Origin of the sequence: Cupriavidus pinatubonensis, from assembly GCF_019602855.1 — a bacterium.
Taxonomy (GTDB): Bacteria; Pseudomonadota; Gammaproteobacteria; order Burkholderiales; family Burkholderiaceae; genus Cupriavidus; species Cupriavidus pinatubonensis.
In genome coordinates, this window is sequence record NZ_CP080767.1 from 1,857,601 (window position 1) to 1,972,943 (window position 115,343).

Below are 115,343 nucleotides of genomic sequence, written 5' to 3' on the forward strand. Positions count from 1 at the left end.
CACGCAGGGCGTGCATCCGAACCTCGATTTCTCCGACATCAACGCCGTGGCCCGGATTGCCGAAGAAGCGACGTCGATCCCCGTGCATCCGCGCCACCCCTATGCGGGCGACCTCGTGTTCACGGCGTTCTCGGGCTCGCACCAGGATGCGATCAAGAAGGGCTTTGCCGCACAGGATCCGAACGGCGTGTGGGAAGTGCCTTACCTGCCCATCGACCCGGCCGACCTCGGCCGCACCTATGACAGCGTGATCCGCGTGAACAGCCAGTCGGGCAAGGGTGGTATTGCGTTCATGCTCGAACGCGAGCACGGCGTGGTGATGCCGCGCCGCATGCAGGTGGAATTCAGCGCGGTCGTGCAGCGGGCTACCGACGCGAGCGAGACCGAGATCAGCGGCCCGGAACTCTGGAAGCTGTTCGGGGAGACGTATCTCCCATCCGATGCATCGGGCCAGGGCATCGTCTACCACGCCTACAAGCTCGACGAGAGCGGGGAGGGCATTGCGCTCGACGTGACGGTCGACGGCGTGCGCAAGACGCTGCACGGCAAGGGTAATGGCCCCATCGCAGCCGCAGTCCACGCGCTCGACCTGCGCATGCGCATTGATGCCTACGAAGAGCGCGCCACCGGCGCCGGTGCCGATGCACAGGCGATGGCCATCGTCGAAGCCGCGCTGGAAGGCGTGCCCGGCGCCAGCTTCGGTGTCGGCATGAGCCACAACATCGTGGAAGCGTCAGTGCAGGCTGTGATCAGCGTAGCGAACCGCCTGGTGCGCCAGCGCCGCTCACAGGCCTGATTCCCCCGATTCTGGACCAGTCAATCCCTACTGCCCTTGACGCATGACCCAGGCTACCGCCTGGGCCAGGAACTGAGAGCTGTCACCAACCCGATAGCTCATGATGACAGGGGACACGAACCCCGGCGCATCGATCGGGCAGTAGCGGACATCATCGCGATGCAGGCGTTGTATCGACGCCGGCACCAGCGTAATGCCGACGCCGGCTGCCACCAGCCCCAGCGCGGTCTGCAGTTCGTTGGCTTCCTGCGCCACACGCAGTTGCAGACCCTGCGCGCGGAACAGCGACAGCAGGTGGTCGGCATAGCTCGGCCGTGGCCGCGCCGGGTAGAGAATGAACGGGCGCGTGGCCAGCCCCTGCGGCGTCAGCGCGTCCAGCGCCGGTACCGGCTGGCTTGCCGGCAGCGCTGCCACCAGCGGTTCTGCCATTACCACCTCCTGGCGGATGGCAGGGTCATTGATCGCAATGCGGCCGAAGCCCAGGTCGATGCGGCCGGATTTCAGTGCCTCGACCTGCTCGACGGTAATCATCTCGGCCAGCCCGACTTCTACCTGCTGTTCCGAGCCGCGCAGTTCGCGAATCAGTTCCGGCAACACCCCATACAGCACCGACGGCACGAAGCCGATGCCGAACCAGCGCTTGTCCTGCCGGCCGATGCGGCGGGTGCTTTCGATGGTTTCCTCAAGCCGCTGCGTCAGTTGCGTGGTTTGTTCCAGCAGGAAACGGCCCGCCTCCGTCAGCCGCAGTCCGCGTCCCACGCGATCGAACAAGGTCACGCCGACTTCATCCTCCAACTGCCGGATCTGGCGTGAAAGCGGCGGTTGCGCCATATGCAGCCGCTCTGCGGCACGCGTGACATTGAGTTCCTGGGCCACAACCTGGAAATATCGCAGGTGTCGGAGTTCCATTGGCATACCTGTAGGGTATTGATTGAGACATCATCGGTCTTGGACGTGACTCGCGTCAAGATTCATACTTCGTCGACAATCCTTCTCCGCAGCGCAAAGGTATGACAGCCACGATTACCTCGGTCGAAGCCATCCTGGTCGACCTGCCCACCATCCGGGCCCATCAACTGGCCATGGCCACCATGCAGCAGCAGACGCTGGTGATCGTGCGGCTGCGCTGCAGCGACGGCATCGAAGGCATCGGCGAGGCCACCACCATCGGCGGCCTTTCCTATGGCGATGAAAGCCCCGAAGGCATCAAGCTGGCGATCGACACTTACCTGGCGCCTGCGCTGGCCGGCGAAGATGCGACCAATGTCCATGCCGCCATGGCACGCCTGAACAAGATCGCGCGCGGCAATCGCTTTGCCAAGTCGGCGCTGGAGACAGCGCTGCTTGATGCGCAGGGCAAGCGCCTCGGTGTGCCGCTCGCCACGCTGCTCGGCGGCGCCGTGCGTACCACGCTGCCGGTGCTGTGGACGTTGGCCAGCGGCGATACCGCGAGGGACATCGACGAAGCCGAGCGCCTGCTGGCCGAGCGCCGGCACAACACGTTCAAGCTCAAGATCGGCCGGCGCAGCGTGCGTGATGACGTGGCGCACGTGTCCGCGATCAAGCGCGCGCTGGGTGACCGTGCACGCGTGACAGTGGATATCAACCAGGCGTGGAACGAGGCCGATGCCGCGGGTGGTATTGCCATGCTCGAAGCCGCTGGCATCGACCTGATCGAGCAACCCACGCCGCGTGAGCAACGTACGGCGCTGGCCCGTCTGGCGGCGCGCTTCGTCGTGCCGATCATGGCGGATGAAGCGGTATGTGGCCCAGAAGATGCCATGGAACTCGCGCGCATCGGCGGTGCCGATGTGTTCGCGCTGAAGATCGCGAAATCGGGCGGCATCTTCGGCATGCTGCGCACGGCAGCGGTTGGCGATGCCGCGGGTATCGCGCTATACGGCGGTACGATGCTGGAAGGCAGCGTGGGCACCATCGCTGCCGCGCACGGCTTCTGCACGCTGCCGCAACTTGCGTGGGGCACAGAGTTGTTCGGCCCGCTGCTGCTCAAGGACGATGTAGTCGTGCAGCGGCCCGAATATCGCGATTTCAGCCTGCACCTGCCCGCAGGCCCGGGGCTGGGCCTCGCGCTCGACGAAGACAAGCTCGCGCACTACCGGCGCGACCGCGCTTAAAGAACTGATCTGATTAGCCAAGAGGAACGCCATGCTTTACCTGGTCCGGATGGATGTGAACCTGCCGCACGACATGCCTGCTGCGCAGGCCGATGACATCAAGGCGCGCGAGAAGGCGTATGCCCAGCAGCTTCAGCACGAAGGCAAGTGGCAGCAGCTTTACCGCGTGGTCGGCGAGTACGCCAACTACAGCATTTTCGACGTCGGTTCGCACGACGAGCTGCACACGCTGCTGTCCGGCCTGCCGCTGTTCCCGTACATGAAGATCCACGTGACCCCGCTGGCGAAGCACCCGTCGTCGATCCGCTGAACGGCGGTACGCGAACAGAACAACCCGCATCACGCGAGCAAGCAGAGAGGAGACTATGAAGACGTTGTTTCAGCGGCTGGCAGGTGTCAGCCGCACAGGCGCGCTTGCGCTGGCCGCGAGCCTTTCGTTCGCCGCACCGGCCGCGCACGCGGCCTATCCCGACCACCCGATCCGCTGGATCGTGCCGTTCCCGTCGGGCGGCGCGATGGACAACATCGCGCGCACGCTGGGCGAGGACATGTCGCGCACGCTGGGCCAGTCGATCGTGGTCGAGAACCGCCCCGGCGCGGGCGGCAACATCGGCGCCGAACTGGTGGCGCGTTCGCCGGCCGACGGCTATACGCTGATCATCGTCGCCAATGGCATGGCCGTGAACCCGGCGCTGTACGGCAAGCTGTCGTATGACCCGATCAAGGATTTCGCGCCGGTATCGCTGCTGGCCGTCGTGCCCAACGTGCTCGTCGCCAACAAGGCGCGCCGCCAGGAGACCACCGTCAAGGACGTGATCGCCCACGCGAAGGCATCGCCGGGCAAGTACACCTATGCGTCGGCCGGTAACGGCACATCGATCCACCTGGCGGGGGAACTGTTCGCGTCGATGGCCGGCGTGGACATGCTGCATATCCCGTACAAGGGCAGCGGCCCGGCCATGACCGACCTGCTGGGCGGACAGGTCGACTACATGTTCGACAGCATCACCTCGGCCAAGCCGCAGATCGATTCGGGCAAGCTGACGCCGATTGCTGTGACGACCGCTAAGCGCTCCAGCGCGCTGCCGAACGTGCCGACCGTGGCCGAGGCCGGGCTGCCCGGCTATGAACTGTCGCCGTGGTTTGCGACGTTCGTGCCGGCGAAGACGCCGCAGCCCGTGATCGACACCCTGAACCGCGCCATGCTCGAAGCGCTGCGCAAGCCGGCTGTGCAGAAGCGCCTTGCGATGATCGGTGCCGAGCCGATCGGCAGCTCTCCGGCGGTACTGCGCGACCACCTGGCAAAGGAAACCGAGAAGTGGGGCGCGCTCATTCGCCAGCGCGGCATCCACGCCGACTGATCCAACCAAGCCCGCTGCGGCGGGCAGCCTGACATGACCAATCCTGCTTATCCCGCCCGCACCGGCACGGCCATCAGCGCCGGCGTTTCCATCCACTACACGATCGAAGGCGCCGCCGGCGCGCCGGTGCTGGTCATGTCCAATTCGCTGGGCACCACGCTACAGATGTGGGACCCGCAGATGCCGGCTTTGCTCAGGCATTTCCGCGTGCTGCGCTATGACACGCGCGGTCATGGCCGCTCGTCGGTACCTGCGCAGCCGTTCAGCATGGCGGAACTCGGTGCGGACGTGATCGCGGTGATGGACGATGCCGGCGTCGAACGTGCCCAGTTCTGTGGGCTATCGATGGGCGGCATGACCGGCATGTGGCTGGCGCGGCATCACGCTAACCGCTTCGATCGCTTCGTGCTGGCCAATACCGCCGCGCTGATTGGCCCGGCCTCGGTGTGGGACAACCGCATTGCTACCGTGCTGCGTGATGGCATGGCGGCTATCGTTCCGGGCGTGCTGGAGCGCTGGTTCACGTCGTCTTACCGCGCGTCGCACGCACAAGCCATGGAGCCCGTGCGCGACATGCTGCTCGGCTGCGATCCCGCAGGCTATACCGCCAACTGCGCCGCCGTGCGAGATGCCGACCTGCGCGCCATCGTGCCGCAGATCGATGCCAGCGTGCTGGTCATCGCCGGCGAGCAGGATGCCGCTACCACGCCCGCGCAAGGCCGTGAAGTCGCGCAGGCCGTGCCGGGCGCGGAATACCTGTCGCTCGACGCAGCGCACCTGTCGAACTGGGAGCTGCCGCAAGCGTTCGCGGATGCCGTGGTGAGGTTTCTCAAGGCAGCGTAAGACGCTCGCCACCCGCTGACGCGCCCCACCCGCCGCACACCTCGCCCGCCGGCCACGCCGGCTACACAGCGGCCATGCGCTCGCCTGATCCCAGCTGTTCCCTGAAGAATAAAAAAATGCCCGCTCCTGGGAAGGAGCGGGCGCCGACTCAAGCAAGGGAAATACTCAGGCTGTCCGGAGGGAAGCCGAGTGCATAAAAATGTACTGGGAATGGTATCTCGTTAGTTCGTCCGGAATGGATCCATTTCGGACGACGTCGGGTCACCACCATGTCACTCCGACAGGGTGACAACGAACCGCGCGCCGTTTTAGGTCTTGTGCGTAAAAAAGCGCTTTTTGCCAAAGCGGCGTCATCGGCCACCGGCCTCGCATCGAACAAACCCACCCCTCGGGTCTGAAATTTCCGATAGGGCAATCAGCCCGTGCCCAATGTTAGGCAAAGGGTAGGAAACCTACTATCCCGGCAGTACGCGAGCCGCTGAGGGTTCGCATCCCATCTGCCAAGGAGACGTAGCGATGATCAGGGTACTCATTGCCGATGACCATCCGATTGTCCTCAGCGGCCTCCGCCAGGAACTGAGCCGCCACGCAGGAATAGAGATGATCGGCATGGCCCGCAACTCCACCGAACTGGTCCGTTTGCTCGACGCTGTCCCCTGCGATGTGGTCGTGACCGACTACTCGATGCCCGACGGCGAGCATGGCGATGGAATCGCAATGCTGGAGATGCTGCGACGACGTTATCCGGACACGCGCCTCGTGGTGTTCACGATGATCGAAAACGCCTTGTCGATCCGGAATATCCGCAGCGCCGGGGTTGCGGTCGTGCTCACCAAGACCGATCCGCTGCACCACCTGGCGCCGGCGATCCGTGCTGCGTTCAGCGAACTGACCTACGTACCGCCGTCGTTGCACGAGCTGCCCGATACGGCCGTGACAGGCGAGGGCGGTCCCGAAACCAGGCTGTCGCATCGAGAACTTGAGGTGCTGCGCAAATGCGCAGCGGGCATTTCGCTGGTTGAAATTGCGCGGCAGGCAAACCGCAGCCGCAAGACCATCAGCGTGCAGAAAAACATGGCGATGAAGAAGCTCGGCCTGAGCACCGGCTACGAGCTGTGTCAGTACGCCATCGCGCATGGCCTGCTGCCGGGCAGGCAATAAGGCGTGAATGGCATGAATGGCATGAATGCGCCTTCCCGATTTCCACGGCCGCGCGCCGTTTTTTTAACCCAGCACAGAGACAGAATGAATACCAGGCTTTTTACCGCACTGATGATGGCCGGTGCAGCAACCAGCGCGTCATACGCGCATGCGTCGGACGGCACGATCACCTTCAAGGGCCAGGTCACCGACACCACCTGCACCATTACAACGGGCAACGCGGGCAGCTTCACCGTGACGCTGCCCAATGTGTCCAAGACCAATCTGGCCGCCGCCGGTAGTACGGCCGGCACGACGGGCTTCTCGATAGCGCTGAGCAACTGCAATCCTGCCAGTGGGAACGTCCATGCCTTCTTCGAAGCGGGCGCCAATGTCGATCCCGCGACCGGACGGCTCGTCAACACCGATGATATTGGCAGCGGCGGCGCAGCCAACGTGCAGATCGGGCTGCTCAATCCGTCGAGCGGCAGCCTGATTTCCATTGGCGCCTCCGACGGCGCTGCGCAGAATTCGATGGCGCAGCCGATCAAGCCGGATGGCACGGCACTGCTGCCATACGCAGCCCAGTACGTGGCGACAGGCGGCGCGGCCGCTGCCGGGTCGGTCTCGTCGAGCGTCACCTACATCCTGTCGTATCAGTAAGGCCACGGGGCCGGAACAGGGGCAGCTATTGGCGGCCCTGTATTCCGGCTCTGCCGAAGTACCCATGCCAAGCCACCTTTTCAACTCACGGCGGCCTTTCATGGCCGTGCTGCTGGCCGCGCTGGTCGCCGTCGGCGTGAGCCCAGTCACCCCTGCGTTCGGCTCGGTGGTCATCGCCGGCACGCGCGCCGTCTACAACGCCCGTGATCGCGAAGTCACGATCAAGCTGACCAACGAAGGCAACGCGCCGGCGCTGGTGCAGTCATGGTTCGACAAGGGCGATCCCGCAGCGCCGCCGGCAAGCATCGGCGTGCCGTTCGTGCTGACGCCACCGGTCGCGCGTATCGATCCAGGAAAGGGTCAGAGCCTGCGCATCGTCTACACCGGCGAACCGCTACCCGAGGATCGCGAATCGGTCTTCTGGCTCAATGTGCTGGAGATACCGCCCAAGCCCAACGCGGAACAGACTGGTTCTAACAAGCTGCAACTCGCATTCCGCTCGCGCATCAAGTTTTTTTACCGTCCCGAAGGGCTCAAGGGTACGCCGGGCGAGGCGCCGGCGAAACTTGTCTGGCGACTCGCACGAACCGATGGCCGGCTGCTGATCGAATGCCACAACCCTACGGCGTTCCACGTTTCGGTCGTCAGCGTCGAGCTGTCGTCCGGCGGCAAGCGTGCCGTCAACGAGCGCGGCGCCATGGTGGCGCCCGGCGAAACGCGCCAGTTCCCGCTCAACGGCGACGTCCCGTCCGTCCCCGGCACCAAGGTCCGCTACCACACGCTCAATGACTGGGGCAGTTCGAACGATGGCGAAGCGCCACTGGACGACGCCAGGTAGCCGTGCTGGTCCGCAGGTGCCGCGACGGCCGCGCGCCGAACCGACCGGCTCCAGGAAATCTCAATGCAAGTCAGAAGAAGGCAGCGCCTGTTTCCTTCCCGTCTGCGCCCGTGCTGCGTGGTGGTGCTCTCGCTAATCAGCATTTCGACCGCCCGTGCAACCACGACTGGCTCCGGGGACGTGGAATTCAATGACGTATTCCTGCGGCAGCCCGGTGGCGGCAAGCTTGATGTGTCGCGCTTCAACCGAGGGAACGTGCCGTTGCCGGGGACCTATCGTGCCGACTTGCAGGTCAACGGGGCGTGGGTTGGCATGGCCGAGATCACACTGCGGCAGGCGGGGAATGGTGCACGCGATGTCCAACCCTGTTTTGACCGCATGCTGATCGAACGCGCAGGGGTGGACGTTACGCGGTTGCCGGCCCCATCCGCCGAGCGTCTTGTTCATGCAGCCATGGCGGACTGCGTGACGTTGCCGGAGCTGGTTCCCGGCGCGAACGCCGCCTTTGACAATGGCGAACTGCGGCTCGATCTGAGCGTGCCGCAGTCGTTCCTGAGCCGTAGCGCGCGTGGCTATGTCGATCCGCGCTACTGGGACGAGGGTGTCACTGCTGCGCGCCTGGCGTACAACGCCAACGTGTATCACACGGAGAGCACCGGAGTTTCGTCAACGCAGGGCTATCTCGGCCTGAATGCGGGCATCAACATCGGTCCCTGGCGTTTCCGGCACTATGGCACCCTTTCGTACGATGCGGTCGCCGGCAATCGCTACCAGTCGGTGCAGACCAGCGTACAGCGCTCGATCACGCCGATGCGCAGCCAACTGGTGGTGGGGGATGCGTTTACGGACGGCGCCATGTTCGACAGCTTCGGCTTCCGCGGCGTGCAGTTCGCCACCGACGATCGCATGCTGCCCGAATCGCAGCGCGGCTACGCGCCGACAGTCCGGGGCATCGCCAACAGCAACGCGCGGGTGCAGGTACGGCAAAACGGCAACATCATCTACGAGACCACCGTCGCGCCAGGCACGTTCGAGATCGACGATCTCTACGCAACCGGCTACGGCGGCGACCTGGAAGTGCTGGTGACCGAGGCGGACGGCAGTGTCCGTGCCTCGTTCGTGCCTTACGCGCCCGTCGTGAACGCGTTGCGCCCCGGCATCTGGCGCTATAGCGTGACATCGGGCCAGTATCGCAACACCGGCGTGCAAAGTACGCCGCTTTTCCTGCAGGCAACCGTGCAGCACGGCATCTCCAACCTGTTGACTGGCTATGGCGGAATGCTCGCTGCTCAAGGCTATTTCTCGATCGTCCTCGGCATGGCGATGAACACGCGCTACGGCGCATTCGGCGCTGACGCTACCCATGCCACCACGCGCCTGGTCAGCCAGCCCGACCGTAGTGGCCAGAGCATGCGCTTGTCCTACAGCAAAATGGTCTCGCCCACGCGCACCAACGTGACGCTGGCCGCCTACCGGTACTCCACGAGCGGCTTTCTGAACTTTGCCGATGCAGTGGCAACGCGCAGCCTCGATGACGCGGGCGCCGTCCCCGTGCCTGGCGGCGTCCGGCGCGGGCGCCTGCAAGTCACCATCAGCCAGGGCATGCCGGCAGGATACGGCAACGTCTACCTGTCAGGATCCGCGCAGGACTACTGGAACCACCGCGGCCGGGACACCCAGTACCAGGCCGGGTACAACAACAGCTACAAGCGTGTCAGCTACGGCATCTCGGCAGCACGGCAGATCAACCTGGGCACCGCCAGGTGGGAGAACCGCGTCATGCTCACGGTCGGCATACCGTTGGGCAGGACACCGCACGCCCCGTATGCGATGACGAGTCTGCAGAAGGACTCGTCCGGTGTCATGGGCGTTCAGGAATCCCTGACCGGCACGCTCGGCGCGGACAGCAAATTCACGTATGGACTCAACGCGAGCCACGGCAGTGGCGGTGGCACCGTCACCAGCAGCGTCGCCGGCAATGCGGGCTATGTCTCGCCAATTGCGACGCTGACCGCCAACGCGAGCCACGGCAACCACTACAGCCAGTACGGCGCCGGCATCTCCGGCGGCATCGTCGCTTATGCCGGCGGGGTGACGTTCTCGTCGGCGCTGGGCGATACCGTCGCCATCGTGGAGGCTGCGGACGCTACCGGCGCGCGCGTGGCCAATGCCAATGGACTGCGGCTCGATCCGTGGGGCCATGCGATCGTGCCAAACCTGATGCCGTTCTCGCGCAATCCCGTCGAGATCGACCCCAAGGGCCTTCCGCTCGATGTGGAGCTGCGTTCGACGCTGCAGCAGGTGGCGCCAACGTCGGGGGCCGTGGTCCGTGTACGGTTCGATACCGGCAAAGGTGGCCGGGCGGCGATCCTGCGCGTGCGCATGAGTGACGGCACGCCGTTGCCGTTCGCCGCCGAGGTATTCGATGCCGACGGGAACCTTGCGGGAACCGTCGGCCAGGACGGGCAACTCCTGGCGCGCGGGCTGACACGGGACGCCGGTGTGCTGACAGCAAAATGGGGACCGCTGCAGGCGGACACTTGCGCCTTCCGCTATGCACTGCCGGCGTCTACGGGCAATCCGGGACGCGCATTACCCCGCGCCGACGGTGTATGCGGCGACCACGCTTCGGCTACGGTGTCCATGAAGCGCAATCATCCGGATGCACAAGGAGCGCAATGATGGCCGTGCTCGACGTCAGCGCGGGAGCACAGGCGGCGCTCCGCAGCCTGCTCGCCGCGATGCTGCTGCTGGTATCGCAGGCAGCCCATGCGGCCTGCACCGCAACGCCCGCCATGCCGTACCTGCAGGCCATGAACGATATGGCCGTGGTGACCACGCTGCCGGTGGGCAGCACCATACCGGGAACCGTGCGCAACTACACCTTCAGCGGAACGTGCGACAACGTGCCATCGCACGTGGTGCCTGGTGCGCAGATCGTGGCCTGCTACTACGGCTCGGGCACCGAAGGCTCGGACGGTGTTTACTCGACAGGCGTGCCGGGTATCGGCATTCGCATGCGCAATGCCGCGGGGCAGCCCATCGCTCATGCTGCGGGCGTCTGGTGCAACACGACAGGGGAAGGGCTCGGCACCCTGAACGCGGACATGACGTACGCGGTTTCAGTCTCGATCGAGTTCGTCAAGACCGGCCCCGTCACCGGTGGCACGTTGGACCCGTCACAAACCCGGTTTGGCTTCGGGGTCTACCAGGGCTCGACCGCGGGTGCGCTTGGCGGGAGCGGGAACAACTATATCGGCTTCAGCGGCAATGCCGTGCCACGGCCCATCACTTGCAACGTGAACTACCCGTCGACCGTGACGCTCCAGCCTGTTCGCGCGGCCGATCTGCGCTCGCCGGGGGCGACAGCGGGGTCGGTGCCATTCTCCATAGGGGTGACGTGCGACACACCAGCCATCATCGGCGTCACCTTCGATGCGGCGCCCGGCACACCGATACAGGCGGCGCAGGCGGGCGTGCTCGGGGCGTCGGAAGCCGGTGCGCAGGGCACCGCCGCTGGTGTTGGCTTCCAGATCGTGACCGGAGGCAGCGATCAGCCCGTGGCGCTGCAGGGTCGCACTGCGCTGGGCAATATCCAGGCCAACGTTCCGGCCTCGTACAGCTATGCGGTTCGCTACACCAGGCTGAACAACGGCTTGCCTGTGACGGCCGGTACGGTGACCAGCGCAGCGACGTTCACGTTCGATTACGAATAGGCAAACAGCTCCGCCACTACTTCTTCAGCCGATACGCGAGCTGCGGCCGCGTGATGCCCAGCATACGCGCCGCCGACGACAGGTTGCCGCGCGTCGTGTCGATCGCAAGCTGCATCAGCCGCGCCTCGATCTGCGGCAACGACACCTGCTGATCCAGCAATTTCTGGATCAGCGCATCGGCATCTTCGGGCGCCTCGACAGCGGCCTGCTGGCTCGCGAACAAGTGGGACGTATCGATCAGGCCGGCAGCGGGCGCCAGCAGCACGCCGCGCTCGATCATGTTTTCGAGTTCGCGGATATTGCCGGGCCACTGGTACTGCATCAGCGCATCACGCGCCCGCTGGCTCAGTCCGCGTACCTGCTTCTGGTAGCGCGCGTTGAAGCGCTGGATGAAGGCTTGCGCGAGCTCCGGAATATCGTCGCGGCGCTCGCGCAGGGCAGGGATGGCGACAGGATACGTGCTGATACGGTAGAACAGGTCCGCGCGGAACTGCCCCTGCCGGATCGCCTGCGCCAGGTTCACGTTGGTGGCTGCAATCAGCCGCACATCGATCTTGCGTGTCTCGACACCGCCCAGCCGCTCGACCTCTGCATTCTGCAGCACCCGCAGCAGCTTGACCTGCGCCGACAGCGGCAGGTCGCCGATCTCGTCGAGGAACAGCGTGCCGCCGTGCGCGCGCTCGAAGCGGCCGGGGCGCGACTGCTGCGCGCCGGTGTACGCGCCTTTCTCCACGCCGAACAGCTCGGACTCGATCAGCTCGTGCGGGATCGCCGCGCAGTTCACGGCGATGAACGGTTGCTCGCTGCGCGGGCCGTGGTCATGCAGCCAGCGCGCGAACATCTCCTTGCCGGCGCCGGTTTCGCCGGTCAGCAGCACGGTGATGTGGCTGTCGGCAGCGGCGGACAGCAGACCAAACGCTTCGCGGAAAGCAGGGGACTGGCCGATCAGGTTGCCCTGGTTGGCGCCGCACAGCGTTTCGCGCAGCGTGCTGACTTCCTGCTGCAGGGTGAGCAGATCGCTGATGACGGAATCGGGCTCGAAGTACTTCAGGTAGTCGGGATCGTTCCACTCCTCGGCCGGCTTGCCGACGATGCGGCACAGTGCGTCGAGCCGCCGCTGGCATTCGGTTTCCTTGTAGATGACGAGGCGGTCCATGAACGTGCTGCTGTAGCCGGACGCATAGCCGAGCTGCACCCAGCAGCCGCCTTCCTCCCGGCTCAGCGACTCGTTGAAGGGCGCTTCGCCTTCCCATGAATCCTGCCAGAGGAATTCGCCGTAGAAGTGGCCGGTGTCGCGGTTGATCTCCAGGCGCACGGGGTCGACCCGCGTCACACCTTCGAGCATGTGGAGCTGCGGGCCCAGCAGGAAGGCGTCGTTCGGCGAATGCTCGAGTTCTTCCTTGCGCTCGCGCTTGACCATCTCGGCATCGCGCATGCCTTGCGCGTAGCCCATGCGGATCAGCAGGCCCTTGCCGCGCTCCAGGCCAAGCGTGTCGAGGATTTCCTTGCGCAAGTAGCTCAGGGCCTCCGTGTGCATCAGCACCATGCGGGAATCGCCCAGCCGGATCTGTGCGGCCTTGGGGTCGATCGTCAGCAGCGAAGCCAGGTCGAACGGCGGCTGCTTGGGGGGCGCGGTCATCTCATCTCCAGAATGCCTGCGGGCGCGAATCGATCCGGAGGGGAGCGTCCTGGCCTCGGTTTTCCGTAGCCTAACACGCGCGTTCGGGGCCTACGCAAACGCTGCCGCGATGCCAGATTCGCGTGTTGCACCGCAATAGCGACGGATTTGATCATTTGGTGAAAACCGGCTTTTTCATCTCATCAAATCGTCAAGCGACCTCGGCGCGCCAACCGCGCGCGACCTCCCGCCAGCCCTTGTGGCATATGGGCTCGTGTCCCGTGGCACGGCCTTCGCTATATGTCTCCTCACCAAAAACAGCGCACGCCAGCCGGTGTGCAGCGCAAAAGGAGCGAGACATGACCACGCCCATCGTCCATTCCGCCTCGTCAGCTTCCCGCCGGTCGCAGCCCTACGTCCGGGTGACCTCGCACGGCCAGCAATGGGTCGAGTTCGAGTTCTCGCTCGGAGACCCCGCGCTGTATGTGGAGCTGGTCATGCGCCCTGACCAGTTCACCGCGTTCTGCGCGGCGCAGTGCGCCATCACGGTGTCGCATCAGCTCGGCCGTGCGCTGGAACGCGAACGCGACAAATGGTGCGAGACCGTGGCCTGAAGCCGCGGCGGCACGACATCCACCAGGGAGACAGGAGAGCCCACATCATGCAAATCGATATCCGCACGGACAGCGTCAGCCCGATCCGCCAGACCTTCGCCAACCTGGCGCGCCGCCTCGGCGCAGACAAGCCGGCCACGCGCTACCAGGAGGCAATGTACGACCTGCAGCCGGAAACCAGCTTCCACTACCGCCCGCTGTGGCAGCCACAGTACGAGCTGTACGACGCGCGCCGCACGCAGGTGGTCATGCAGGACTGGTACGCGCTGAAGGACCCGCGCCAGTTCTACTACGGCAGCTACGTCAACGCCCGCGCACGCCAGCAGGAAACGATGGAAAAGAACCTGGAGTTCGTGGAGAAGCGCGGCCTGCTGGCATCGCTGCCCGAGCCGCTGCGCGAGGTGCTGACGAGCGGCGTGGTGCCGCTGCGCCATGTCGAATGGGCGGCCAACATGAACAACGCCGCCATCACCGCGTATGGCTTTGGCTCCGCCATCACCGAAGCGGCGATGTTCCAGACGATGGATCGCCTCGGCATCGCGCAGTACCTGACCCGCATCGGCCTGCTGGTGGGCGACAAGGCCGCCGTCGACGCGGCCAAGGCGGCATGGCTGGAAGACCTGGCCTGGCAGCCTCTGCGCCATGCGATCGAGGACCTGCTGGTGCGCGATGACTGGTTCGAACTGCACGTTGCGCAGAACCTGGTGATGGACGGGCTGCTGTACCCACTGATCTACCAGCGCCTCGATGCACGCCTGTCCGCCGAAAGCCCGGCGTTCTCGCTGGTCACCGACTTCATGAACGCCTGGTACGCCGAGACGGCGCGCTGGGTTGATGCCACGGTCAAAACCGCTGCGCAGGAGTCGCCCGAGAACGCCAGCGTGATCGCCGGCTATGCCTTCACCTGGCTCGACCGCTTCCAGCATGCGCTGGCACCGCTCGCGCGCCGCCTGTTCGCTGGCGATGCTGGAGCTGCGCTGGACGAGTCTGTGGCCGCTCTGACCAAGCGGCTTGCGGGACTGGGTCTGACCCGTGCCACTGACGAAACACCGGCTAAGGCCGCTGCCTGACACCGAGGAGACCGCCATGACCGCACAGATCGTATTCATCGCGCTGCAGGCCAACGAGGAGATGCGTCCCGTCATCGACGCCATCGAGGCCGACAACCCGCACGCCACCGTCAACCGCTACCCGGCCATGGTCAAGATCGACGCGCCCGGACGGCTCGAGATCAACCGCGCCAGCGTGGAAGAGCGCATGGGACGCGCGTGGGACGTGCAGGAACTGCAGCTCGGCCTGATCTCGCTGGCCGGCAACATCGACGAGACCGAAGACCAGTTCGTGCTGGCCTGGCACTGAGCCGGACATCAAACCCGACATACCAGGAGACAAGGACATGACCACCGCCACCGCAATCGCCTCCGCCGCTCGGCAAGCCGCCAGGCCCAAGCTGTCGCTCAAGGAAAAGTACGCCATCCTTACGCGCGACCTCGGCTGGGAAACGACCTATCAGCCGATGGATGCCGTATTCCCGCAAGACAAGTTCGAAGGCATCGTGATCCATGACTGGGATGGGTGGGAAGACCCGTTCCGCCTGACCATGGACGCGTACTGGAAATTCCAGTCCGAGAAGGAACGCAAGCTGTACGCGATCATCGACGCGTTCCAGCAGAACAACGGCCAGCTCAACGTCACCGATGCGCGCTACGTGAACGCACTGAAGGTGTTCCTGACCGGCGTGTCGCCACTGGAATATGCCGCGCACCGCGGCTTCGCGATGGCCGGCCGCACGCTGCGCGGCGTCGGCGCGCGCGTGGCGTGCCAGATGCAGTCGGTCGACGAGCTGCGCCACTGCCAGACCCAGATCCACACCATCAGCCACTACAACAAGTACTTCAACGGCTTTGCCGACTGGCGCCACCTGCATGACCGGCTGTGGTACCTGTCGGTGCCGAAGTCGTACTTCGAGGACGCCATGACGGCGGGGCCGTTCGAGTTCATCACGGCGATCTCGTTCTCGTTCGAATATGTGCTGACCAACCTGCTGTTCATGCCGTTCATGTCGGGCGCGGCGTACAACGGCGACATGGCCACCGTGACGTTCGGTTTCTCGGCGCAGTCGGACGAATCGCGCCACATGACCCTCGGACTCGAAGTGGTGAAGTTCATGCTGGAACAGGACCCGGCGAATCGCCCGATCATCCAGAAGTGGATCGACAAGTGGTTCTGGCGCGGCTACAGGCTGCTCACGCTGGTGGCGATGATGATGGACTACATGCTGCCCAAACGCGTGATGAGCTGGAAGGAAGCGTGGGAGATTTACTTCGAGCAGAACGGCGGTGCGCTGTTCGCCGACCTGGCACGCTATGGCATCCGCATGCCGAAGTACCACGAGCAGGCCGCCAAGGAGAAGGACCACCTGTCGCACATCGCATGGTCGATCTTCTATAACTTCAACCACGCCGCGGCGATCCACACCTGGGTGCCTGAACCATCGGAAATGGACTGGCTCGCGGAGAAGTATCCCGACAGCTTCGACAAGCACTACCGCCCGCGCTTCGACTACTGGCAGCAGCAACAGGAGGCAGGGCAGCGCTGGTTCAACCCTGGCCTGCCGATGTTGTGCCAGGTGTGCCAGATCCCGATGGCCTTCACCGAGCCGGGTGACCCCACCCAGATCTGCTACCGCGAGGCCGAGCACGACGGCGACCACTATCACTTCTGCTCCGACGGCTGCCGCGACATCTTCCTCGGCGAACCCGAGAAATACGTCCAGGCCTGGCTGCCGGTGCACCAGATCTTCCAGGGCAATTGCGGCGGCGCCACGTTGCCTGAAGTGCTGGACTGGTACCACCTGCGTCCCGAAGACCGCGGCGACTATGCCGATTCACAGGACCGCGCGAACTGGCAGCGCTGGACCGGGGCCCAGAGCGCGCAGCCGGCGGAGCAGGGCAGTGGCGCCGCGTGCTGCGACCACAAACACGACTAAGAACGAACCGGAGACCACCATGCCAGTCATCGCACTGAACCCGGGCTACGCGGGCGAAACCCGCGACCGCGTCGAGAACTTCCACGGCAACCAGCTCGTGTATTTCGGCTGGGACCAGCACCTGCTGTTCTGCAGCCCGTTCACGCTGCCGCTGCCGCCCGACATGCCGTTCGGCACCATGGTCAGCGACGTCATCGCGCCACTGCTCGCCGCGCATCCCGAAGGCGCGGCTATCGACTGGACGCAGGTGCAGTGGCTGCTCGGCGGCGAGCCCTTTGCGCCGGATGCGGACGCCAGCCTGGCCGTCAACGGGCTCGGCCACAAGTCGCTACTGCGCCTGCGCACGCCGGAACTCCGCGGCATTGCCGGCTCGTGCAACTGACCTCACGGAGGCTGCCATGACCTACCAACTGACCATCGAGCCCCTCGGGCAGACCATAGGCATCGAGGAAGGCCAAACCGTGCTCGACGCGTGCCTGCGCGCCGGCGTGTGGTTGCCGCATGCGTGCGGCCACGGTCTATGCGGGACCTGCAAGGTGCAGACGCTCGAAGGCGAACTCGATCACGGCGAAGCATCGCCATTCGCGCTGATGGATTTCGAGCGCGAAGAAGCCAAGTGCCTGGCCTGCTGCGCGAAGCCGATGTCCGACATGGTGATCGAGGTCGATATCGAGCCCGATCCCGATGCGCAGTGCCTGCCGCTGATGGATTTCACCGCGGAAGTCGTGCGCATCGAGGCGCTGACGCCCACCATCAAGGGCGTGTTCCTGCGCATCGAAGGCGAGCCGCTGCAGTTCCAGCCGGGCCAGTACGTCAACGTGTGGATCGGCAAGGAAGCCGCGCCACGCGCCTTCTCCATCGCCAGTGCGCCGACCGCGGGCGAGATCGAACTGAACATCCGGCTCGTGCCCGGCGGCAGTGCGACGACCTATGTGCACGAACAACTTAGCGTGGGTGAGCGCCTGCAGCTGTCGGGCCCGCTGGGCCGGTTCTTCGTGCGCAAGAGCGATCCGCGGCCGCTGGTGTTCATGGCGGGCGGCTCGGGACTGTCAAGCCCGCGTTCGATGATCCTGGACCTGCTGGAATCGGGTGACCAACGCGAAATCGTGCTGGTGCAGGGCGCACGCAATGCCGGCGAACTGTACTACCGCGATGCCTTCGAAGCGCTCGCACGGCAGCATGACAACTTCACCTACCTGCCGGTGCTGTCGGGCGAGCCCGAGCAAAGCGACTGGGGCGGCGAGCGCGGCTATGTACACGATCTTGCAAGCCGTCATTTCAGCCAAGACTTCCGCGGCTGGCGTGCCTACCTGTGCGGGCCGCCGCCGATGATCGAGGCTTGCATCGCCACGTTGATGCAAGGCCGCCTGTTCGAGAAAGACATCTTCACCGAGAAGTTCCTGTCGGCAGCCGACGCGAGCCAGGCCACCCGCAGCCCGCTGTTCCGCTCGCTCTGATACCGCAGCATCAGCCGCATTCCCACAAGGCCATAGGAGACAACCATGGACAAGATCGCCATCGACACCGTGCTCAACCGCATCGAGGAAACCACGGGCCAGAACGCCAACCCACGTATCACTACCATCGTGCACCGGATGGTGCGCGACCTTTTTTACATGATCGAGGACCTCGACATCCAGCCCGAGGAGTTCTGGGCCGGCCTCAACTACCTGGCCGAGGCTGGCCGCAGCGGCGAACTGGGCCTGATCGCTCCAGGACTTGGCTTTGACCACTTCCTGGACCTGCGCATGGACGAGGCCGAGGCGCGCGCGGGCATCGCAGGCGGCACGCCGCGTACCATCGAAGGCCCGCTGTACGTGGCCGGCGCACCGGTTGCACAAGGTGAAGCCCGGCTTGACGACGGCACCGACGACGGCGAGGTGCTGGTGATGGAAGGGCAGGTATTCGACAACGCCGGCAAGCCGCTGCCCGGCGCGAACGTGGAAGTCTGGCACGCGAATTCGATGGGCAACTACTCGTACTTCGATCCGACCCAGAGTGCGTTCAACCTGCGCCGTACCATCGTGACCGACAGTGAAGGGCGCTACCGCCTGCGCAGCATTGTTCCGGTCGGCTACAGCGTGCCGCCGAATGGGGCCACCGACCGCCTGCTGAAGCAGCTCGACCGACACGGCACGCGGCCGGCCCACATCCACTTCTTCGTGTCGGCACCCGGTCACCGCAAGCTGACCACGCAGATCAACATCGATGGCGATCCGTACCTGTGGGATGACTTCGCGTTCGCCACGCGCGAAGGGCTGGTGCCACCGGTGACACGCGTCGAGGACGCTGCAGCACTGCAGGCGCTGGGCGTCGACAAGCCGTTCTCACTGATCCGGTTCAACTTCACGCTGCATGCCGACAGGGCCGATGCACCGCAGGCGGAGGTCGCGCGTCAGCGCGCGGCCGTGACAGCCTGAGAGAAGGGCGCCAGCGTGCGCGGCGACAGCACGCTGGCGCGCGCAAGTCTGCGGCGTCCCGGTGTTGTCAGTACCGAGCCAACAGAGCGGCAGCCCTTACGGTCAGAAGCCGCCCGTAATGCGTGGCGTTTTCCACACTTGCCTGCCTTCAAAGGCATCCCGCCATTTCCGAGGGGGCGTGCAAGGCACGAACGCTCCTTGCTGGCGGGAAAATTGCTTCTCCTCCTGTGTGAAGCCACTCGCACAGTCTGGAGGTTCCATGCACGCACGCATCACCGCTCACAAGGGGATCCTGGTTGTCGAACTGGTGCAGAACCCGGCGCCGGAAGCGGGCGCCACCGGTGTCCGCTCCAACCTTGAAAAGCTCCGCAACCTGGGCACGATTGTCCACGACACGCGGCGGTACCTGGGCGTTTCAGAAGAGGCGCTGGCGCTGCTGAAGGTCGTCAAGCGTGGCCTCGACCGCATCGGCGATTTCGCGTGGTTCCGCAGCGACGACGGCGTAGATCATTTTGCCTGGCTTGGCGGCCCGAAGCGGCTCGTCGATCCGAAAGAGGTCGCGACAGCCCGCAGCTATGAAATCCTGGGACATCAGGTCATCCCGAACGAAGTGCCTGCAGGGGCGAGGGCGGCCATCGAGGCCAACTTCTGAATCAGATAGAAAAAACGGCGGCACGATAGCGTGCCGCCGCCGTCCCAATCGGACGCGCCACGGTTGTGGCACGTCCGGGGGGTCTACTTCGCGCAGGCCAGATTGACCCTGAGCCCGCCCCAGTCGGTCGCCTGGTTAGTATCGAGCTGCACCTGCAGCTTATCGTTGTGGTTGACGGTCCCTGCCGGCATTTGCTGGCTGCAGCTCTGTTGCCCGTTGCTGATCTTGCAGCTCAGGTTGCCCACCGGCGCGATTGTTGCCGCCACACCGGACCCGGTGACCTTATATACGGCCATATTGAGCGTGCCAGTCGCCTTCCCAAGCGTGGACGCGGTAAGCGTGACGGTCGCGCAATCGTAGGGAATGATGACGCCGAAATCCGACGGCAAGGCAACCGCTCCACCTGCACCCGTCATGACATACTTACCGCGACTGAGCGTGTTCGGCACGTTGAAGTTACCGTTGTAGACGGTCGGCACGGTGGTGCCGGTGGTCGGCCAGTGGCCGCTGGCCTTCGGCCCATACAAGGTGCCAGTCGAAGTATCGTAGTAGAAGTCGCCGTCGACGCCCACGCTGTCGCTGGGCGCACCGGTGCCGTAGAGCACGTGGTTGCCATTGCCGACAGGAGTGCCACCGTCAGTGCCACCGGTACCGCCGGCGCCACCACTGCCACCGCTGGCACCACTGCCGCCGGGCTGGCCGGCAAGCGCCACGCCTGGAGGCCATTGGCCATTGGCCTTGGGCCCGTAGAGCGTCCAGGTCGTGGTGTCGAGATAGTAGTCGCCATTGGCGCCAATACTGCTGTCCGGCGCCCCAGCTCCAGTCAGGACCGTGCCGCCGCTGCCCCCGCCGCCCAGCGGGACGCCCGGAGGCCACGCGCCATCGGTCTTCGGTCCGAACAGCGTCGAGGTCGTGGTGTTGATGTAGTAGTCGCCGTTGTTGCCGACCGTGGCGGTCGGATCCCCCGAGCCGGACAGGATGGTGTTCCCGGCCGTACCGGTATTGGCCGGCACCCCTGGGTCGTTCTTCGTTCCCGTGCTGCCCGTTCCGGCGACGGAAACGCCTGCCGGCCACACCCCGTTCGCCTTCGGTCCGAACAGCATCCCGGTCGTGGTGTTCAGGTAGAAGTCCCCATCCTTGCCAATGTCCGGCGTCGGATCGCCGGTGCCCGACAGCAAGGCGCTCGTGGCAGCCGTTGGCGTTGTCGCAGGCGTCGTGGTTCCCGGGCCTGGTACGGCCGCGGTAGCAGCAGGCGCTGCGTCGCCGCCGCCTCCGCCACAACCTGCAATGACAATGGCCAGGCATGCGAGCGGCACTGCCGCTAACCTCATGTGGACGATTTTCATGACGCTCCCCGGATTTGTGCGAATGATCAGATTCGCTGGCATTTCTTCGATGCCCGCGATGCGTTCAATCTAGTCACCGGCGAGGAAGGCGAAAATACGCTCTTTGGACGAGCATTAAAGTGTGAATCAGAGATGAAACGCCTCATCGCATTCGGGAAATCAGATTCACATTGAGTTTGCGCTTCGGAATAGGGTAGTCCGCCAATGCTCTGGGCGGCATGCATACAAAACGACGAAGTCGCTTTGCCGACGTATTACTAAGGGGAAATCCCCGGAAAAGCGCGCCAAAAAGTCGGGTATTCTGATGCTGGGAAGTCACATCCGGCCTTACATTGAGAACACTTAACGCGCCTGGCTTCCGCGAGGGGACACCATGACATCCTTCTTTACGACGTTCACCGGAGGGGTTCCGATCGACAGACACCCCGACCACTATCCGGCCGCCGCGTTGGCGGATCCGGCCCGGCAAGCGCAGACCACAACGCCCGATGCGCGCGTGTCTTTCTGGTCGGCGGCGCGGCGCCGTCTGGATGCGCTGACCGCGGTCTGGCGAAATCCGCGCCGGTAGCGGATGGTGCGCACCTGCAGACCACTGTCATTCGTTCTTTTAAGTCGCACCGCGATGTGCTTGACTGTGACTGTCAACAGTACAAGCGCTGACCGGCATCAAATCCGATGCCTGGTATCGACTCCGGAGGACGATGATGGAGCAACTGCTAGTGGATTCGGTTGTATTCCTCGCAGCAGCGTTGATCGCTGTACCGTTGTCCGTACGCGCAGGCTTTGGTTCTGTACTGGGATACCTTATCGCAGGCGTCGTCATCGGGCCCTGGGTTCTCAGGCTCGTAACGGATGTCGATTCCATCCTCGACATCTCCGAACTCGGCATTGTGCTGATGATGTTCATCATCGGCATTGAAATGGACCTCAAGAAGCTCTGGGCCATGCGCCGTGCCATCTTTGGCTATGGCGGCATCCAGGTCGCGCTATGCGCAGCGCTGCTTGCGGCGATCTTCACGATATTCGGCGCGCCGTGGCGCGTCGGTGTCGCTGCCGGCTTCGCGCTATCCCTGTCATCGACCGCCATGGTGATTGCGATCCTGGAGCAGAACCGCGAGATGGATACGCCGGTGGGCCAGACCTGCTTCGGCATCCTGCTGTTCCAGGACATCGCCGCAATACCGATGATCGCGCTGCTGCCGCTGCTTGCCCCGGCGCCGATCGAAGACAACGATCCCAGCGGCTGGTTGATGACGGCCAGGGCACTGGCCATGCTCGCCGCCGTGGTCTTTGGTGGCCGCTTTATCCTGCAGCATGCGCTGCGCATCATCCAGCGAAGCGGTACCCGCGAGATTTTCACCATCTTCGCGCTGCTTTGGGTCATCGGGATTGCGTTGTTGATGCATGTGGTGCACCTGTCCATGTCTCTCGGCGCCTTCGTCGCCGGAATGCTGCTCGCCGGCTCCGAATCGCGTCACGAAATCGAAGCCGACATGGCACCGTTCAAGGGCATCCTGCTCGGGCTGTTCTTCATTGCGGTGGGGATGTCGATCGACTTCCGCGTGCTGGCCGAACGGCCATGGCTGGTCGCGATACTGGTCGTTGTGCTTGTCGGCGGCAAACTGCTGGCCTTGATGTTCCTGGCCAGCAAGATCAACCTGCCGCGCGAACAACGCATCTACTTCGCAATCCTGCTGTCGCAGGGCGGCGAGTTTGCCTTTGTCGTGACGGCTGCGGCGCAGGCCGCGCGACTGCTCGACAACGAGCAGTTGTCGATCGTCACGGTGGTGGTCGCGTTGTCGATGGCGACGACTCCGTTGCTGCTTCTGGCATTTCGGAAGCTGATGGCGGTGCAGCCAGCTTGATACGACTGGGGTACGACATTTCTTTTTGATTGGCCGATCTGAGACATCGATCCGGGTGGCAGGGCTTGGTGGCATGACGCTCCCGTCGAAGTCCGCTAACGGCGGCCAGAAGCAGCCATTCGCAACGGGTCCTCAATAGCGGTCGCCCGAAGCGATTTCTCTACGCAGCGGGATGGATGGAATGAGGGTGCTGGTGACGGCTGCAGTCGCCGTTGTCATCGCCGCCAACATCGCAAGCGCCGCCCAACCAGCATTGACCGCTACCGCACCCGCCACTGCCGCACCAATCGCCCCCGCCACGTAGTAGAAGGTTAGGTATATCGAGTTCAATGCACCTGCGCGCGCTGGATGGATAGCAACGACGCTGGCTTGATTGGCGACTTGCGCGGCGAAACAGCCGGCGTCGAATACGGCCAGCGCGACAGCAGTGGCAACTGGGTGCCCTAGTGCGATTGCGAGTGCACACGAGGATGAGCTTGCGAGTGCGAGGCCGCAGGCGATCACGGTGCGGCTGCCGAACCGGTCCGCCAAGCGCCCGGCGACACGGGTCACAACCAGGCCCAGTAATCCAGCAACGCTGTACAGTCCAATGGTTGCTGCGTCTGAGTTGTACGGCGGCGCGGTGAGACGTACTGCAAGGCCGACCCAGATTAAATTGAAAGAGAAGAACCACAACATCCCGGCGTAGGTTCGCAAACGTAGCTCTCGAGATGCCCGTATCAAGGGCGGCATAGTACGCAACGTCGAGAAGTATCCGGTTTTCTCCTGTGACCGCCCGGATGGCAGCAATGGAAAAACGCAAAGCGCCGAAACGGTGGCGAAGGCCGCGAATGCCAACAGTGCGCCTCGCCATCCGCACCACTGCGCCAGCACCCCGCCAACGAATCGACTCAGTAGTATCCCTGCGGATATGCCCGCAGAGATCGTCCCCACGCGCCGCGCCCGGCGTTCCGGTTCGGCGTACTTGCCGATGATGGCACTGCTTTGCGCAGCAACCGTCGTCGTGGCACCGATGAGCACGAAGCACCCAATGAGCAATTCCGGGCCTGGCGCCCATGCCGCAAGTACCAGGGCGCATGCGAGCGCGCATAGTTGTGCTGGAATCAAGGCGCGTGCGCTCAACTTGTCCACCAGCGGCACGAGGAACACCAGTCCGAGCAGATAGCCAATCATTGCACCGGAGACCACGGCCGTAACCGGTGCAACGGGCACCCCAAAATCGGCGGCGATGACCGATAAGGCCGGTTGCATGGCGTAGTTGTTCGCGATGGCACCACCAGCAGCAATCGAAAGCACAGCCACTGCGCGGCCCGACAGCCGCGCGTTCCGCTCGGCCGTGGCCTTCACTTGCCGACCCTTACGGCAATGGCCTCGACTTCTGCGAGGATCGCCTCATCGACGAACGGCAGGGCATGTACTAGCGAAAAGGCCGGCCGAATGTCGCCATAGACCTCGCCATGTGCTCGCGCAGCGTCTTCCCAGTGTTCAAAGTCCGAGACGACCAGACGGCTCTGGACCACATCCGACATCCGGAAGCCATTGTCGGTGAGTACCTTCTCGACAGTTGCAAGTGCATCCCGAGTCTGCGTGTAGACATCGGGCCCTTGGCCGGCCGTTCCTGAAATGTAGATCGTATCGTTCACGATCACGGCCCGCGAGTAACCGACCTTGGGCTCCCACGGGGAGCCTGTGCTGATCCTTTGACGCATGTGGTTTGTCCTTTGACGATATGGTGCGGAATAACTACTTGGGTAGTAGTTATGTGGGATCGTATACTACTTCAGTAGTAAGTCAACCCTCTGAACTAAACATGAGTCACGCATGACAGCAGACGCAGAATTGATTGCTTCGATGACGCGGCTGGGATTCACCCAGTACGAGGCGCAGGCATACACGGCCCTGGTGGGGCAGGCCCCGCTTACGGGAGCCGAAGTGGGCCGGCGGGCATCGATGCCTGCTTCGAAGGTGTATGAGACCCTGGCCCGCCTGGAAACGCGGGGTGCCGTACTCGTTCACCGCTCCGAGCCCGTGCGTTACGCGGCGGTTCCGCACACGGCGCTACTGGCCGAGCTGCGCTCACGTTTCAATGCTGACCTCGACGCCGCGGCCTCGGCGCTGGATCGCCTGCCGGTTCAGCAAGAGCCCGGGATGGTCTGGTCGCTCAGCGGCAGGGAGTCAATCCTCCTGGCTTTCGCACGGACGATTTCGAACGCGAAAGCCAGCCTGTTCGCCGGTATCTGGGACGAGGAGCTCGACGAATTGGGTCCGTTGCTTGACGCGGCCAGCGCGCGGGGAATTGACACCCATGTCGCCATCTATGGCCACAAGGCCTTGAAAGGTCCTCACACATATGACATGGCCGCATGTGGGGCAAGTGCGAGACTGCGCCTATCCGGCCGTCGCCTTGCTGTGGTGGTGGCAGACGAGGACGACGCAGTGGTGGCGGAGTTCGGCGACTACACCAGCGATCAGGCTACTGTTACCACCAATCCGGTCATCGCACTGCTCGCCGTCGAGTACATCAAAGCCGATGTCAGCGGGCGCCTTATGATCAGCGCGATGTCCTCAACGGCATACAAGAAGTTGCTGACGACCCCGCCCATGCAGGCAATGCTAAGCCCTGTTGCAACTAAGCCCGCAAAAACTATTCGGTGACAGCGAATGATTGCTGCGCGCCAGCACTGAGATGACCGTCAGCCAATCGGCAGCGGTTCTTGCGCCCGCACGCGGGCAAGCGGCCGAAGTGGGTCGGTAGTGTGCGCCAGGACGCAGGCTCAGTCGGTGCTGGATGGCGCGACGCTGACATCCGTCTTAAGGCGGATGGGAGGATCGGTCGTGGCGAGGCGAGGCGAGATCGCGTCCACTCCGGTCGGTCATGGCCTGACCTATGTTGGGCTGATGACGCCTCGGTCGCGGATCAGGCCGCGCACGCGGGCTTCGAGCCCAGGCGGGAGCTGGCGGTTGCTGTCACGACCACGCTTGCGCGAGCCCAGGCCGCCAGGACCGTCCTCACGGTAACGCAGTACCAGACGTTCCACCTGACGCCGCGACAAGCCGAGCTTCTCGGCGGCGCGCCAGACCGCCAGGCCATGGTCGACCACGGCCTGAATCACCTTGAGCCGATCGAGTTCGCGCATCGTCATCGTGATGGTCTCGGGCTTGGGCATCGCGGCCTCCGGTCTCGGACGGACGGAAAGCCGCCAGCATGCCAGCCTTGGCAAGGGGGTACGACATTTCTATTTGGCTCAAGTACGACATTACTATTTGGGCGTAACAACCATTGTCCGCATAATGTGTATTATGTTAAATGCAAAAAACAATGCCGAAAGTGACATGGCGCCGGCTTGCACAAGCCTGTTCCTCGATTTTGCAGAATCTCGTTCCCGGCCCCATGGGGCCAGGAGCGCGCGCCCCTGCGTGCCGCCCCCGTGATCGCGCACGGCGGCTTCCGAAGCTGCGGGGTCCGAGCGGCAGGGTCGTTGGCCTCAGGACGAACGCTGATCCTTAGGCTTGTAGTTGTCGACCTGGTTGGCCGACTCGAAGCTGGCGCGGTTCAGGCTGAGGAACGACTCCGCAGAAAACGGTGCCTGCAGTTCGCGCACCACGTCGGCACCGACTGAGCGGACGCGGTCCCAGGTGGTGTTGGTCTTGTTGTCGTGATGCACGCAGAAGTCGCCGCAGTCCTTGTGGTGGGACATGATGATGGCGGCCACCTGGGTCTTGGCGGCCGGCGTAGCCGCGGAGTTGGCCAGGTAGTCCTCGGCCCTGGCGGACTCCAGGAAGTGCTCGCGCACCTGGTTCTTGTAGTCGGTCACGCTGCTGCGGCATTGCTGCGACCACGTGGAGCAGGCGCTCAGCAGCGCCTGGAGCTCGGCAACCTTGGTGTCGAAGATGTCGAGGCGCCGCTCCGCTTGCGCGACCTTCAGGGCCAGGTCCAGCTTGCCGGCGCAGCGCGCGGTGCCGTTCTCCGTGCCCACGCGCCCGGTTGCATTCCACGCGTCGCCGGCGGCCTTCATCTCGTCCACCGAATGGGACACCTTGAAACGGTAGCGGTCCATGTCGGCAACGCTTGCTTCCTTGAGCGAGAACTTGACATGTTCCTCCACCGTGATCGGCCCTCCCCTGTTCAGCTTGCGGGTGTGCATGTAGCTGCGCAGCTTGCCCTCGATCGCCGTCTCGGCCTGTGAGATCAGGCCGCCGATCACGGGGATGGGGATCAGGCTCAGCGAGGCCCGGCCGATCGCAGTCAGCCCGCCCAGCGCCTTCGAAGCGAAGGAGCCCTTTGAGTTGATCGCGCTGCGCAGGCCATGGAAGCGAGCCGAATGCCCGATCCGGGCCATAACGCCTTTGTTGGAAACCTTCTCGGCTGCGTAGACCCAGATGTCGCGAGTTGTCGGCATGGTTGTTGTCCTTAGAAAAAGCGGTGTTTCTGCATGGATTCCACGGTTCAGGCTATTGCTGTTCCAGCAACGCCAGGTAGCGATGGACGTCGCCGTCCTCGCGCAGGATGTCGCGCATCAGTTCTGCAAGCGGCATCTGGCCCCAGCTCACCGCGCGCCTGAGCAGGTAAGGCGTAGGGCTATGCGGCTCGTTCTGCGCCAGGAAATCAGCGATTTCCTCGAGCAGCCGGTAGGCATGGGTCCGGTTCGCAATGCCGTTCGCCGGCTGGCCTGCGGCCAAGCCGGCGCCGGCCACTGAGGCCGTGGCCAAGGGTTGAGTCGCAGTGCGTATCGGCTCCTGCCATTCATTCATGCTGGCCTCCGTTGCGATGTCCGCTGCGGCATCCATGACCGCCGACGCACCGGCGTCCGGCGCCTGTCCCTGCAGCACTTCGTCATACCCCTGCAGCAGCGTGGCGACAGCGCGCTGCAGGCGCTGGAGCGCCTCCGGCACGCGCCGCAGGCTGGGGGCTTCGCCGCCAAGCCGGGCATCGATGGCGAGATCGAACTCGTGCCAACCCTGCATGGCAGCGTCGAGCTGGCGCCGCATTGCCACCAGCGCAGCCTGGTTGCGCCCCTCGCCGGCGCGCCGCACCAGGGAGTCGCGGCTCAGCCCCTCCTCACCGCCCGTGGCCGTCCGTTCCCAGCGCTCCAGAGAGACCGTGGGCACATCCAGATCGGGCAAGACCAGCAGCGGCACGTGCAGCGCCAGCACCAGCGGCAGCGTCTCGTTGAGCCAGGCGAAGGGCGCGCAGCGCGCGTCGCTGTCGCCGTGCTCGATGGCGGGATGGCCGTCGTCCCAGTAGTGCTGCGCCAGCGCGCTGAGGGCACGCGTGCCTGCCACAACGCCGGCCACACCGTGCATGTGGGTCCAGGCCTCGCACAGCCAGGCGGCTAGCTGGAAGTCTTTGCTGCGCCCGACCAGCGCCTCGCTGCACAGCGCGGCCACGCGGCCCCAGTCAGCCTTGGCCAGTGGGCGCTCCCACTCGCCCATTGGCAGCGTGGCGTCATCCTGATGTCGCGCGGCGCGGATTGCCGGATAGAGGGCGTCGTAGCGCAGCGAGATGCCGGCGCGCGCGTCGCCCGGAACCGGGCTGATCAGGGCTTCAAGGTCCAGCAGCGGCACGCCCGCGGCTTCGGCCAGATTCGGCGGTCTCATGGTCATAGCGATCTCACAGCGGGTTCCAGTCGGGAGCACGGGTCGGGAAGCTGCGCGGCCACGGCAGCGGCGTCTTCTTGCCGGCGGGGGTCAGCGCCAGGCGCAGGAACACGCGGCCCTGCCCCTGCTTCGGCACGGCAGTCAAATCTGCCGGGGTGGCCGGCGCCAGCGGGAAATCGAAGCGCAGCAGCGAGGCGGCACCCTCGGCGCGCACCGAAGGATCCGCCACCCGCTGGCGGCCGATAAAGGAAATGAGCGCCCAGGGATCGGCAAAGCGCCAGGTCATCGACCTGCCGTCGGTAGACAACGCGCGCTGGCGCGGGTCCGCCGTGGCCTGCAGCGGCGAATCCTTGGCGAAGCGCAGTGTCAGCATCACCGGCATGCCGTACTCCCAGCGCAGCGAGCGCGGAGCCTCCTGCTGAGACAGGTTCTGCGCGCCCACGCTCAAGCTCCAGTCGATGATCTGGTTGCCGGCCAGTTCGGCACTCCGATTGACACGGAAGTCGACGTTGATGTCGTAGCCGCCGGGTGTGCTGTCATCCGCCGGATACAGCGGGGAAAGCAGTGTCCGGACTTGCTCGAAGTTGTCCATAAACTGGTGCACCGGCATGCCAGCGGACAGGCCCTTGAGCGGGCCGTCGCCGCGTGGCTCGCGATAGACCGTCGAGACCTGCTCGTAGCGCTTGAGCACGCGACCGAGTTCGCCGTAGTCGGCCATGGTCTGATCGGCCGGGTTGGGCCCGCCCTGCACGGCCGCGCCAAAGGGCGCATGCCCTGCCACGCGTTCATTGAAGATCGCGGAGAAGCCGTCCCACTGGCGCTGCAGTTCGGCGAAGTACCCCTGCGCGCAACGCGCCAGCAAGCCCTCGTAGACACGTGCCTGGAGCGTGGCGAAGTAGTCGTCGGCACCGCGCGGCAGGCGGCTGGCGAAGCGGCCAAAGCAGCCCCCGCGGCCACCATCGGCGGCCATTCCCTGGATGAACTGCTCGAGCATCAGCAGGTGGCTGTTCGGGTTCTTCAGCCGGTAGCGTTCGAGGTCGCGCGTGATGGCCAGCCAGCGCTGCGCCAGCGGCGAGGCGGCATCGCCCGAATTGAGCACGCCCAGGTAAAGCGAGGCCTCGCGCCCCAACGCCAGCGCGCGTCCCGACTGCTGGTCCAGGTAGGGGCCGAGCCCGGCCGCATCGCTCAGGCCGAACGCCGCCAGCATCGGCGACCTGCTGCGGGCATCGCCGCCGGACTGGCGGATGGCATAGAGTTCGGACTGTTGCAGGGCCTCGTCAACCGCGCGCAGATGCGCCAGCGCATCGCGCGAGATGAGCGCATCGAGATCTTCCACGCGCGCCGTGGCGTGCATCTCGGCCAGGGCGGTCTTGATCTTCACCAACCGGCCCAGCGCGGCCTCGAACGCGGCGCTGTCGCTGCCCGTGCTGCCTGCGCTGCCCGCGGCGCCGGCCGGCGCGACCACCGCGGCTGCCGCCACCTGGTCCATCATCAGCCGCGTGAACTGCGCGTCGATGCTGCGCGCCACCGTATCGCGCGAGGCGCCCGGCAGGTCGGCCAGGCCCTCGCCCACGAAACGCTTGCGGGTCTCGGCCAGGGTCATGGCCTGGTCGAGCTGCTGGCGGTCCCAGTTCACCACCGTGCGCGCACCGAGCGCGGGCAGCGGCAGGTCACGCGGCGCAGTCATGAAGGGCTGGCTGACCAGCGCGGCCAGGCGGTCGCGCAGCGCCAGCCGTTCGGGCGCCACCGCGTAGCGGCCCTCCTTGTCCTGCCAGACGATGCCCGCTTCGGGACCGCTGAAGCGTTGCGCCAGTTCCTCGCGCAGCGCGGCGAAGCCGGCCCGCGAACGCTCGCGCTGGCGCGCCACCAGATCCTCGCCCAGCAGGCGACTGCGCGTGGCCTGCGCCAGCAGGCGCTCGTAGGCCGGGCCGGGCGCGAACTGCGGCTGCCGGAGCCAGCCGGCCTTGCCGCCCGCAAGCAACTCCTGTTGCGTACCAATGCCCGCCACGATCCCGCGATAGTCGCCCAGCACATGGCTGAAGTCCGTGCCGGCGCCGCTCAGCGCCTCCAGGCCGTCCCGAACCGATCGCTCCGCCACCAGCAGGGCGTTGTCGCTGAACAGGCGCGCCTCCAGTTGGCGCGCGCCCTTGTCGTAGCTGCAGCGCAGCGGCTGCACCACTTGCGCCGGGCCTACAGCCGGTGCGCTGCCGACCATGGCGTGTGCGCCGCGCCCGGCGCCGCCGTCGGTGCGGAAATACGACAAGGTGCCGGAGACATCCCCATGCAGTTCCGCGCCCAGCGCATAGCGCACCACCGTGCGCAGCGCCTCGCTGCGCCCTTCCCCGCCGTTTTCCAGGCGCTGCAGCGCTGACAGAGCGGCGTCGAACTGGTCGACCGCCCCCACGTACTGCTGCAGCGCGCGCATCTCGGGCAGGTCTTCGATCGCGAGGGTGCGCGGACCGCCCGCGTCACCACGCGCACCGGCGGGCACCGCGCAGTCGTCGCCGATCACCAGCTCGGCGGTGCTGGGGTCGCGCACGACACCGGTGAGCTGGCTGACGCGCGCCAGCATCTCGCGGTGGATCGTGGGGAGTGCCACCTTGCCGAATTCGCGCTGGAAATGCTCGCGCATGCGCTCGTCCAGATCGTCGAACGGGCTCCAGGAACCCGGCATGAACACGGACCAGGTCGACTGCGCCATCAGGCGCTGGTTCATATCGATCAGGCCGAGCGTCTGGCGCCGGTACCACTCGGGCGGCAGCTCCTGGCCGGCTTGCTCCGCCTGCGCACGCTGCTGGCTGGCATTGCGCAGCCCACCCAGCGCTGCCAGCAGCTCCGCCTTGCGTTGCCCGAGCTGCCAGGTGTTCACCGCCAGACCGACACCCCACAACCCCAACAGCGCCACGCCGCCCCAGCGCAGCGCGCGGTGCACCACCGGGCGGGCCAGATGCTGCGAGCGCGAAGGCCGGGTCAGGCCGTATTCCAGGAATATCTTCTTGTCGAACAGGTCGCGCAGGAAGGCCGGCTGCAGCATCAGCTCGGTCAAATGCGTGCCACCAGCGACACTGCTTTCGCCGGCGTCCAGCACCGGCTCAATGCGCTCCGGCAGGCTCTCGCTGTCTTCGCGTTCCGGCTCCGTCTCACCGCGCGGCACCGCGCTCAGGCCCTGCGCCGCCAGCTCGCCGCTGTCGCCGGTCAGGTAGACGCCTCGAAAGAAGAACGGCTCGTGATAGGCGCTCGGGCGCAGCAGCTCGTCGATATAGCGCTGCAGCTGCGCGCGCATCGCCTCGATGCGGGCTGGCAGCAGCAGCAACTGGCGCGCGTCGAGGTCGGGCGGCGCCGCCGCCAGCAACTCGGCGGCGCTGTCGGACACGCTGCGCACAATCGACGACAAGGCAGCCTCGACCCAGTCCGACTGGTAGGTGGCGGACAGGTCGTAGGGCGAGGACCAGCCCAGCATGCTGGCTCGCATCGGCTCGGGCAGGTCCCGCGCGAACTGGGCGAACCCCGGCAGCGCTTCGGCGCCGGTCACCACCACGTATACGGCAAAGCGCACCGCGAAGCGGTTCTGCGCGAGCCACAGACGCCGGTGCACGAGCTTGGCGCGCCGCACCAGTTCGAGCTGCGCGTCGGTGTCGTCCGCCAGCAGCTTCGCCGCCGGCACCGTTATCACCACGCTGTCGAAGGGGCGCTGCGGACGGTAGTTGCGGCACAGCCCCAGGAACTCGTCCCAGGGCTTTTCATCGCCATCATCGTCGGGCGAACCGAGGTAGCCGGCGTTGATGTCGATCACCACGCCACGGTCGAAGAAGTGCCACGAGATGCCCTGGGTGGCGGCCGCATTGGCGGCGTCGGTACCAAGCGCGCTGGACACGCCCGACTGGGCGATCGGCAACGGCCGGGCATCGTCGCCCTCGTTGAGCACCATGATCCAGGGAATGTTGTAGCGCTCTGCGCGCGAAACGAGATTCCCCTCGATCAGCTCGATCGCCTGGCGAAACGCCGCGCGCAGCGTATCGGTGCGCAGCCGCACGATCTTGCGCTCGCCGGCGGGCTTGGCGCGACCGCCCTGCGCCGCGTAGTACAGCACCAGGCCAAGCACGGCGAATGCGACCAGCGTCAGCACGCCGATCGAGATCAGGAAGAGATTACTGGTCAGCATGCCATGGCTCCCCTGCTGGCTTCAGCTTGGACGCGGCTCATGGATTGGCTCCCACCACCGTATCGGCGCGCAATGCCTGGCGCAGCGGCCACGACTGCCACAGCCACAGCACCTCGGACAGGGCCAGCAGGCTGACCAGGCTGAGCGCGAACACCACGGTCCAGCGCGTCATGGTAGGCAGCTTGCGCGGCGCGATATGGGATAGCGTGTGCGCGTACGCGGCCTCGCTGACCACGCGGTCGCGCCCGCTCAAGTCGGGACGGCGCTGGTAGACAAACTCATACAACTCCTCGCGCAGACTGCGCAGGCGTGCGTCGGCATCAGCGCCGCGAAAGCGCCCCTGAAAGCCCAGCGCCAGCGCAGACAAGTACAGCCGGGCCAGCTTTCGGCGCGATGGCTCGCGATCCAGCAGCAACTGCTCAATGCGGCGGAACACCTCATCGCCGGCGATATTGGTGCGGAACAGCGTCGATTCCAGCAGGTGGGCATGCCACTGCGCCTGGCCCGCCCAATCGGTGTTGAGCAGGATCTCGTCGGCGAGCACCGCCTTCAGGTAGCGGGCGTCGGCGACGTCCTCCATCTCGAAGCGCGTGCTGTCGCGGCGCGACTGCAAAGTCTGCAACTCCAGCAGGTTCAGCAGGTGGCGGCTCATGCCCTGCGCCACCGCCTCGGGCGTGGCGTCGGCACTCTCGGACAGGCGCGCCTGGGCATTGACCAGTTCGTCCAGGAAGGCGCGGAACTGCTCGCCGGCGAGATCGTCGTCCTCGGCTTCGGGTCGATAGCGTGCCATTTTCAGATTGCCTTCATGTTGTCTGTCATCCCTTGACGAACAGCAGTACTTCCTGCGGCCGCTGCGCGCTGGCACCTTCGTTCGGATTGCCGATCACCAGGGCCTCGTTGCCGTGGATCAGCGCCGGATCGGTCTCGATCTCGAACAACACATAGCCGGAGCCAGCGCGCACGCCGAGTTCGTCGGCATGCTCGACGACGCGGCGCGCGGCGCCGAGCACGCGGTGCGCACGCAACGACGGATAGGCCGACTGCGAGCCCACCATGGCGCCATCCATCCATGTCCGCAAGTCGCGCTCGGACTGGCCGCGCAGCCCCACCACCAGGTGTTCGCCGATCCAGTCAGGTTGCAACGCGATCTCGAACGCGCCGTGGAGGAACTCGAACTTGTGCTCGCGGTAGGCTTCGCTGACCTCTGCCAGCGACTCGCGCACCGCACGCAGCAGCGGCGCGAACGCGGTCATAGGGTTGGCGTGGTCGTAATCGTGCGGCACCGGCGGCAGCGCACCGGGGCGCAGCATGCTGAGCGAGCCCAGCAGCGAGGCGAGCGCGAGGTACAGCGCAAGCGGATGCAGATGGGGCGTGCGCAGCACCGCCTCGACCAGCGGCAGCTCGCTCAGCAGGCAGCGCAGCCGGTCCCGGAGTTCAAGCTGGGTCAGGCGATCGTCGGCCTTGGACGATGGCACCGCGGTCTGCTTGGCAACGAATGCGGCCTTGCTGCGCAACTGCCCGAGCATCGACGCCACCGCCGTCCACAAAGGGGTCTCGCGCCCCACCTCGAGCAGCGGTGGCAGGCGCTCGCCCAGCCGCACCACTTCGTTGTCCTTGTAGGCGGTGCCCAGGCACAGCGATACATAGAGCGAGGATGGCTGTGCGCCGGCACTGAGGGCGAGGTTGGGCACCAGCCGTGCAATGTCCGCCGGCGGCGCCTGCGATACCTCGTCCTCGACCGGGGCGCCGAGCACCGAGCGGAAGCGCCGCACCTGTGCGTCGCGCCGCATGGTTCCCGCCACCGGCAGCACCAGGTGGATGTCGACCGTGCCACTGGCCAGTTGCTCGGCAAACGGCGCCAGCGACAGTTCCAGCGGCCCTAGCCGTTCATCGTCGCCACTGTAGGAGACCGCGGTGCCATCCGGCATCACCGCGTCGAGTTGCAGCACGCGCACGATGCCGACCGGCAGCAGGCCCGTGTCGAACACCAGGCGCCGAACGCCCCAGCTGAACGGGGCTGCTGCCAGCGTCTGCCAGGCCACCAGCGAATCGAGGCGGGCTGCCAACAACTGGAAATGCTGCGGTGCCAGCAGCATCCCTTCGTGCCATTCGACACGGTCAACCAGCGTCAGGTTGTCACGCATGGACGGCTCCACCAGCTAACGCGGCTGCGGCGCGATGCCGGCCATGGGAAGAAAATTGCAGAACATTCATTTGCTTGTCGAGACGCTGACGGCACTGCTGTTCAGCTGGACTGCCAGCGTGCCGCTGAATTGATCGATCCGGACGCGATGTGCGCCCGGTTCCGGGTAGTTGGCAAATACGAAGACGGCCGTCACGCGCGGCCCTTCGAAGTCCTGGGGCGGGACTTCCAGGCGCTGTCCCGGCACCAGTTCCCAACTGCGAATGCGCAGGCTCCCAGGATAGGTATTGCTGAGGTCGGTCCGGCCCGCGAACCATTTGGAGGCGGGCAGATCGACCAGCCGGCCCTGCAGCGCCTCGTCGCTGACCAGCACCACGTCGACCGCCACCGGGCTGTTGCCGTTGGCGTCGTCGGCAGCATTCAGGACGACCTGCTTCCACTTGACGCGCTCGCCCTTGAAACTCAGGAACGACGGTGCCGCGCAGCCGCCCAGCAGCACCGTTGAAGCCGCCAGCGCGCCCGCCAGGAGCAGCCCGCCGGCCCCACGCGCAATGCCACGCCAGATCGACACTACCTTCATTGCATGTCTCCAGACTGTCGGCAGACGGCCATCATTTGGCGCCCACCCCGATTCCCATCAGCACGATCAGTGCCGCCGCGGCCAGCCCGCAGGCGCCGAGCAGCATCATTTGCACGCGTGTAAATACCAGCCGCAGCACCACGCCGCCGCGCTGCTCCATCTGTACCGGCTGCGGCGCCGGGCGTTCGCTGGGCAGGCCCACCGACACCAGCGCCACGACTGCGCAGGTGCAGATCAGGCTGAGCGCGTTGCGCGGACCGTCGCAGATCGGGTCCACCGCCAGCAGCAGCACGCCGGCGGCTTCTACCGGCAACTGCAGCGCGGACATCACCACACCGGCGTAAGCCACCGTGCCAACGCCGTTCTGCCCGGCCGACAGGCAGGCAGCAACGGTGGCGGCGCCGGCAATCCAGACCAGCTCGCCGGCACCGATCGGGTGCCCGTACAGGTTGGCCACGAACACCGCCACCAGCCCGAAATACAGCGCCGAGCCGGCGCGCAGGAAGACCGACCCGAACGGCACCGTCAGTTCCACCAGCCCACGCGGAAAGCCCAGGCGCGTGCTCATTACCTCGATCGCATGCGGGATCGGCGCCGTCGCGCTGCCCGACGCCAGGCCGACCATCATCGGCCCCTTCAGTTCGGTCATTACCTGCACCAGCGGCAGCCGCGCGCAGCGCGCGATAGCCAGCGCCGCAGCCACGCTCAACAGCAGGCACAGCACCGTAAAGCTGCACAGCACCCCGGCCATGGCCTGTACCGTGGCCGAATCGCTATGCATGGTCAGGTGTGCAGCCAGCCCGAACGCCAGTACCGGCAGCAACAGGTTGGCGTGGGCAATGATGCTTTCGAACGTGCGGTAGATGCCCTCGAAGACGTTGCTGAGCATGCTGGTCTGCTCGCGCGACAGGGCCGCGAACGCCAGGCCGAACAGGATGGTGCCGGTCAGGATGCCGAGCGTGTGGCCCTGCGCCAGCGCGCGATAGAAGTTGTCGGGGACGATGTCTTCCAGCTCCGCCGCCGGCACTCCCGAACTCCCTGCCGCGCTGTCGTCCGCGCCCCGCCCGGCCAGGTCCATGCGGACCTCGCCACCATCGGCCACCTGCTTCATGATCAGCTGGCCCAGCTCGCCGCCCGCGCTGTGTGTCAGGCCGGCACCGGGCGCCATCAGCACGCCGGCCAGCGTGCCCGCCACCGCGCACAGTGCGAGCAGCGCCACGCCGACGCCGAGCAAGGTGCCGGTGCGCAGGCCCGGCCGTGGCAGCGTCAGCACCTGGCGCAGGCCGAAGAAGGTGGCCACCACCAGCAGCGGCACCGACGCCATGTTGACCACCGACAGGTAAAGCTGTCCGAACAGCCATGCCAGCGTGCCGAGCGGCGCCATCACCATGCCCGCGCCAGCGCCGGCCACCAGGCACAGCAGCAGGCCCGGAAAGGAGTTGGAGAGCCAGCGCAGGGCTTTCATTGGGCCTTGTTCCAGCCGCGCTCCATGGCGAAGGCCACGGTGGCGCGCGCCAGTTCGAGGGTGCTGTCGATCATCGTCAGCGGCGCAGAGCGGAGCTGGCGCAGCGCCACCGGGATTTCCGTGCAACCCATGATGGCCACGCCAATATTGCGTGCGGCAAGGGACGCCAGCACAGCCTGCAGGGCTTCGCCCGCGGCCTCGAGCGCGCCGGCCTTGACCGAGCGGATGCAGGTGTCGACCTGGACCTGCTCGGCTTCGTCCGGCACCACCGGCTGAATGTCGCGCTCGGCCAGCGCGTCCTGGTAAATGCGAGAAGCCAGTGCGCCGCGCGTGGCCAGCACTGCCACGCGGCGGGTGCCGTGCGGCAGCGCCGCCACGCAGGTACTGGCGATATGCAGGATCGGCGCGCTGCTGCGCTCGCGCAACTGGCGGTACCAGTGATGGGAGGAATTGCACGGAATCACCACCAGCCCGACCTGGTTGCGGTTGAGCAGGTCGATTCCCGCCAGCAGATGCGGCAGCGGCAACTCGTCGCCAGCCAGGATCGATCGCGAGCGATCCGGCGTGTGCGGCAGGTGCGCCACCACCATGGGCAGATGCTCCTGGTCGCAGGAGGCATCGGTCAGCCGAACCACGCGGTCCATGAAGTCCACCGTCGCCAGCGGCCCCATGCCGCCCAGAATGCCAATCATCGCCATGACGCGCCTCGTGCTGTCAGAGTCAGATCTTGAGAGGACGCGGGCAGATCACCGAGACCGCGGCCGCATTACCGATCACCAGGATCAGCGTGCGCAGCATGTCGCAGACGGGATCGACCGCCAGGAACAGAATGAAGGCCGCCTCGAACGGCAGGCCGAGGTAGGCGCAGGTCATGCCGACCAGTGACACCGTGACCAGGCCGGTCATGCCAGCCGAGGCAAAGCCCGCCAGCACCGAGGCCATCACCACCGTGGCGATCTCGACCGGGCCGAGCGCACGCCCGTAGAGCTGTGCGATGAACAGCGTGGCGCACACGTAGTACACCATCGGCCCCACCCGCAGCAGCGACACCGCCAGCGGCACCAGCAGCTCCACGCGCGCGCGCGCAAAGCCCAACCTGTCGACCAGGCTTTCGATCATGCTGGGCATACACGCAGCGCTGTTGCGCGTGGCCAAGGCCAGGGCGAACGGCGCGCGCAGTGCGTTAAGGGTGTCACTCAGGCTCTGGCTGGAACGCTTCCAGATGATGGCCACCGCCAGCGCCAGCAGCAGCACCGACGCCACGAAGAAGGCAATGACGAACTGCAGCATGGCCTGCAGCGGCTCGAAGCCGGACTTGCCGAGCTGGGCCGCGCTCATGCAGAACAGGATCACCGGCAGCGGGTAGCTGAGCCAGTGCATCAGCTTCTGGCAGGCGTGATAGATCGTCTCCAGCGACAGGCTCAGGCCAATCGAGATGCGTTCCGGCACGCGTCCCACCGCCAGCCCGAACAGCAGCGCGAACACGAGCGCCTTGAGCGCGTCGCCGTTGGCCAGCGCGGCAAAGATATTGGTCGGAATCAGGCTGGTCAGCACATCGGAAAACCGCAGCGACTTCTCCGGAATGTCGGCACCGTACAGGTTCATGACGGTATCGCTGGAATTGCTGTCATGGCCGACCATGGCGCCAAACGTCTGCATGGTGGCGGCGGACAGGTTGGTGCCCGGGCTCAGCAGCATCAGCACCACCGCGGCCACCAGCGCCACCAGCACCGAGGCGCCGACGAACACCGTCACCACCCGGATCAGCAGGCGCGAGGCGCCGCCGTCGCGAAACAGGCGCTGCAGGCTGAAGATCACCGCCGACACCATGAAGGGCAGCGTGGTCATTTTGAGCAGATCGACGTACAGATCACCTACCACGCCGAGCGCCTGCGCCATCGCGGGCCACAGGAGGCCCATGGCGCCGCCCAGCGTCAGGCTCCCGATCACGACCCACGGGTTGAGGGCAAAGGCATATAGCTTGGTCGTGTTCATCTTGGTTTCTCTCCTGGTGTTTATTGCGCGGCGGCTTCGAGCACATCAGCCACTTCGAGGTGCTTGGGCCGCTCCGCCAGGAACTGGTTGACAAAGGCCAGCAGCGCCGGCGCAGACACGTTAACGGCAATGCCGAGCGTGTCCTCGAGATCGTGCAGCGTCACCACGCGCAGGCGCAGCGCCGCGGTGGGGTCGGCCTTAAGCACGCGCTTGACCTCGAATTCGTCGCGGTAGACCGCGGTGACTTGGCCGGCGTCGAGCGCCTTGAGCGCGCTGTCCCAGGTCGGGTAACGGGTGACAAAGGCCTTGGGGAAGTTGCTTGTCACGTATTCGGAATAGGACGAATTGCCGACCACGCCGATCGAGCTGTCATAGGCGCGGATGACGTCGGGCACCGGCCGTCCGCGCGCCATCTGGGCGAACTTGACGCGGTTGAGCAGCAGCGCGCGGTTCAGGCGCAGGTAAGGCGTGCTGAAGCTGATGATCTGGGTGCGTGGCAGCGTACGCGACAGCTTGCTGACGGCCATATCGGCCTTGCCCTGCGCCAGCAGGCTGACCACACCGTCGAACGTGGTGGCATCGCGGTTAAAGCGCAGCCGGACATTCAGCTTCTGCGCCAGTTCACGGGCCAGGTCGATATCGAGCCCAAGCAACTGGCCGTCGCGCTCCTGGAAGAACGGAGGTTGGTCGACCTTGAGCACCGCCACCACCAGTTCGCCGCGCTCGTAGATACGGGCGAACTCCGGCGCCAGCAAGCGGCCGTCAGGCATCTGCACCAGGCCGGTGGAGGTCACCACCGGTGATGCGGCGGTAGTCGACGTGCTGGCCGACGCATTGGCCGACGCATTAGCCGACGTGCTTGCCGGCACCGGGCGGGCGGCGGCCGGCGTGCCCGCGGCCGCCGCCGCTACCGGCAGGCAGACCACCACTGCGGCCAGCAAGCAGGCCAGCGGTGAGCGCAGCCTCGCGGCGGCTTGGCTCAGGCGCGAAGAGAATGCGCGTGACAGCGTCGGCGCAACGGGAAAGTCAGCAAATGACATGGGGCGAAATCCGCTCGGTTTCATTGAATCTTGGGGGGGCTGGCAACCGTCGCCACCTCGGCGACAGCGCCGGGCGCGCTGGTCTGTGCCTGCGCGGGCATCTGGTCTGACTCCGGCACCGGTTGTTGCGCCGGCATCTGCATGGGGGCGGCGGCCGGGGCTGGATGCGCCAGGCGGGCGCCGATCTCCATACCCATCAGGAACAACAGCGCGCACAGCACCACCGCGCAGCTCACGGCGATGGCTACCATCCGCGAAGTCATGGAAAAGACGTAGGTCATATTGGTATCAGGCAGTCATCACGGTGGTCTGGCCCGGCGCCACAATCTGGATCACCCCTCCCCAGGCACACATCAGCTTGGATGAGTTCTGCAGCGCAGGCATGCCGCCGATCAGCACGGTAGGCGAGCCCGGCATCCACGGCGCGGTGGTCACCGGCACGCAGGGCATCGGCGTGAGCGCGCCCAACGCTGCAGCAGTGGCTGCGGCCACCACCGGATTGGCCATCGAGTTGCAGCTGCCGAATGGCGGAATATTGACGATCGGCTTGTTGTCCATCACGTTGGCCGCCGGCGCGCCGGCCATAACGCGATTGACCGGCAGCACGCACAACGCCGACGGCGCTGCGCCAAAGCTGCACTGCATGGTGGTGCCGGTATTGACCTGGATGCCCATGGTTTCAGCCCCTGACCCAGCGCTCGAGGCGTTGGGAAAAACTCGGCGCGGCGGCGCCATTGTCGGTCGCGGCCGCAGCGCGCCATTGGCCGCGCGGCTTGCCATCGGTGTAGTCGCGCTGCCAGCTGACACGGCCGGCCTCGTCGAAGCGGCGTGCGGTGCCATGCAGCAGGTCGGCGCGAAAGGGCTCGGACAGCGTCAGGGTCCCGTCCGCCGCATAGCTGCGGGTCTCGCCCTCCAGCTTGCCGGCACGGAAGCGGCTGCGCCGCACCACCACGCCTTCGTGCAGCCAGATCGCTTCGCCCTCGAGCAGGCCCCGGCGAAACACTGCCTGCGCCACGAGTTCGCCCGCAGGCCCATAGCAGCTGCGCTCGCCTTCGAGCACGCCGTTCACGTAGTGCTCGCGGCAGGCCAGACGGCCTTGCTGGTAGCTTTCGCTGGGACCGTGGAGCAGGCCGCCGGCATAGTGCGAAGCCAGCACCGGCTCGCCGGCCGCGTCATAGTTGCGCAGCCAGCCCGACAGCTTGCCCGCTACATAGTTGGCTTCCAGCAGCCGCGTACCGTCCGGGGCGAAGCGCTCCATGCGGCCGTGCGGCAGCCCGTCGGCCACGCTACAGCGCGACAGCAGCTGGCCCGCGGCATCGCGCTCCTCGACGACTTGCGTGTCGGCGGGGGCGGTGCTCGCGTTGGCGGCAATGTCCAGGGGGGCGGTGGCGTGCATCGGCGGCTTCAGTTCAGTTTCACCATGGCGCCCTTGAGCTCCAGCATGCCGCCGCTTTCCACCGTGTGCGAGGCCGACGCCTTCTGCTGCACGGTCAGGCCCTCGCCACTCAGCGTAGTGCCTGCCTTGTTTGCCAGCGTGGTGCCCGCCTTGTTGCTCAGCGAAGTGCCAGCCTCAATCGCCACCGAGCCTGCCGACTTGATGGTGATGGCGCCCGTCACGTCGATGACCAGATCGCCAGACACCTTGAGCTTGTAGGCCCCGCTGACCTCCTGGGTGAAGGCGGCGCCGTTGGTGCGGGTCTCGTCACCGGTCACCTCGAGGCTACGGGTGCCGCTCACCTTGTGAGTTTCGTTGCCCGACTGCACCTCGACCAGCCGGTCACCCTTCTGGACAACATGCGACTCGCCAGCGCCGACCACGGTGGTGGACAGCTTGTTTTCCACCGCCACGTTCATGTCGCGCTGCGCGTGCAGGTAGAGCTCTTCGGCGCCGGCCTTGTCCTCCATGCGCAGCTCGTTGCCGGCGCTGCCGTTCTTGGAAGTGCGCGAGCGGATCACGCTCTGGGTCTGCATCGAGGGAAGCGTCACCGGCGGCGTCACCTGGCCGTTGTAGACGCTACCGGTCACCAGCGGCCGGTCGGGATCGCCGTCGACATAGCTGACTACCACCTCCTGCCCCACGCGTGGCAGGAACAGATGGCCCCAGCCCTGGCCAGCCATGCCCTGCGCCACCCGGACCCAGCACGAGCTGTCCTGGTCGGCGCCGGGCGCCTGGTCCCAGTGGAACTTGAGCTTGATGCGGCCGTGCTGGTCCGTCCAGATTTCCTCGCCCTGGGAGCCGACCACGGTTGCGGTATGGGTGCCGGCCACCAGCGGACGCGGCGTTACCAGCGGCGCGCGGAATGGCACCGCCAGCGGAAACACCGTGAAGCTGTTGGCATAGTGGCTGCCGGCCACCGAGTGCTCGACCGCGCGCACCACGTACTCGGCGTTCAGTGCCGCATTGACGTGGCCGTTGAGGGTGAAGGTACTGCCTGCGGCAAGGCCGTGACAGTTGCTCTCGCCGCTGCCGGAGCGAGCCTCGACCTGCTGTGCGGCCACTCGCACCGCCGCCTTGCGCGCGGCATCCGAGGCATCCTTGTGGCGCCCCGGGAAAATGTACTGGCGCGCGCCGGGCGCGCTCGAGTCCGGCTGCGCACTGCCCTCGCTGGTCTGCGCCTGCACATAGTCATAGTCGACCAGCACGTGGTTGGCCGGACCGAGTCCCTGTTCCATGCGGAAGGCCGCCAGCATCGGCAGGCCCGCCGCCTGCTCGCCCGGCTGGCCGCCCCACAGCTCGGCCTCGTGGGCCAGCGCGGCGTGGGCCGAGGGACTGTCACCCAGCACCATGGTGTGCGCGCCGTCGGAAAAGGTGAAGTAGTAGAAGATGCCCTCTTCCTCCATCAGCCGCGAGATGAACTGCAGGGGGCTTTCGTCGTACTGCACGCAGTACTCGCGCACCGGGTAGCGCGAAGCGGTGACGCGCGCGTCGAATGCCACCTCGAACTCGCCCAGCACGGTGCGGATGATGTCGAGCGCGCTCTGGTTCTGGAAGATCCTGCGGTCGCGCGCCAGCGTCAGCAGCCACAGGCGCGGCGCCAGCTCGGCGCTGTAGAACGCGTGGCTGGGGTCGGCGCCGGTATGGGCGAAGCGCGTCACGATGCCGTTGAAACAACGCAGGAAGCCGCCCGGCCGCTGCACCCTGACCGTGACCTTCTGGCCAACGATGCGGCTGGCATCGAGCGCCTTGTCCGCCGAGCGCATGCGCAGCTGGAAGGAAAACAGCTCGGAAAGCGCCTCGCGCCCGGCAAATCCGTCGAGCAGCAGCACATCGTCGCCAAACGGCGTGGTGACCGTGGCGAAGCTGTCGGACTGGGTGGCGGTGGCCGGAATCATTGCCTCAGGCCTCCGCAGGCGGCAGGAAACGGAAGGCTAGGCCGCCCTGCGCGTCAAGCGAGAGATGCACACCGCCGAACGGCTCGGCGATCGACATGCGCTCCAGCACCTGATGCGCGAGCTCCGGCAGCACCGACTGGGTCAGGATATGGTCGACGTTGCGCGCGCCGCTGTCGACTTCGCTGCAGCGCTGCACGATGGTGCGCGCCAGCGCGTCGTCCCAGGTCAGGCGGGCGTTGTGGTTGCGCTCGAAGCGCTGCGCCATCCGGCCAAGCTTGAGGTCGACGATGGCGGTGATCTGCGCATCGCCAAGGTGGTAGTACGGCACCAGCACCATGCGCGCCAGGAAGGCCGGGCTGAAGCGCTGCAGCAGGGCCGGACGCAGGCGTTCTACAAGTTCTTCCGGTGGCGGGCGCCGGCCGCCTTGCGAGGCCTCGGTGATGACGTCCTGGGCCGCGTTCGAGGTCAGCAGGATGACCGTGTTGCGGAAGTCGATCGGTACCCCTTCGCCGTCTTCCATCATGCCCTTGTCGAATACCTGGAAGAACAGCTCCAGCACGTCGGGGTGCGCCTTCTCCATTTCGTCGAGCAGCACCACGCTATAGGGGCGCCGCCGCACCGCTTCGGTCAGCACGCCCCCGCGCCCGTAGCCGACATAGCCCGGGGGCGCGCCCTTGAGCCCCGACACGCTGTGCGCCTCCTGGAATTCCGACATGTTGACGGTGATCATGTTGCGCTCGCCACCGTACAACAAGTCCGCCAGCGCGCAGGCGGTCTCGGTCTTGCCAACGCCGCTCGGACCGACCAGCAGGAACACGCCCACCGGCTTGCCGGGGTCGTCGAGATCCGCGCGGAAGGTTCGGATGCGCCGCGCGATCGCATCGAGCGCCTCGTCCTGGCCGACCACCCGCTCGGCCAGCTTGTCGTGCAGGTGAAGCACGGTGTGAAGCTCGTCGGCCAGCATGCGGCCCACCGGGATGCCAGTCCAGCTCGAGATGACCTCGGCCACCGCTGCCGAATTGACGCACACCGGCACCATTGGCTCGTCGCACTGCACGGCCTCCAGGCCCTTTTCAAGCCGCAGCAGGTTGGCGCTCAGCGATTCCGCGCTGTCGTCGCTGTCTTCGCTGTCCTGTGCATCCACGCCCGCTTCGCCACCCGCCTGGCCGGCCAGGCACGCGGCAATCCTGCGCCGCCATGCCAGGATCTCGTCGACTACGCGCTTTTCCATCACCAGCTTGTCGGACAGGCGCGCATGCTGGCTGCGTGCCTCCTCGAGCTGGCGCGTGGCAGTGGCAATCTCGTCGGCACGGCTGGCACCGGTGGCCGCCTCATGCCGAAGAATGCGCAACTGGTTCTCGGTGTTTTCGATGCTGCGCCCGAGCGATTCGATCTCTGCCGGCACGCCGTTCTGCGCGATCGCCACGCGCGCGCAAGCGGTATCGAGCACGCTGATCGCCTTGTCCGGCAACTGGCGTCCCGACACATAGCGGTGCGACAGCTTGACCGCATCGCGCACGGCATCGTCGAGGATCTCCACGCCATGGTGCGCTTCGAGCTTCTTCACCATGCCGCGCAGCATCTCCACGGCCACCGGCTCGCTGGGCTCCTCCACCTTGACGATCTGGAAGCGGCGCGCCAGTGCTGGATCGCGCTCGATGTACTTCTTGTACTCGGCCCAAGTGGTCGCGGCGATGGTGCGCAGCTCGCCGCGTGCCAGCGCCGGCTTGAGCAGGTTGGCGGCATCGCCCTGCCCTTCGCTGCCACCCGCGCCGATCAGCTGGTGGGCCTCGTCGATGAACAGGATCACCGGTACCGGCGAGGCCGCGACCTCGGCAATTACCGACTTGAGCCGGTTCTCGAACTCGCCCTTGACGCCAGCGCCGGCCTGCAGCAAGGCCAGATCGAGCGAGCGCACCGAGACATTGCGCAGTGCCGGCGGCACGTCGCCGGCCACGATGCGCTGGGCAAAGCCTTCCACTACGGCGGTCTTGCCGACGCCGGCCTCGCCGGTCAGGATGGGGTTGTTCTGGCGACGGCGCAGCAGTACGTCCACAAGCTGGCGGATCTCGCCGTCGCGCCCGCGCACCGGATCGATCGCGCCTTCGCGCGCCAGCGCCGTCAGGTCGATCGTGTATTGGTTCAGCGCGGATTTCTGTGCGCCGCCGGCGCTGGCCTGCGGCATTGCCGGCATGGCGCGCCCGGCTACATCGGCCGGCGCGCCGCCGCCAGCGCCAGCGCCCAGCAGCACGGGCAGCGCCTCGCGCAATGCCGTGCGTGGAATCTTCAGCAGCGACGGCGCCGACTCCAGAAGCAGGCCGCGCAGGCTTTCCACTTCAAGCAGCGCCAGCATCAGCGTGCCGGCGCGCACCTGTTGCTCGCCCAGCAGCATCGAGCTGAGCAGCCAGGCCTCCTGGAACAGCGGCGAGAAGTTGGGCGACAGCGCCGGGGTGCGGCCATTGCCGCGCTTGAAGCCGTCGATGGCCTTGTGCAGCTGCGCCAGCAGCGTCTCGCGCGCAATGCCGAAGTGCTCGAGGATGACGTGCAGGTCGCGCGCCTCGACCTCCAGCAGCTGCACCAACAGGTGCTCGACATCGACGTTGTAGTGGGTGTGGCGCACGCAGAGTTGCGCCGCGGCCTCCATGGCCTGGCGGCATTCCGGATTAAGCCGGCTCAGCAGTGTGCGGATATCGATGTCCATGCTTGTCTCGGATCATGAAAGCGTGTCGGCACCGACACGCAGCGACAGCCGCACCGGTGCGGGACGTGCAGCAGCACCACCGGCCAGCCACGCAGTCCAGCCCAACCGGGCGCCGCCGCCCAGGCGCGTGGCCGGCCGCTCGGCAACCTGCAGCGCGAGCTGCACGTCGAAGGGTTGCGACGCATGGCTGCGCACCAGCCATGCCACCAGGCCGTGATCGGGGCCACCGGGCAGCAGCCCCTCCAGCCGGCGCGCGTCCGGCACCTGCAGGTCCAGGCCGATGCCGGCGGACTGGTCCCAGCACCGCCGTCCCAGCACCGCGCCTCCGCCGAGCTGCGTCCCCGGTGCGCCACGCGCGCCCAGGCGGACCGAGTCGGTGCGCTCCACCGCCAGCCAGCCGCCGACGAACTGGCGGCCGCGCACCCGCAGCCCGAGCCGGTCGCCCAGCAAGGCCAGCAGCCCTTCCATCGAGCGCGGCGCGGCGCCCAGCAGGCCGGCGTGGCGCAGCCAGGGCGCAGCGCCGCCCGGACCGCGCGGGCCGGCACGCAGGCCCAGGTTGCTGAGCGCGTCGAGGCAGCCGGCCAGCGTCGTGGTGGCAGGTGCCTGCGCGCCCAGCCCCGGCGCGTGCTTGACACGACCGCGATAGAGGAAGGACAGGAAGCGGTGATTGAAGATGTCGAGCAACTCCGCCATGGCATGGTCGCGCGCCGCGCGCCGCTCCAGCAGTAGCTCGGTGTATGGCAGCGGCAGCGGCCCATTTGCCCCCGCCAGCGACAGGGCCGGCGTGGTCAGCGTGTAGGGCGGCTGGCCGGCCTCACGGGGCGGCTCGTTGTCGGCATGGTCGGCATCTTGCGGCGCACCGGCAACCACCGATGCCACATCGCGCGGCTGGAAGGCCAGCGAAACCAGCCCGCGCAGGCGTACGGCCTCGCCGCTGCCGTCGCCGTGGCCGAGCGGATGCGCACCGGGCGTGGCCCGTTCCAGCAGGCCGATGGCCTGGAACAGGTTGAACGCGGCGGGGTTGGCGGCGAGACGGTCGATCACAGCAGCGTCTGGCAGCCGGTCATCGGCTCCCATTGCTTCCATATCTCGTCTCCGCGGCGCACCACCAGCCGCACAAAGGAATTGACCGAGGTGTACAACGCAAAGAAGCGCGCCAGCACGGCGCCCATCAACAGCGGCGATCCCCCGGCAAAGGCGTCGGCATCGAACTCGATGGCGATCTCGGTGCCACGGCAGAAGCCGCGCCAGGCATCCCCGCCGATATGTGCGGTGACACCGCGCGATTGCACGCTGCGTATGCCACGGATCTGTTCCAATTCGCGGCTGCCGTCGGCGGCGAACAGGCGCAGCATCTGCTGCACCTCGTGGCGACCGGTGGCACCGCTTGCCAGCGTGCCGTGATGCAGCGTCAGCAACGACACAAGCCGCCACAGCGATTCGCCGCCCAGCGGCGGATTGCGCTGAACCGTCGGCTCGTACAGCAAACGCACGCGCGCGTTCTGCGAAACGTTTTCCACCAGCATGCGCGCGCCCACCGGGACCTGCTCGGCCAGGCGCCGGTTGGTGCAAAGCACGTTGGCATAGGCGACTGGCGCTGCCGGCTGGCTGCTTGTCTTGCCCGCATCGACAAAGGTCAGGTAGGTGTCGGTGCCGGACAGGCCGGGCCGAAGGGTCGGCTCGCGGCGGGTCCACCAGTACACGCCGTCGGCACCCGCGTCGCCGCTGGCCGCGGCAACTGGTGGCACAGCCTGGGTTCGATCGCTGGCCGGATCGGACAGCACCACCGAGCTGACCGAATGGATCTCGGTGGCGGCCTCGCGCCGCTGGTCCGCCACCAGCCGGTACTCGTAGTGACGCTGGTCGAGCACGATCGGCTCACTGGTCTGCGAGAACAAGTTGATGGCCGGCACGCAGCCCAGGCGGAAATTGCCGGCGCCAATGCGCGCCATGCCGCGCGACACTCGCGCCAGACGCAGCACGATATCGCAGCGCGTGCCGCGCCCAAGCCGGCCCGCGGGCAACGCCAGATCGAAGAAGTGGAACTTGCGCGGAAAGGCGAAGTACTCCTGCATCAACCCATAAGCCGGTTGCGCATTGGGCGGCTGCGGCAGCACGGCCTCGTCGGCATCGTAGCCGACCTCGCGCCAGGCCGAAGCCGGCAGCAGCGAGGCCTCGCCGTCGCTCGGCTCGATGCGCACGCCGGCCACCCCGCTCAACAGCAGTTCGTAAAGCGGCATCGTCACCATCCAGTCGCCGTGCAGGTGCAGGCGCAGCGTGGTGAGTTCCAGCTCCGAGAAGTCGACACCGTCGGCACAGGCAAGCGTCAGGCGCAGGGTATGGTCCTGGTCGAACTGGGCCTGCTCGACCGTCAGCGGCCACAGCGTCGTTTCCCAGCTGGTGCGGAAGCGGCAGGTCTGATCGTCCTCGGTACGGGCCTGCAGTCCGGTATGGCGAGGTACCCGGTAGCCTGCGGTGACCTTGCCCTGGCTCGGGTCGAGCGCGAACTGCACCACGGTCATCGAGGGCAGCGGTTGCACCAGCGCCGGGCAGACATTCTCCAGCAGCGACGAAGCGACCTGCGGAAAGGACTGGTCGAGATCGCGGTGCACACGTGCGGCCAGGAAGGCCGTCGCCTCGATCAGGCGTTCGGTATGCGGGTCAAGCGATTCGGTGCCGTGCAGCGCCAGGCGCGACGCCACCATGGGATAGCGTTCGGCGAAAGCCGCGCCCTGCGTACGCAGATAGGACAGCTCCCGCTTGTAGTAGTGCAGGATGTCGCCTTCGCCCAGCTCAGCCATGATCGGCCCCGCGCAGCTGGGCCGTCTCGTCGCCTGCGGCCAGTTCGAACGAAACCCGCTCGGGCGCCTGGCCAAGACAAAGCTCACCGTCGATCAGCAGGACCGGCTGCGCCAATGCGGTGTTCAAAGAGGTACTGAATTGCACGTTCACGTTGCGCAGCCGCGGCTCGAACAAAGTCACGGCATGCCGCACCAGCGCGGCAATCAGCGCGCGGTCCGGGCCGGACTGCAGGGAACGCGAAGAGCAGTCGGGCACGCCGTAATCAAGCACCGTGCCCTCGCTGGCGAGGAAAGCCTCGGCGCACAGGCGCGAGCGCGTATTGAGCAGGCGTCCCAGTTCGCGCGCCACCGATTGGCGCAACTGCGCCCCGTCGAGCAGGTGCGCCGACGGCTCGGTGCCGCCGAACGCCAGCCGTTCGAACAGGGGCACGGGTGCGCCGCTGATGATCGTCGCCATGGAATCGCCTCGGGCTCAGGTCCGCCAGGCAGGCCTGCCGCTCAGGAAACGGCCTTGTTGGTAGCCAGGTCCCAGCCGAAAGCGGCCGTGCCCTGCTTCTTCGAGTCCGAACCCTGCTTGGTGTATTCGACCTTGATCTCGGTGAAATCCAGACAGAACGTGTCCATCGCTTCGCTGCCGCCACCGCCGGTGCTGATGTTGCTGACCATGGTGTTCTTCAGCGTGTAGGTCATCAGCGGCATGAACGTGTCGCCCTCGTTGCGACCCATCAGCAGCTTGACCACGCCAAGGTCCTTGCCGCCGGCGCAGGCGCCGTACAGGCCCGGGGTGGCCTGGTCGGTCATCTTGCTGAGGGTGATGTTCTGGAAGTCCGGGCGACCCATGGTGCGCTCGGAATTCGAGACATCCCGGTTCATGTGCATCGATACACCATTGCTGAAAGACATGATCTGGATCTTGTCTTCATGGCCGGTGATCTTGGTGTTGCCCTTGATATCAGTGATCTCGAGGATGATGGTGTCCATGGCTTGTTTGGCTCCGGAGAAACTCGGGTAATGTCAGCAGGCTGGCTGCGGTGCAAGGGGGCGGAATCGTCCGGCCGCCTTGCACCGCGCGGCGGTGTCGATCAGGCGGCTGCGGCCGGCAATTCGGCCACCAGGCGCATCGATGCGGTCAGCTCTTCCATCTGGAAGTGCGGCTTCAGGAAGCAGGTCGCACGATAGGCGCCCGGCTTGCCCGGCACTTCCGTCACATCCACGCGTGCCTCGCTGAGCGGGAACCGCGCCTTGGCTTCCTGCGATGCCGACGGGTTGATCAGCACGTAATCCGCGATCCAGTTGTTGAGGAAGTTCTCCACGTCGGTGCGGTTCTGGAAGCTACCCACCTTGTCGCGCATGATCACCTTCAGGTAATGCGCGAAGCGCGATGCCGCCAGCACGTAAGGCAGGCGAGCCGACAGCTGCGCGTTGGCGTTGGCCGAGTCCTTGTTGTAGATCTTGGGCTTGTTGGCGGTCTGGCTGCCGAAGAAGGTGGCGCTGTTGGAGCCCTTGGCGTTGACGATGGCGATGAAGCCGAGGTCGTTCAGCTCCTTCTCGCGACGGTCGGTGATGGTCACCTCGGTCGGGCACTTGAGCACCACGTCGCCTTCGTCGGTCTTGTAGGCGTGGGCAACCATGCCGTCCACCTTGCCGCCGCCTTCCACGCCGCGGATCGCGGTAGCCCAGCCGTAGCGCGAGAAGGCGCCGGTGATGCGCAGACCGAGCTGGTAGGCCGAGTTGGCCCACAGGTACTTGCCGTGATCGGTGCCGTCGACATCTTCCTCGAAGTTGAAGTTCTCGACGGGGTTAGTCTTGGCGCCGTACGGCAGGCGTGCCGCGTAGGACGGCAGCACCAGTGACACATAGCGCGAATCCTCCGACTCGCGGAAGGAGCGCCAGGCTGCCAGCTCGGCGCTCTCGAAGATCTTCGAAAGGTCGCGCGCCACACCCAGGTCGGTGAACGTCTTGAGGTCGAACAGGCTCGGCGCGGCCGAGGCAATGAACGGCGCGTGGGCGGCTGCGGCCACCTTCGACACGCGCTCCAGCAGCGCCAGGTCCTGCGGATGGCGGCCAAAGCTGTAGTCGCCGATCAGCACGGTGTAGGGATAGCCGCCGAAGGTGCCGTACTCCTCTTCGTAGACCTTCTTGAACAGCACGCTCATGTCGTGGTCGACCGCCGACTCCAGGTCCTTCAGCAGGTCACGCTTGCTGACGTTGAGCAGGCGCAGCTTCAGGTTCTGGCCGGTCTCGGTGCCGTACACCATGTCATGCAGGCCGGTCCACGACGCTTCCAGCGCCTGGAAGTCCGCGTCGTGCATGATCGCGTTGAGCTGGTCGGAGATCAACTGGTCGATCTCGGCCACGCGCTCGTTGATGGTTGCCACCAGGCTCTTGTCGGGGCTGGTGCGCATGCCTTCGTCGAGAATCTGCGAGGCCAGCTGGCCGATCAGCTTCTTCGCGTAGACGCTCTGCGACGGCTCCACGGCCATGTTGCCTTCCTGCACGATGCGCTCGAGCAGGGTCAGTTCGGTTGCGGCGGCGGCGGCCGCCTTCGATTCGGTCGCCGCTTCGGCGATAGGATTGCTTGCCATCTGGATCACCCTCAGGGAATTCGTTGCTTCCTATGCTTCGGACTTAGCTGGCGTCGGCCGGCGTTTCTGCGGCTTGCTCGTCCGCTGCGGCCGGCTGGCCGGCGTCGGCTTCGCTGCGCACCTTCTTCAGCTCATCGGCATCGCGCACGATGCGCTCGAGCAGCGAGTCGAGCTCGTCGTTGCCGTCGAGCTTGCCCAGCAGGTCGCGCAGTTGCTGGCGCGCCTCGAGCAGCTTGGCCAGGCGCGGAATCTGACCCACCAGGCTTTCCGGATGGAAGTCGCTGAATTTCTCGAAGTTCAGTTCGACCTTCAGGTTGGACTGGCCGTCCTTCATGGTGTCGGGAACCGACAGCTCCAGGCGCGGCGCGATCTTGCCCATGATCTCGTCGAAGTTGTCGCGGTCGATCTCGACGAAGCGGCGCTCCTTCAGCTTGGGCAGCGGCTCGGCGGGATGGCCCGACAGGTCCGCCAGAAGGCCGACCACCATGGGCAATTCACGCTTCTCGATGGCGTCACCCACTTCGACGTCGTACGAGATCTGGACACGGGGCGGGCGATTGCGCCCGACCCACTTCTGCAGGCTATTGGACATGGAACTCTCCGGAAGGACTTGAATGCGTCCGAACAATCATCGAATTCGCACAAATATCGTGCGCATGGCAAAGCCCCCCGGCGTAGACGAAATCATCGTCCCACGCCGAGGTCGAAGACGGCCTACGCCGCATCAGCCGCAAGGCAAGCCTTCTTTGGCAATCTTTGTGTTTTAGCTACCCGTTCCTATCGGGACCGCGTGCACAAGCAGCGGGCGCTGCCAGCTCGTTCGCCCCGTCAGGCTCTCTTTTTGCCCCGGAACATGTTGTGTCAGAAACAACACGACATCCCCGGGAAAACCCCTACTTCCGCGCTTTTGACCCCTAAATCTTTGTGTTTCTGTTGGTTGCGCAACGGAAGTCAGGCGAAATTTACGCTGTGCGACTTGGACAGGACAATACCTGTAATCCGGTATTTTCTACAGTTCGCGCAAAGTTGCCAGAAACGCGAAAGTCGATGGCATCGAATTGCTCATTTTTGGGTATTCTGAGAGCGATGCATTTATGTCAGTTTTCTGCCTGCGGCGTGGACGGCAAAAGTGTGGCTCGCCCGTCAACCCTCATTTCCAAATGAATCCAACAATTACCAACAAGAAGCCTGCGCTGACGGGGAACCTCTTGCTGGTCGGACACGAAAAGCGTATGCGCGCCCGCCTTTGCGCGATCCTCTCGGATCTCGACTACACGGCAGACGCACTCACCTACACCTGCTGCCCCGAGGAAGCCCATGCCCAGCTGGTCGAGCGCCCGTTCGACATGGTCCTGGTCGACAGCAGCCTGGCCCACGGCAATGGCATCGACCTGATCGGCGCGCTGCATGCGCGCGATCCGCGCATGCCGATCGTGGTGATCTCCGATCCAGCCGCCGAAGCCGACGTAATGAGTGCCTTGCGCGCCGGAGCAAGCGGCTACCTGCTCAAGGAGCGCGACGACACTGAACTCTCGGTCTCTCTGCGCAGTGCCCTGCGCGGCGGCATGCCGATCGATCCGTTCATCGCCAGGCAAGTATTGCGGTCGCTCGTGCCTGCCGACCCGCACGCCGCCTGCAGCCCGCCGGCCGGCTGCGCGGGGCCCGAGGCCAGGAGCCCGCTGAGCACGCGCGAACTGGAGATTCTGCGCTGCATCGACCGCGGCGCGACCAACCGCGAAATCGCCGCCGCGCTGTCGCTGTCCACGTTGACCATCGAATCGCACGTCAAGAACATCCACAAGAAGCTGGGCGTCAAGACGCGTACCCAGGCCACCTTTGAAGCGCGCCGGTATGGGCTGCTGAACTAAGACGCCATTCTGAAAATTTGCTGCAGATGAGTTCCGGCAATGCCGCCTCGCACGCTGTGTTCACTTTGCGTGGCAAGCTGGGCATTACCTATGGGAGGCAGGCCTACGGGCAGCTTCCCGCCGCCCATCGGAGCGAGCCAGTATTGGGGATCTGCGCCCTTGCGCCATTAGCGCTGCGGCGCCGAACGCAACACAGCCGTGGCAATTTCGCCAGCTAGGTCCCCCGCAGCAATCAGTTCGCCATCAGTCAGCCCGCCAGCGATGCGCGTGGCTCCCCAATCGCCGCAGATCATGGCGACGCACCTGTTGCGAACCTTGACGGGAATGAGCAGCACCGAGCGCGTGTCGGGCATGGCATCGCGATACCAGCGCGGGACGCGGTGCGACACGGCCTTGTCGCGCAAATCCTCGATGAGCAAGGGCTTGGGCGCAATCATCGCGAAATGGAAGACGTCCGGCACGAAGCCTTCTTCGAAGGATAACTTCTCAAGCTTGTCCCGCATGCCTTCGCCAAAACCGAGACGCGCGCCGAAACGCTTGTTCGTCGGGTGCAGCAGCATCAGGAAACAGTGCGAGAAGTTCAGCGCCCGCATGGCGGATTCGAGCACCAGCGGGGCAAGCTGCGATACGGTCATTCCCGCGCCTTCCTGCCGGATTTCCGCCAGTGCGTGCTGCAGCCGCGTCAACGTATCGGCGGGCTTGCCCCCGTCGTCGGGAAGGCTGCCCACCCCAGTATCCGGTGCTTCCGAGCGCGCCATCGACGCCTTCAGTGTCCCGGCCTGCTGAATCGCCACGTTGACGTGCGACGGCTCCAGTCCCAGCTTTTGCGCGTGGGTCAGCAGCGGTTCCAGGACGACTTCCTCGGGCTGCTCGGCCAGGATCGACGCTGCCGCATCGGACGACAGGCTTGCCACCGCGCCGAGCCAGTCGGCATGGGTTTCCAGTACGGTTTCTTCGTGGAGCTCTCGGCCCAGCATGCCGTCGGCGATCAGTGCCGGCAGACGCCAGCGAAACGCTGCGGCTTTCGCCAGATCGTCGAGCGAAATATCGATGACTTCTCGGCAGGCGTCGTTTTCGCTCATGGCACCGTCGGCGCTTAGCGCCATGATGCGGTCCCATTCGTCCGGGAAGTAGAAGATCACGAGCAGGCGGCTGACATGGTGCATTAGCGTGCAGACAACGCCTTCTTCTCCACCAAGGATGCCGCGCGCATCGTTGAGCGCGCGCGTGATCTCGCCGGCCATGATGGCCTGCTTGAGCGCCCTCGCCGCTTGAGGCCGGTTGGGCGCAACGCCCTGAAAAAAGTCGAGGACCTGGACTCCCAGCGTGAGGTGGGTAATCGTGTCCACGCCCAGCACCATGATGGCGCGCGATACGGTAGTGACCTCGCCCCCGAACGATCGGTACATGGCCGAGTTCGCCAGCCGGATGACTTTCTGGGAAAGGCTGAAGTCCGACAGCACCGTGCTGGCCATTTCACCAACGCTCAGGTCGCTGTTCAGCGTCTTGAAGACGTTGTCGATGCAATACTGGAGCGTCGGGAAATCGCCTTTCTGGGCCATCCTGGCCCAAAGCTGATCGAGGAACTGTTTCTTTGACATAGTCTCAATCAGCCAGCCAATGCGTCCGCGGCGTCAAGCCGGAACCTGCCCGTGCGGACAGCATCCTCGAAATCATTGGGCGCCATTGCCTTGGCAAAGCGCCAGCCTTGTGCCAACTCACAGCGCTGTGCGGCCAGCAGATCGCATTGCGCTTCGGTCTCGACGCCTTCCGCAATCGCCACGAGCCCGAGTTCACGTGCGAGCGACAGCACCGCCGAAACGATGGTCCGGGCGTGCGGAGAATCGACCATATCGGCGACAAAGCTGCGATCGATTTTCAGGGCGGACAAGGGGAAACGGCGCAGATAAGACAAGCTCGAATAGCCCGTGCCAAAGTCATCGACTGCGAAACGGATTCCGAGTGCTCCGAGTTCGGTCAGCAGGTCCCCGGCAGCCTTGGGGTCGGTCATCAGCGCGCCTTCGGTGATCTCCAGCACCAGCCGGTGCGGGTCGATCCCGGTATCGCGGATGGCAGTGCGTACGCTGTCGATAAAGCCCGGATGCCTGAACTGCACCGGCGACACGTTGACAGACACATAACCGAGTGCGACACCGTTGGCCTTCCAGGCAGCCAGTTGCGCGCACGCGCAGCGGATGGCCCAGGCGCCGAGATGATTGATCAGGCCGTTACTTTCGGCCAGCGGCACGAACACCTCGGGCGAGATGGATCCGGCCGGATGTTCCCACCGCATCAGCGCCTCGACCGCGCAGACCGTGTCCGGACCGACCCTGAAAATCGGCTGGTAATGCAGGAACAGTTCGCCGTTGAGGACCGCCTCGAACAGGTCCTGCTCGATGCGGAATTGCTCGTTCAGGCGATGGTCGAGTTCCGACGAATACAGGCAATAGCGGTTGTTGCCCTGGGCCTTGGCCTCGTACATGGCGCGGTCGGCCCGCCGCAGCAGCTGTGCATCGGTCTCGCGCACGCCCGACGCAAACGCCAGCCCGATGCTGGTCGTCACACGGACCTGGCAGCCGGCCAGATGGAACGGCTGCCTGCAGACACGCATGATCTGCTCGAGCATCCCCACCGCGGCCTCTTCCGAACTGACGTCGTCAAGCAGGATCACGAATTCATCGCCGCCAAGGCGCGCAACGGTGTCGCGAGAGCGCACGGTTGCCACCAGGCGCTGGCTCAACTCCTTGAGCAGGATGTCGCCGATCTCATGGCCGAGCGAATCATTGATCTTCTTGAATCCATCAAGATCCATCAGCGCAATGGCAAAGCGGCCGCGCTGCGAGGCATCGCCGGTGAAATACGCTTCCACCCGGTTGCGGATCAGCGCCCGGTTTCCTACACCGGTCAGTGGATCGGTCAGCGACTGTTCCGTCAATTGATGGAGCTTCTGGGCCCATTTGGTAACGTCGGCACCAAACAGCAGCAGCGAAGCTCTGCCCTCTGCAGTGACATGCCGGCAAATGCGCAGGTCGATCCAGCGCGTGCCGTTTATGGCGTTGGCAAAACGGATATCGGCTTGTCTGGACACGCCATCGCGAAAACAGGCCTGCAGCAGATGGGCGGCGCGCTCGCGTTCGTCGAAGGCAATAATGTCCTTGATCGACGCATCCAGCAGATATTCGCGCGGGAAAGCCAGCAAATCCGCGGAAGCACTGGTGGCCTGGAGAATATTCCCGGTCTCGCTGACATGCAGTGCCAACCCACCCCAGGCTTCCAGCAGCGCCCAGGCATCCCGGTTACCGGCAAGCGTCGTCGCTGTGGCAACGCTGCCGGAACGGACCGGTCCCGGCGCATTGCCTGCGTGCACAGCATCATACGTAAACGACGTCATGTGGTTGTTGGCCTGGCCTGTTTGACGACTGCACCGTGCCGATCCCCGGGGGTCGGCGTTAACGCATGAAAAGCCGGTAAAGAGGACAGCATTAATGGTCCGAAAACACGACTGGCCGCCATGAGTGTGAATTGACGGGAATCCAATTCTATTACGGCCTCGCGGAATCGCGCTGCAAAACCCGTCACGGTATTGACATTCACAACGCACTCTTCCCGTTTCACTAAGGTGTGGGGTAGACAAAACCCTTGATCTATGGAAGCACGTGGATATCGCGCGCCACGGACAAGGGTAAAGATTTCGGTACGTCAGTGGTTATCGGCAGCCGTTGTCTCGTCTTTAGCGTCCCGTGACAACTTTGCTGCGCTGATTTTCACCACGTCCAGTACGGCGGCGGTCATCACCGCGGTCGACACGCCAAACATCAGGATGCCGTGGGCCGCTTCAATCGGACCCAGCATGCGCCAGTTCTCGGACATGACAATATCGCCATAGCCAAGCGTGGAGAAGTTGACCGCCGAGTGGTACAGAGCAACGCCGAAGCTAGTGAATTCGCCGAGCAGCAAGAACAATCCTGCCCAGATGGCCATTTGCGCGAAGTTGCCGCACAACGTGGTCAGCATCACTGCCGACAACATGGCGACGTCCACCCAGAGCGGTTCACCGCCGTGCCAGTCATTGCGGAAGCGCGCATAGCGGCGCAGGCACAGCGCCACGACCAGGCTTTGCAGTAGCAGGCAGGTCAGCATGACCGGGATGGCGACAAGCAAATGAATGCGCACGGTGGTTTTCCCTGTCAGGTCGTGGGGCGCACGGCGTGCGAGTCCCGGCGGCGTTGATCGAGCAGTCGCAGCACCAGGCACGCGTACAGCGTCACCCCGATGAACAGCCCCATGCGGACCGCAAAGGCATGGTAGACATCCTTGCCTGCCGCACTGTCCTCGACGGACTGACCCAGCAGGATGATCAGGGTCACCAGCGTATTAAGCCAGAAGCCCGGCGAAAGCCGCGCGGGTGGCCCTGCAAACAGCTTGCGCGCCAGCAACAGCGCGAACAGGAGCATCCACAGGAAGAACATCCACAGATGCACGAACAAGCCCAGGGCCCACCAGAACAAGATCGCCAGCAGCCCGCCCAGCAGCGTGGAGCCGATCAGTTCAAGTGCGGCGCCGCGCGCCATCGTGCAGCTTTGGCGGCCCAGGCTGACGGCCTTCATGAGAATCGGCATGTAGGCGGCTGGGTCGCCCAGGGCCAGCAGGACGGTCGGCATGACCACCAGGGCCGAGCGCAGCGCCATCCAATTGGCATCGTGCACCGAAAATGCCGGGCCGCGCGGCGCGGCGGGTCTCTTTGCCGGTTCCGGAATCAGCCAGTAGCAGAGCGCCAGGACCGCCACCGCCAGCAGCAGCCCCTTGACCAGCGCGGCGATGACGGTGACGGCCAGGCCGATGTCCGCGGTGCCAGCCACCGAAATCATGGTCAGGCCGACTGCCAGCAGCGTGCCGACCAGGCTGTTGCCACCACGCAGGCCATGGCGGAAGGCCAGGAACAAGCCCAGCCCTGTCATCAACACGCCGCTGAACGGGTAGTGGCGCAGGAACGGGACGATCAGCAGGCCGCTGCCGGTGGCCAGCATGGCCACCAACGCCAGCCCCACGCCGGCCCTCGCGGGCAACGGCCGGTCGAACGAAGCCAGCACGAATGCGCCCATGACGGGTGCCACCATCGGAATGGCCCAGCCAAGGCCGAAGCTCGTCGCCAGGCAGATTGCTGTACCGATGGCCAGCCGCAGCGCTCGCCGCCCGCGGATGCCTGCCGCGCTGGCCGCACCGCCATCAGTAGACATAGGACAGCCAGCTCATCAGGTGCAGGAATATCCGGCCGAGCGGGTTGAGCGGATTGCCATCGGTCGGGAAGGCCATCACCTCGGCTTGCCCGCCTACGCGGACACCCCGCAGCGTCGTCAGTTCCCCCTTGTCGATCTCGACGATCACCGGAAACCGCTGGGCCGGACGCAGCCAGTCGCGGCTGTTCTGGACGGTCGGCAGGCTGCCCGGTGGCGGACTCTGGCCGACGCTCACCCCATAGCCGATGCTGCGCACCCGGCCGGAAAGTACCCTGCCCGGCAAGGCATCGAGCACGATTCCCACTGGGGTACCTGGCTCGACGCGGCCAAGATTGTTTTCGGTCATGTCCGCACTGATCCAGATGTCATGAATCGCGATCAGCGTCATGACGGGGCTGCCTGCCGCGGCATACTGGCCCGCTTCCGTGCGCAGATCGGTGATGAGGCCAGCGATGCGAGCGCGGACCCGGGAGTTGGCGAGATCCAGTTCGGCCTTCTCCAGCGCCGCGGCGGAGCTGCGTAACTTGGCGTTGTCCTCTTCGCTGCCGCCCTGCTGCTCGCGCGCGCGTACCACCTCGGCGCGGGCTGCGTCGACCTGGCTGACGGCCTGCGTATGCGTGGCGCGCGCCACCTCGAGCCGCCTCAGCGAGACAGTGCCGGGATCCTCGCTATACAGGCGTTCCAGGCGGTCACTGTCCTGGCGCGCCTTGACCTCGTTGGCCTGCGCGGCGCGCAGCCCGGCCTGAGCCGAGGCGATCCCGGCCGTGCTCGCACCGATCTGCCGGCGCATGGATTCCAGGTCCGCGCGCGCCCGATCGGCCGCGATGCGGTATTGCTGCGGATCGACCTCGAACAGGACCGCTCCCGCCTGCACGTCCTGGTTGTTGTGCACCAGCACACGCGTCACGCGGCCCGAAACCTCCGATGCCACCGGCACGACAAAGGCCTGGACGCGCGCCTGCTGTGTGTAGGGCGTATAACGGTCCGCGAACAAGTACCAGGCCAGGCTCAGCACGATCAGCACCACCACCACCTTTACGCCCTTTCCGGCCGGATCTGCCGAGGGAGATGGCGTTGGCGATGGCGCGGGCGCCGGGGGCGGAGATACCGGGGCGGGTGGCGCGTCGTCACTCATTGGGTGTGCCTCGCTGCAAGGAAGAGCGTTTGCCGGTTGTAGCGTTCACCGTCTCGTCGAGCAGGCCGCCCCAGTCGGTACGTTGCTCCATCTGCTGCCGTGTCGCGGTATCGACGAGCGGCTGCGCCGTGTCCCAGCCACCGCCGAGCGCCTTGTACAGTGCGATCAGATCCGCGACTGCCGTGCTGCGGTTGACCAGGTAAGCGTCCTGCTGGGCAAACAGCGCGCGCTGGGCGTCCAGCACGCGCTGGAAGTCCGAGTACCCCTCGCGGAACAGCGCAGTGGCCAGCGCCAGCGAACGGTTCGCGGACTGCGATGCCTGCGCCAGGATCGCTTCGCGTTCCAGCGCCTTGATCAGGCCGCTGGCGGCATCGTCGGCCTCGCGCGCGGCCTGGCGCACGGAGTCCTGGTAGGAAACGATCAGCTGCTGCAGGCGCGCATCCTGGATGCGCACGTTGTTGCGGATGCGCCCGTAGTCGAACACATTCCAGCGCAGGCTGGGCCCGGCGATCAGCACCAGCCCGTTAGGCGTGGCGGGCAACGAGCTGGCCGACCAGCCAATGCTGCCGAGCAGCGTCAGCGACGGATAAAGCTCGGCCTTGGCCACGCCGATCAGCGCCGACTGCGCAGCCATCTGCAGTTCGGCAGCGCGGATGTCCGGGCGGCGCAGCAGCAGGCTGGCCGGGACGTCCCGCAGCACCGCCCGGTCGATCAGTGGCACCACACCCTCCTTGTCGGGCATGTCCAGCAGTTCGTGCATGGGAGCCGGCGGGCGCCCGATCAGGATGGCCAGCGCATTGCGTGCATGCAGGATCTGGCCCTCCAGTTCGGGAATGCTGCTCAGCGTGCCGAGGTATTGGGTCTTGGCCTGCTGCAGATCGAGCTCGTCGCTCTCGCCTCCCTTGAACAGGCGTTCGGTGATTTCATAGCTGCGCTTCTGCAGCCGCGCGTTCTCGCGTGCGATGCGTAACCGTGCTTCGGCCGTGCGCAAAGTGAAATAGGTCTGGGCCAGTTGCGCATGCAGCAGAACCAGTACGTCCTGATAGTTGGCCTGGGAAGCAAAATATGCCGCATCCGCCGATTCGATCGCGCGGCTGAAGCGCCCCCAGAAATCCAGCTCCCAGCCAACGTCGAAACCGGCGCTGAACTGCCAGACGCGGCTGGTCTGCACCGTGGCGCCGGACTGCCGGCTATGGACGTAAAGCGCCTCGCCACTCGCTTGCTGGACCTGCGGATAGCGCCCGGCCTGCGCAATGCCAAGCTGGGCCCGGGCCTCCACCACGCGCAGGCCCGCGATCCTGACGCCGGCGTTATTGGCGTCGGCCTCGGCAATCAGTTTTTCCAGGATGGGGTCGTCGAACACCCGCCACCACTGGCGCAGGTCGGGCTGCTCCCGTTGCTCAGTGGCTTGTTCGAGTGAGGGGCTGCTCCAGGATTCGGTCCACGGCTCGCGTTGCGCCTGGAAGTCGGGGCCAAGCTGGGTACAGCCGCCGAGCAGCAAGGCCGCCATCATCAGCCGGAGGGGCGAACGGGCCGGGAGCGGCATGGTCAGCTACCGGCCACGGCAAAGAACAGGCCAGCGCCGGGCGCGCATGCCGGGTAGCCTTAGGCGGATCGTCATTCCCATGGTGGGAACCTGCGGCATACGGGTCTCCTGTGCGAAACCGCCGTGAGACGACACGATACCCGCCAATTATGATGCGCCGACGCGACTTCGGCCATCGGTCGTTAGTTTTAGCCCTCGTTTTCGCAGCGGATGTAACCGAAAACGATGGCAAAAAAAGACACGGCCGATCTTTCGAACGGCCGTGCCGGCTTTCCCTTGTTGTCGTCAGGCGACGCTTATCGGTTGGCCGCCTCGAAGCGGTCCAGGTTCATGACCTTGTTCCAGGCCGCGACAAAGTCCTGGACGAACTTCTCCTTGGCGTCGGCGCAGCCATAGACCTCCGCCACAGCGCGCAGCTCCGAGTTCGAGCCGAAGATCAGGTCGACACGCGTGCCGGTCCACTTCAGCTTGCCCGTCGCGCGATCGTAGCCTTCGAACAGGTCCTTGTTGTCGGCCGTCGGCTTCCACTCCGTGCCCATGTCGAGCACATTGACGAAGAAATCGTTGGTCAGCGTTTCCGGACGATCGGTAAACACACCATGCTGGGTTTGCCCGAAGTTCGCGTTCAGCACACGCATGCCGCCGACAAGCGCGGTCACTTCCGGTACGGTCAGCGTCAGCAACTGGGCCTTGTCGACCAGCAGCGTCTCGGCCGTCACGGCATAGGTGCCCTTCAGATAGTTGCGGAAGCCGTCAGCGATGGGTTCCATCACACTGAACGACTCCACATCGGTCTGCTCCTGCGTGGCATCCATGCGTCCCGGTGTGAACGGCACCTTCACGTCATGGCCGCCCTTCTTCGCCGCCTGTTCGATGCCCGCGCAACCAGCCAGCACGATCAGGTCGGCCAACGACACCTTCTTGCCGCCGGACTGGCTGCTGTTGAACTCGTTGCGGATACCTTCCAGGGTTTCCAGCACCTGTGCCAGCACGGCCGGCTGGTTAACTTCCCAGTCCTTCTGCGGCGCCAGGCGGATGCGCGCGCCATTGGCACCGCCGCGCTTGTCGGAGCCGCGGAACGTCGACGCCGAGGCCCAGGCCGTCGATACCAGCTGCGACACCGGCACCCCCGTCGCCAGGATCTTGCCCTTGAGCGCGGCAACGTCCTGCTCGTCGATCAGCACATGGTCGACCGCGGGAATCGGGTCCTGCCAGATCAGTTCTTCGGCCGGGACTTCAGGGCCCAGGTAGCGTGAACGCGGCCCCATGTCGCGGTGCGTCAGCTTGAACCATGCGCGGGCGAAGGCGTCGGCAAACTGGTCGGGATTTTCGTGGAAGCGACGCGAAATCTTTTCGTACGCCGGATCCACGCGCAGCGAAAGGTCCGTGGTCAGCATGGTCGGGCCACGACGCCTGGACGGATCGTAAGGGTCCGGAATGGAGTTGGCTCCGGCATCGCCATTCGGCTTCCACTGGTGCGCGCCGGCCGGGCTCTTCGTCAGTTCCCATTCATAGCCGAACAGGTTCCAGAAGAAGTTGTTGCTCCACTTGGTCGGCGTGCTGGTCCAGATGACCTCCAGACCGCTGGTGATGGCATCACTGCCCTTGCCCGAGCCAAAGCTGCTGCGCCAGCCCAGGCCCTGCTCCTCGATGCCTGCGGCTTCCGGTTCCGGACCCACATGCGATGCCGGGCCCGCGCCGTGCGTCTTGCCGAAGGTGTGACCACCGGCAATGAGCGCCACCGTCTCCTCGTCGTTCATGGCCATGCGCGCAAAAGTCTCGCGGATATCCACAGCCGCCTTGGCCGGATCGGGGTTGCCGTTGGGACCTTCCGGGTTCACATAGATCAGGCCCATCTGGACGGCTGCCAGCGGGTTTTCGAGATCGCGTACGCCGGAATAGCGCTTGTCGGCCAGCCACGTCGTTTCGGAGCCCCAATAGACGTCCTGGTCCGGTTCCCATACGTCCTCGCGCCCGCCGCCGAAGCCGAAGGTCTTGAAGCCCATCGATTCCAGGGCGACGTTGCCGGTCAGCACGATCAGGTCAGCCCACGAAATCTTCTTGCCGTATTTTTGCTTGATCGGCCATAGCAGCCGGCGCGCCTTGTCGAGGTTGACGTTATCGGGCCAGCTGTTCAGCGGCGCAAAGCGCTGCTGTCCGGAACCCGCGCCGCCACGGCCGTCGCCGGTGCGGTACGTGCCCGCGGCATGCCATGCCATGCGGATGAACAGGCCACCATAGTGCCCGAAGTCCGCAGGCCACCAGTCCTGCGAGACCGTCATCAGTGCGGCAAGGTCGTGCTTCACCGCTGCCAGGTCCAGGCTCTTGAATTCCTCGGCATAGTTGAACCCCTTGTCCATGGGGTCTGCCAGCGATGAGTGCTGGCGCAGGATGCCCAGGTTCAGCTGATGGGGCCACCAATCCCGGTTCGAGGTACCCGAACCCGCAGCGTGATTGAACGGACACTTCGCTTCAGTCGACATGTGTTCCCTCCTTGCTTCGATTGCATCCAGATCGTTGTTATCGGATCGTTTGCTTCAACTGCACGGCCCAGCCTTGGGCTCAGGGCTGCCCTGAGAAGAGTACTGGTTCTCCACACGAGGCGGAAATAGGTTTACTTCATGGCTGAGCAAGAAAAAACCTAAAGCCGGTACTTCGCGTTGCTGAACTTGATAACAGAACGATGCCACCCCGTTCGGGTGAGACACCGCTCCGCAGCCTCAGCATTCGCAGTGGCGCAGCAACCGGTCATGCCGAAGTCGGGCCGGACAGTGTACGCCCGCCGACTAGAATGAAACAGCCCGCACGACGGGTACATCGACGCGGCCGCCCGCGTAACGCTGGTCCTGCGCTGATGGCGGCGCTGCTGCACAGTCCCCTCTGAAACCACGCTGCAGGAAGGATTGCCATGACGGAACTCGATAAAGACAAGGTCGTCGGCGTGTTGAATCGGATACTCGAAGCCGAACTCGCCGGCGTTGTGCGATACACGCACTATTCCTTCGTGGTGTTTGGCTTCGGCCGCATCCCGATCGTGTCGTGGCTGCGCGAGCAGGCCAATGAATCGCTGTTGCATGCGCACCAGGCCGGCGAGTGGATCACGACGCTGGGTGCCTATCCGTCTCTGGGCATCGGCAAGCTGCTCGACAGCCATACGCTCGATATCGGATCGATCCTGCGCGAGTCGCTGGCGACGGAAACGCTGGCGCTTGCGTTGTACCGTGAACTGCTCACGCTGGTAGAAGGCCGCTCGGTAGCGCTCGAAGAATATGCGCGCCAGCAGATCCAGATCGAGGAACTGCACGCCGGCGAAGTCGACAAGATGCTGCGCAAGCCCGGCCAGACTGGAACCACCCAATCCGCTCCTGGTTGAGCGCTCTGATGTCCCGGTACCGCCCGGGACATCAGCCGTGCGGCGCTTGCCCGGCCGCCTGATGGATCGCAGCGCGGATCCGTGGATACGTGCCGCAGCGGCAGACAATATTGCCCATCGCCGCGTCGATGTCAGCGTCGGTAGGCTTCGGCCTGGCCTTGAGCAGCGCGCATGCGGCCATGATCTGCGCGCTCTGGCAGTAGCCGCACTGGACCACATCGAGATCGAGCCAGGCCGCACGGACAGCGTCGAGTTCCTTGCTCCGCATGCCCTCGATGGTCGTGATCTTCGCGCCCGGCCGCAACTTCGACATCGGCAGCTGGCATGCGAGTTCGGGCTTGCCATCCACATGCAGCGTGCAGGCGCCGCAAATGCCCACGCCGCAGCCGAACTTTGTTCCTGTCAACGCAAGGTCGCAGCGCAGGATCCATAGCAACGGCATATCCGGCTCCGCGTCAACGCTGACGGCCTTGTCGTTCACGTTCAGGGTCGCCATGGTGGTCTCCTTCACTAGATCAGCTTGAGCGGCAACGAACGCAAGCGCTGGCCGGTCAGCGTATACAGCGCATTGGCCACGGCCGGTGCGATCGGCGGTGCGCAGACTTCGCCAGTGCCCTGCGGCGGCTCCTGGCCGGGAATGATGTCCGTCTCGATGACCGGGCAATCCGTCATGCGCACGACCGGAAAGTCGTGAAAGTTCTTCTGCTGCACCACACCATCGGCGAACGTGATTTCCTGGTACAGCGCGGCGGACAAGCCAAATATGATGCCGCTCTCCGCCTGCTGGCGGATCAGGTTGGGATTCACGGCAATGCCGCAATCGATTACGCAGAACACGCGATGCACGCGGATCGTCTTGTCGGGTGCGACGGACACCTCAGCCACTTGCGCGACGATGCTGCCGTATGACTGGTGCAGTGCCACACCGCGTGCCCGCGCGATGCCATCCGGAGCGCGCGCCATTGGCTTGCCCCATCCCGACAAGGTCGCCACGCGTTCCAGCACGGCCCGGTGGCGCGGATGTTCGCCAAGCAGGCTGGCGCGAAACGCAACCGGATCCTTGCCCGCGGCCGCCGCCACCTCGTCGAGAAAGCACTCCGTGAAGAAAGCCTGGTGCGAATGCCCAACCGAGCGCCAGAAGCCCACCGGTATGGGCAGGTCGACATTCGCATGCGAAATCCGCGCTGCCGGCCATCGGTAGGGCTGGTCGAATGCGCCCTCCGCCGCCGTCTTGTCGATGGGAATACGCGGGAAGCCAAAGTCCCGCGCCAGCATCTGCGGTACCACGGCCTGCCCTGCAGATCGCGCCTGCCAGCTGATCAGCCGCCCGTCGCGATCCATGCCGGCACGCAAGCGCGACACACAGGCGGGCCGATAGAAGTCATGGGTCATGTCCTGCGCCCGCGTCCAGACGGTCTGCACGGGCCGCCCCTTGACCTCGCGTGCGATCGCCGCGGCCTGCGACACGAAATCCGCTTCCAGCCGGCGCCCGAAGCCTCCGCCCAGCATCATGACCTGCAGGTCCACCTGATCCGGCCGCAGACCCAGTATCTTGGCGGCATGGGCGCGCGCAATGCCAGGCACCTGCGTCGACACCCACACTGTCGCCGCGTCGCCGCCATACAGCACCGTGCAGTTAATGGGTTCCACGGCACCGTGCGCAAGATATGGTGCGCGATACTCGGCGCTGACCACCTTGGCCGCGCCGCGCAGCGCCTCATCGACATCCCCGCGCGTGTAGTAGCCGTGGCCATCATCGCGATCCAGCGTCGCGGTAATCCGCGCCAGCAGGCGTGCACTCGTCAGGCCAGCAGCCGGCCCGGGATCCCAGTCAACCTTCAGTGCGTCGAGCGCCCGCATCGCGCGAAACACGTTGTCGGCAATGACCGCCACGCCGCCTGAGCCACCGTCGAACGGCGGCACCGCAAAGGCCTTCACGACGCCGCGCTGCGCGAGTGCCGCACTGACGTCGGCATGCTTCACGCGACCGCCGACGGTCGGGCACATGAGCACGCTCGCGTACAGCAGGTTGGGCGGCAACGCGTCGATGCCAAAGCGGGCCGACCCATCCGTCTTACGCTCGGCATCGACCCTGTGCAACGGCCGGCCGATCAGGCGAAATGCCGATGGCTCCTTCAGCTTCACCTTGTCCGGCAAAGGCACGCGTCCCGCTGCGGATGCGAGTTCACCAAACGTCATCGAGCGCGCGGCGCCCTGCAGCACCTTGCCGCCTTCCGTGCGGCATTCCGCCTCGGTCACGCGCCAGCGCTGCGCTGCCGCGGACACCAGCATGGCCCGCGCCGAGGCGCCGGCCTCGCGCATGGGCATCCAGAGGTCGCTGATGCCGGACGAACCGCCAGTGGCAATCTCGCCAATTTCGCGCATCAGCTTGCGCGCGACGTGGTCCGAAAGCCGGCGGAAAAACCTGTGATCATCGGGATGAAACGGCAGCCCGTCGACGACGACCTGAAGGTTGTTGAAGATCTTGTCAGGCGGCGCGTTTTCCACGCGCACGCGGCTCCAGTCGGCATCGAGTTCGTCCGCCAGGATCATCGCCAGCCCGGTGTGCACGCCCTGTCCCATCTCCGAGCGGCACATCATGATCGTGACGCTGTTGTCCGCATCGATCTTGAGCCATCCGTTCAGCGCGACCTCCGTGCCTTCCGTTGGCAGCGGCGCCGACGTCGTCAGCCGCTGGCGTACGGGCAGCACGGTCCAGCCGACCAGCAATGCGCCGGCCGCGCCGATACCGCCGAACAGGAACGCTCTGCGCTTCATGGCGAGATCAGAACTCCAGGCAGAAATCGATCAGGCGAGCCTTGTCCCAATACACTTTGCCGAGATACACGCCCGGCGCAATGCAGCGGATCTCGTCGCGAATCCAGTGCGCGACCAGCGAGGTCTCCGAGTAGTCGAGCACAATGCACTCCTTCTGGTCGAGCCAGCTGTCCGCCTTGTAGACCTTGGCCAGGATGGCTTCCAGGCCAAACGGCGTGATGCGGTTCTTGAGCACGCCGCGGCTGGCGTCGAACACCTTGCCCTGCCAGGCGAACAGGCTGACCATGCGCGAGATGCTTTCGCTGAATGTCGTGCCCGGCGAGATGATGGCCGTGCCCTTTGCCTCGCCGTTCGGGATATCTCCAGCGGCGCTGTTGCGAAATAGATCATCCAGTTCGGCCTGCTGCATTTGCAGGAGCTTGTGCACGTCGTAGGCCATGGCGGTCTCCTATCGGGAACGGCAAGGGTGGCGTGGCCTGCGCCGTGGCCAGCAGTACGTCGGCGGCCTTCTCGGCCATCATGTAGATCGCGCTGACCGGAAAGAAGCCCGGAATGCGCGGAAAGGCCGAGGCATCAACAACGCGCAGGCGGCGCGTGCCATGCACGCAGAAGTTGCTGTCGAGCACGCCGCCTGTTGCGCGCGCGCCAATCGGGCACGAGCATGATGCGTGATGGCCCCAGGCGTTGTCGCGAATATAGGCGGCCAGTGCTTCGTCGCTCTGGACATCCACGCCCGGCAGTTCTTCGTTGGCGATCAAGCCCTGCTCTGCCAGCGGTTGCGCCAGCCCGCGTACGAAGCGGATAGCGCCGATCAGCGCGCGCATGTCATCGCCGTGCGGGTCATCCGCGCCGTCGAAATAGCGGAAATCGATGTCGGGCATATCGCGCGGGTCGGCCGAGCGCAGCGACACCACGCCGGCACGGTTGCGCGTGTGCGCCTTCAAGATCGCCCACGTCAGCACATTGTCGTTCTGCGCGAAGACCTTCGAGTAGCCCGGGTAGTAGCCGACAAAACGTTCGAGCAGCGCCATGCAGAAGATGTCCGGTACAGGCATGCGCCGGCCCGATCGGCGGATCACCGCCGTTGCCACGCCATTCGTGGTGTAGACGCCGTCGCGCGAATCGAACCAGCTCTGGTACGGCGCGTCGTCACGCACGAATTTCGCACCCTGCAGCACCTCCCAAGAGCGCGACATACGGTTCACGACGCCAATCTCGTAGCGATCCTGCAGATTGCGGCCGACTCCGGTCAGATCCACGCGCACCGGAATGCCATGTTCCTGCAGGTGCTCGGCCGGGCCGATCCCGGACAGCATCAACAGTTGCGGGGTATTGAACGCGCCGCCCGCAAGGATCACCTCACGCCGCGCGCGGACCTGGCAACGCTCACCGTCCCCATCGCTCGGTTTGACATGGGCTTGATAGAGATGCCTGCCCTTCAGATACTCCACGCCGCACGCATTGCCCTGCGCGTCGAACAGCACGCGCGTGGCCAGCGCATCGAGTTCGATCCGGAGCCTGTCCGGATACCGCTCGGCCACATCGAGCAGACGTTCGCGCGTACCGTGGCGCGCGTGCCGCTGCGTGGTCAGCGGCGTATAGCACACCCCGTGAAAACAGCGTCGGCCCCACAGCCGCGAGTTCGGATCACCTTGCCAGCGAATCAGCCGTAGCCACGCGCGCACGCGCCTTGGCACACTGCGCGCGGCAAGTTCCATCGAACCGATGATGACGCGGACCAGTGCGTCGTCGGCGAGCGCTTCCAGCGGCATCGCGCGCTCAGTATGCAGCCAGCCATCCCAGCCATGCAGCGTGGGATCGATGCCGAACCGTCGCGCGAGATTCCAAAGCGGTCGATGGCGGCATTGCTCGATCCGCTTCGCATAGCTCCGCATGCGAGTCGCCGTCCATGACGGATCGCCGGTCACGTCGGCAATGTGGTCCCAGTCTGCATCGTGCGGATACAGGAAGATCAGCGCGTTGTGCGCAGTGCAACCGCCAAGCGTCCCCGCGCGCGGGTACAGCACGCCCGCGGGACCGCATTTGGGATCGCGATGCTGTTGCGCGTCGTCCGTGTAGTGGCGCACGAAGAAATTCCATGCCATGGCCGGATTCTCGCTTGCACAGGCGTGAAAGCCGGGCACGTCATAGTCTTCAGGCATGCACGACATCTCATGCGCGCGCGCATCGCAGCCGGCTTCGAGCACGCACACGCGCATGCCCGCCTCTGCCAGGCGCGCGGCCAGCGTACCGCCGCCCGCGCCGGAACCTACGACTACGTAGTCCCATTCTGTTTCATCTTCCCCAGACATAGCCCCCCGCTACGCCGCCGGCATTGCATCGTCAGAACGTCTTCAGGAAGGCGATCAAGGCCCGCTTGTCATCGTCGCTCAACACGGGTTCCTTGCCGAACGCGCGCTCGTCGGCGCTCAGGCCGTCCTGGTTGTTGAACTCCGCGGTGCCGAAGTAGTGGCCGCGATTCACGACGAAGTCCGGGCATTTGCTGAGCGACAGCATCGGCTTCACCACGTCCGCATAGATCTTGCGCAGGTCGTCGTCGCTCGCGCCCGCCGGCACGGATGCCAGATCGCCTTTGAGCTTCACCAGCAGCTTCAGCACCTTGGCTGCGTGTTCCGCCTTGGCGACTGGGTCCGATGTCTCCGACAACGGCTGCAGGTTCGCCAGCAGGTTCACCGGCATCCGGGCCGGAGCGGGGCCGATCGTCACATCGCCGCCCTCGCCCACGAGCCATGGCACCCAACGGTGCAGCAGGTCCTCCATGGGGTGCAGCGCATCCGGAACGAACCCGACCGGAATCGTGATCTGGCTACGTTCCGTGGTCCGGTCGATTACGCCCGGCACCTTTGTGCCGAGTACGGAATCGTGGTTACGTTTCTCGGGCCAGAGCAGTTGCTCGATCGAAGCGTCGAATACCTGTACGCGGCCTTTGACAGAAGGGTCGCCACTGAACGGCCCGAGCGCGTTGTTGAGCAGGAACGGTGCGGTCGACCAGATGCTGATCAGCGACGGCACACGCGTATAGCCGCGGCCGCCGGCGGGCATATGGTATTGCCACCGCTCGGCCGTGAACGGGTCGTGCAGCGTCACAGTGCCGACCGACGGCAGGCTCTTGTACGTCTCCGAAGAAAAGTTGTCCCAAATATTGCCGCGAAGCGCGTTGGTGGCCAGCGGGCTGCAGATGTTCGTGCGCAGCAGCGTGGCAGGCACGCGGACGTCGCTGGACAGGTAGTTATTGGCGAGGAAATCCGGCGCGTTGACGATGTCGCGCATCTTCGCCTTGTACTCGTCCGTCTGAGTCCATTTCCAGTAGCGCTGGAAGCAGCCGATGTACTTGTCGCCACCGCATTCGCGCATCTTCAGGTCGGCTGGTGGCGGAGGGCCCTTGCTGGAATGGCAGCGCGCACAGGTCTCGGCGAACACGGCCTTGCCGCGGTTCAGCAGTCGGCCGCCATCAGGCGTGGCGGGATCGGCCAGGAAGGCCTTGCCGCCCGGGGCATCGGCGAGATGATCGGCAGGTGTCGATTTCAGCAGGAACGCTGCCATGTTGAACGAACCGGCTTCCGTCGCGCGCCAGTAAGCGGAATTCTTCTGCGCCACCGCGATCTCGATCGGCGAGATCGACTTGCCTCCGAGGATCGGATTGAAATGCAGCAGCCATTCCTCGCTGAACAGGCCGATGTTCAGGTAGACCCGGTTCAGTGCGCCAAGCACGCCGACGGAATCGGCACCATCCTTGAGCACATGCGGCGTCCATACCGTATCGGGTGCCTTGAAGAACTCGGAAAGCGGCCCCGACTGGACGAAATCGTTCAGTTGCTTGTTGTTCTTCTCGCCGCCGGCGATGGTCTCATGCCCGATCCGCTTGGCCACGCCCATGCGTGCCATCAGGTCATAGAGGGCGTTCATGGTCCGCGGGTTGTTGATGTTGTCGGTGGACACCAGCGAGGTATCCATCGCGCCAGGACGGAACGTGTGGACGAGCTGGAACATGAAATTCTGCTTGCCAGCGGGCGTCGCTGCGTTATGGATGAAAAGGCGATCGACCCACATGTATTGGGCGCCCACGGTAGAGCTAAGCTCGGCCCATTGCGGATGTTCGGGGTCAGCGGGCGGATGGACCGGGCTCGGGCCGATATGACAGAACCCGCATGACATCCCCACGCGATAGGGTCGGATCAGGTCCGCGCGGTTGTAGTAGGAGGGATCGGTGTAGTAGCGTTCCGGGTCCCAGGCTTTGGCGGCTTTCTCGTCGAATGCGGGATTGGGAAAAAGGCGCAGACCGACAATGCCGGTCGGGTAGCCATAGTACGAGCCGACGGGCAGCTTCTGGCCGTTCGAAAAAGTGCCGCCTCGCGCGCCGATCTTGACGCCGGGATAGGCTTGCTCGTTTTCGAACGGGTCTGCAGGGCAATCCTTGCCCCGCTGATCCAGCCACAGGCCGAAACGCTGCGGGTCCGCCCCGGTCGGCTTGCTGAAGCACGGCTCGTTGATCAGTCCGAGATAGGTCCAGCGGTTGTCGCGCGAATAGCCCTGGCTGGGATGCGAGCTGATGGATTTGAGCAGGTCGAACGCGCCGAACGTATAGTGCGTCATCGCGTCCCAGAACCGGTCGTTGCCGCCGGTCCATACGATCCACATGTTGCGGCCCTGGACCTCTTGCTTCGTCAGCGCTACGCCGCGGTCCATGTCGCGGAAGTAGTCTTCCGCCGCGTGCTGGAAGGAGTCGTCCTTGCGACCGGCCTGCTGCGCTTCATCCTCGACATGGCCGGATTTCAGCTTCGAACAGCCGCTCATGATCACCGCGATACAGAAAACGGCGGACCAAAGAATCGACTTGCTGTGCAGGTTCACCGTCGTCCCTCCCCGACCGGATGGTCTATCACAGCAGCGTGTGCGCTACGCACGCCGTTGAGTACAGATAAACCTAGAAATGACCTGAGGAGAAGTCAAGGTTGTTACTGATCTACAACGCTATTTTTGGGGCCGCGTGTTCGAAGATGTTTTCGACAGAGTTAAGCGAACAGATATACCACTCACGCTGGTTGTGCCCGGTGAGCAACTTGCGCCCCCAAAAAGCAAAAACCCCTCAGCTCGAATGAGCTGAGGGGTTCTGCATTATAAGAGCCTGGCGATGACCTACTTTCACACGGGTATCCGCACTATCATCGGCGCGGAGCTGTTTCACGGACCTGTTCGGGATGGGAAGGGGTGGTTCCAGCTCGCTATGGTCACCAGGCATGAGGGGTTGTGAGGCTGACGCGGTCAACCTCACCAATTCGGGATGTAGTTTTGTAGCGTTGGGTTGTGCTGTATCGGCACAAGGCGATTGACTCACCAGGCTAAAACACACTGGTTATAGGATCAAGCCTTACGGGCAATTAGTACTGGTTAGCTTAACGCATTACTGCGCTTCCACACCCAGCCTATCAACGTCCTGGTCTCGAACGACCCTTCAAGGAGGTCAAGCCTCCAGGGAATCCTCATCTTCAGGCGAGTTTCCCGCTTAGATGCTTTCAGCGGTTATCTCTTCCGTACATAGCTACCCTGCGATGCCTCTGGCGAGACAACAGGTACACCAGCGGTACGTCCACTCCGGTCCTCTCGTACTAGGAGCAGCCCCCGTCAAGATTCCAACGCCCACGGCAGATAGGGACCAAACTGTCTCACGACGTTTTAAACCCAGCTCACGTACCTCTTTAAATGGCGAACAGCCATACCCTTGGGACCGGCTACAGCCCCAGGATGAGATGAGCCGACATCGAGGTGCCAAACACCGCCGTCGATATGAACTCTTGGGCGGTATCAGCCTGTTATCCCCAGAGTACCTTTTATCCGTTGAGCGATGGCCCTTCCATTCAGAACCACCGGATCACTATGTCCTGCTTTCGCACCTGCTCGACTTGTCGGTCTCGCAGTTAAGCACGCTTTTGCCATTGCACTTTAGGTACGATGTCCGACCGTACCAAGCGTACCTTCGAACTCCTCCGTTACACTTTGGGAGGAGACCGCCCCAGTCAAACTGCCTACCATGCACTGTCCCCGACCCGGATTCACGGGCCAAGGTTAGAACCTCAAACAAACCAGGGTGGTATTTCAAGGACGGCTCCACGTGAACTAGCGTCCACGCTTCAAAGCCTCCCACCTATCCTACACAGATCGGTTCAAAGTCCAATGCAAAGCTACAGTAAAGGTTCATGGGGTCTTTCCGTCTAGCCGCGGGGAGATTGCATCATCACAAACACTTCAACTTCGCTGAGTCTCGGGAGGAGACAGTGTGGCCATCGTTACGCCATTCGTGCAGGTCGGAACTTACCCGACAAGGAATTTCGCTACCTTAGGACCGTTATAGTTACGGCCGCCGTTTACCGGGACTTCAATCAAGAGCTTGCACCCCATCATTTAATCTTCCGGCACCGGGCAGGCGTCACACCCTATACGTCCACTTTCGTGTTTGCAGAGTGCTGTGTTTTTATTAAACAGTCGCAGCCACCATTTTATTGCAACCCCTTCACCCTTCTGGCGCAGGCCAGTCAAGCTACCAGGGCGTACCTTATCCCGAAGTTACGGTACCAATTTGCCGAGTTCCTTCTCCCGAGTTCTCTCAAGCGCCTTAGAATACTCATCTCGCCCACCTGTGTCGGTTTGCGGTACGGTCTCGTATGACTGAAGCTTAGAGGCTTTTCTTGGAACCACTTCCAATTGCTTCGCGAGCCTAGCTCACTCGCCCCACAGCCTTGAATTGCGCGCCCGGATTTGCCTAAGCGCCTTCTCCACTGCAGGGACCGGGACTTCCAACACCCGGACAACCTTCCGCGATCCGTCCCCCCATCGCATCATACGACGGTGCAGGAATATTAACCTGCTTCCCATCAGCTACGCATCTCTGCCTCGCCTTAGGGGCCGACTCACCCTACGCCGATGAACGTTGCGTAGGAAACCTTGGGCTTACGGCGAGGGGGCCTTTCACCCCCTTTATCGCTACTCATGTCAGCATTCGCACTTCCGATACCTCCAGCATCCTTTACAAGACACCTTCACAGGCTTACGGAACGCTCTCCTACCACGCACATTACTGTGCGTCCGCAGCTTCGGTATATGGCTTAGCCCCGTTACATCTTCCGCGCAGGACGACTCGATCAGTGAGCTATTACGCTTTCTTTAAAGGGTGGCTGCTTCTAAGCCAACCTCCTGACTGTTTTAGCCTTCCCACTTCGTTTCCCACTTAGCCATATTTGGGGACCTTAGCTGGCGGTCTGGGTTGTTTCCCTCTTGACACCGGACGTTAGCACCCGATGTCTGTCTCCCGTGATTGCACTCTTCGGTATTCGGAGTTTGCTATGGCGGGGTAATCAGCAATAGACCCCCCAACCATGACAGTGCTCTACCCCCGAAGGTGACACACGAGGCACTACCTAAATAGTTTTCGGAGAGAACCAGCTATTTCCAGATTTGTTTAGCCTTTCACCCCTATCCACAGCTCATCCCCTAACTTTTCAACGTTAGTGGGTTCGGTCCTCCAGTACGTGTTACCGCACCTTCAACCTGGCCATGGATAGATCATCTGGTTTCGGGTCTACACCCAGCGACTAATCGCCCTGTTCGGACTCGCTTTCGCTACGCCTGCCCTAATCGGTTAAGCTCGCCACTGAATGTAAGTCGCTGACCCATTATACAAAAGGTACGCCGTCACCCCTTACGAGGCTCCGACTGTTTGTATGCATGCGGTTTCAGGATCTATTTCACTCCCCTCCCGGGGTTCTTTTCGCCTTTCCCTCACGGTACTGGTTCACTATCGGTCGATCACGAGTATTTAGCCTTGGAGGATGGTCCCCCCATCTTCAGACAGGATTTCACGTGTCCCGCCCTACTTGTCGTACACCTAGTTCCACAACGCTGTTTTCGCATACAGGGCTATCACCTGCTACGGCCGGGCTTTCCATCCCGTTCTGCTAACAACACTGCTAAAGAGTACAAGGCTCTTCCCATTTCGTTCGCCACTACTTTGGGAATCTCGGTTGATTTCTGTTCCTGCAGCTACTTAGATGTTTCAGTTCGCCGCGTTCGCTTCCCACACCTATGAATTCAGTGTGGGATGACCCATTCGGGCCGGGTTTCCCCATTCGGACATCTCCGGATCAAAGCTCGTTTGCCAGCTCCCCGAAGCTTTTCGCAGGCTACCGCGTCCTTCATCGCCTGTGATCGCCAAGGCATCCACCACATGCACTTGTTCGCTTGACCCTATAACAAGTGTGTCTCAAGGACACCGTCTCGCTACAGGTTGAGTTCTCGCATTTGTGCCGTATTCCAAGTCATCTTTCGATCACTTAAATACTTTGGTTGATACAATCACAACCCGGTATCGCGTTATACAACTGAGCGTCTCATCAACGCTCGCGCGACACCTTTACTACATCCCATATTGTTAAAGAACAGCCGATCTTGCGATCGCTTGGCAAATGCCAAAGGCAAGCGCTCAATGCTAAGCGCTTGCCTTTGGCCAACCATTCTGGCTGCAACAACAAACAAACCGATAAGTGTGAACGCTTGACTTGGGATGCACACTCTGGAAAGGAGGTGATCCAGCCGCACCTTCCGATACGGCTACCTTGTTACGACTTCACCCCAGTCATGAACCCTGCCGTGGTAATCGCCCTCCTTGCGGTTAGGCTAACTACTTCTGGCAAAACCCACTCCCATGGTGTGACGGGCGGTGTGTACAAGACCCGGGAACGTATTCACCGCGGCATGCTGATCCGCGATTACTAGCGATTCCAGCTTCACGTAGTCGAGTTGCAGACTACGATCCGGACTACGATGCGTTTTCTGGGATTGGCTCCCCCTCGCGGGTTGGCAACCCTCTGTACGCACCATTGTATGACGTGTGAAGCCCTACCCATAAGGGCCATGAGGACTTGACGTCATCCCCACCTTCCTCCGGTTTGTCACCGGCAGTCTCTCTAGAGTGCCCTTTCGTAGCAACTAGAGACAAGGGTTGCGCTCGTTGCGGGACTTAACCCAACATCTCACGACACGAGCTGACGACAGCCATGCAGCACCTGTGTCCACTTTCCCTTTCGGGCACCTAATGCATCTCTGCTTCGTTAGTGGCATGTCAAGGGTAGGTAAGGTTTTTCGCGTTGCATCGAATTAATCCACATCATCCACCGCTTGTGCGGGTCCCCGTCAATTCCTTTGAGTTTTAATCTTGCGACCGTACTCCCCAGGCGGTCAACTTCACGCGTTAGCTACGTTACTGAAGAAATGAATCCCCAACAACTAGTTGACATCGTTTAGGGCGTGGACTACCAGGGTATCTAATCCTGTTTGCTCCCCACGCTTTCGTGCATGAGCGTCAGTCATGTCCCAGGGGGCTGCCTTCGCCATCGGTATTCCTCCACATCTCTACGCATTTCACTGCTACACGTGGAATTCTACCCCCCTCTGACACACTCTAGCCTTGCAGTCACAAGCGCCATTCCCAGGTTAAGCCCGGGGATTTCACGCCTGTCTTACAAAACCGCCTGCGCACGCTTTACGCCCAGTAATTCCGATTAACGCTCGCACCCTACGTATTACCGCGGCTGCTGGCACGTAGTTAGCCGGTGCTTATTCTTCCGGTACCGTCATCCCCCCACCGTATTAGGGCAAGGGTTTTCTTTCCGGACAAAAGTGCTTTACAACCCGAAGGCCTTCTTCACACACGCGGCATTGCTGGATCAGGGTTGCCCCCATTGTCCAAAATTCCCCACTGCTGCCTCCCGTAGGAGTCTGGGCCGTGTCTCAGTCCCAGTGTGGCTGATCGTCCTCTCAGACCAGCTACTGATCGTCGCCTTGGTAGGCTCTTACCCCACCAACTAGCTAATCAGACATCGGCCGCTCCTATCGCGCGAGGCCGTTACCGGTCCCCCGCTTTCACCCTCAGGTCGTATGCGGTATTAGCTAATCTTTCGACTAGTTATCCCCCACGACAGGGCACGTTCCGATGTATTACTCACCCGTTCGCCACTCGCCACCAGGCCGAAGCCCGTGCTGCCGTTCGACTTGCATGTGTAAGGCATGCCGCCAGCGTTCAATCTGAGCCAGGATCAAACTCTTCAGTTCAATCTCTGTGTGGACCCGAAGGTCCTCGCTCTTTCGAGCGGTCGCTCACTCTCAGAAAACTGACTGACCAGATCCGTAGACCCAGTCACGTTTTGCTGTGCGAGCACTGATAACTTTTGAGCTAAAAGACCGAAGTCTTTCGCATCCATTATCAAGCGCCCACACTTATCGGTTGTTTGATTGTTAAAGAAGCCACCCTTTCGGGCTACGCTCACCGGCTTTGCCGTTTGCGTTACTGCGTCAGCAGCAGAGAAACAAGACTTTAAAGTATTTTCGACGATTAATCAAGCATTTTCGCGAAATTTCTTTTTTCCGGCGGCTTTGCCTGCCGAACTTGTTCCTGCTTTTTGCCTTTGCCTGCGCCGCCTTGCAGCGACGGCTCCAGCAGAAGGGAGCGAATACTAAAGCGTTACTCCGCGACTGGCAAGTCTTTTTCTAAAAAGCTCGTGAAGAGACTTTGGGGATACAAATTTGCCTCTATGTGCCGGGTAGTATGAAAAGGAGACGCCCACTGCTTTAGTGCTTACTGCAGCGACTCGACCACTGTTGTTTGAATGTGCTGCACCTTGCCCTCTTCACTGATGTCCTGCCGCATAACGATGGCTTGGGCCGGGCAATACCAGTCGGTGACCTGCATCCGCGTGGCCTTGGTCACGATCTGCTCGCCCGCGATGACCATCGGCCCCAGCGACGTCGTACGCACATATTCAATCGGCACGCATTCCGAAAGCCCAAGTGCGGTGCGAATAACCTGCCGCTTGCCGACGCGCCGCGATGCCACCGAAACCGTCGCGTGCGGCGCGACGAGTTTGCCGACTTCGTCACCGGATTCGCGCGCATAGATGGTGAAGGACGCACTGGCGTCGACGGACTCGCCGGGGATCACATCGCCTTCCCGCAGCGGCAGGCCGCGGTACTGGTTATCCAGCAGACCCAGCCCGTCAATGCTCGTGGTGCCATACAGGCGTGCGTATTTGCCCCACGCATTGACCGTTGCCTCGCCTGTGATGCTCGGCGGAGCTCCGTTTGTCGCGGGCCGGAGCAGCACCCGTTGCTGCTGCTCCGTCACGACGGGCGGCCCCATCAATGCAGCAAGCGCTGTCTTGGAATGAATCTCGATGTCAGCCAGGCAGCCTGCATCCGTGGGCAATGGCGGTTGCAATACAGTCCGGCGCGACAGCGGCATCGAGCCATCTGCCTCCATCTGCACGCGTGCGCCGTGCGTGAACCACACGGTGGCGCAGACGTTCGCATTCTCGCGTGCCCCAGGCTCGTCGGCCCATGCCGATGGCGCCCCCACAGATATGAAGCCGGTAAGCAGAGAAAGGCAGACAAGGCTACGCCCAACCGGCACGGGCTTGTTCTGCGCAAAGCCATTCAAGAACGAACTGCGTGCATTCCGCATGGTCAGGATGCCCTCTTTGCCCGGTGGATTGCAGGCCTGAACGCGTCAGGATTCGATCCGGTTGCGCCCGCTCTTCTTCGCGCGATACAGCGCCAGGTCGCTACGCGATAGCGGGGCTTCGGCATTGGCATCGGCCGCGGTCATGAGCGCAATACCGATGCTGACTGTCAGGTCGATCCGCTGCTCATGCTCGATCAGCGGGTACTCGGCAATGCGTTGCTGAATCTGCCGCGCCACGCCAACCGCGCCGCGCATGTCGGCCCCATCGAGCAGAATCCCGAACTCTTCGCCGCCGAGACGTCCGGCCATGTCGCCGGGGCGCAAATGCGCGCGCAGGATGCTACCGAAATGGCGCAGCACCCGGTCGCCGACCCCGTGCCCCCAGCGGTCATTGATCGACTTGAAATGGTCAAGGTCGCACATCATGAGCGCCGTAGCCGCGCCGCGGCCGCTCTGCAAGCTCGCCAGCCGCGTCTCGATCTGCGCCATGAAATGGCGCCGGTTCGGCAAGCCCGTCAGGCTGTCGATGGTCGCAAGCTCTTGCAATTCTGCTTCGATCCGCTTGCGCTCGGTCACGTCCGTAATGAAGCCGTGCCACAGGATGCTGCCATCGGGAAGACGCTGTGGCCTGGCATCGCCCTGCCGCCAGCGCAGGCCCTGCATTGGCAGTTGCACGCGATACTCGAGATGCCACGGCGAAAGCTGTGCCGCCGAAGCGTCAAACGAAGCTCGATAGGCAGCCAGATCGGCCGGGTGGATCAACGCGTCGATACACGACGCATCCGCCGCCACCTGGGCTGGGGTCAGCTCGTAGATCTCGGTGATGCCCGCGCTTGCGTAGGGAAAGAACGATGGGCCGCCGGGCACCGAGCGGTACTGGAACACCAGCCCCGGCACCTCGTTGGTGAGATTCGTGATCAGGCTGACCGCTTCAAGCAGTCTCTCCGACATCGCACGCTGCGAGGTAATGTCCGTGGAAGTGCCCACCATGCGCAGCGCACGGCCGGATGCGTCGCGGTCAACCACCCTGCCCCGGCTGCAGATCCACTTGTAGCTTCCGTCCCGGCAACGGATGCGGTGTTCGACTTCATAGCTGTCGCTGCGGCCCTCGAAGTGGGCCTGCATTGTCGCTTTGACGCGATCGAGATCGTCGGGGTGAAGACGTTGGTAGCTGTCTTCGATCCGGTTGGATACCTCCCAGTCGGCATAGCCCAGCATGGCTTTCCAGCCGCTCGAATACTGGATTTCGCCTGTCACGACGTTGCGATCCCAGATCCCAGTGCCACTGCCTGCAATCGCCAGCGCTAGCAGCCGTTCGCGCTTGCGAAGTGTCTCGATATCGTCGCCCTGCAACACCCCGTCCCCGGCACGGCCCTCCGCCGATTGCGCCAGGGACCGCGATGCGGTCGGTACGTCTTCCGAGGTCGGCGGTGCAAGCATACACACGTCAGAGATGGGCCTGCGGCGAGTATACATGTGCTATTCCGTACGCAGCAGGATGTTGCGCGCAAGCCCTTCATCACGTGGCAACTCAATAACCGACTTACCCAGAATCCGTACCCGGGGTATACTAGTAGGTTGCCGCAGCAAAACCTTGGGTTCCGGGTGAGGCTGTATTCAGGGCCGTCCGCGCTTCGGGGACCTGATGGGCGCCACTTTTTGACTTCCGGGCTTTATGGCCGGCAGTCGGTGCGGCCGGCAAACGGGGGCGCAAGGAACAGGCCGTGAATGATGGGGCTGCAGTGGACTCACCCGCAGTCCAGCCCACGCTTGCACGTCCCGGTATGCTGCAACGCACCAAACACTGTAGAATATGCGCCCCCTGCTCACCGGCCCATAACGCCGGGGTTCGGCTCATCGCCACGCCAATGTCAGTCCGAAGCCTTGACAGCGGGCCAGAAAACGCACGCAATGAGTGCGCGCTGCAATCAAAACGCGGTGCAATCAAAACGCGATCACGAAGGAAACAGCAGTAGATGACGAGCGGTCCACAACGAACGGCTGCGAAAGCCCGCGAAGCAGGTATTGTCAAGGGCCTCGGCGGCTCAACGGAATCCATGTCGCCGGATGAAGCCAATGCGCGCACCCAGCAACTGCGCGCGCTGATCCAGCTGGGCAGGCAACGTGGGTATCTGACCCACGCGGATATCAGCGACCATCTGCAAGAGAACTTCACCGACACGGCGGCGATGGAAAGCATCGTCACGACGTTCGCCGAAATGGGCGTGAAGATCTTCGAGCAGACGCCCGATGCCGAGACGCTGCTGCTTAGCGACAACGCAGTAGTCGCTTCCGACGACCAGGCCGATGAAGAAGCCGAAGTGGCGCTTTCCACCGTGGACTCGGAGTTCGGCCGCACGACCGATCCGGTGCGCATGTACATGCGCGAGATGAGCTCCGCCACGCTGCTGACGCGCAAGGAAGAAGTCGAGCTCGCCAAGCGGATCGAAGATGGCCTGAACAATATGGTGCACGCCATTTCGGCCTGCCCGTCCACGATTGCCACCATCCTCGAACTGTCGGGCCGCGTGGCCAGCGCCGAGATGGGCATCGACGATCTGGTCGACGGCCTGACCGACGAAAGCGGCGCTGATGCTCCCGTGACCGCCAGCGCTGACGATAGCGACGACGACAGCGCCGACACCGCGGATGAAGACGACAGCAACGAGGACGACGACGATGCCGAAGAAGGCTCGACGCAGCAGAGCGCTGAAGCCGATCTCGCCAAGCTGCGCGACGAATGCCTGAAGCGCTTTGCGCGCGTGTCCGAGCAGTTCGAGCTGATGCGGCAGGAATACGCCGCCAACGGCAGCGGATCGGCAGGGTTCGTGACCGCCCGCGACACGGTGCGCGACGAGCTGCGTACGATCCGCTTCACCGCAAAGACCATTGAACGCCTGTGCGCCGATGTCCAGTCCATGGTCGACGATGTACGCGTGGTCGAGCGCCAGGTGGTCCAGCTGCTGGTCGACCGTTGCGGCATGGACCGCGAGGACGTCATCGCACGCTTCCCTGGCAATGAAACCAACCTGAGCTGGGGCCGCGACCTTGCCGCCGCATCGCGCCCGTACAGCGCCGCCGTCGCGCGCGCGCTGCCGGATCTCGAAGCGCATCAGCAAAAGCTGATCGACATCCAGGCCCGCGCGGCGCTCCCGCTGGCCGAGCTGAAGGCGGTGAACCGCAAGATGCTGGCCGCCGAGCGCCAGATGCGCCAGGCCAAGCACGAGATGACCCAGGCCAACCTGCGCCTGGTGATCTCGATTGCGAAGAAGTACACGAACCGCGGCCTGCAGTTCCTGGATCTGATCCAGGAAGGCAATATCGGCCTGATGAAGGCCGTGGACAAGTTCGAGTACCGCCGCGGCTGGAAGTTCTCGACGTACGCGACGTGGTGGGTGCGCCAGGCCGTGACGCGCGCCATTGCAGACCAGGCCCGCACGATCCGCGTCCCGGTCCACATGATCGAGCAGATCAACAAGCTCAACCGCCTGTCGCGCGAGCTCATGCAGCAGACCGGCAAGGAGCCGGATCCGGCCGTACTGGCCGAGCGCATGGACATGCCCGAAGAAAAGGTCCGCGCGATCATGAAGATCGCCCGCGAACCGGTCTCGATGGAAACGCCCGTGGGCGAAGACGGCGACACGAGCCTCGGCGACATGATTGCCGACTCGGACACCGCGACGCCGGCCGACGCCGCCCTCCAGGCGAGCCTGCGCGAAGTCGTGCGTGAAATGCTCGACGAGCTCACGCCGCGTGAAGCCAAGGTGCTGCGCATGCGCTTCGGCATCGATATGGCCACCGACTACACGTTGGAAGAAGTCGGCAAGCAGTTCGACGTGACGCGCGAGCGTATCCGCCAGATCGAAAGCAAGGCGATGCGCAAGCTGCGCCACCCGAGCCGCGCCGATCAGCTCATCACCTATCTGCGCGACGCGTAATCGGCATGGCGGGGCATCCTGCACCCGCAGGATGCTTTCGCTTACCATGACAACGACTGCCGGCGGCCCTTGGGCTGCCGGTTTTCGCATGGATGGCTGCTACACCACACACGCCATACTGGCTGACATATCGCTTAGTGCAAAATTCCGGCTGGAATACTTGAGGGCCAGGCGGAGCGCATCCGGCAGGAAAAGCACAGCGTTCCGATGCACCGCTTCTCATGCCGCATCGCGCACTTGCCGCGGACCGGGACAGCTCGTCCCCCAACAGAGCACACAGGAGTTTTTCCATGACCGACTCGAACATCTCTTTTCTTGGCAGGATCTCGCTGGCCGTGGGCACCTTCTTTGCCATCCTTGGCAACGGTGAACTGGCTGCCGGGGTACGCCGCCTGCGCAACGGCGAACTGCCTGCTGCCGCGCCGGCCCCGGTGGCCGCGCCCGTGGCAGCCCCGGCTCCCGCTGCGCCCGCACCGGCGCCCGCACTGAAGGAAGCAAGCCCCGTCGCGGCCCTGCAACTGCTGGGACTGCTCCAGCGCGATGCGCGGTTCATCGACTTCGTCGAGGAAGACATTGCCGGCTATACCGACACCGAGATCGGCGGCGCCGCCCGTCTCGTCCACGATGGCTGCCGCGCCGTGCTGCGCGAGCATTTTACGATCCGCCCGGTACGCAATGAAGCCGAAGGCAGCCGCGTAACGCTGGCCGACGGCTTCGATGCCACGGCCGTCCGCCTGACCGGCAATGTGGTCGGCAGCGCGCCGTTCCACGGCAACCTCAGCCATCGCGGCTGGAAGGCCGAGGAAGTCAGGCTGCCGCGCCTGGCCGAGCGCCATGACGCCACCGTCATCGCCCCCGCGGAGGTCGAGCTATGAGCGAGGCCCGCTATTCCATCGGCATCGACCTGGGCACCACGCACAGCGCCCTGTCCTACGTCGACCTGACCGGCAGCGACGGCGAGAAGACCAGCCAGGGTGTCCTGGCGATCCCGCAGCTGACCGGACCGGGTGCGACGGAAGCACGCGATCTGCTGCCCTCCTTCCTGTATCTGCCGCACGAGAGCGAGCTGGCGCCGGGCGACCTGGCCCTGCCATGGAGTGCCACGCGCGAATTCGCCGTGGGCGAGCTGGCTCGCAGCCGCGGTGCCGGCACCCCTATCCGGCTGGTATCGAGTGCAAAAAGCTGGCTGTGTCACCCCGGCGTGGACCGCCGCGCCGCGATCCTGCCTAACGATGCGCCGCCTGAAGTGCCGCGCGTATCGCCGCTCGAGGCATCGGTGCGTTATCTCACCCACCTGCGCGAAGCGTGGGACCAGGCGCATCCCGACGCGCCGTTCGCCGAGCAGGACGTGACGGTGACGATTCCGGCCTCGTTCGACCCGGCCGCGCGCGAACTCACCGCAGAGGCCGCCGCGGCCGCTGGCTACGCGCGCATGACGCTGCTCGAAGAGCCGCAGGCTGCGCTCTATAGCTGGATCGAGAAAAGCGGTGGCCAGTGGCGCAAGGACGTCAAGGTCGGCGACATCATCCTCGTCGTCGACGTTGGCGGCGGCACCACCGACCTGTCGCTGATCGCAGTCATCGAGCGTGATGGCAACCTGGAACTGCATCGTGTGGCCGTCGGCGAGCATATCCTGCTCGGCGGCGACAACATGGATCTGGCACTGGCCCACGTAGTCGCGCGCAAGCTCGCTGCGCAAGGCACGCAAGCCGACCCGTGGCAACTGCGCGCGCTGACCTATGCGTGCCGGGCGGCCAAGGAAACGCTGCTGACTGACCCGACGGTGGATACCGTGCCGCTGGTCGTGCCCAGCCGCGGCTCCAAGCTGATCGGCGGATCGATCCGCACGGACCTGACACGTACGGAACTCACCCAGATCATCCTGGAAGGCTTCTTCCCGCAGGTCGACGCTGCGGCCCGGCCGGTAAGCCGTGCGCGCGTCGGCCTGACGCAGCTTGGCCTGCCCTATGCACAGGATGCGGCAATCACGCGGCATCTGGCAGCCTTTCTTGGCCGCCAGGTCGGTGCGCTCGCCGATCTGGAAGGGTTCCGGGGTACGCAGCCGGAAAGCGCGACTTTCCTGCATCCGACCGCAGTACTGTTCAACGGCGGCGTATTCAAATCGGGCCTGCTCGCGGACCGTATCCAGCAGACCCTGAACGGCTGGCTTGCCGCAGAAGGCGCGGCCCCTGCCCGGCTGCTCGGCGGTGCCGAACTGGACCTGGCCGTGGCACGCGGCGCCGCGTACTACGGTTATGTGCGACGCGGCAAGGGCGTGCGCATCCGTGGCGGCACCGCGCGCTCGTATTACATCGCCGTGGAATCGTCGATGCCCGCCGTGCCGGGGTTCGAACCGCCGATCCAGGCGCTGTGTGTGGCACCGTTTGGCATGGAAGAAGGCACCGAAACCGAATTGCCGCCGCAGGAACTCGGCCTTGTGGTCGGCGAACCAGTGCATTTCCGGTTCTTCGGCTCCTCGGTGCGCCGCCAGGACCAGGTCGGTACCTTGCTCGATTTCTGGGGCCCCGAGGAACTGCATGAACTGGAGGAAATCCAGGCGACCCTGCCGGCCGAAGGACGCACGCCGGGCGAAGTCGTTCCGGTCAGGCTGCACGCACGCGTGACGGAAGCGGGCACGCTAGAACTCGAGGCCGTCCGCGGCAACGACGAGCGCTGGAAGGTCGAATTCGACGTGCGCGGCGGCGCGCAGGGTTGAACACCGTTTAGCGGATAAGCAAGGAAGCAATGAAGCGGTACACCGTCGGCATTGACCTTGGCACCAGCAATACCGTGGTGGCCTATGCGGAGACAGGATCGGACAATATCCGCGTCTTCGAGATCGACCAGCTCGTAGGCCTGGGTGAAGTCGCCGCGCGCCCGCTACTGCCTTCGGTTCGCTACCACGCGGCGCCCGGTGAAATCAGCGGCGACGATTTGCAGCTGCCATGGCAGTCGGCGGCGAGCGCCGCCGCGCGCCGTACGGTGTTCGGCCGCCTGGCGGCCACGCTTGGCGCACAGGTGCCAGGCCGGCTTGTGGCCAGCGCGAAAAGCTGGCTGTCGCATGCCTCGGTTGATCGCACCGCCCCCATCCTGCCGTGGGGCGCGGACGAGGAAGTCGGCAAGATCTCGCCTGTCGCCGCGAGCGCGAGCTATCTCGGCTATGTGGCTGCCGCGTGGAATCATCGCTTCCCCGACGCCCGGCTGGAAGAGCAGGACGTCGTGCTCACCGTGCCAGCGTCGTTCGACGAGGGCGCGCGCGCGCTGACGCTTGAGGCCGCGCGCATGGCCGGCCTGCCTGCGCTGCGCCTGCTCGAAGAGCCGCAGGCCGCACTCTACGACTGGCTGTTCCATCACCGCGAGACGCTCGATGCAGAGCTCGCGCGGACTCGCCTGGTGCTGATCTGCGACGTGGGCGGCGGTACCACCGACCTGACGCTGATCCGCGTCGACATGCAGGACGGGCAGCCGCAGCTCACGCGGATCGGCGTGGGCAACCACCTGATGCTCGGCGGCGACAACATGGACCTGGCGCTCGCGCATCTGGTCGAGGCGCGTCTCGGTCCCGCGCAAGCGCGCTTGTCGGCCTCGGGCTTATCCCAACTCGTTGCCCGCTGCCGTGCGGCCAAGGAACAGTTGCTCAGTGCGCGAGCGCCGGATGCGGTCACGGTCACGCTCCTTGGTGCCGGCTCGAAGCTGATTGGCGGCGCACGCTCCGTGGAGGTGACGCGGCAGGAAGTCGAACAGCTTGTGGTCGATGGCTTCTTTCCCAAGGTGGCGTCCACCGAGCGGCCGGGCCGCGCGCGCGGAGCCATCGTCGAATTCGGCCTGCCGTATGCGTCCGATCCCGGTGTCACGCGACATGTCGCGGCGTTTCTGAGCCAGCACGCCGCGCAGTCGCGCGTGGCGCTGGGCCAGCCGCAGTCCGGCGACGATGCGTTGCCAATGCCTGACACGCTGCTGCTTAACGGCGGGGTATTCCGTGCCGAAGCGCTGGCGAGCCGCATCGCCGATACGCTGGGCACATGGCGCGGGTCGCCCCTGAACGTCCTGCACAACGCCGATCCCGATGTCGCCGTTGCGCGCGGCGCTGTAGCCTACGCACGGGCGCGAGCGGGACAGGCACCGCGCATCGGCGGTGGTTCGCCGCGCAGCTATTTCCTGGTGCTCGATGACGGCGCATCGGGGCAGCAAGGCATCTGCCTGCTGCCAAAAGGCACCGAGGAAGGCCACGAAATTCACCTGAAGGACCGCACCTTCGCGCTGCGGCTTGGCCATCCGGTCCAGTTCCATCTGGTCTCGTCCGTGGCCGACACGGCCTACCAGCCCGGCGAATTGACGGGGCTTGAGCGCGGCGACTTCGTGCGCCTGCCGCCGATCGCAACCGTCGTGCCGACGCGCGGCAACAGCGGTCCGCGCGAAACGCCGGTGCAGATCACGACATCGCTGACCGAGGTCGGCACGCTCGAAGTCCACTGCAGCGAGATAGCGGATACCGCGCAGCGCTGGCGGCTCGAGTTCCAGTTGCGCGGCAACGAAGCGCCGGCCGAAGCGCCCACGACCGAAACGTTGCACCCGTCGCTGCCACAAGCCTTCGACGCCATCGACCGCACCTTCGGCGCACGCGCCCAAGGCGTCGATCCGAAGGAAGTCAAACGGCAGCGCGCCCATCTGGAACAGCTGCTGGGGCCGCGCGAGCAATGGGATAGCGCGCTGCTGCGCGAACTGTTCGGCGCCTTCCTGGAGCGGGCCAAGCGCCGGCGGCGTACCGCCGACCATGAGCGGCTCTGGCTGAACCTGGCCGGCTATTGCGTGCGGCCGGGCTTCGGCTATCCGCTGGACGAGTGGCGGGTCGAACAGCTGTGGTCGATGTACGACCAGGGCATCCAGTACGTCAACGAAAACCAGAACTGGTCGGAATGGTGGACGCTGTGGCGCCGCGCAGCGGGTGGTCTCGATGAGAGCGCGCAACTGCGCCTGCTCGACGATATGGCCTTCTATCTTCAGCCGCCGGGCAGCGGCCACTACAAGAAGCCCGCAGGGCCGACGCGTTCCGGGTACGCCGACATGGTTCGGCTGGCCGGTTCGCTCGAAAACATCCCCGCCGAGCGCAAGATCGAGGTCGCCGAATGGCTGCTGGCCCGGCTGCGCAAGCCGTCGGAAAACAACCAGAGCTGGTGGGCCGTGGGCCGTATTGGCGCGCGCCGGCCGTTCTATGGCAGCGCGCATGGCGTCGTCCCGGCCGACATCGCTGCGCGGTGGGTGGATGCCATCCTGGCGCTCGACTGGAAGAAGGTCGAACCGGCGGCGTTTGCCGCGACGCAGATCGCACGCATGACCGGCGACCGCACGCGGGATCTGCCCGATGAGGTGCGCGCAGCCGTCGTGCGCCGCCTGGAGGCCGCCAACGCGCCGCAAAGCTGGATCGCCATGGTGCGCGAGGCCGTGGAGCTCGATGCCGCCGACGAGGGACGCGTTTTCGGAGAGGCATTGCCTGCGGGCCTGAAACTGATCGGCGGAACTGCCTGAACTGCATTGGCGGCGCGTCGCAGCGGGTGCCATGGACCTGGCGGATAATGCGGCTTCACAAGAAAAAGCCAACGTCACACCCATGCACGCCAGCACCACCGGTACCAGACGCCTGGACTGGACCACACTGTTCCTCCTTACCTTCCCCCCATTGAGCTGGGCCGGCAACGCCATCGTCGGCCGCCTGGCCGCCGGAACGGTGCCGCCGGTCACGCTGAACTTCGTGCGCTGGCTGCTGGCCGGTCTGCTGCTCGCGCCTTACGCATGGCGCGGCGTCGTCGAGCACCGCGCAGCGCTGCGCCGGCATGCGGGGGTGATCCTCGCCCTCGGCATGCTGTCGATCGCCAGCTATAACGCGCTGCAGTACCTGGCACTGACCACGTCGACGCCGATCAATGTCACGCTGATCGGCGCCTCCACGCCGCTGTTCCTGCTGATCATCGGCGCTACGTGCTTTCACGAGAAGATGAAGCCGTGGCATGTCGCGGGCGCCCTGCTGTGCCTCGTGGGTGTTTCGTTCGTGCTCGTACGCGGCGAGCTTGGCCGCCTTGCCCAACTCGACTTTGTCGCGGGCGATCTCTATATGCTGGCCGCCACCATCGCGTGGAGCGCCTATACCTGGCTGCTGCGCAAGCGGCGCCCCGAGTTGCCGTTGCCCGTGCTGCTGTTCGCGCAGATCGTGACCGGCCTGGTGGTAAGCGTGCCCGTGACTGCGTGGGAACTGATGACGCTCGATCAGCCGCTCCAATGGAGTGGCAAGGTCGCGGCGATCCTGCTCTATGTGGCGACCATCCCATCGCTGCTCGCCTACTTTGCCTGGGACCGCGCCATCGCGCGTGCCGGCGCGCAGTTGCCAGTCTTCTTTATCACGTTGACGCCGGTGTTCGCGGCCCTGCTGTCCACGCTGCTGCTCGGCGACTGGCCGCGCTGGTACCACGCGGTCGGGTTGGTGACTATCGGGGCCGGTATCTGGCTCGCGCAGCGGCGCTGAACTGCCCCGCTGCTGCCAAATGGCGCAATGCTGCAGTCCAAGCCACTGACGATTGCGGAGTAGACTGAATAGCGTGCCCGCTCAGGGATGGCAGTGCGCCAGGAGGCAATCGTGCATGGCTATCAGGTCACTTTCTACACCGTGGAGAGCCGCCGCCACCACGGCAAGCAGTTGTCGCACTGGTTGCTGCAGCTCATGCGGGACATGAATGTTCGTGGCGCAACGCATCGCGTGGCGGCCGAAGGCATGGGGCACGATCACCGTTTCCACAGCTGGCATTTCGTCGAACTGGCCGATCGCCCCGAGGAAATCATGATGATCGCGACCGAGTCGGAGACGCAGGCGCTGTTCGATCGCCTGGCGGCTGAGGACGTGCGCGTCTTCTACACCAAGTTCCCCGTGGAGTTCGGCTTCCTTGGTAAGGCGGCGCCAGACATGGATGACGGCCCCACGTGAGCCCCCATCACATGACGGCGGCCCGCTCCGTCACTGGCTCAGCAACGCCATGCAGACATACAGCACGCCTGGGACCAGCAACGCTGTCGCCAGCACTGCGTAGTACCGCGCGCCGTGATGGGGCGGATCCGAATGGAAATGGTGCACGACCGGTTTCATGATGACCCCCATTAGTGACTGGATGTGGGGATGCTTTAACAATAGTCCTCCCCTGTCCCTTTCGCGAAGGGGAGTTGGCAAGTAGCGTGCCAGTGTCAGATCGATGCAACGCGACGCAGCGCGATGCAACGGAAGTCAGACGGAGACGACGATGAACAAGGTGAGAAAGACCGCGCGCCAGCTTCTGGCGGACAAGCCCCGCGATGTCATTTCGGTCGCGCCGGATGATTTCGTGCTGGCAGCGCTCCAGCTGATGGCCGACAAGGACATCAGCACGGTGCTGGTCATGCACGGCGACACGCTGGCCGGGATACTGTCGCAGCGCGACTACGCCCGTGGCGTCGAACTGGCAGGCCGCAGCGCCAGCGCAACGAAGGTCCGGGACATCATGACGACCAAGGTCGTCTGTGTTTCGCCTGACCATACCTGCGACCAATGCCTTGCGCTGATGCATGCCAGGCGCATCCGCCATCTGCCGGTTCTGGAATCCGGGCGTATCGCCGGGGTGCTGTCCAGCCATGACATCCTGGAAGAACTGCTGAGCGAAGACGAACACCTGATCCGCGACCTCGAGCACGACATGCTCAACCTGACCGTCGACACGGGCGGTTGCTACTAGTTTTCGGCATGCCGCCTCGGAGCTAGCTGGAAAGCTCCGGCATCCGCGGCGTGAAGCGGCTGTAGTCGATCACCCCGGCGCGGCCAACCAGGATCGTGGCCTCGGGAATCTCCTGCCACACGCCTTGCACATCGATCAGCGGCTCTGACAGCACAAGGAATGCATCGTCGCCGGCGGCGATGATGCGCGGGTCGTCGGGATACAGTTCGCGCAACTGGCGGAACGAGGTGCTGTGGAACAGCGAGCGCGAATCCGCTTCACTGGAATAGCGCACCGCAACAATCTGCTGGCCGTCGGTCACGCAGACGGTCATGTTGATCGGATGCTCCACGTCGTAGCGGTGGCCGACTTCCTCGATCAGCCCCACCATCTGCTCAAGCGCGGCGCGTGGGTCACGTTCCAGCCCGAAAGTCAGCGCCAGGAAAAACATGATCTCGGAATCCGTAGACCCCTCGATCCAGCGGAACAACTGCGGCGAGACGGCCATCATCAGGTCGCGCCGCAATAACGGAAACTCCCGGATCAGGCCGTTATGAACAAAGAGCCAGCGGCCGAAGCGGAACGGATGGCAATTGGTTTCCTGCGTAGGCGTACCGGTAGCCGCCCGTACGTGCGCAACGAACAGCGGCGCCCGCACCGCCCGGGCCGTCTCGCGCAGGTTGGTATCACTCCAGGCAGGGTGCAGGCAACGGTAGCGGAATGGCACCTCGGAGTGGCGTCCATACCAGCCAACGCCAAAGCCATCGCCATTGGTGGTGGTATGGCCCAGCCGCGCATTCAGGCTCTGGTCGATCAGCGAGTGTTCCGGCTGGAATAGCACCGCTTCGAGCGGCACGGATCTGCCTGAGTAGGCCAGCCAGCGGCACATGGTGTTCCTCCTCTTATCGGCGGGGCCGGTGACTGCCGCCCCACACTTCTGTTTTAGGACGGCTGCCCGCGAACGGCAAAGGAACGCCGCCGCACCCAGCGCCGGATGCGGCCGGCGCGCGACGGTCTGGCATGTCAGAGGGAGATTCGGAAAGCGAAGGGACCTCGCTATACGCACGATTCGTCACTTTTGGCGGGCAACCCAGGGCAGCGCCCGCAAATCCCGCCCTTAATACGGCGTCCGGCTCAGCCGCCTCCGATACCGCGCCGCATACGCCGCCTGTTGCTCCTGCACCGGCAACGCGGCCTGGATGGCTTCCACATGGCGGTCCGAACCTGCATAGAAGTCGGACAGGTCCGCCTTCATCGCCGTACGGGACGCATTGTCGAGATAAATCATGTGCCCGGATGGGTAGTTCCTGACGGTCAGCGTCGTCGCGATGCCCGCATGGGCGGCCGGCATGTTCTGGAAGTTGAGGATGGTCTGGAAGAACGGCGTCACGGCGTCGTAGTAGCCGTTCGCCGAGAACACCCGCAGGTAAGGATTCAGCGCCATCGCCGCAGCAAGATCGCCGGCCGTGTAGAGGCTTTCGACACCGCCGCGTTGCGCGCCAGTGGGATCGACGTGGCCGAAATTCCAGTTGAGAAAGGCCTCGTCGTTCAGGTCCATGAAAGGCGAGGTCGACGTGAACTGCAGTTCCTCGTTGAGATACACATTCCACATCGCCGTATAGACGCCGCCCACGGCGGTCATGGTGGGATCGTTGCCGCCGGAATTCGGGGCGATGTATTCGGCGATGCCCGTGTCCTGCGCCGTGACACGGCCATCGTATGCCCCGACCGCCAGGCCCTTGTCCAGCAACAGGCTGGTCAGGAACACCGAGCCGTTTGCAGTCGAGGGGTCGAGTTTCCAGTAGCGCAGGACTTCCTGCGGGATGCCGAGAATGGCGCTGAGGTACTCGAGCGATTTCTGGTCGAACTTCGGAAAGCCGGATAACGCCTCGACGTAGGCATCGATGGCAAACGCCTCCACGTCGTCCATGAACGTCGCCAGTTCGGCAGGCACCGGCGACAGCGTGACCATCTTGTGGAACCACGCATCGGCCGCAAGCGTAGGAAGCAGCCCGATGGGATTTCCCGCCTGCGAATAGTCGAGGATCGACGATTGCAGCACGATGCCGTTGAGGTCCACGCCATCCTCATGCAGCAGCCATGTCAGCACGCAGGTACGCGGCGTTCCGTAAGACTCCCCGAACAAATACTTCGGCGAATTCCAGCGGTTGAACACCGTCAGATAACGCTTGATGAACTGCTTGATGCAGCTAGCGTCTTCGTCCACGCCCCAGAAGTCCTTGTTGGTGCCCGGTGCGACCGCGCCGGAATAGCCCGTTCCAACGGGGTTGATGAAGACGAGGTCGGTATGGTCGAGCAGGCAATCCTCGTTGTCTTCCATCTCGTAGGGCGCGGGTGGCGTGAAGCCGGGCATGCTGGTCTTGATCCGGCGTGGTCCGAAAGAGCCGAGCAGCAGGAAGACCGATGACGATCCGGGGCCACCGTTGTAGAAGAACGTCACGGGCCGCTTGGATGCCGCCGTGCCATTGAGCGTGAAGGCGACATAGAACAGCTTGGCGGCCGGCATGGCGCTGTATGGGTCTGTTGTCACCAGATGGCCCGCGCGCGCCGTGTAGGCGAGCGATTTGCCATGCAGCTTCAGCGTGTGCTGCGTAATCGCCGCGGTCTCCGTGACGTCGGTCACCAAATCGTCCGGGCCATAGCCATAGGGCGTGGTGTCGATAAGCGGCTCATCGGACGGAACTTCCTTTCGTGTCGTCGGGCTCATTGCATTGTCCTCCGTGTGCGAAATGGTGAAGTCCGCTGGCGCCAGATCGTCAGACCGCAGCCAGCGCGGCGAGCAATCCCTGCCCGTTGGGCACGCCCCAGCCGGTGACCGCATCAAAGCCCGCCTTGGCCGTATAGCCCTTGCCGGGGCTCGGACGCGAGGTGTTCTGGCCCGAAACGACGTCGCTGAAGCCCGCGCGTCCCACATCGCCCTTGTAGAGCAGCGGCGCAAGGAATCGCTGCCGCTTGCCGGCCGGCAACGCCGCATCGATACGCGCCACCAGCGCCGCCCACAACGGCGCGGCGGCGCTCGTGCCGCCATCGGGCAATGCGTGGCCATCGAGCAGCAGGTCGTAGAGCGGCGGCCCCGCCAATGCGGCCACGTCAGGCACCACGCGCCCGTTTGCGGCGCCGGGATTCAGAGACGCCACCGAGACGTTCTGCCACGGCGGCCGCGGATTCAGCACGCTCACGCCACCACCGGTCGAGCCGCCGCCCTGCTGTGTGCGCTCGCCCGGCGCTTCCCACCACGCCACTTCCTCGGACTTCCCGTCCGCATGTGTGACAAGCATGGTGCCGCCCACGCTCAGCACATAGGGACTCGAGGTCGGGAATGCGACATGACAGCGCTTGCCCGGTTGATTGCAGCCGCTGCCGTCATCGCCCGACGATACGCACACGGTCACGCCCTGCATCGCTGCAATCTGAAGCCGCTGGTTGATCGATGCCATCGCACCATGGCTCCAGTCCGTGGCCTCTTCGGCGAGACCGTAGCTGATGGACAGCGCCACGGGCACGGGCCCTTTCCCCGAAGTGACTTCATCGAGCAGGTTGATCCAGCCGCTCTCTCCCCACGTCGCGAAATACACGCCGATATCCGCCTTCGGACAAAGTCCGGCGACGATCTCGATATCCATCATCGTCTCGGCGGTCTGCACGAACAGCAGGTCCTGCAGGTCCTTGGGAAGTTCCTGAATCTCGGCCCGGAACTGCTGTTCGCTGAGCGGAGACAGGCCAACGCTTTCGATCCGCACCACAGGCACCGGCAACCCTTGCCGCTTGCAGAACAGGGATACGTCCGAAGGAAGATACGCGGGCGGCAGTACCTGCCCATTGCCGATGTTCTGGCCGAATTCGGCGATGGCGATCGTCCGGTCTGCGCCATCGCCATCAGGAAAGTGGTATCGCTTCACAAGGTCTGCGGGGGTCAGCGGGACCAGCGTGCGCACCAATGCCGCGGCTTGCGCATGACGCTTCGCCATCTGCCGCTGGTCCAGGCCGAACACACCCTCCACGACGTCGGCGATCTCGCCCGGCACCATCAGCACGCCGTGGCGCGCGCGGATCTGACCCTGTCCGGGCACATGGTAGATGCCAAGTTCGGGCTTGAACGCGGCGATCATCGCAGACGCCGTTCCGCGCACCCGTATGCTGCGGCCGCCTTGCTTCACCTCGACGACCTGGAGGCCATAGCCCCGGAGCACGTCCTCGACCTTGCGCACCGTTTCCGCGGGCACGCCGAAACGCTGCACGATCTCTTCGCGCGACAACGCCTTGTCGGGCATCTGTTCCGGTGCGGGAAGATCGGGACCCTTGAGCGTGACCGTGACGTCGACGATCGCGTGCGGATCCACGTCGCGCACCCGGATGGCGTTGTGCGGCAGCGGCCGGCGACTGCCAGCAAGCTGTACGTGTGTGTCCGCCATGTTTTCCTCCCGCACTGACGTTGCCTGCGGCTTTGGCGGCAGGCTCAAACGAGCTTAGGTATTGCGGGGCCATTCGTCAAAATGCCGCTGCTGAGCGTGTTTTATATCTGTGATAAAGCAGAGTGCAATGGGCCGCATGCCTGTCTGCCCATTCGTACAAGAGCACGCACAGCAAACTTGCGTAGCTCAGACCCGTTCCGGCACCACGCCGACATAGCGGCCTCTCGGACGGATCACCTGTCCCACACCCAGTTGCTCCAGGCTATGCGCGAGCAGTCCGATGCTGCGCGCCGTGGCGAACATCCCGAATGCTGCATCGTCGGGCAGGCCGCAGTGAATCACCAGCGCGGCCAATGCCACGTCGATATTGGGCTGCAAGCCGGTCAGGCGTGTTGCCTGTGCGATGAACCGAGCGATGACCGGCGGCGGCTCGAACCGCGACAGCAGCGCGGCGGCGCGCGGGTCGCCCTCGGGATAGAGGTGGTGTCCGAAGCCCGCAAGCGCCTGGCCGGTCGACAGGTAGTGCGTGATGACCTGATCTTCGCCCTGCCGTTCGACGTCGTTGAACAGCGCCTTGACGCGACCGGAAGCATCACCGTGCAGCGGCCCGGACAAGGTAGCGAGGCCGGAGAGCAGGCACGCGGGCAACGACGCACCGTTCGACGCCGCGATACGCGACGCAAACGCGGAGCTGGTCAGTTCATGATCGACCAGCAGCACCATGGCCATCCTCAGCAACTCGGCCCCTGCCGGCTTCAGCCCCCACCCTTGCGCGAAGCGCATATGCAGCGCTTGCTGCCCCGGCTGTGCGCCAAACGCGTTGGCCAGCTGGCCGACCAGGCCCTGGCCTTCCGCATGCAGGACGCGCGTCATGCGGCCATGTGTCGAATGACCGGTGGCAGCCAGTTCGGCCAACGCCTTGAAGGCCGCCACACGCCCCGGTTTTGCCACCTTGGTGGACGACGAAAAATTCACGGGCTGCGCTGAATCCCACAGCAACTGCGCGGCCTCTTCCAGCGTGGCGGTTTCGGCGAGCACCACCGCGTCGCGGCCACGGTAGTAGAGCCGTTCGCGCAGGAACGTTGAGATCGCGGTCGGAATGCTGGGCTCGGCGCCAAACAGCGTGTTGGTGGCCAGCGTCTCATGCTTGCGGCCAGCCTGCTTGCGTTTGGCCAGCGTCGCCACGTCTTCGGCGCGATACAGGCTGCGACGCGTATCGACCGGATCGGACATGACCTCGATCTTGCCGCGGCTGACGTACGCGTAGACCGTCTGCGGCCTCACGCCGAGCCGCGCGCATGCCTCGTCCATCGATATCCAGGGACCCATGGTGATTTGCTCCACATCTATTTATGTTGATTTTATATATCAATATTGCATTGACAATCAACCATTAACTACCATGGGTCCTACATTCCAGCCGACTCCGACGACCACATGAAGCCGCACATCCTGCAACTGAATCCCATCCTGATCCCCGCCGCCAATGACGAACTGGCCGCCCTTTACCACGTGCACAAGCTGTTCGAGGTCGAGGACCAGGCCGCCTGGCTCAAGGAGCATGGATCGGCCATCCAGGCCGTCATCACGGGCGGGCACACCGGGATTTCCCGGGCGATGCTGGAACAGTTGCCAGCGTTGAAGGTGGTGGCCGTCAACGGTGTGGGCACCGACGCGGTGGACCTGCCCTATTGCCGCGAGCGCGGGCTGCCGGTCACCGCCACGCTAGGCGCACTGACCGAGGACGTGGCAGACCTTGCGATTGGCCTGCTGATTGCCGCCTGCCGGAATATCTGCGCGGGCGACCGCTTTGTCCGCGATGGCCAGTGGGAACGCTTTCCGCAACCGTCGGCCATTCCGCTCGCGCGCCGGTTCAGCGGCATGCGCGTCGGTATTGTCGGCATGGGCCGCGTCGGCCGCGCGGTCGCCACGCGGGCCGCTGCATTTGGTTGCCCGATCCGCTACACCGATCTGCGGCGCATGGACGATTTGCCGCACGCGTTCGTGCCCGATCTGGTCGACCTCGCTCGCAACAGCGATGCGCTGGTGCTGTGCGCGGCGGCCGACAAGGCGGAAGGCATCGTGAACGGCGCCGTCCTTGATGCCCTGGGGCCGCGCGGCTTCCTGGTCAATGTGGCGCGTGGGCGCCTGGTCAATGAAGACGACCTGGCACAAGCCATCGAGGCCGGCCGCATTGCCGGTGCTGGCCTCGATGTCTTCGTGGACGAACCGCGCGTGCCGCTGGCGCTGCGCAAGTCGGATCGCACGACGCTGCAGGCGCATCGCGCCAGTGCCACGTGGGAAACCCGCGCCGCCATGATCCGGATGGTCCTGGACAGCGTGGCCGAGGGGCTGGCCGGCAAGCGCCCTGCGATGAGCCTGACTACCTGAGTCGACAGGCCCCCCCCACTCAGGAGCGCCATGATGGAATTCGTCCTGCCTGGCACGCTTTCGGGCGTAGGCCCGTTGCAGCGCGGCGATGTGATGGATGCCAGCGTCACGGGCCTCGGCGAAATCCCGCTGGTCGTTACTTAGCCCCGGCCGCTTCCCATCCTGTGCATCGAAAAAAGAACACCCCATAACAATACGGAGACCACTGTGAATACTTCCCGAAGAATCGCGCTAGTCACGGGCGCCGGCAGCGGTGTCGGCCGGCTGACTGCGCTGGCACTGCTCGACGACGGATGGACAGTCGTACTTGCAGGCCGCCGTGCCGATCCGCTGCAAACGCTGGCCGCCGAAGCGGCCGCGCGAGGCCAGACCGCACTGGCCGTACCGACCGACGTCACGGACCCCGCCAGCGTGCAGAGCCTGTTCGACACGATCGAGCGCGAGTTCGGGCGGCTCGACATGCTGTTCAACAACGCAGGCGTCAATGCCCCCGCCGTGCCGATGGATGAACTGCCCCTGGACAAGTGGTTCAACGTCATCAACACCAATGTGACCGGCGTGTTCCTGTGCGCGCGGGCCGCTTTCGGCCTGATGCGCCGCCAGTCCCCGCAGGGCGGCCGCATCATCAACAACGGATCGGTCTCCGCGCACACGCCGCGTCCGTTCACAGCGCCCTACACTGCCAGCAAGCATGCCGTCACCGGCCTGACCAAGGCCCTGGCGCTCGATGGCCGGGCCTTCAACATTGCCGCGGGCCAGATCGACATCGGCAATGCGTTGACCGAACTGTCGGAACGCATGACGCGTGGCGTGCTGCAGGCAAACGGCACGACGGCACCGGAGCCGATGATGGAAGCACGACATGTGGCCAATGCTGTGCGCCACATGGCATCGCTGCCGCTGGACGCCAATGTGCTGAACATGACAGTCATGGCCAGCGCCATGCCATTCGTCGGCCGCGGCTGACGGGAACAGGGCGCCCCGGGGCATCGCACGCCGGGGCACCACCAGAGTTGACACGAGTTGACCAGCATCCAGACGGAGACACCCCATGCGCATCACCACACCGAAATTCACTACACTCACCACGCTGATCGGCGCCTTGGCAGGCTGCGTCGCCCTTGTTACTGCGACGGGCGCGGCGGCCGCGCAGAACTATCCGACCCGCCCGGTCACGATCATCGTCCCCGCGCCGGCCGGCGGCGGCATTGATCTGATTGCGCGCGTGGTCGGAGAAAAGCTTTCGGTGACGCTCGGCCAGCCCTTCATCGTCGAAAACCGGCCGGGGGCCTCCAATAACCTCGGCACCGCCGTGCTGGCCAACGCCAAGCCCGACGGGTATACGATCGGCATCGTCGGCGGCAGCCACAACATCAACAAGTTTCTGTTCAAGAACCTCGGCTGGGACCCTGAAAAGAGCTTTGAGCCGATCGTCTACACCCATGAGATTCCGCTGGTGTTCGCGGCGTATCCGAAGCTGCCGGTGAAGACGGTGCCCGAGCTTGTCACGTGGATGAAGGCGAATCCGGCCGAGGCCAAGGTGGCCACCTCGGGCCGCGGCAGCGCGCAGGAGATGGCGGCGGAAATGTTCCGCATGGTCAGCGGTGCGCCGGTGCTGCTGGTGCCGTACAAGGGCTCGTCCGCCGCCCACCCCGACCTGATTGCCGGCCGTACGGTCCTGTACATCGACACCCTCAGCGCCATCCAGGAGCAGGTCAAGTCGGGCAATGTGCGCGCGCTCGCGGTATCCACGCGCAAGCGCGCGAAGGCACTGCCCAATGTGCCAACAGCCGAAGAACAGGGCCTGAAAGGCTATGACGCCAGCACCAACGGCGGCTTCTTGGCCCCGGCCGGCACACCGAAGGACATCGTGGCAAAGCTCAACGCCGAGATCAACGCTGCGCTGAAGCTGCCGGAAGTCCGGGCCAAGCTAGAGACCGCGGGCATCGACATCCAGGGCGGCACGCCGCAAGACTATGCGGCGCTGATCAAATCGGACCTGGCCAAGTGGGGAAAGGTCGTCAAAGAAGCGAACATCCAGGCAGAGTAAGCGCCGCACGCTCTGCGAAGCATGCCCCTTGTGGCGGAATGGCCGGCAAACGCACTGCAGCAAGCCGGCCACGATTCGCGCTAATATTCGGCGATATCCGCATTCCTGCTACTTTTACGCCGAAGGTGCTCCCTCCGGCGCTTTTTTGATGAGCAATCTCAACCCCCAATCCGTACTTTCCGTTCACCACTGGACTGACACGCTGTTCAGCTTCACCTGCACGCGTGACCCGGGCTTCCGCTTCGAGAACGGCCAGTTCGCCATGGTCGGCCTCGAAGTCAATGGCCGCCCGCTGCTGCGTGCCTACAGCATTGCCAGCGCCAACTACGAAGAGACCCTGGAGTTCTTCAGCATCAAGGTGCCCGATGGCCCGCTGACCTCGCGCCTGCAGCACCTGCAGGAAGGCGACCAGATCTTCGTCGGCAAGAAGCCCACCGGTACGCTGCTGGTCGACAACCTGCTGCCGGGCAAGACCCTGTGGCTGCTCGCCACGGGTACCGGCCTGGCGCCGTTCCTGTCGATCATCCGCGACCCGGAAGTGTATGAACGCTACGACAAGATCGTGCTGACCCATACCTGCCGCTTTGTGGAAGAGCTGGCGTATCGCGAACTGATTTCGGAACACCTGCCGAAGCATGAATACCTCGGCGATCTGGTGCGCGAGAAGCTGGTGTATTTCCCGACCGTCACGCGCGAGGACTTCCACACTCGCGGCCGCATCACCGAGCTGATTGAAACCGGCGAGCTGTTCGACCGCCTGGATATGCCGGCCTTCTCGAAAGAAAATGACCGGATCATGCTGTGCGGCAGCCCGGACATGCTCAAGGAAGTCCGCGCGATGCTCGATGAGCGCGGCTTTATCGAAGGCAATATGAGCCATCCCGGGCACTTTGTGCTCGAAAAGGCGTTTGTCGGCTGAGTCGGCTGCTATCGGCTTTTCAAGAGGGGGGCGCGCTCCCCCTCCCCGCTTAGCCAAGCCTGATTTCTTCACGACGTCAGGCCTTTGGCACGCAACCTCTCGATCTCGTAAGAGCCTCGCGATTCCTTCCATACGATCTCGCGCTCACGAAGGCCGTCGATCGCATTCTGAACTGTCGCGGCGCTGACGAAGCAAGGCGTCGGGCGAGCCGATTAGTGGCATTTATATCCTGGTCAGATAAGTTATTTGGCCAGGATAAATTGTGATAAATGCTCAATAAGCCACAAAGAGACATCCAATCGACCTCAGTGTCCCCTCGGAGTCGTACCTTCCGCCGCGTTGCGGTCCTTGGGACCACATGAAGCACTACTGAATCCGGCCGAATCCGTCGGCTGCCCAGCGCTCCGCACGCGTACGCGTCAGCTTGAAGTCGGGCGGCACCTTCACCGTGGCGATGACATCCCCGAAAGGATCCACGGCTGTCAGCGTGCCAAACGGCTCGAACTCATCCGGTGTGACCACCAGCCTGACCGTCAGGCTTCCCGATTCGGTCTCGATGCTGCACTGCTTGTTGAGTTGGGCATGCAACTGCTGCTCATGCCGGCGGATGACTTCCGATGCGGTCTTGACCAGCGTCTGATGGGCCGTCGCATCGAGCGGCTTCGGATCGACCTTGTTTCTCCCCATGGTCCAGGGGCCGACCAGCGCCGGTTCGGCGCTGCCGTCGCGGATCATCTCGACGGCCCAGCCATCGCCGTCCTCGTTCTTGATCACGCGGGCGGTCCAACCCTTGTCCCGCCAGAGTCGGGGCTCATGGATGGCAGAGGATTCTTGCTCTGAATGAGCGTCGTCGGTGTCGTGCATCAATCTTGTCGTACTAGTCTGCGCGTCAACCGCGCGCCCCTTTTTCAGCCGACTGGTCCGAACCAGTCAAACCAGTCGGAGGGGTAAAAATCAGGCGGAAACCGCCGGTGCTGCCACAGCTGCCTTGCGCGAGACCTTTTTCGCCGCTGCCGGCTTCTTCGCTGCGGGCTTCGCTGCTGCCTTGCGCGGAGCCTTCACGGCTGCCTTGGCAGGCGCGGCCTTCTTCGGGGCGGCCTTCTTGCCAGCGGTCTTGCTCGCCGTTGCCTTCTTGGCGCCAGCAGCCTTGGCCTTCTTCGCCGCGAGCTTTTCCTTGGCGGCTTGCTTCTCAAAACGCAGTGCAGACTTTGCGGCGTCTACAGCCTGGGCAATCTCACGCTTTGCCGCTTCGATTGCCTTCTTCGTGTCAGCGCGCAGCTTCAGCAGGCGCTTCTTCGCTGCCTGGGCTTCACGTGCCAGCACGCTGGCCTTCTTCGTCGGCGCAGCGATTTTCCGCGCGACAGGCTTCTTCTTTGCGACCGCGCTCTTTTCAGTCGTTGCCTTGGTTGTTGCGACCATATCGATCATTACCCGTTAGTTGTGGAGCGCGGAGTATAGCTTGTGGATCGCTTTATCCATAGCGACCCCGCTTTCGCACGCATCGCAGGATGTCAACAGAAACAGGTTTCGCGGGTCATGTCCCGCCCTTTGCATCAGCCTCCAGCGCCGGTTCACCATCCTTCGTAGCAATCAATTCCTTCGGCGCCAGCGCGATCAGCGGCAGGATCAGCGCATAGACCACGGTGGTCGCGATCACACAATATGTGAATCCCTGCGCCGCGCCACTGTTGTAGATCCATGAGCCAAGCAGATCGCCGGCGCGCGCGGAAAGTGCGAACACACCGTCCACCAGCATCATCAGGGTTCCCTGCAACCCTGGCGGACAGGACCGCATTGCAAGATCGAGATACGCTGCAGTAGCGATGCCGCCCATCAGCCCGATCGGCGCCGCCAATACCAGCGCAAGGTTGGCGGAATGAATGAATGCGAGCGGAATCATCTGCGGCACCGCGACAATCGTTCCCCACCACAGCAGCTTGCTCAGCGAGACCTTCTTGCAGAGATAGCCATACAGTACGAACGTCGGGATGAACGCGAGGGCAAATATCCCGTTGTAGTACGAATAGACGGAATCCGATGCATGCAGCTCATTGGTCAGGTAGAACTGCAGAGGGGTGGCGGCTCCGGGCGCGAAATTCCACAGAAAACAGATGAGAACCGCCGGATAAACGGCCCGATGCCGAACCAGACGCCGGAGGTTTGCAAAAAAATCCTCGCCTCTGGCTTCCGGCTTCTCGTAGGCATGGCCGAAGACGGACTCTGGCTTCCAGAGCGCCAATACGGCAATCAATACATTGAACGTCGCCACCAGAAAGAAGGCCTGACTGACGGCGAGATGATCGGAGACATATCCGGAAGCGAACGCTCCCGCGACCACGGGAACGGAACTCACGACATTCAGCAGAGCGCTCAGGCGCCCCGACATGAGCTTCTCCTGGCCCACCAGGGCGACCAACCCCTGGTAGGCTGCGGCGACGAATCGGGACGACACCATTGCCAGCAGCATGCCGACCGCGAGGCCTTCATACGAAAAGCCTGCGAACGCCATCCCGATGCACGCCGCCGCCGTAACGGGAGCAAAGATCAGGAAGAAACCGCGGTCCCGCAATCCCAGCGGGTTCCAATGGTCGCGCGCCAGGCCGAACGCGAACGCCAGATAGACCGGTATGCCCGTCAGCAGCCGGAATGTCGATATCTGCGTCGCCGACGCATGCAACTGGTTCTTGAGCAGGTACGACGTCTGGATATCGATCAGGTATCCGGCCGGCGTTGCCAGATAGATGAACAGGGTCAGCCAACCGAAGTACAGCAAGGTTCGGTCACTGTCCTCGGAACCCGTTCCACCAGTAGCGGCCGCCATGTTGATCGCTCATCGGCAAGGCTGGATTTGGCTCGGCATCTGCCCGGCGCGCGGGCGGCTTCAGGAGCGCCGTTCAGGGCTCTCGAGCGAACTAAGTGTAGGTGAAGAAACTGGCGCCCACTAAATCGAGCGAACAGTAGATCGCTCTCTTACGATGTGCCATTCTGCCGACCTGTCTCTTTTGACATCACCACATTGGTGCAAACGGAAACGAACGGGAACAGGCTATCAAGCGCCATTGCCCATACTCCGCGACTTTTTGGTAGGCTGGATTCTGTAGGTACAACCCTCTGAATGCCGGAGTGAGCCCTCCTCTGCGCTGCTGGTTGTGGCCAAAGGATGAGTCATGCAAGAGTTGGCCTTTCGCACCCTGCTATATCGCTATTTCTTTTTCAACTGGCTGTTCAGGGACGTCAGCCGCGGCAACCTGGCCGAACGATCCATGGCCTGGCATTTCAACAAGGCGCATGCGCATTGGCTGCTCACATACATGCGGCGCTGGCTCTGGTGTGGCGTGATCCTGTCCGCTGCTGGTGGTGTCGTGGAACTGGGGCTTCGTGCGCCTGCGCTGTCGGCATTGTTCTATGTACCGGGCGTACTCAGCGTGCCGATCAATGTGGTCATCGGTGCGCTATGGGTCGGGCTCAAGATGCTGCCCGGTCCACTTGGGCGGCGGCAGGAATAGACATGCCCGGACCGGAGCGCGTGCAAGCGAGCGGCATGCTGCCCGCTACAATGGACGCCCTTCCATTCTCGCCACAGCAGGCACACCGCAATGTCAATGCACGCCGACCAGCAGTCCGAATATCTCGCCTTCGCCGGTCGCCTGGCCGATGCGGCAAGTGCCGTGACGCTTCCTTATTTTCGCGCCCCGATTAGCGTGGTCGACAAAGGTACCGCGCGCTTCGACCCCGTCACGGTGGCCGATCGGGAAGCGGAACTGGCAATGCGCGCACTGATTCGAAGCACGTATCCCGCCCACGGCATCCTTGGCGAAGAAGAGCAAAGGATTACCGGTACTGACCCGCACCATTGGGTACTCGATCCGATCGACGGCACGCGCGCCTTCATTACCGGGCTGCCGCTCTGGGGCACCCTGATTGCACTCAATGATGGCCAGCGTCCCGTGCTCGGCGTGATGGACCAGCCCTTCACACGCGAGCGTTTTTCCGGTGACCGCGAGCGAGCCTGGCTCAATGGCAATCCGCTGCAGGTGCGCCCCTGCGCGGCGTTGTCGGAAGCCACGCTGCTCTGCACCACGCCGGACATGTTTGAATCCGGCGAACAATGGGATGCGTTCCAGCGCGTGGCACGCGCTGCGCGCATGCAGCGCTATGGCGGCGATTGCTACGGCTATTGCATGGTCGCCGCAGGCCAGGTCGACGCCGTGGTGGAAGCAGGCTTGCAGCCGTATGACGTGCAGGCCCTGATCCCCATCGTCGAGGGTGCCGGCGGCATCATGACAAGCTGGACCGGCGGCGATCCTCAGCATGGCGGGGCAGTCGTCGCTTGCGGCGATGCCCGTGTCCATGCAGAGATCCTCCGGCTACTGAATTCGCCGGGCTGATCGGACTACTCCTCCACATAGCCCTTGCGCAGTTTCTCAGCGACCAGCTTGTCCATTTCACGGCGGGCCCGACCGGGCTCGTCGAAGACCTTGACGCTCGACTGTCCGGCACTGCCGATGCGGCCGTAGGTGACGGAGAGTTCCGCCCCGCTCACGCTCGCGCGCCAGAATTTGCGCGACGTGCCTTGTTCGAAGCGCAGCATCCGCGCGAACTCTGCCTGGGCACCCGTGGCTGTTGCCTCAGCCGCAGGCGCCTCGCTCCGCACCGCAGCCGGCCTGGCAGACGGCACCGGCGTTTCCGCCACAACGTCCAGCGCACCATCCTCGCCGTCGGCCAGCATCGCCTCGATGCGGGCCAGCACGGCCTCCCGGTCATCAAGCCAGTCCTTGCCGGGGATATCCAGTACGCGCCAACCGAAAGCACGCAGGATGCCCGGGCGAAACACATAGCGTTCGGCAGTGTCCGCCACCGCCTCGGCTGGCGTGTCGAGCAGGATTGCCAGCGCATAACCCTGTCCCGACGGCTCGGCAATGGCCAGGTCGCAACGGAACTGCGAGCGACCCACGTTTACGTGAACCTGATGGCCGCGCGCACGCAACGCCTCGGCCAGCGCATCGCGGATGCTGTCGGGCGTCGCCGTACGCGTGAAGGCATCGCGCGCGCCGGGGTTCAGTGCACCGAGCACCGACTGCGCGCGCTCGAACTCGCCACGCGCGCTGGCCTGCGCGAACTGCAGGAATGCGCGCAGCGCGGCCGCGCCATCGTTATGCACGTTGGTAATCGCCTCGGCCTGGATGGTCGAGACCACCGCCATGCGGTGGCGCGCACGGCTGAAAATCACGTTCAGGCGCTTCTCGCCGCCACGCTGGTTGATCGGGCCGAAGTTCATCAGCATCTTGCCGTCCGGCCCCGGCGCGTAGCAGATACTCAGGATGATCACATCGCGCTCGTCGCCCTGCACGTTCTCCAGGTTCTTCACGAACAGCCCGTTGAACTGGTCGTCGTCCTCGCGCACGTATTCGCGTTCGAGGCGCATGGCGAAATCCGCGTCTTCGGCGGCCAAAGCCTCAAGCGCGGATTCGATGGCACCCTGCTGCGCCTCGGAAAACGCGACGATACCCAGGCTCAGGCCAGTCTCGCGACGGAGCATCTCGCGTACAGTCCGGGCGATGTAGACGGCCTCGGGCGCATTGCGTCGTTCCGCATAGACGCCGTCGGCGAGACGATGGAAGCTGACCGGGCGCGCCAGCAACGCGTCCGCGCCCGCGATGCCGGCATCCTCCAGATCCGAGCGCAGCGGCGGCGCCTCGTGCTCGGCCGCTTCCAGCACACGGTCGGGAATGGTGACGAGACGCCCGTCGTAAAACGCCGCATTGGAAAAGCTGATGAGCGACTCGTGACGGCTGCGGTAATGCCACGCCAGCAGCGTGGCGGGCAGGTTGCGCGCGGCCTGGTTCAGCAGGCTGTCCGAATCCAGGTTGATCGCGATGCGCTCGCCCTCCTCCTCCACGACGATCTCATCGTCGCCGTCCGCGCCGCCAGCCGTGAAGAAGTTCGTCGGCGGCAACTGCATCTCGTCGCCGACCACCACCACCTGGCGCGCCCGGCTCAGCGCGGGCACGGCCTCCTCGGTCGGAATCTGGCTCGCTTCATCGAAGATCACGACGTCGAACAGGTCCGACGACAGCGGCAGCGTGTCGGATACCGACAACGGGCTCATCAGCCAGATCGGCTTCAGGTCGTTGATGACGATGCCAGTCTCGTCGTCGGCAAGATCGCGGATCGAGCGGTGGCGCATGCTCTTGCCAAACTCATGTTCCAGTTCACGGCGGCCCGTGGCGTATTGCTTCTTGAACGCCTTGCCGTCGGCGTCCAGCATCGTCGCCGACAACGAGGAGGTGCGCACATGTTCAGCAAACTGCTGATGGCGATTGGCGCGCACGACCTGCGCATTCAGCGCGAGCAGTTCGCGCTGGCCCTGCGCCACGGCGCGCGCGGCCTGCGCCAGCGCAGCGCCGCCGAAGCGCGCGAGCAACGGGCTTTCGCGCGTCAGGCGACGCAACGCTTCGTCGGCCACCAACGCTTCCAGCTGGGCGGGCTCGTGATCGAGCCACTGCAACGTGGCAGCGCAGGCGGGATCGCTGGCATGCAAGGCGCGCAGCAGTGGCAACAGGTCGGGCAGCTCGTCGAGCGCTTCGCGCAGGTCGCGCAGCAGTTCGGCGATGTCGGCAAGACGTGCATCGCCGTCAAGCACCAGCCCGTCGCGAACACGCTGCGCGAGCTTTTCCAGCGCTTCGCGCGCACCGGCTTCGGCGCGCGCCGCCGCGATCGGATCGACGGCCTGGCGCAGATGCGCGACCAGTTCGCGCGGACCCGTGGTCGACTGCAGGCGCTGCTCGAGTTCGCCAAGCGCGCGCAGGAAAGCCTGCATCTCGCTCACGCCGTAGCGGCGGCGGCTGTCGGCGTCGGCCGCCGCCAGCGCCGTATGCGCGGCATGCTCGGCCGCCAGCGCTTCGAGCACCTTGCCGAAGCCCGGATGGATAGCGTGCTTGCCAAAATCGTAGCGTCGCTTCAGTTCGCCGCGCAGTCGCCACCACGCAGGCTGCAGCCAGCGCGCGAACGACGGCTCCAGACGCCGCGCGAGCGCAAGCGCAGACTCGGTATCGCCGGGGCTCAGCTTGTCTTTCCAGTTCGCCGTTGCCGCTTGCGCATCGGCGAGTGCCTGCGTGCGCCGCTCCAGTTCCGCGCGAATCTCGCGCAACGCGGCCTGCGCCGGCGAGGCCGAATCCAGCAGGTTCAGGTGCGCGGCGAGTCCTGTATCGAGCAGCCACTGACTGTCGGCGGCATTCGCGCGCGCCTGCTCCAGCGCGGTGTCCTGGCCAGTCAGGCTGGCGGTGCTGTCCATCAACGGATCGAGCGCATCGAACAACCCTTCGGCGTCGCTGCAAAGCTGCTCCGCGCGACCATACGCGCGCTCATCGACGAGCAATCGCGGCGACAAGCGAGCGAACGGATGCGCCGCCAGGCTGTTCAGGCCAAAGCGCTCGCGCATGGCGCGATGCACGCGGTGCGCGAGATCACGCTGCCGGTCCCACGCAGCCAGCGCCGGAAGGCGCTCGCGCATGGCCGGCCCGGTATCCGGCACGGCGGGCAACGCGGCCACCCGGCGAAGCAGCGCCCGCACGCTGTCGCCCAGCGCCTCGGGCGCGGCAGCCATCGCCGACTCGAACGCATCGATGCGCTGCTGATGCGCACTCAGCGCATCCACCACCTGCGTGCGGCGCGCCGCCAGAGCATCGCCGTCGTGAGGTTGCGCGATCCACTGCTCATAGCACGCGCGCAAGTCGGCAATAAAGGCCTTCTTGTCGGCTTGCGAGTCGTGGATCAGGCAGCACAGCGAGTCTAGGCCGCTTTGCCTGAGCCGATGAAACACCACGTCGAGCGCGGCGCGCTTCTCGCAGACGAACAGCACGCGCTTGCCGCGTCCCGCGTAGTCGGCGATCAGGTTCGTGATGGTCTGCGACTTGCCCGTGCCCGGCGGCCCCTGGATGATGAAGCTGCGCGCGCTGCGAGCCAGCCCGACCGCCGCGTTCTGCGTCGCGTCGGCCGCCACCACATTCCACTGCTCGGACGGTGCGAGCGCCGCGGGAGCGTCCGTCTCCACGTCGCGCGGGTCGATCGAGAAGACGCGATCGAACGCCGGATTGGCGCCGGGCTCGTCGAGCAACTGCGCGTAGTCGCGCACCAGCGACATCTTGCGATAGTTGAAATTCGCCAGTGTCACCTGCGTCAGGTCCAGGTCCCAGGCATAACGGTGGCCCTCGGACTCCTCAAGCACGTAGCCCTGGCGCTCTTCGCTCTCCGCCGTGGCAGCGCCACTCATCTGCGGCTGGCGCGGGCCGGCACTCGGTGCTGCGCCCGCTTCGAATCGCTGTGGCAGCGCGCTCGGCCGCACCCAATGCTCGAACAGCGCGCGCCCCAGCGGCCGATAATCGTCCTGCGCATAGCTGTACGGCGGCAGCCAGCCACCGATGCGCGCGACAGCCGTGCCTGGCTTGCGGCGCTGGAACTGCTGCATGCGCTGCAATGCCTTCTGCCGCACGAGCCGCACCGCTGCCTTGTCGACGAGGCGCAACTCCACCGCAGGTTCCGATTGCCGAATCTGCGCGAGGATGCCGGCATGGATCTCTTCAAGCGAGGTCTTGCCGAGATCGACTGACTCATCCAGCCGGATGCCGTAAAGCTGGTTCAGGTAGTGGCGCAGCACCGGGTTGAACTCGGCCTCGCCGCCCGCGCTCTGGATCACATACTGGTCTCGCACCCCCTTGCGCTTGACCAGTTCCACCGGCAGCCACAGCAGCGGCGTCACGATGCGCTCGTCCGGCGCCTCTTTCAGGTTGTGCCAGCGCAGGAACGCCACCACCAGCCGCAGGTTGCTGAAGCCGTATTCGGCGCGGTCGCGGCGGGTTTCGGCGATCAGGCGATCGAGCGATGCCGGCAGGTAGGGCTGGTCGTCAAAGCGCAGCCACTGCTGCAGCGACACCGGCTTGCCCGCTACCAGGTCGGCGGCGAACGGCCCGCCCCAGGTGCAGATGTGCTCGGGCTGCACGCTTTCGATCTGCAGCATCAGCGGCACGCTGGCCACGGTCAGGTTGACGCTGGCCGCGGTCGGACGGAAATGCAGCAGGCGGTTGCGCCGCGACAGGTCGAACAAGCGGTCGCGCAAGTGCGTGAGCACGGCGGCACGGCGCGGCGTGGCGCCGGCAGTGCCCGCCAGTGCGCGTTCCACATCCAGGGCCGCCGGCTGGTCGCGCCAGGTGCGCAGCCGGGTTGCCTGCGCGGCGACATCGGTGGCCCGGTCGTGGCGATTGATCTCGGTCATCTCGACGATCACCGCGGCGACGATCGGATGCAGCCGTTCGTGCAGCAGGAACAGATTGCGCCGATGCGCCACGAAGCTGCGCAGGTCGTCCTCGTCGGTGAAGTCCAGGCCGCACGCCAGGCTCGCGAGCGCCATGCCGAGCAGAAAGACATCGCCGATTTCGTCGTGATGGCCGATCAGCTTTTCCCAGCTCGCGGGTCCGGGCAGGAAGACCGGGCGTTCGATGGGCGCCGCCAGATCCAGCTGCAGGGCCAGGTCGGCTTGGTCACGGTGCCCGCTATCGGCGTGGCCGAGCCGCAGCGCGCCGACGATGTTCAGGGCCGAGGTCGGATGGGGTTGCACGCGATGGATCGCACCAATGTCCATCGCCGGCGTCTCGCCGTCTGGCCGGCGCAGGCGCAGCGCGCCTTCCTCGTCCACGAGGATGCTGTCCGGATCGAGCGCCGCTACCCTGCCCCGCGCGTGCAGCGCGGCGACCTGTGAGAACAGCGGCAATACGAGCACCAGCACGTCGTCGGTCGCCAGCGCCGCGCCCGCCTGTGCATCGATCAGGGCCCGTAGCGTACGCGGATCGTTGCCGCCGGTTGCTTCCGGAATCGTGTTCGCGGCGTGGATGGTGCTATCGGTGCTATCGGTCATGACTGGCCCTCCCTGGCCAGTTGGCGGTGGAGTTGGCGCTGGTATCGGTCCAGCTCGCGCTTGCCGAAGCCGCCATCGCGGCGCAGGTTGCCTTGCAGCGCTTCCAGGCTGCCAAGCGCTTGTGCCACGTGACCAGCGCGCAGAAGCGCTGCGTCCTGCTGGTCGGGGTCGGCAAGCGACAGGTCCATCATCAGCGCGTTGAGGTACCCGCGCACGCTGTCGTCAGCCACGTCCGGGCCCAGGCCCTCGGGGCCGATTGCCGGCTCGTCGTCGCGCCAGTCGGGGAACAACATTCGCAGCTGCGCAAGCACCGCATCGCTTCCCAGCGTCGTACCGGCAAGGAAGTGCGCGAGAAAGCCGCGCGTCAGCGCCTGCAGCCGGACCTGTCCCGGCAGGTCGAGCTTCTCCAGCGACAGTGGGCCATGCAGTCGGGATTCGATCCATGCATCGAGATTGCCCTCGCCCTCCCACCACAACGCCAGCGCGCGGGCGCGGATGAACGTTTCGGGATGGCTGTGGGCCGCGCTCGCGCCCGCCTCGCCGGATTCGATCTCGGCCGCCTGGCGCAGGTAGGCGGCCGCGTCCACGCTGCCCATGCCGGTCTGCACCTTCACCAGTGTCGACACGGCCGGGGCGACCGCCCCAGCTGCCACGGCGCCGCCACGATCCGCGAACAGCTCGGTGTGCAAGGCATAGCGTCGCCAGGTTTCCCGGTGGCTCGCGCTGGCAGCGGGCGCCGCCAGCGCGTCGTTCAGAATGCGGTCGGCCATGAGGAACTGGCCGTCGTCGCGCGACCACAGCAGGTAGTGCGCCAACTCATGGCCAAATACCGCGAGCAATTCCGGCGGTGCCAGCCGTTCCAGTAACGGCCCCTGCAGGACGATGTGGACCTCGCCGGGCACATAGAACAGCGATGCATTCATGTCCTGGCCCGGGGACTGGTACAGCGTCGCCGGTGCGTCGATGCCAAGCCGCGCCATCGCCTGCGCCAGCACCGCGTGTACATCGGCGTGGGCGTCCGCCTCGATGCGGTAGGTGTCGCGCAGCAGCATCGCGCGCAATGCCTCGCGGTGGTCGGCGCCGGTTGCGCGCGCGCTCGCCCAGCACCAGACCTCGGGCTCGTGCTGGCGCAGGTAATCGACCACCGTTGCGTGATAGGCCAGCGGCATCAGCGCGCCGCGATCCGGAGCGTGAGAGTCCATGCAGGTCGTTCCAGGGTTGCGTGGTCGCCGATTCTACAGGCCACGATTGGGGATGCGATGGCCAGCCGCGGCCTGCAGACCAGAGGGATTGCCTCGGCGCACCGTGTAAACTCGCGCACTGGCCAGACGCCAACCATTCCTGAATTGAGAAAAAAACATGACTCGACAACCACTTCGTACCCTCTGCCTGACACTCCTGCTCGCCGCAGCCACCACGCCGGCGCTGGCCGATGACCTGAAGAACGCGGTAGGCGGGGGCCTGGGCGGTGCCGCGGGCGCAGCCGTCGGTGGTGCGCTGGGCGGCAGCACGGGTGCCGTGATCGGCGGTGCGGTCGGTGGCGGCGCGGGCGGCGCGGTGACCTCGAACAAGAAGGAGCGCACCGGTGCCGTCGTCGGTGGCGCGCTGGGCGGCGGTGCGGGCGCAGCGGCCGGCAATGCGCTGGGCGGCCGAACCGGCGGCATCGTCGGTGCCGCGGCCGGTGGCGCAGCGGGTTCGGCGCTGGGCGGCAATGTGTCGCGCAACAACGATGCCGACGACCACGATCACGGCAATCGCGGCAAGCACAAGGGCCAGAAGAAGCATCGCCACGACGACTGAGCAACGCGACCGGGCACCACGGCGCTAGTGCCCGCCGCCAGCCACGGCATCAGAAGTTCCAGAACAGGAAGCGGTGATGCCGTGGCGGACGGGCCTTGCGAGGCGGCCGGCTCTCAGGGTTGAATCGCGCATCGGAATCGATCACTCGCCCCCGTAGCGCCATATCGTAGAACGCGCCCACCATCGGCAGGGCGCTGCGCGCGCCTTGGCCCCAGTAGTCGCCGAGCGTCACGCGTCCGTCGTCAAATCCCACCCACGCGCCGGCCACCAGTTGCGGATGCATCAGGATGAACCAGCCATCCGCGTTGTCCTGCGTCGTGCCGGTCTTGCCGGCCACGTCCGCGCGGATACCGAAGCGCGTCCGGATCGCCGCACCGGTGCCGCGAACCACTGCGTCGTGCATCACATCGACGAGCGTTTGCGCCGCGCCAGCCGGCAAGGCCTGTTCGGGCGCCGCGCTGGCAAACTGAGCGAGTACCTTGCCGTCGTGGTCCTCGATACGAGTCACCATGCGCGGCTCCAGATAGACGCCGCGGTTCGCGATCGTGCTGTACGCCGAGACCATTTCCTTGAGTGTGACCGGACTTGTACCGAGTGCGAGCGACGGTACCGCTTCCAATGCGCTGTCGCGCACGCCCATCGCACGCGCGAGCCGCGCGACCTTCTCGGGCCCCTCCTTCAGCATGAGCTGGGCGGTAACGCGGTTGCGCGAGTACACCAGCGCGTCGCGCAGCGACATCGGTTGGTCGGTCGGCGGTTCGGCGTCGGTAGGCCGCCAGGTCACCTGCCCGGCCGTTGGGATGGCAACGTTCCGGTCCCAAAGCGTGTCGCTCGGGCGTGCACCGTCCGCGAACGCCGCCCCGTAGACAAACGGCTTGAAGGTTGAACCCGGCTGGCGCCGGGCCTGCAGCACGTGATCGAACGGCGTGTCGCTGAAATCGCGGCTGCCCACCCATGCCTTGATATCGCCGCTACGCGGATCGATCGCGACAAAGCCTGCCTGCACCTGCGCCTTGCTGCGGCAAAGGGCGCGTACGAAGGCCGGGTTCGTCCCGAGCTTCCTGAGCACGGCCGGGTCCGATTCGCCAGCATCGCGTGCCGCGCGATACTCGGAGGTTTGGCGCATGAACGTCCGGAACGGCTCGTTGCCTGGCCTGCAACCCGTGTATTCGTTCCATGCCCCGTTCGCGACCCATTGCAACTGGTTTGCCTGCCAGGCCATGGCCTGCACCGCCATGGCCTGCAGGCGCGAGTCCAGGGTCGTGCGCACCACGAGACCGTCAGCGTAGAGGTTGTAGCCGTTGCGATCCGCCCACGCGCTCAGCCACCGGCGCAGCTGCGCGGAAAAATGCGGTGCCGCGCTTCGTGACGCGGTCTGCAACTGGAAATTGACATTGAGCGTTTGCCGGCTCAGCCACGAGTAGGCACTGGGCTTTAGCGTCCCGTACTTGTTCATCTGCCCGAGCACCGTGTTCCGCCGCTGCAAGGCACGCTCGGGATTGAGCACGGGGTTGTAGGTGCTGTTGGCCTTCAGCATGCCGACGAGTGTCGCGCTTTCGAGTATGTCGAGTTGGCGGGCTGTCTTGCCAAAGTAGGTACGCGCCGCCATTTCCACGCCGTAGGCGTTGTACAGGAAGGGCACATTGTTCAGGTATGTCTCAAGGATCTGCGCCTTGCTGTATACCGTTTCGATCTTGAGCGCCGTGATCGCTTCCCTGAGTTTGCGCGCAAGCGTCGGTGCGCGGCCGATTTCGTCGGGATAAAGGTTGCGCGCCAGTTGCTGCGTGATGGTCGAACCGCCCTGTCGATCACCGGAGAACGTATGCAGCGCGGCTGACGCGATCCGCAACCAGTCGATGCCGTGGTGCTCGTAGAAGCGGCGGTCTTCGGTGGCGATCAATGCATCCACCATGTATGGCGAGATCTGCCCGAGCGGCACCCATTCGCGATTGACTGGCTTGAACTCGTCAATGACCTTGCCATCGGCCGACACGATCAGCGCGGGACGATCGATGCGCGCCTTGCGGATGTCGCCGATGCTCGGGGTGAAAGGCACAAGTGCGATCGCGTAAAGCAGGAACAGCGCCGGCACAGTGGCGAGGGCCAGGAGGATGCCGCGCCGCGTCGGATGCCGAAGGCGGCGCATCGCGCCCCCCAGCGCGCGACTGGCTAACGCGATGCCGGCTCTGGCCAGCGGGCGGATGTGGACGAGCCCCCGCGCGCAATACTCACGAAACAACGATACATAGCGGCGATTCACGGGGACGGGGCGCGTTGCGGAAAGAGCGCGATCGTACCAAAGGGACAGGACACGTCGTCTGCCCGATCAGGCTGGGGATGCACCGATTAACAGACGATTACAAATGTTTCGAATGCGCAAAGACCACAGTGCTTTTGGCTGAGACGCCTTGCACTGCCGTTTTGCCGCCAGATATTGAGTCAGCAATGTGACACCCACCGCGAACAATGACGCGAAATCTCGCACGGTCTTTCCAGAATCAGGAACAATCGCCGGGTGGTGCGTTGGCACGCGTCTGACCACTATGCGTGAACCGTTCTATTGATCTGGATCAGTTCCAATTGGTGGCCGACGACTATCGTGTGCACACGGGCTGCGCGAACCCGAGCAGCGGATCCGATCACCAATTTGACGAGCTTCCCAGGAGGGAACCATGGCCGACCCACTCGCCGTCTGGCATACCGACCATATCCATTTCGCCAGCCTGCTCAACCTGCTGGAACAGCAGGTCACTGCCTTTCACCGGGGAGAGGAGCCGAACTACGGCTTGATGGGCACGATCGTCTACTACATGCGGAACTACGGCGATCTGTTGCACCACCCGCGTGAGGATGTTGCCTATGCCCTGCTCGTCGAGCGCGATCCAGGCATGCAGATCATCCTCAGCCGGCTGCTGCAGGAGCATCGCGTGATTGCCACGGTGGGCGAAGAACTGCTCAACCGCCTGCGCGAAGCCGAAAGCGAGATCGTTACGTCGCGAGCCGCGTTGGAAGCTGCTGCAGCCATGTACCTTGTCTACTATCGCAACCACCTTTCGACCGAAGAAGGACTGGTTATGCCGCGTGCGGCTCAGTTATTGACCGAAGCGGATTGGGCAGAGATCGCAGCCGCCGATTCGGCCATTGCCGATCCGCTGTTTGGCGCCAGGGTGCAGGAGCGCTTCGCGACCTTGCGCAAACAGATCGACGGGGAAGCGAAGGCATATATGCACTGACATACATGCACTGCCCCTGGAGGTAGCAGAGGAGCGTCAATCCATCGGCCCGAATGGGCATCCGGCAACAATCCTG

General features: G+C 64.6%; 89 protein-coding genes, 3 rRNA genes and 1 pseudogene (1 of these 93 running past the window's edge). 38 read left to right on the forward strand and 55 right to left on the reverse strand.

Annotated features, from left to right (window positions below; all coding sequences use genetic code 11):
* A protein-coding gene (gene leuA, locus K2O51_RS21170; RefSeq protein WP_220631671.1) for a 2-isopropylmalate synthase crosses the window boundary here: on the forward strand, positions 1–796 show its final stretch. It extends 872 nt beyond the left edge of the window; only the last 796 of its 1,668 coding nucleotides appear in the window; its start codon lies beyond the left edge, outside the window; the stop codon is at positions 794–796.
* 27 nt (positions 797–823) lie between these two features.
* On the opposite strand, the gene K2O51_RS21175 is transcribed toward leuA, so the two are convergent.
* Complete coding sequence (locus K2O51_RS21175) at positions 824–1,705, reverse strand: LysR family transcriptional regulator (RefSeq protein WP_011297851.1); 882 nt, start codon at positions 1,703–1,705, stop codon at positions 824–826.
* Between the two features lie 101 nt (positions 1,706–1,806).
* Between K2O51_RS21175 and K2O51_RS21180 the strand changes: the two genes are divergently transcribed.
* The 9 genes from K2O51_RS21180 (at position 1,807) to K2O51_RS21220 (ending at position 11,492) form a co-directional block, all read left to right on the forward strand.
* Positions 1,807–2,931 carry a muconate/chloromuconate family cycloisomerase gene (locus K2O51_RS21180; protein WP_011297852.1) on the forward strand — a complete coding sequence of 375 codons (1,125 nt, stop codon included), beginning with the start codon at positions 1,807–1,809 and terminating at the stop codon, positions 2,929–2,931.
* A gap of 31 nt (positions 2,932–2,962) precedes the next feature.
* Positions 2,963–3,241 (forward strand): muconolactone Delta-isomerase, encoded by a 279-nt coding sequence (gene catC / locus K2O51_RS21185; protein ID WP_011297853.1) that lies wholly within the window; start codon positions 2,963–2,965, stop codon positions 3,239–3,241.
* Between the two features lie 55 nt (positions 3,242–3,296).
* Positions 3,297–4,292: a tripartite tricarboxylate transporter substrate binding protein gene (locus K2O51_RS21190; protein WP_011297854.1), complete on the forward strand. Its 996-nt coding sequence runs from the start codon at positions 3,297–3,299 to the stop codon at positions 4,290–4,292.
* Between the two features lie 33 nt (positions 4,293–4,325).
* The gene (gene pcaD / locus K2O51_RS21195) at positions 4,326–5,135 is read left to right on the forward strand and encodes a 3-oxoadipate enol-lactonase (protein WP_011297855.1); all 810 of its coding nucleotides are present in this window, start codon (positions 4,326–4,328) and stop codon (positions 5,133–5,135) included.
* A gap of 516 nt (positions 5,136–5,651) precedes the next feature.
* Entirely contained in the window at positions 5,652–6,296 is a 645-nt protein-coding gene (locus K2O51_RS21200) for a response regulator (protein WP_140951650.1), read from the forward strand.
* Positions 6,297–6,380: 84 nt separating this feature from the next.
* A complete protein-coding gene (locus K2O51_RS21205; protein WP_041679602.1) occupies positions 6,381–6,938 on the forward strand; it encodes a fimbrial protein in 558 nt (185 codons plus the stop codon).
* A 64-nt stretch (positions 6,939–7,002) separates the two neighbouring features.
* Positions 7,003–7,776: a fimbria/pilus periplasmic chaperone gene (locus K2O51_RS21210; protein WP_220631617.1), complete on the forward strand. Its 774-nt coding sequence runs from the start codon at positions 7,003–7,005 to the stop codon at positions 7,774–7,776.
* Positions 7,777–7,839: 63 nt separating this feature from the next.
* Positions 7,840–10,458 (forward strand): fimbria/pilus outer membrane usher protein, encoded by a 2,619-nt coding sequence (locus tag K2O51_RS21215; RefSeq protein ID WP_220631618.1) that lies wholly within the window; start codon positions 7,840–7,842, stop codon positions 10,456–10,458.
* Positions 10,455–11,492 carry a fimbrial protein gene (locus K2O51_RS21220; protein ID WP_011297860.1) on the forward strand — a complete coding sequence of 346 codons (1,038 nt, stop codon included), beginning with the start codon at positions 10,455–10,457 and terminating at the stop codon, positions 11,490–11,492. The genes K2O51_RS21215 and K2O51_RS21220 overlap by 4 nt, the downstream gene beginning before the upstream one ends.
* Positions 11,493–11,508: 16 nt before the next feature.
* On the opposite strand, the gene K2O51_RS21225 is transcribed toward K2O51_RS21220, so the two are convergent.
* Positions 11,509–13,131, reverse strand: coding sequence for a sigma-54-dependent Fis family transcriptional regulator (locus K2O51_RS21225; protein WP_011297861.1), 1,623 nt, complete (start codon positions 13,129–13,131; stop codon positions 11,509–11,511).
* A gap of 338 nt (positions 13,132–13,469) precedes the next feature.
* Between K2O51_RS21225 and K2O51_RS21230 the strand changes: the two genes are divergently transcribed.
* The 8 genes from K2O51_RS21230 (at position 13,470) to K2O51_RS21265 (ending at position 19,785) form a co-directional block, all read left to right on the forward strand.
* Positions 13,470–13,724 carry a phenol hydroxylase subunit gene (locus K2O51_RS21230; protein ID WP_011297862.1) on the forward strand — a complete coding sequence of 85 codons (255 nt, stop codon included), beginning with the start codon at positions 13,470–13,472 and terminating at the stop codon, positions 13,722–13,724.
* A gap of 47 nt (positions 13,725–13,771) precedes the next feature.
* A complete protein-coding gene (locus tag K2O51_RS21235; protein ID WP_140950531.1) occupies positions 13,772–14,794 on the forward strand; it encodes an aromatic/alkene monooxygenase hydroxylase subunit beta in 1,023 nt (340 codons plus the stop codon).
* Between the two features lie 16 nt (positions 14,795–14,810).
* A complete protein-coding gene (locus K2O51_RS21240) occupies positions 14,811–15,083 on the forward strand; it encodes an MmoB/DmpM family protein (protein WP_011297864.1) in 273 nt (90 codons plus the stop codon).
* Positions 15,084–15,120: 37 nt separating this feature from the next.
* The gene (locus tag K2O51_RS21245; RefSeq protein ID WP_220631619.1) at positions 15,121–16,713 is read left to right on the forward strand and encodes an aromatic/alkene/methane monooxygenase hydroxylase/oxygenase subunit alpha; all 1,593 of its coding nucleotides are present in this window, start codon (positions 15,121–15,123) and stop codon (positions 16,711–16,713) included.
* 19 nt (positions 16,714–16,732) lie between these two features.
* Positions 16,733–17,095, forward strand: coding sequence for a phenol hydroxylase subunit P4 (locus K2O51_RS21250; RefSeq protein WP_011297866.1), 363 nt, complete (start codon positions 16,733–16,735; stop codon positions 17,093–17,095).
* Between the two features lie 16 nt (positions 17,096–17,111).
* Positions 17,112–18,170: an NADH:ubiquinone reductase (Na(+)-transporting) subunit F gene (locus K2O51_RS21255; protein ID WP_011297867.1), complete on the forward strand. Its 1,059-nt coding sequence runs from the start codon at positions 17,112–17,114 to the stop codon at positions 18,168–18,170.
* A 45-nt stretch (positions 18,171–18,215) separates the two neighbouring features.
* Positions 18,216–19,133, forward strand: a complete 918-nt coding sequence (gene catA / locus K2O51_RS21260) for a catechol 1,2-dioxygenase (RefSeq protein ID WP_011297868.1) — start codon at positions 18,216–18,218, stop codon at positions 19,131–19,133.
* Positions 19,134–19,392: 259 nt separating this feature from the next.
* Positions 19,393–19,785, forward strand: a complete 393-nt coding sequence (locus K2O51_RS21265; RefSeq protein ID WP_041679605.1) for a hypothetical protein — start codon at positions 19,393–19,395, stop codon at positions 19,783–19,785.
* Positions 19,786–19,868: 83 nt separating this feature from the next.
* Here K2O51_RS21265 and K2O51_RS21270 read toward each other — a convergent pair whose 3' ends face one another.
* On the reverse strand, positions 19,869–21,131 hold the full coding sequence (locus K2O51_RS21270; protein ID WP_011297870.1) for a hypothetical protein: 1,263 nt from the start codon (positions 21,129–21,131) through the stop codon (positions 19,869–19,871).
* Between the two features lie 373 nt (positions 21,132–21,504).
* Between K2O51_RS21270 and K2O51_RS21275 the strand changes: the two genes are divergently transcribed.
* Positions 21,505–21,699 (forward strand): hypothetical protein, encoded by a 195-nt coding sequence (locus tag K2O51_RS21275; RefSeq protein WP_140950534.1) that lies wholly within the window; start codon positions 21,505–21,507, stop codon positions 21,697–21,699.
* Positions 21,700–21,835: 136 nt separating this feature from the next.
* Complete coding sequence (locus K2O51_RS21280) at positions 21,836–22,996, forward strand: monovalent cation:proton antiporter-2 (CPA2) family protein (protein WP_011297871.1); 1,161 nt, start codon at positions 21,836–21,838, stop codon at positions 22,994–22,996.
* A 132-nt stretch (positions 22,997–23,128) separates the two neighbouring features.
* Here the strand turns inward: K2O51_RS21280 and K2O51_RS21285 are convergent, their stop codons facing one another.
* Together K2O51_RS21285 and K2O51_RS21290 are read right to left on the reverse strand one after the other, a co-directional pair.
* Positions 23,129–24,343, reverse strand: a complete 1,215-nt coding sequence (locus K2O51_RS21285; protein ID WP_011297872.1) for an MFS transporter — start codon at positions 24,341–24,343, stop codon at positions 23,129–23,131.
* Positions 24,340–24,705, reverse strand: a complete 366-nt coding sequence (locus tag K2O51_RS21290; RefSeq protein WP_011297873.1) for a RidA family protein — start codon at positions 24,703–24,705, stop codon at positions 24,340–24,342. Before K2O51_RS21290 ends, K2O51_RS21285 begins: the two co-directional genes overlap by 4 nt.
* A 112-nt stretch (positions 24,706–24,817) precedes the next feature.
* On the opposite strand from K2O51_RS21290, the gene K2O51_RS21295 reads away from it, so the two are divergent.
* Entirely contained in the window at positions 24,818–25,651 is an 834-nt protein-coding gene (locus K2O51_RS21295) for a TrmB family transcriptional regulator (protein WP_011297874.1), read from the forward strand.
* A gap of 251 nt (positions 25,652–25,902) precedes the next feature.
* On the opposite strand, the pseudogene K2O51_RS21300 reads toward K2O51_RS21295, so the two are convergent.
* The 22 genes and pseudogenes from K2O51_RS21300 to tssB form a co-directional block, all read right to left on the reverse strand.
* Positions 25,903–26,163: pseudogene (locus K2O51_RS21300) on the reverse strand (helix-turn-helix domain-containing protein); the annotation flags it as partial.
* A 318-nt stretch (positions 26,164–26,481) separates the two neighbouring features.
* A complete protein-coding gene (locus tag K2O51_RS21305) occupies positions 26,482–27,396 on the reverse strand; it encodes a hypothetical protein (RefSeq protein WP_011297876.1) in 915 nt (304 codons plus the stop codon).
* A gap of 52 nt (positions 27,397–27,448) precedes the next feature.
* A complete protein-coding gene (gene tssA, locus K2O51_RS21310) occupies positions 27,449–28,594 on the reverse strand; it encodes a type VI secretion system protein TssA (RefSeq protein ID WP_308813414.1) in 1,146 nt (381 codons plus the stop codon).
* A 13-nt stretch (positions 28,595–28,607) separates the two neighbouring features.
* Positions 28,608–32,756, reverse strand: coding sequence for a type VI secretion system protein (locus tag K2O51_RS21315; RefSeq protein WP_220631620.1), 4,149 nt, complete (start codon positions 32,754–32,756; stop codon positions 28,608–28,610).
* Between the two features lie 37 nt (positions 32,757–32,793).
* Positions 32,794–33,546 carry a DotU family type IV/VI secretion system protein gene (locus K2O51_RS21320; protein WP_011297879.1) on the reverse strand — a complete coding sequence of 251 codons (753 nt, stop codon included), beginning with the start codon at positions 33,544–33,546 and terminating at the stop codon, positions 32,794–32,796.
* A 25-nt stretch (positions 33,547–33,571) separates the two neighbouring features.
* Complete coding sequence (tssK, locus tag K2O51_RS21325; protein ID WP_140950537.1) at positions 33,572–34,900, reverse strand: type VI secretion system baseplate subunit TssK; 1,329 nt, start codon at positions 34,898–34,900, stop codon at positions 33,572–33,574.
* Between the two features lie 66 nt (positions 34,901–34,966).
* Positions 34,967–35,479, reverse strand: a complete 513-nt coding sequence (locus K2O51_RS21330; RefSeq protein ID WP_011297881.1) for a hypothetical protein — start codon at positions 35,477–35,479, stop codon at positions 34,967–34,969.
* A gap of 31 nt (positions 35,480–35,510) precedes the next feature.
* Complete coding sequence (locus K2O51_RS21335; protein ID WP_220631621.1) at positions 35,511–36,944, reverse strand: dicarboxylate/amino acid:cation symporter; 1,434 nt, start codon at positions 36,942–36,944, stop codon at positions 35,511–35,513.
* On the reverse strand, positions 36,941–37,642 hold the full coding sequence (cuyB, locus tag K2O51_RS21340; RefSeq protein ID WP_140950540.1) for a cysteate racemase: 702 nt from the start codon (positions 37,640–37,642) through the stop codon (positions 36,941–36,943). The genes K2O51_RS21335 and cuyB overlap by 4 nt, the downstream gene beginning before the upstream one ends.
* Positions 37,643–37,664: 22 nt before the next feature.
* A complete protein-coding gene (locus tag K2O51_RS21345) occupies positions 37,665–38,939 on the reverse strand; it encodes a dicarboxylate/amino acid:cation symporter (RefSeq protein WP_011297884.1) in 1,275 nt (424 codons plus the stop codon).
* 20 nt (positions 38,940–38,959) lie between these two features.
* Entirely contained in the window at positions 38,960–39,979 is a 1,020-nt protein-coding gene (locus K2O51_RS21350; protein ID WP_245001949.1) for a substrate-binding periplasmic protein, read from the reverse strand.
* Positions 39,980–39,999: 20 nt separating this feature from the next.
* Positions 40,000–40,260 carry a hypothetical protein gene (locus tag K2O51_RS21355; RefSeq protein WP_011297886.1) on the reverse strand — a complete coding sequence of 87 codons (261 nt, stop codon included), beginning with the start codon at positions 40,258–40,260 and terminating at the stop codon, positions 40,000–40,002.
* Positions 40,261–40,267: 7 nt separating this feature from the next.
* Positions 40,268–40,654: a DUF4280 domain-containing protein gene (locus K2O51_RS21360; RefSeq protein ID WP_011297887.1), complete on the reverse strand. Its 387-nt coding sequence runs from the start codon at positions 40,652–40,654 to the stop codon at positions 40,268–40,270.
* 4 nt (positions 40,655–40,658) lie between these two features.
* On the reverse strand, positions 40,659–41,375 hold the full coding sequence (locus K2O51_RS21365; protein ID WP_011297888.1) for a toxin-antitoxin system YwqK family antitoxin: 717 nt from the start codon (positions 41,373–41,375) through the stop codon (positions 40,659–40,661).
* Between the two features lie 8 nt (positions 41,376–41,383).
* Positions 41,384–43,312, reverse strand: coding sequence for a type VI secretion system Vgr family protein (locus tag K2O51_RS21370; RefSeq protein ID WP_220631622.1), 1,929 nt, complete (start codon positions 43,310–43,312; stop codon positions 41,384–41,386).
* Positions 43,313–43,316: 4 nt separating this feature from the next.
* Positions 43,317–46,013 (reverse strand): type VI secretion system ATPase TssH, encoded by a 2,697-nt coding sequence (gene tssH, locus K2O51_RS21375; protein WP_140950544.1) that lies wholly within the window; start codon positions 46,011–46,013, stop codon positions 43,317–43,319.
* Positions 46,014–46,025: 12 nt separating this feature from the next.
* A complete protein-coding gene (gene tssG / locus K2O51_RS21380; RefSeq protein WP_245001950.1) occupies positions 46,026–47,099 on the reverse strand; it encodes a type VI secretion system baseplate subunit TssG in 1,074 nt (357 codons plus the stop codon).
* Positions 47,054–48,814, reverse strand: coding sequence for a type VI secretion system baseplate subunit TssF (gene tssF / locus K2O51_RS21385; protein ID WP_220631623.1), 1,761 nt, complete (start codon positions 48,812–48,814; stop codon positions 47,054–47,056). The genes tssG and tssF overlap by 46 nt, the downstream gene beginning before the upstream one ends.
* Positions 48,807–49,271 carry a type VI secretion system baseplate subunit TssE gene (gene tssE / locus K2O51_RS21390; RefSeq protein WP_220631624.1) on the reverse strand — a complete coding sequence of 155 codons (465 nt, stop codon included), beginning with the start codon at positions 49,269–49,271 and terminating at the stop codon, positions 48,807–48,809. Before tssE ends, tssF begins: the two co-directional genes overlap by 8 nt.
* Before the next feature lie 41 nt (positions 49,272–49,312).
* Positions 49,313–49,795 carry an Hcp family type VI secretion system effector gene (locus K2O51_RS21395; protein WP_011297894.1) on the reverse strand — a complete coding sequence of 161 codons (483 nt, stop codon included), beginning with the start codon at positions 49,793–49,795 and terminating at the stop codon, positions 49,313–49,315.
* A gap of 101 nt (positions 49,796–49,896) precedes the next feature.
* The gene (gene tssC / locus K2O51_RS21400) at positions 49,897–51,399 is read right to left on the reverse strand and encodes a type VI secretion system contractile sheath large subunit (protein WP_011297895.1); all 1,503 of its coding nucleotides are present in this window, start codon (positions 51,397–51,399) and stop codon (positions 49,897–49,899) included.
* 43 nt (positions 51,400–51,442) lie between these two features.
* Positions 51,443–51,991 (reverse strand): type VI secretion system contractile sheath small subunit, encoded by a 549-nt coding sequence (tssB, locus tag K2O51_RS21405; protein WP_011297896.1) that lies wholly within the window; start codon positions 51,989–51,991, stop codon positions 51,443–51,445.
* A gap of 502 nt (positions 51,992–52,493) precedes the next feature.
* On the opposite strand from tssB, the gene K2O51_RS21410 reads away from it, so the two are divergent.
* The gene (locus K2O51_RS21410) at positions 52,494–53,267 is read left to right on the forward strand and encodes a LuxR C-terminal-related transcriptional regulator (protein WP_011297897.1); all 774 of its coding nucleotides are present in this window, start codon (positions 52,494–52,496) and stop codon (positions 53,265–53,267) included.
* A gap of 167 nt (positions 53,268–53,434) precedes the next feature.
* On the opposite strand, the gene K2O51_RS21415 is transcribed toward K2O51_RS21410, so the two are convergent.
* The 7 genes from K2O51_RS21415 to katG all read right to left on the reverse strand — a co-directional run bounded on the left by K2O51_RS21415 (position 53,435) and on the right by katG (position 63,668).
* A complete protein-coding gene (locus K2O51_RS21415) occupies positions 53,435–54,868 on the reverse strand; it encodes an HDOD domain-containing protein (protein ID WP_220631625.1) in 1,434 nt (477 codons plus the stop codon).
* 8 nt (positions 54,869–54,876) lie between these two features.
* The gene (locus K2O51_RS21420) at positions 54,877–56,658 is read right to left on the reverse strand and encodes a putative bifunctional diguanylate cyclase/phosphodiesterase (RefSeq protein ID WP_140950546.1); all 1,782 of its coding nucleotides are present in this window, start codon (positions 56,656–56,658) and stop codon (positions 54,877–54,879) included.
* A 308-nt stretch (positions 56,659–56,966) separates the two neighbouring features.
* A complete protein-coding gene (locus K2O51_RS21425) occupies positions 56,967–57,440 on the reverse strand; it encodes a potassium channel family protein (RefSeq protein ID WP_011297900.1) in 474 nt (157 codons plus the stop codon).
* Between the two features lie 14 nt (positions 57,441–57,454).
* Positions 57,455–58,504, reverse strand: a complete 1,050-nt coding sequence (locus K2O51_RS21430; protein WP_220631626.1) for a DUF2955 domain-containing protein — start codon at positions 58,502–58,504, stop codon at positions 57,455–57,457.
* Entirely contained in the window at positions 58,494–59,639 is a 1,146-nt protein-coding gene (locus K2O51_RS21435; protein ID WP_011297902.1) for an HlyD family secretion protein, read from the reverse strand. Before K2O51_RS21435 ends, K2O51_RS21430 begins: the two co-directional genes overlap by 11 nt.
* Entirely contained in the window at positions 59,632–61,185 is a 1,554-nt protein-coding gene (locus K2O51_RS21440; protein WP_011297903.1) for a TolC family protein, read from the reverse strand. The genes K2O51_RS21435 and K2O51_RS21440 overlap by 8 nt, the downstream gene beginning before the upstream one ends.
* A gap of 296 nt (positions 61,186–61,481) precedes the next feature.
* Entirely contained in the window at positions 61,482–63,668 is a 2,187-nt protein-coding gene (katG, locus tag K2O51_RS21445; protein WP_011297904.1) for a catalase/peroxidase HPI, read from the reverse strand.
* Positions 63,669–64,093: 425 nt separating this feature from the next.
* On the opposite strand from katG, the gene K2O51_RS21450 reads away from it, so the two are divergent.
* A complete protein-coding gene (locus K2O51_RS21450) occupies positions 64,094–64,558 on the forward strand; it encodes a ferritin-like domain-containing protein (protein WP_011297905.1) in 465 nt (154 codons plus the stop codon).
* Between the two features lie 31 nt (positions 64,559–64,589).
* Here K2O51_RS21450 and K2O51_RS21455 read toward each other — a convergent pair whose 3' ends face one another.
* The 10 genes from K2O51_RS21455 to K2O51_RS21500 all read right to left on the reverse strand — a co-directional run bounded on the left by K2O51_RS21455 (position 64,590) and on the right by K2O51_RS21500 (position 80,303).
* A complete protein-coding gene (locus K2O51_RS21455) occupies positions 64,590–65,054 on the reverse strand; it encodes a (2Fe-2S)-binding protein (RefSeq protein ID WP_011297906.1) in 465 nt (154 codons plus the stop codon).
* A 14-nt stretch (positions 65,055–65,068) separates the two neighbouring features.
* Positions 65,069–67,336, reverse strand: coding sequence for a xanthine dehydrogenase family protein molybdopterin-binding subunit (locus K2O51_RS21460; protein ID WP_220631627.1), 2,268 nt, complete (start codon positions 67,334–67,336; stop codon positions 65,069–65,071).
* Positions 67,337–67,343: 7 nt separating this feature from the next.
* Positions 67,344–67,775: a hypothetical protein gene (locus K2O51_RS21465; protein ID WP_011297908.1), complete on the reverse strand. Its 432-nt coding sequence runs from the start codon at positions 67,773–67,775 to the stop codon at positions 67,344–67,346.
* Positions 67,723–69,648 carry a GMC family oxidoreductase gene (locus K2O51_RS21470; protein WP_011297909.1) on the reverse strand — a complete coding sequence of 642 codons (1,926 nt, stop codon included), beginning with the start codon at positions 69,646–69,648 and terminating at the stop codon, positions 67,723–67,725. Before K2O51_RS21470 ends, K2O51_RS21465 begins: the two co-directional genes overlap by 53 nt.
* A 31-nt stretch (positions 69,649–69,679) precedes the next feature.
* On the reverse strand, positions 69,680–72,151 hold the full coding sequence (locus tag K2O51_RS21475) for a hypothetical protein (RefSeq protein WP_245001951.1): 2,472 nt from the start codon (positions 72,149–72,151) through the stop codon (positions 69,680–69,682).
* A 329-nt stretch (positions 72,152–72,480) separates the two neighbouring features.
* Positions 72,481–72,593 (reverse strand): 5S ribosomal RNA (gene rrf / locus K2O51_RS21480).
* Between the two features lie 121 nt (positions 72,594–72,714).
* A 23S ribosomal RNA gene (locus tag K2O51_RS21485) occupies positions 72,715–75,595 on the reverse strand.
* A gap of 329 nt (positions 75,596–75,924) precedes the next feature.
* Positions 75,925–77,458 (reverse strand): 16S ribosomal RNA (locus K2O51_RS21490).
* The 16S, 23S and 5S rRNA genes sit together here, the layout of an rRNA operon.
* A gap of 523 nt (positions 77,459–77,981) precedes the next feature.
* Positions 77,982–78,644, reverse strand: coding sequence for a hypothetical protein (locus K2O51_RS21495; protein WP_245001952.1), 663 nt, complete (start codon positions 78,642–78,644; stop codon positions 77,982–77,984).
* Positions 78,645–78,908: 264 nt separating this feature from the next.
* The gene (locus tag K2O51_RS21500) at positions 78,909–80,303 is read right to left on the reverse strand and encodes a sensor domain-containing diguanylate cyclase (protein WP_235679803.1); all 1,395 of its coding nucleotides are present in this window, start codon (positions 80,301–80,303) and stop codon (positions 78,909–78,911) included.
* Between the two features lie 536 nt (positions 80,304–80,839).
* Between K2O51_RS21500 and rpoD the strand changes: the two genes are divergently transcribed.
* The 6 genes from rpoD to K2O51_RS21530 all read left to right on the forward strand — a co-directional run bounded on the left by rpoD (position 80,840) and on the right by K2O51_RS21530 (position 89,774).
* Entirely contained in the window at positions 80,840–82,801 is a 1,962-nt protein-coding gene (gene rpoD, locus K2O51_RS21505) for an RNA polymerase sigma factor RpoD (RefSeq protein WP_011297913.1), read from the forward strand.
* A 290-nt stretch (positions 82,802–83,091) separates the two neighbouring features.
* Entirely contained in the window at positions 83,092–83,676 is a 585-nt protein-coding gene (locus K2O51_RS21510) for a DUF2760 domain-containing protein (protein ID WP_011297914.1), read from the forward strand.
* A complete protein-coding gene (locus tag K2O51_RS21515) occupies positions 83,673–85,517 on the forward strand; it encodes an Hsp70 family protein (protein WP_220631629.1) in 1,845 nt (614 codons plus the stop codon). Before K2O51_RS21510 ends, K2O51_RS21515 begins: the two co-directional genes overlap by 4 nt.
* A 29-nt stretch (positions 85,518–85,546) precedes the next feature.
* Positions 85,547–88,327: an Hsp70 family protein gene (locus K2O51_RS21520; RefSeq protein WP_011297916.1), complete on the forward strand. Its 2,781-nt coding sequence runs from the start codon at positions 85,547–85,549 to the stop codon at positions 88,325–88,327.
* 82 nt (positions 88,328–88,409) lie between these two features.
* Complete coding sequence (locus K2O51_RS21525; RefSeq protein WP_140952950.1) at positions 88,410–89,318, forward strand: DMT family transporter; 909 nt, start codon at positions 88,410–88,412, stop codon at positions 89,316–89,318.
* Between the two features lie 111 nt (positions 89,319–89,429).
* The gene (locus K2O51_RS21530) at positions 89,430–89,774 is read left to right on the forward strand and encodes a DUF190 domain-containing protein (protein WP_041679953.1); all 345 of its coding nucleotides are present in this window, start codon (positions 89,430–89,432) and stop codon (positions 89,772–89,774) included.
* Between the two features lie 30 nt (positions 89,775–89,804).
* On the opposite strand, the gene K2O51_RS35575 is transcribed toward K2O51_RS21530, so the two are convergent.
* Positions 89,805–89,933 carry a hypothetical protein gene (locus K2O51_RS35575; protein ID WP_258234682.1) on the reverse strand — a complete coding sequence of 43 codons (129 nt, stop codon included), beginning with the start codon at positions 89,931–89,933 and terminating at the stop codon, positions 89,805–89,807.
* Between the two features lie 151 nt (positions 89,934–90,084).
* Between K2O51_RS35575 and K2O51_RS21535 the strand changes: the two genes are divergently transcribed.
* Positions 90,085–90,552 carry a CBS domain-containing protein gene (locus K2O51_RS21535; RefSeq protein ID WP_011297919.1) on the forward strand — a complete coding sequence of 156 codons (468 nt, stop codon included), beginning with the start codon at positions 90,085–90,087 and terminating at the stop codon, positions 90,550–90,552.
* A gap of 22 nt (positions 90,553–90,574) precedes the next feature.
* Here K2O51_RS21535 and K2O51_RS21540 read toward each other — a convergent pair whose 3' ends face one another.
* The 4 genes from K2O51_RS21540 to K2O51_RS21555 form a co-directional block, all read right to left on the reverse strand.
* Positions 90,575–91,420 carry a class II glutamine amidotransferase gene (locus tag K2O51_RS21540; protein ID WP_011297920.1) on the reverse strand — a complete coding sequence of 282 codons (846 nt, stop codon included), beginning with the start codon at positions 91,418–91,420 and terminating at the stop codon, positions 90,575–90,577.
* A gap of 228 nt (positions 91,421–91,648) precedes the next feature.
* Entirely contained in the window at positions 91,649–93,373 is a 1,725-nt protein-coding gene (locus K2O51_RS21545) for a S10 family peptidase (protein WP_308813412.1), read from the reverse strand.
* Positions 93,309–94,964 carry a S53 family peptidase gene (locus tag K2O51_RS21550; RefSeq protein ID WP_011297922.1) on the reverse strand — a complete coding sequence of 552 codons (1,656 nt, stop codon included), beginning with the start codon at positions 94,962–94,964 and terminating at the stop codon, positions 93,309–93,311. The genes K2O51_RS21545 and K2O51_RS21550 overlap by 65 nt, the downstream gene beginning before the upstream one ends.
* A gap of 186 nt (positions 94,965–95,150) precedes the next feature.
* Positions 95,151–96,293: a citrate/2-methylcitrate synthase gene (locus tag K2O51_RS21555; protein WP_140950482.1), complete on the reverse strand. Its 1,143-nt coding sequence runs from the start codon at positions 96,291–96,293 to the stop codon at positions 95,151–95,153.
* 108 nt (positions 96,294–96,401) lie between these two features.
* Between K2O51_RS21555 and K2O51_RS21560 the strand changes: the two genes are divergently transcribed.
* The 4 genes from K2O51_RS21560 (at position 96,402) to K2O51_RS21575 (ending at position 100,324) form a co-directional block, all read left to right on the forward strand.
* Positions 96,402–97,355, forward strand: a complete 954-nt coding sequence (locus K2O51_RS21560; RefSeq protein WP_220630700.1) for a 2-hydroxyacid dehydrogenase — start codon at positions 96,402–96,404, stop codon at positions 97,353–97,355.
* Positions 97,356–97,562: 207 nt separating this feature from the next.
* Positions 97,563–98,321, forward strand: coding sequence for an SDR family oxidoreductase (locus tag K2O51_RS21565; RefSeq protein WP_011297925.1), 759 nt, complete (start codon positions 97,563–97,565; stop codon positions 98,319–98,321).
* An 85-nt stretch (positions 98,322–98,406) separates the two neighbouring features.
* Positions 98,407–99,405: a Bug family tripartite tricarboxylate transporter substrate binding protein gene (locus tag K2O51_RS21570; protein ID WP_140950479.1), complete on the forward strand. Its 999-nt coding sequence runs from the start codon at positions 98,407–98,409 to the stop codon at positions 99,403–99,405.
* Positions 99,406–99,553: 148 nt separating this feature from the next.
* Entirely contained in the window at positions 99,554–100,324 is a 771-nt protein-coding gene (locus tag K2O51_RS21575) for a ferredoxin--NADP reductase (RefSeq protein ID WP_011297927.1), read from the forward strand.
* A gap of 366 nt (positions 100,325–100,690) precedes the next feature.
* On the opposite strand, the gene K2O51_RS21580 is transcribed toward K2O51_RS21575, so the two are convergent.
* From K2O51_RS21580 to K2O51_RS21590, 3 genes are all read right to left on the reverse strand, one after another.
* Positions 100,691–101,188 carry a hypothetical protein gene (locus tag K2O51_RS21580; protein WP_011297928.1) on the reverse strand — a complete coding sequence of 166 codons (498 nt, stop codon included), beginning with the start codon at positions 101,186–101,188 and terminating at the stop codon, positions 100,691–100,693.
* A 90-nt stretch (positions 101,189–101,278) separates the two neighbouring features.
* On the reverse strand, positions 101,279–101,743 hold the full coding sequence (locus K2O51_RS21585; protein WP_140950478.1) for a fumarate hydratase: 465 nt from the start codon (positions 101,741–101,743) through the stop codon (positions 101,279–101,281).
* Positions 101,744–101,858: 115 nt separating this feature from the next.
* Positions 101,859–103,145 (reverse strand): MFS transporter, encoded by a 1,287-nt coding sequence (locus tag K2O51_RS21590; protein ID WP_011297930.1) that lies wholly within the window; start codon positions 103,143–103,145, stop codon positions 101,859–101,861.
* A 346-nt stretch (positions 103,146–103,491) separates the two neighbouring features.
* Between K2O51_RS21590 and K2O51_RS21595 the strand changes: the two genes are divergently transcribed.
* Positions 103,492–103,830: a hypothetical protein gene (locus tag K2O51_RS21595; RefSeq protein WP_011297931.1), complete on the forward strand. Its 339-nt coding sequence runs from the start codon at positions 103,492–103,494 to the stop codon at positions 103,828–103,830.
* Between the two features lie 90 nt (positions 103,831–103,920).
* Positions 103,921–104,712 (forward strand): histidinol-phosphatase, encoded by a 792-nt coding sequence (hisN, locus tag K2O51_RS21600; protein ID WP_011297932.1) that lies wholly within the window; start codon positions 103,921–103,923, stop codon positions 104,710–104,712.
* 5 nt (positions 104,713–104,717) lie between these two features.
* On the opposite strand, the gene K2O51_RS21605 is transcribed toward hisN, so the two are convergent.
* Positions 104,718–110,234, reverse strand: a complete 5,517-nt coding sequence (locus K2O51_RS21605; RefSeq protein ID WP_245001863.1) for an AAA domain-containing protein — start codon at positions 110,232–110,234, stop codon at positions 104,718–104,720.
* The gene (locus tag K2O51_RS21610; RefSeq protein ID WP_220630701.1) at positions 110,231–111,436 is read right to left on the reverse strand and encodes a M48 family metalloprotease; all 1,206 of its coding nucleotides are present in this window, start codon (positions 111,434–111,436) and stop codon (positions 110,231–110,233) included. Before K2O51_RS21610 ends, K2O51_RS21605 begins: the two co-directional genes overlap by 4 nt.
* A gap of 157 nt (positions 111,437–111,593) precedes the next feature.
* On the opposite strand from K2O51_RS21610, the gene K2O51_RS21615 reads away from it, so the two are divergent.
* Positions 111,594–112,034 (forward strand): hypothetical protein, encoded by a 441-nt coding sequence (locus K2O51_RS21615; RefSeq protein WP_011297935.1) that lies wholly within the window; start codon positions 111,594–111,596, stop codon positions 112,032–112,034.
* 49 nt (positions 112,035–112,083) lie between these two features.
* On the opposite strand, the gene K2O51_RS21620 is transcribed toward K2O51_RS21615, so the two are convergent.
* On the reverse strand, positions 112,084–114,180 hold the full coding sequence (locus K2O51_RS21620) for a penicillin-binding protein 1A (RefSeq protein ID WP_011297936.1): 2,097 nt from the start codon (positions 114,178–114,180) through the stop codon (positions 112,084–112,086).
* A 526-nt stretch (positions 114,181–114,706) separates the two neighbouring features.
* Here K2O51_RS21620 and K2O51_RS21625 point away from each other — a divergent pair.
* Positions 114,707–115,267, forward strand: coding sequence for a hemerythrin domain-containing protein (locus tag K2O51_RS21625; protein WP_011297937.1), 561 nt, complete (start codon positions 114,707–114,709; stop codon positions 115,265–115,267).
* The last annotated feature ends 76 nt before the right edge of the window (positions 115,268–115,343 follow it).

Coding starts and splice junctions, on each gene's coding strand:
- K2O51_RS21250 (WP_011297866.1), top strand. CDS start 16,733: ATGCCAGTCATCGCACTGAACCCGGGCTACGCGGGCGAAACCCGCGAC.
- K2O51_RS21515 (WP_220631629.1), top strand. CDS start 83,673: ATGAGCGAGGCCCGCTATTCCATCGGCATCGACCTGGGCACCACGCAC.
- tssK (WP_140950537.1), bottom strand. CDS start 34,900: ATGCGTGACAACCTGACGCTGGTTGACCGTGTCGAATGGCACGAAGGG.
- K2O51_RS21410 (WP_011297897.1), top strand. CDS start 52,494: ATGTCAGTTTTCTGCCTGCGGCGTGGACGGCAAAAGTGTGGCTCGCCC.
- K2O51_RS21500 (WP_235679803.1), bottom strand. CDS start 80,303: ATGCTTGCACCGCCGACCTCGGAAGACGTACCGACCGCATCGCGGTCC.
- K2O51_RS21585 (WP_140950478.1), bottom strand. CDS start 101,743: ATGGTCGCAACAACCAAGGCAACGACTGAAAAGAGCGCGGTCGCAAAG.
- K2O51_RS21475 (WP_245001951.1), bottom strand. CDS start 72,151: ATGAGCGGCTGTTCGAAGCTGAAATCCGGCCATGTCGAGGATGAAGCG.
- K2O51_RS21275 (WP_140950534.1), top strand. CDS start 21,505: ATGACATCCTTCTTTACGACGTTCACCGGAGGGGTTCCGATCGACAGA.
- K2O51_RS21215 (WP_220631618.1), top strand. CDS start 7,840: ATGCAAGTCAGAAGAAGGCAGCGCCTGTTTCCTTCCCGTCTGCGCCCG.
- K2O51_RS21525 (WP_140952950.1), top strand. CDS start 88,410: ATGCACGCCAGCACCACCGGTACCAGACGCCTGGACTGGACCACACTG.
- K2O51_RS21345 (WP_011297884.1), bottom strand. CDS start 38,939: ATGAACACGACCAAGCTATATGCCTTTGCCCTCAACCCGTGGGTCGTG.
- K2O51_RS21255 (WP_011297867.1), top strand. CDS start 17,112: ATGACCTACCAACTGACCATCGAGCCCCTCGGGCAGACCATAGGCATC.
- K2O51_RS21605 (WP_245001863.1), bottom strand. CDS start 110,234: ATGACCGATAGCACCGATAGCACCATCCACGCCGCGAACACGATTCCG.
- K2O51_RS21580 (WP_011297928.1), bottom strand. CDS start 101,188: ATGCACGACACCGACGACGCTCATTCAGAGCAAGAATCCTCTGCCATC.
- K2O51_RS21560 (WP_220630700.1), top strand. CDS start 96,402: ATGAAGCCGCACATCCTGCAACTGAATCCCATCCTGATCCCCGCCGCC.
- K2O51_RS21450 (WP_011297905.1), top strand. CDS start 64,094: ATGACGGAACTCGATAAAGACAAGGTCGTCGGCGTGTTGAATCGGATA.
- K2O51_RS21180 (WP_011297852.1), top strand. CDS start 1,807: ATGACAGCCACGATTACCTCGGTCGAAGCCATCCTGGTCGACCTGCCC.
- katG (WP_011297904.1), bottom strand. CDS start 63,668: ATGTCGACTGAAGCGAAGTGTCCGTTCAATCACGCTGCGGGTTCGGGT.
- K2O51_RS21545 (WP_308813412.1), bottom strand. CDS start 93,373: ATGCGGTCACCGGCTGGGGCGTGCCCAACGGGCAGGGATTGCTCGCCG.
- K2O51_RS21435 (WP_011297902.1), bottom strand. CDS start 59,639: ATGAGTGACGACGCGCCACCCGCCCCGGTATCTCCGCCCCCGGCGCCC.
- K2O51_RS21440 (WP_011297903.1), bottom strand. CDS start 61,185: ATGCCGCTCCCGGCCCGTTCGCCCCTCCGGCTGATGATGGCGGCCTTG.
- K2O51_RS21175 (WP_011297851.1), bottom strand. CDS start 1,705: ATGGAACTCCGACACCTGCGATATTTCCAGGTTGTGGCCCAGGAACTC.
- K2O51_RS21540 (WP_011297920.1), bottom strand. CDS start 91,420: ATGTGCCGCTGGCTGGCCTACTCAGGCAGATCCGTGCCGCTCGAAGCG.
- tssA (WP_308813414.1), bottom strand. CDS start 28,594: ATGAGACCGCCGAATCTGGCCGAAGCCGCGGGCGTGCCGCTGCTGGAC.
- catA (WP_011297868.1), top strand. CDS start 18,216: ATGGACAAGATCGCCATCGACACCGTGCTCAACCGCATCGAGGAAACC.
- K2O51_RS21430 (WP_220631626.1), bottom strand. CDS start 58,504: ATGTCTACTGATGGCGGTGCGGCCAGCGCGGCAGGCATCCGCGGGCGG.
- K2O51_RS21455 (WP_011297906.1), bottom strand. CDS start 65,054: ATGGCGACCCTGAACGTGAACGACAAGGCCGTCAGCGTTGACGCGGAG.
- K2O51_RS21590 (WP_011297930.1), bottom strand. CDS start 103,145: ATGGCGGCCGCTACTGGTGGAACGGGTTCCGAGGACAGTGACCGAACC.
- K2O51_RS21365 (WP_011297888.1), bottom strand. CDS start 41,375: ATGCACGCCACCGCCCCCCTGGACATTGCCGCCAACGCGAGCACCGCC.
- K2O51_RS21510 (WP_011297914.1), top strand. CDS start 83,092: ATGACCGACTCGAACATCTCTTTTCTTGGCAGGATCTCGCTGGCCGTG.
- K2O51_RS21610 (WP_220630701.1), bottom strand. CDS start 111,436: ATGGACTCTCACGCTCCGGATCGCGGCGCGCTGATGCCGCTGGCCTAT.
- catC (WP_011297853.1), top strand. CDS start 2,963: ATGCTTTACCTGGTCCGGATGGATGTGAACCTGCCGCACGACATGCCT.
- K2O51_RS21240 (WP_011297864.1), top strand. CDS start 14,811: ATGACCGCACAGATCGTATTCATCGCGCTGCAGGCCAACGAGGAGATG.
- K2O51_RS21575 (WP_011297927.1), top strand. CDS start 99,554: ATGAGCAATCTCAACCCCCAATCCGTACTTTCCGTTCACCACTGGACT.
- K2O51_RS21330 (WP_011297881.1), bottom strand. CDS start 35,479: ATGAAGGTAGTGTCGATCTGGCGTGGCATTGCGCGTGGGGCCGGCGGG.
- K2O51_RS21415 (WP_220631625.1), bottom strand. CDS start 54,868: ATGTCAAAGAAACAGTTCCTCGATCAGCTTTGGGCCAGGATGGCCCAG.
- tssC (WP_011297895.1), bottom strand. CDS start 51,399: ATGGCAAGCAATCCTATCGCCGAAGCGGCGACCGAATCGAAGGCGGCC.
- K2O51_RS21205 (WP_041679602.1), top strand. CDS start 6,381: ATGAATACCAGGCTTTTTACCGCACTGATGATGGCCGGTGCAGCAACC.
- K2O51_RS21355 (WP_011297886.1), bottom strand. CDS start 40,260: ATGACCTACGTCTTTTCCATGACTTCGCGGATGGTAGCCATCGCCGTG.
- K2O51_RS21570 (WP_140950479.1), top strand. CDS start 98,407: ATGCGCATCACCACACCGAAATTCACTACACTCACCACGCTGATCGGC.
- tssH (WP_140950544.1), bottom strand. CDS start 46,013: ATGGACATCGATATCCGCACACTGCTGAGCCGGCTTAATCCGGAATGC.
- K2O51_RS21295 (WP_011297874.1), top strand. CDS start 24,818: ATGACAGCAGACGCAGAATTGATTGCTTCGATGACGCGGCTGGGATTC.
- K2O51_RS21595 (WP_011297931.1), top strand. CDS start 103,492: ATGCAAGAGTTGGCCTTTCGCACCCTGCTATATCGCTATTTCTTTTTC.
- K2O51_RS21535 (WP_011297919.1), top strand. CDS start 90,085: ATGAACAAGGTGAGAAAGACCGCGCGCCAGCTTCTGGCGGACAAGCCC.
- K2O51_RS21265 (WP_041679605.1), top strand. CDS start 19,393: ATGCACGCACGCATCACCGCTCACAAGGGGATCCTGGTTGTCGAACTG.
- hisN (WP_011297932.1), top strand. CDS start 103,921: ATGTCAATGCACGCCGACCAGCAGTCCGAATATCTCGCCTTCGCCGGT.
- K2O51_RS21210 (WP_220631617.1), top strand. CDS start 7,003: ATGCCAAGCCACCTTTTCAACTCACGGCGGCCTTTCATGGCCGTGCTG.
- K2O51_RS21280 (WP_011297871.1), top strand. CDS start 21,836: ATGGAGCAACTGCTAGTGGATTCGGTTGTATTCCTCGCAGCAGCGTTG.
- K2O51_RS21235 (WP_140950531.1), top strand. CDS start 13,772: ATGCAAATCGATATCCGCACGGACAGCGTCAGCCCGATCCGCCAGACC.
- K2O51_RS21200 (WP_140951650.1), top strand. CDS start 5,652: ATGATCAGGGTACTCATTGCCGATGACCATCCGATTGTCCTCAGCGGC.
- tssF (WP_220631623.1), bottom strand. CDS start 48,814: ATGGCTGAGCTGGGCGAAGGCGACATCCTGCACTACTACAAGCGGGAG.
- K2O51_RS21315 (WP_220631620.1), bottom strand. CDS start 32,756: ATGCTGACCAGTAATCTCTTCCTGATCTCGATCGGCGTGCTGACGCTG.
- tssB (WP_011297896.1), bottom strand. CDS start 51,991: ATGTCCAATAGCCTGCAGAAGTGGGTCGGGCGCAATCGCCCGCCCCGT.
- K2O51_RS21290 (WP_011297873.1), bottom strand. CDS start 24,705: ATGCGTCAAAGGATCAGCACAGGCTCCCCGTGGGAGCCCAAGGTCGGT.
- tssG (WP_245001950.1), bottom strand. CDS start 47,099: ATGGAAGCAATGGGAGCCGATGACCGGCTGCCAGACGCTGCTGTGATC.
- K2O51_RS21245 (WP_220631619.1), top strand. CDS start 15,121: ATGACCACCGCCACCGCAATCGCCTCCGCCGCTCGGCAAGCCGCCAGG.
- K2O51_RS21320 (WP_011297879.1), bottom strand. CDS start 33,546: ATGGCACGCTATCGACCCGAAGCCGAGGACGACGATCTCGCCGGCGAG.
- pcaD (WP_011297855.1), top strand. CDS start 4,326: ATGACCAATCCTGCTTATCCCGCCCGCACCGGCACGGCCATCAGCGCC.
- K2O51_RS21360 (WP_011297887.1), bottom strand. CDS start 40,654: ATGGGCATCCAGGTCAATACCGGCACCACCATGCAGTGCAGCTTTGGC.
- K2O51_RS35575 (WP_258234682.1), bottom strand. CDS start 89,933: ATGAAACCGGTCGTGCACCATTTCCATTCGGATCCGCCCCATCACGGC.
- K2O51_RS21420 (WP_140950546.1), bottom strand. CDS start 56,658: ATGACGTCGTTTACGTATGATGCTGTGCACGCAGGCAATGCGCCGGGA.
- K2O51_RS21270 (WP_011297870.1), bottom strand. CDS start 21,131: ATGAAAATCGTCCACATGAGGTTAGCGGCAGTGCCGCTCGCATGCCTG.
- K2O51_RS21305 (WP_011297876.1), bottom strand. CDS start 27,396: ATGCCGACAACTCGCGACATCTGGGTCTACGCAGCCGAGAAGGTTTCC.
- K2O51_RS21370 (WP_220631622.1), bottom strand. CDS start 43,312: ATGATTCCGGCCACCGCCACCCAGTCCGACAGCTTCGCCACGGTCACC.
- K2O51_RS21615 (WP_011297935.1), top strand. CDS start 111,594: ATGACTCGACAACCACTTCGTACCCTCTGCCTGACACTCCTGCTCGCC.
- K2O51_RS21225 (WP_011297861.1), bottom strand. CDS start 13,131: ATGACCGCGCCCCCCAAGCAGCCGCCGTTCGACCTGGCTTCGCTGCTG.
- K2O51_RS21190 (WP_011297854.1), top strand. CDS start 3,297: ATGAAGACGTTGTTTCAGCGGCTGGCAGGTGTCAGCCGCACAGGCGCG.
- K2O51_RS21220 (WP_011297860.1), top strand. CDS start 10,455: ATGATGGCCGTGCTCGACGTCAGCGCGGGAGCACAGGCGGCGCTCCGC.
- K2O51_RS21465 (WP_011297908.1), bottom strand. CDS start 67,775: ATGGCCTACGACGTGCACAAGCTCCTGCAAATGCAGCAGGCCGAACTG.
- cuyB (WP_140950540.1), bottom strand. CDS start 37,642: ATGGCGATGATTGGCATTCTGGGCGGCATGGGGCCGCTGGCGACGGTG.
- K2O51_RS21470 (WP_011297909.1), bottom strand. CDS start 69,648: ATGTCTGGGGAAGATGAAACAGAATGGGACTACGTAGTCGTAGGTTCC.
- K2O51_RS21620 (WP_011297936.1), bottom strand. CDS start 114,180: ATGCGCCGCCTTCGGCATCCGACGCGGCGCGGCATCCTCCTGGCCCTC.
- K2O51_RS21230 (WP_011297862.1), top strand. CDS start 13,470: ATGACCACGCCCATCGTCCATTCCGCCTCGTCAGCTTCCCGCCGGTCG.
- K2O51_RS21395 (WP_011297894.1), bottom strand. CDS start 49,795: ATGGACACCATCATCCTCGAGATCACTGATATCAAGGGCAACACCAAG.
- K2O51_RS21555 (WP_140950482.1), bottom strand. CDS start 96,293: ATGGGTCCCTGGATATCGATGGACGAGGCATGCGCGCGGCTCGGCGTG.
- K2O51_RS21335 (WP_220631621.1), bottom strand. CDS start 36,944: ATGAAAGCCCTGCGCTGGCTCTCCAACTCCTTTCCGGGCCTGCTGCTG.
- K2O51_RS21550 (WP_011297922.1), bottom strand. CDS start 94,964: ATGGCGGACACACACGTACAGCTTGCTGGCAGTCGCCGGCCGCTGCCG.
- K2O51_RS21350 (WP_245001949.1), bottom strand. CDS start 39,979: ATGTCATTTGCTGACTTTCCCGTTGCGCCGACGCTGTCACGCGCATTC.
- K2O51_RS21625 (WP_011297937.1), top strand. CDS start 114,707: ATGGCCGACCCACTCGCCGTCTGGCATACCGACCATATCCATTTCGCC.
- K2O51_RS21495 (WP_245001952.1), bottom strand. CDS start 78,644: ATGCCGCTGTCGCGCCGGACTGTATTGCAACCGCCATTGCCCACGGAT.
- K2O51_RS21520 (WP_011297916.1), top strand. CDS start 85,547: ATGAAGCGGTACACCGTCGGCATTGACCTTGGCACCAGCAATACCGTG.
- K2O51_RS21460 (WP_220631627.1), bottom strand. CDS start 67,336: ATGAAGCGCAGAGCGTTCCTGTTCGGCGGTATCGGCGCGGCCGGCGCA.
- rpoD (WP_011297913.1), top strand. CDS start 80,840: ATGACGAGCGGTCCACAACGAACGGCTGCGAAAGCCCGCGAAGCAGGT.
- tssE (WP_220631624.1), bottom strand. CDS start 49,271: ATGGCGACGATCATCAGCGGCGCACCCGTGCCCCTGTTCGAACGGCTG.